Genomic DNA, 100,556 nt, shown 5'->3' on the forward strand with positions numbered 1-100,556 from the left:
GGTAGCCGCCCTGTCCTCCGGGCCCCTGCTGGTAGCCGCCCTGTCCTCCGGGCCCTCTCATGCCTCCCTGCTGGTAGCCGCCCTGTCCTCCGGGCCCTCTCATGCCTCCCTGCTGTCCTCCCTGCCCTCCGGGTCCCTGCTGGTAGCCGCCCTGTCCTCCGGGCCCTCTCATGCCGCCCTGCGAGGAACCCCAGGTTCCGCCCAGGAGAAGAGCCACGATCTCTGTTCTGCCCTCTTCGGCGGCAGCATGAAGAGGCGTTTTGCCGTTGTTGTCCTTCGCATTGATGTCAGCACCTTTTGAGATGAGAAGGCGTGCCATCTCCCTGCGGGAATTGGAAGCAGCGCAATGAAGGGGTGTTTTTCCCGAGGAGTCTTTAGCGCTTACCTCGGCTCCCGCGGCGAGGAGCACCTCAAGGGCCTCTCTTCTGTCCTGCTCCACTGCGAGAAAAAGCGGAGTTCTGCCCTGCTCATTTTTCTTGCTCACAAGGGTGCTGTCCTTTTTAAGAAGATCGCTGATTTTCGCCGAGTCTCCCCTCGCGGCTTCGCTGAAAATGTCCTGGGCCCCCGCCGGGGGGGCCGGGAGCAGGATAAGAACGAGTATCATCACCGAGATCAATGTTTTCATCGAAGGAATCCCTCCTTGGCTCTTGCGGGAATTGCAGGCTTTTATCAATGATTCTCTGTGAAGCCCTGCTCTTTGAAAATACCATCCCGGCCTCTCTCTTTCCTTCAGGGTGCCGGGGGATACCGCGAGAACCTGTGCCCCCGCCGGGAAGTCGAGCTTATGTTCAAAACTCTGAAGTCTCAATAGAACCAGGGCAGGAGCGAAGCCATTTATAAGAGAAGAGGATTACGTCATAATTCCCCATATACATAAAAGGAGAATTACCCCCATGGCAAAACACAGAGGGCTTATTTTCCTTGCCATACTGCTTGTGGTGTCTTTTGTGATATTCAATAAAATATCCAATGCCGATGGGAGAAATAACCCTTACCGCCGGCCATCTCCCAGCCCCACAGCTCACCCAACCATTAACCCGACAGCGAGCCCTGGGAGCAATCCATCCGGAAGACCAGTGGTCACTCCTTCGACAAATCCCTTCAGAAGGCCGACTCCCGGCCCGACGAGTAGTCCCTTAGAAACTCCCTCCAGAAGGCCAACTCCCGGCCCGACGAGTTCTCCTTCCGGCCGCCCTCCGGTGATACACGAGCTCCCAGAAAGTGTAAAGCTCGAGGTCAAAGTCCCGTCAGCATCAACAGAAAAGTGGGCAGACATGATTACCATAACCTCCCCGGAGACTCTTACCTTCCGTTATGTGCCTCATAACATCGCCACGGCGGAAAGCCGCTGGGAGATTTCCTCCAAGCCTTTCGGCAGTGGAGGTCCCCTCATGGACTCACAATGGCTTAAGAATCCCGCATCAGGACAGATGGCATGGTTTCAGATTAAAATGTCTCCGTACCTTCCAGGGAAGCCACAGAAGACTGCCACTTTTTATGCAAGAATAGTTCCTGCCGTAACTAAAGAGGGTGGAGGATATGAAGAGAAACCAGGAATCTCAAATACTGTGACGATTACCTATACTGCACCAGGCGACACCACTCAGAAGCTGGATGTTCCCGATGAGCCTTTTTATTACACGAGCAAGCACAAATGGAGAACCGACTTTAACGGGGACAAAAAGGACGATATTATTGCCTTTGATCGCGAAAAGGGCATTGTGTTTGTGGCTCTTTCTTCAGGCACAAGCTTTCTTAAAAAAGGCGATACATGGCATGAAGGATTCTGCAGAACCGTGAATATAGGTGCCTTGTCAGACACAAACGGAGATGGAAAAGTAGATGCAGTGCAGCCTGCCCGCTCTATGAAGATCCCTTCCATGGGAGACTTCAATGGCGACAGGAAGGTTGATATTGTAAGCTTTTCCCGTTATGCCGCCCACGGAGATGAAAAGGCAGGGCAGGCAATGGCCGCCCTCTCCAAGGGAGATTCTTTCGGGCCAAAAGGAGTGTGGCGTGAAGAGTTCTGCACAGGAAACAAGATCCCGGCAGTGGGTGATTTTAATGGTGACGGCATGGATGATGTCGCTTATTTTGTCCGCAGCAGTCTGACGGGAGACGAGCAAGGCAATGTATATGTAGCGCTCTCTCACGGTACCGGTTTCTCCGAGCCCAAAAAATGGCATGATAGCTTCTGTCTGGACAAGGAAGTTCCTCTTGTAGGTGATTTTGACGGTGACGGTAAAGATGATGTCGCCTCCTTTGTCCTGGATACCAAGCATGGGGATCCTGCCTGCGGCAATGTATATGTGGCGCTCTCTACGGGAAAAAGCTTCTCGGGAACAAAGGAGAAATGGCGTGGATTATTCTGTGTTGAAAAATACGAAATTCCTCTTGTGGGTGATTTCAACGGTGACGGCAAGGATGATATCGCCTGCGTCAAGAGAGGATCACCGGGCGGTAAGGTAGAGGTGGCCATTTCCAACGGAAAGACGGGAAAAAGCTTCCAGGCCCCTAAAAAGTGGTGCGATTATACATGTGCCTATCAGGAAATACCTGTGGCAGGCGATTTTGACGGAGATAAGATTGATGACATAGCCATATTCAGCCACGACGCAAGAGAAAAGGAAAAACGAGGCGATGTGAATGTCATGGTATCCACAGGGGTGGAATTCAAGAAACTGCAGAAGTGGCATGACTTTTTCTGTATCGGCTCTGAAGTTCCGGACACATTTGCCGCCTTGTATCCATCTCTTGTCTATCTGAAAAACGGAGAGCTCTGCCTCAAGAATCTCTCTTGCCTTATCACTGAATCCTCGGGTAATGACAAGAGTAAATTATGCATATTTGCAGACGGCAAACTGGTTACCTCGCTCAAGAAAGAAATGGGCAAGAAAAGCAGCTGGCCTCTTGACCTTAAAGTTCCTTTTTACCAGAATGTAAAGATTGTATTGTGGGATCTTGACGCTCCCGACGCAGACGATCTCCTTGGAACAATTTATGTGACCTTGCAGGACACACCGGGAGATACTATTGATAAAACATTCCGCCATGATGATGCGAATTACACCCTTACTTACTCTCTGATGTGCCTGGGCGAAGACAGGCGCACAATGAATGCCATGGATGCGCTTGAAAACTTCAAGCAATCAAAGGCCCCGGGAAAGTTCACAAAAATTGCCAAAGATGCTCTTATTCACGAAATCAGGGCTCGAATTGAGAACCCGACCCTCATGAGGCAGAGCGACCAGTCATTATGCGGTCCCATGGCAATACTTGTTGCTCTTGCCATGAAAGATCCGGAGCGCTATGTTAGCATGTGCCGCACTATGTTTGAGAAGGGAGAATTTAAAAGCTACAGCGAGGTGATTAAGCCCGGTGCTCATATAACTTCAGCAAAAGTGCCCGATACAATGGCTCAGGTTGACTGGATGCTGGCCGCAAGCATGAGAGACTATGAAAATGACGTATTTGATTATGAAGAGGACGATGCTACTGTAGCAATCACTTTCCCCGGGGAAATGAGGATGTGGATGAAATCAATCATCGGATGCACAAACGCCGTCTATACCTCAACATACCTTTACGGTGAAAAATCGGCGCTCGCAGAGGGCCACTTTGCCGTTGATGCAGGAAATCCCGTGGCTCTTCTGATCGACTCAAAGATACTTCCGGGAGAAGGACCTTGCAAAGTGAATCATTTTGATCACTGGGTGCTCCTTCTCGGTGCGGAACCTATTGGAAGCAAGCTTAAGTTCTGGATTTTCACCTGGGGAGAAGTCAGGTATGTCACTCTGAGTACTGACACCTTTGAGGATCTTTTCTGGGGAGCGGTATTCGGTTACTATTAATCACACAGTCCTTGGTAATAAATTGGGCAAATATGTTGCGTAAGCGTTACGCCCCCTAAAGAGCAGATGCCGGGGAACAGGCGACAAGAGCATCGTGCTCTACCATTGAGCTACCCCTCCACGCAGAGGGGACAGGACTTGAACCTGCAACCACGTCGTCCAAAGCGAAGTATCTCTTATCTACACCACCGGCATCTGCTTCACTTATTATAGCAGAGGCAGTGGCCATTGGGGCGGTTATGACAAAATTGTAATACCTGAAATGGGCGATGCCGTCAATGGGGCACTTTCGCCACCGCGATGAGGTCCTTTGAAGTCTCTCTCTCAAAGGGGGCGAAGGAAAAATCGCCGTACCAGGAGACGCCGGCAAAGCCGTTTTCCATCAGGAGGGGCTCCAGCTCCTCCCTGCTCCAAGGGCGAAGAACCGTGGACTCGGCATGGCGCTCCCATTGTGACCCGCGCTTTGCAAAAATCAGCACGTCCAGGACCACAAGGCTTCCGCAGAACTCGAAGATCTTCTGGAAGAGCAGCTCTCTTTCACCATCCCTCACCACCCTGAGGGGCATGAAGCGGCCTTCCCTCACTGTCAGTGTATGAAAGTTCACGATCTGGAAAAGCAGGGTCCCTCCAGGAGCGAGGATCGCCGCTGCCCCCCGGAAAATCCCTGTGAGGGCCTCCGCCTCTTTGAACTGCGCGAGGGAATTGCCCAGGATGGTGAGAAAATCAAAGGAATCCTCCCCGAAGGAGCCTTCAAGGGAGAGAAGGTTTTCACGCACGAACTTGAGCTCCGACCCCTGCGAAGCGGCATGCTTCTTCGCCACGGTCAGAGCGGCCTCTGAGAGGTCTGTTGCCGTGACAGCGTGGCCGAAGGAATGGAAAAGCAGGGCATGGCGGCCCGTGCCGCAGGCGGCATCAAGTATCCTTTTCCCTGGCAGGCCGAAGACCTTCCGGTAAAAGGGTTCCTCTCGGGAGAGCCTTGATTCCCATGGGACCATAAGATCATAGAGATGGGCCATGGCGTCAAAAGGATTTTTCTCCATGTCTGTCACTCCTTTCACAGGGTAAGTGGAGCCGCTCTTGAAGGGCCTCCTTCAGCGCCAGTCACCGAGGAGGATGAAGCCCGCCCAGTAAAAGGGCGCCGCCGTCTCCGGGTTTTTCCTGAGCGACTCCTTGGCAAGCCTGAGCGATTCGCTTCTTGAGTGCCCCCGGGCGAGAGCCCGGTAGAACTCTCCGAAGAGGAGGGCTGTCGAGGAGTCCTCAACTCTCCAGAGCGACGCAACCACCGACGGCGCCCCCGCTATGGTAAAGGCAGATGCAAGACTTGCGAACTCCTTGCCGGGATTTTCTTCGCCGAGGGCGCTTTCGCATGAGCTCAGCACCACCAGTGAAGCAGCGGGGAGCGTGAGGCCGTAGAGCTCGCCAAGGCTCAGTATCTTCCCGGCGCCGGCAAACTGTATGGAGCTCTCGTTGATGCGATCCCGCCTGAGGATGCTGTGAGTCGCAAGGTGGATGAGTGCCGCCTGCGGCGCCTCTTTCAGGAAAGATTCCACCGTGGCTCCCTCGCCGGTGAGGATTGTGCTCTCGCTGAAAATCGATCCCAGATGCTCTACCTCCTTTTCTGCAAAGGGAAGATCGGCGCCGGAGGGGTTTCCATAGGCCAGGAGCCTTGAAGCCCCGGTAATATCTTTTTTTCTCTCGGTGAGCAGCTTTATGATGTGAGAGGAATAGAGATACCCGACATTTTTTCCCTCCAGTAAGCCCTGCCCGTCGGAGAGGGCCTCAAAAGGGACATACCAGAGAAGGCCTCCTGGAATTATCTCCACGTTCTTCGCCTTCTCTATCTCTTCTTTCACAGGCCTGAGAAGGTGCCGGTAGAGGAGCCCCCCCGAACCGGTCTCCCCCGGTGAGCGCCTCTGGATCTCCTCCCTGTAATTCCGCACAAGCCTGTAGAGGGCCTGGCGGCTGATGTCAGACTGTTTTATGGAGAAGGAGTCTTTTGTCACCGCGAAAAGGTAGAGGCTCTCCTGGGCAGGGTAGTATTCAAGAATGAGGGTGTCATCGGGAATGGCAGGCTGGAGGCCTGCGAGCTCCGGGCCCTGGAGGGCGAGAAACTGCTCATAATCGGGATTTTTCTGTTTTATCTGGTTTATCACGGAAAAAAAGTCGGACTTTGTCGAGGCAAGGACGCCTGAGAGGTAATCCTTGCGCTCGGTGCTGGCGTTTTTTTCCATGTCATGCTGGAGAAGGCTCATTTTTTTCTTGAGGGCATCCATTTTCTTCAGCAGCTCGAGGAGCTTTTCGTCTTTTGTGGTGATAGACGAGGGGTCAAAGTCGCCGAAGAGCTCGTAGGAGCCTGAAAGGTTGAAATACTTGAGGGCCTCGTCATAATGCTGTGTTTTTATAAGGAGCGCTATAGTCTTCTCGAAGAGCCTCCTTGTGGGAGCCATCATTGCCGCCCCCCCGGGCTTGTTCCCGGGATTCAGGCGCTCCCTTATTTCGCAGACCTTGTCAAGAGCCTCCCTGTAAAGCGGAAGGGCTTCACTCTCTTTGCCGGTTTTCTCAAGCACCTCGCCGAGCTCAATGACCACATCGCGCTCCTCCATGACGCTTCCCAGCGAGCGGAAGGTGGCAAGGGCCCTGCGGTAGCAGGCCTCCGCCTCCCTGCTGTTTCCCATGGAGAGGCAGGTTCTCCCCAGGGAGACCTCGGTGAGGGCTTTTTTCTTTATCTCTCCCGATTTCTCCAGGAGGGCGCAGGCCTTGAGGAAGGCCTGCTGCGCTTCCTTGCAGGAGCCCATTGAGAAATAGGTGGAGCCCATCCCGGTGAGGGCGAGGGTTTGAAGCCTTTTGTCCGGTGATCCCCCGGCCCTTTTTGCGGCTTCTTCAAAGTGGTGGAGGGCCTTCTCATTGTTCTTGAGCTCCCGGTGGAGAATCGCCAGGTAGCACTGGATATTCACCTCATTGTCAAGGTGGCCTGTGCTCCTGAATAAGGCGAGGGCCTTTTCAAGGGGCTTTATCGCTTCCCCGGGGCAGCCCTTTTCAATAAGAAGCTGGCCGCTCAAAAAGAGTATAAGGCCCTCGAAAGGCCTGGCCTTGGCCTCTTCAAAGATGGCAAGGGCCCTCTGGTAATTATCTCCGGCCTGCTCGAGCCTCCCGGCGACATGGAAGAAGAAGCCTGTCATGAAGGTTGCGAGACCCTCTTCCATAGGGTCCTTCTTTTCACGGGCATGGAGGATCCATTCCCTGTACCCTTCCAGGATTGACGAGAGGAGCGTCTCGTCAAGAGCGATGCCCTTTATGATTTCCGAAGCCGCGGAGTCCTGGAAAGAGATCAGCTTGTCGGCAGTGCTCAGCTCATCCATGCGGAATGCGGCATTCACGATGGTGTTGATGATCTCATTGTAAGCGATGGCACGGTCAGGCACTTCCTTCAGGGAGCCGATTTCCTTGAAAGCCCTCCGGATGTCCCGGGAGGCCCTCTCGCTGTCAAAGGTGGCAATGGAGATGCCTATGATTCCTGCGAGGTCCTCGATGAGGGCCCTGGTATCCTGCGCCTTTTCGTCGGCTGCCAGGGCCTTTTCATAGTAAGCAAGCGCCCTGTCGTATTGTGAGCGCTGGATCGAGAGCATGGCGAGAGCCCTGAGTATGCCGGCCATGGAGAGTGCATCCGGGGAGGCCTCCGGCTCCTGAGGCGCAAGAGAGAGCGCCTCCTGGTATGAGGCCAGGGCCTTTTCATAATCCCCGGCCCCTTTATGAATATCGCCCATCGCTTTCAGGCATTCCATCATTCCCTGGCGGTACGATCCTGCCCGGTAGCATTTCAATGCCTCCTGGTAGGCCTCAAGGGCCAGGGCGGGGCTGTCTTTCTGGTTCATCAGCACTCTTCCCTCGATTGCAAAAGCCTGCCCCTTCTCGAAATCGTCGGGCGCCTGAAGGGCGGCGCTCCTGAGAGCCTTGAGGAGCACCCGGTATTCTTCCCTGTCCCTTGTAAAGAAAATGAGGTTGAGGGCCTTCTCACAGGCGGTTATCTGCCCCCTTGCATCATGGGCGCCCTGAAAGACCCCGAGTGCCTTTCTGCAGGCGGCGGCGCTCTTGTCCCAGCAGTTCTGCCGCCCGTAAATGCCGGCAATGCCGAGGAGTGCCTCACCCGCGGCACTTTCATTTGAGATGAGCCGGTAAATCTCACATGAGCCTGAGAGCAAGGTGAGAGCCTTTTCAGACTCCGCCTCCCTGACGGCAAGGTCCGCCTCAGCCTCAAGAAGCCTGGCGGCAAGGTAGGGCATCTCCCGTTCCGCCATGAGCTCGCGGGCTTCTTTAAGGTCCTGGCGCGCCTTCACGAATTCCCTTTTTTCCCCGTAAAGAAGGGCCCGCTCCAGAAGGCCCTTGATTCTTCTCAGCATATCCTGTGCCCCGATGGCCCTCTTTATCGCCTCATCGAAATTTTTTCCTGCGAGATCAAGCTCCCCTTTCTCTCTCAGCAGCTCTCCCCTCAGCAGGAAGAAATCGATGTGGCCCTCAGGGGGGAGCTTTTCAGGAAGCCTGCCTTCCAGTGAGGAGAGAAACGCATAGGCTTCCTGCTTCCTGTTTCTCCCCGATGCCGATGCTATCAGGGCAAGCCGGGAGGAGAACTCGCCCCCTGATTCTTTCTGGGCTTTGAACAGGTCCAGGGCTTCAGCGGCCTCCTGGGATGCCTGGAAGAATCTTTTCCCTTCAAGATGGAGCTCCGCCCACCGCAGGTGGCAGAGTGCCTCGCTTTTTCCGTCGCGGTTTTTTCTCGCCTCGGCAAGCCATTCCCGAAGAGCCTTCTCGCACTCTCCGTACCGGCTTTCTTCAAGTGAGGTGGCGGCCTTTTTCGCAGGGGACGGCAGGCTTTCCTTCCCCCGGAGGGAGCGGGCAGGAAAAAGAAGGAGCAGCAAAAGAGCAAGCAGGGCAAAGTGAGGGGCGCGGTGCTCTTTCATGGAGGCGCCTAGCGGGGTTCAGCCAGGGAGCCCATGAACAGAATCGATTTCGTGCTGCCGTCAACGATGGCAAAGAAAAACGGGCGGTCGGCCTTGAAGGTGAATTTCTTGGGAGGCTCCATCATGGCCGTATCACGAATCTCCACGGAAGTGACTGCCGCGGCGACGGTGCCTTCCTCGTTCACCTCGACGAAGCTTTTATGGAGCACGGAGCTTATCGTGAGGAAAGTGTCGCTCATCCTGGAAAACTGCGCCCGGAAGCTGTCAAAGGAAGCCCCCATCCCGAGAGCTTTCAGGGATTTATTGAGCTCTGCCATGAATTCGCACCTGAAGCGGGGGATTTCCACGGTGCCCTCGGCATCCTCGAATTTTTCCATCCAGGACTTCCACGCCGTGCTGCTGAGCTTCCCGTGGAACTCGTCAAGCGAGGAGTTCCTGTCCGGCAGGAAGAGATACATGGCGAGCTTTTTGTCTCCGTAGGGAAGGCGCAGCGCCTGGAACTTGTCGCCGCGGTAATAGAGATATGATCCTGACTGCGCCATGAAGGGGCAGTTCTTTTTCTTTCCGCCTGCCATGGTGAAGGGCTTCTGCGCCGTGAGCTTTTTATCGAATCTCTGTGACCATGCCCCCTTGAAATACACGGCGTTTATAATATAGAGCACGGCGTTGGGGGGCACCTTGTCCACGATGGAGGTGATTTTCCCCTTGGTGTTCTTTTTCACCCACTCGTTGATGAGGGCCGCATCGATACCGACCTTTACCTCTGCGCTGTATGACTCCCTGGCCTTCTTGATAAACTGCGGGCTGAAGGACATTCCCGTGCGCAGCCAGAGAGAGTTGGCTATGGCGATGTCTACTTTGGGATCGGCCTTTTTCAGAGAATTAATGAGGAGCTTGTTGAGGGCGTTTACCTCGTTTTCCGGCATTCCATAGATGGTGAGGACCTTGGCGATGCCGTTCATTGTCTCTCCCTGGGCGCCGTTCCAGGCGATAGCCAGGGCAAGCGCGATGCTCGTGGGAGAGATAAAGACGTTCTTGTGCTTGTTTTCCTTCAGGAGATCGGAGTAAAGGGAGAAGCCGAAGGTGTTATAGCTTGCGGCAATCTTATCCGGCCCGCTCTGGCTTTTAGCGGCCGCCTCTCCCGGCCCTGCCGCGGCCATGGCGGCGAAGGCAATCGAAATGAGCAGGATCAGCAAGAGAGCAATTCTTCCTGTGCGCATGAGCAGTTCTCCTTCCGGTTCCTTTCCGGCTTACTTGTCAAGAAGGGTGAGATGGGGGGCGGGGAGCGTGTCCTTCTTTGCCGGCTTCATGGGGTTCAAAGGTTTTTTCAATGCCTCTCACTTCTTCGCCGTCATGGATATTCCTTCTTCCGGTTCATTCCTGCGGCGGTGTCATTGAAAGGCCGTGAAGCGCTATTCGCCGCCGCCCTTTGAGCGGATGAAAGCGGCAATCTCCTTATGGGAGTGGATAAGGGCGCATTGCAGGGGAGTCTGTCCTTTCTTGTTCCTGGCGTTGATATCGGCCCCCCGGGAGATGAGGAACTCCGCAAGATCGCGGTAGCCTTTAATAGCCACCTCGTGGAGAGGCGTATTGCCATGTTTTGAAGGGGCGTTGACGTCGGTGCCGGCCTGCACCAGCACCCTCACGATGTGGCGGTAGCCCTTTGCAGCCGCGCCCTGGAGTGGAGTCTGCCCGGTTTTTGTCTTTGCATTGACACTGGCGCCCCGGGAGTAAAGAAGCGTCACCATGTCAAGATGGCCTCCTGAAGCGGCGCTGTGGAGAGGGGTAAGACCGGCCTTTGTCTTGGCGTTGACATCAGCGCCCCTGGCGACGAGAAGCTCGGCGATCTTCTGGTGCCCTCCCACGGCAGCGCTGTGGAGCGGCGTCGAGCGCACGTTGGTCTTTGCGTTGATGTCGGCGCCGAAGGAGGTGAGGAATTCCACGACTTGGTAGTGCCCCCAGAAGGAAGCCCAGTGGAGGGGCGTCATGTTGAAGCTGTCTCTCTTGTCGATGTTTTTCTTATCGACTACGGCCAGCTCCTTGATTTTTTCGAGATTGCCGGTAGATGCGTAATCGTGAATCTCTGCCATGGTGCTCCCTGCGGTCCGAGGTTAAGATCTCTATAACTATTCAACAGGTGCCATAGGAATCTCCTCTGTCCCGGTCGCCTCCCATGAGGCATAATTCCCCGTTCTGTCGCTGAAAGGCCGGCACGGGCCTTTCAGCGCATTACGCATGAAAAATGCTCATTGACAAAGGGATGGTGTGAGATTTTTTCAACAGCCGCCTCGAGGCGCTCAAGGGGAGCTTTCTTGAGGGCAAGCATCACATGGGCTCCCTGGCGTCCCGGGAGCTCTTCCTGCATGACCTGCCTTATGGAGAGCCCGCTCTCTCCCAGTATTGTGGCTATCTTTCCAAAAACGCCGGGCTTGTCCTGCACCGTGAGCCTCACGTACCAGTCTGCCTCGAAGGAGGCCTGGTCCTCCCTGTGGCTTCTCGCCTTCACCTTGAAGAACCCCGGGAGGTTCACCATGTAAGCTCTCGATTTCCTGGATACTTCCAGAATGTCCCTCACGATTGATCGCGCCGTGGGAATGGCGCCGGCGCCCTTGCCGATATGAGTGATGGGCTCCTGTCTCCCCTTGAGATAGAGAGCCAGGGCGTTATTCTCTTCTCTCACTGCCGCAAGGGGGTGGTGAGAAGGGACAAGGGCCGGTGACACCACGAGGGTGAGGGCCGATCCTTCACTTTTTGCAAGCACCAGGGGCTTGATGGTGACGCCCCACTCCTGGAACGCCATGCGGTCGGCGGGGATGAGTCCTTCAATACCTTTCCTGTAAATATCCCTGTAATTGACGGGCTCGTTGAAAAGGATAGAGGCAAGGATGGCAAGCTTCTGTGAGGCGTCGGTGCCCGATATGTCAAGGGTGGGATCGGCCTCGGCGAAGCCCTTCTGCTGGGCAATCCCGATGGCCTCATCGAGTGCCATGCCTTCCATGAAGCGGGTAAGGACGTAGTTGCTTGTCCCGTTCACGATCCCTTCGATTCCTTCTATGTCATGGAGGCCTGGAAACTTGAGCAGATCGTCCACAATAGGGATCTCTCCGCAGACACTCGCTTCAAAGCCAAGGTTTCTCCTGGAGCGGTCCGCTGCCTGGAAGATCTCCACGCCGCATTCCGCGAGGAGCGCCTTGTTTGCCGTCACGACATCTTTCCCCTTCGCGAGGGCTTCCAGCACGAATGTCCTTGCCGGCTCGATCCCTCCCATCACCTCGAGCACGATGTCCACGGTGGGATCGTCCAGGATATCGGCGGCATTGCCGGTGAGCTTTATGCCGGTTACGCCCTTTCGCTTCTTTTTCTCGTTTTTCACCAGCGCCAGCGGGAAGTGAAGGTCAAAGACGCCTTTTTCGTGGCTGTAGAGGTCCCTGGCATAATGGAGCACGCCGCCTCCCACGGTCCCGAGCCCCATCATGCCCACGACGACGGAGCGGTCCATGAAAAGCCCTTTGTAGAGAGCCATCAGAATGTCGGGGAGCCCCCTCTTTTTTACGAGGAATTCAAAGGTGGTGTCGGTGAGGAGCTGCGGAGACTTGTGCACTATTGTCATGCCGAATTTTTCGGGATTCTCGGCGGCATGGAGAGTTCTGTGGATCCTCGAGAGGGTCTCGGGGTTTTCCCCAAGGCCGTCGCCGACGATTTTCACCAGGACCTGGTCCCTTGAGAGATGGCTTGTGAACCTGGACTCAAGCCTCGAGAGATCGGGATGGTACCGGTCCAGCACCAGCGAGAGCCGCCCGGAGGTCTCCGATGCCATGAGCGTCGAGACGCCCCCGAGGCTGTTCACCCCGCTGCGGAAAGCCTGGGCCTCCTCTTCGCTGCGCGGATAGAGGGTGAAGAGCTGCGTCCCTTCGAGGCATGTAATGCCGCGGGGCTCACCCAGGTGCCGGTGGACGCTTGATATGACCGTGCCCGGGTGCTCGGGCCTGAAGGTGTTCTTGATGATAAGCCTTATGTGCTTCCCTTTTTTCACCGCCTGGAAAACGGCGTACATGGCTTTTTCAAAGAGGACCCGGGAGCCGAAGGCCGCCATCTGGAAGGCCTCCTCGTAGGAGAGCTCGGGGATGGACTCAGGGTGGCCCATGGCGTTAAACTGCGGGGGAAGAAAGGGCGGGGCGATCCGGTAGATACCGTCCACGTCAGTCCATATCTCCACGTCCTTCTTGAGGGCCGCTCCCAGCACGGCCGCTGTGTAATCGGAGCCGCCGCGCCCGAGGGTGGTCCTCCTCCCGCCTGCGGTGAAGCCGATGTAGCCTGGAAATACTATGTGATCCTTCGCGGCGATTATGCGGGATGCGATCTTTTCAAGGCTCTCCTCGAGGATATCGGCGTTTCCAAAGGCGTCGTTGGTCTGGAAGTGGAATTCCCGCGGATGGGCGGCTATGAAGCGAAGGCCTGACGATGCAAGCAGTGAGGCCATTATTTTCGCCGAGAGTACCTCGCCGAATCCCATGAGGGCGTCATAGGCCTCATCCTTCGAGGCATAGGCTCCCCTCTTCACTTCCTGTACCAGGCCCCTCAGCTCCTGCTCCTCGGCGCCGAGGACTGACGGGGAGAGGTCAAGGTCTTTCAGGATCCTGTGATGGCGGGCCAGGATGGCCTCAAGGAGCTTTGTGCCCTCCTTTTTCTCCAGGAGCTGTGACGTGAGATCCTTGAGGGAGTCGGTGATTTTCAGCTCTCCCGGCGCTGCTCCCAGGGCCGAGACGACCACCACAGGATTCAGCTTCATCGACGAGGAGACTATTGCCGCTACTTTTCTGAAGCATTCGGCGCCTGCAAGGGAGCTTCCCCCGAACTTGATGATCCTCTTGGTATGCATGATGCAGCTCCTTCCATGGGATTCTATAATCAGTCTTGGCGGGTCTATTGAGCCTGGGGGCCTTCCTGCTCAATGATGCGGGCGCCCTCTGCCGTGATGGAGGTGACGCAGGCCCTGCAGGAGATGCCTTTCTTCCTGAACTCCGAGGCCATGGCCTCGGCGACGGCTTCGCTGCTGCCCCTGCAGAAAGCCAGGACCGTGGAGCCGGAGCCTGAGAGGCAGGCGCCGAGGGCGCCGCAGGCCAGGGCAGCATCGACGGCTTCCCTGAATCCCCTGATAAGGGGTGCCCGGTAGGGCTCGTGGATCCTGTCGGTCATCGCGTCACGCAGATAGGCATGCTCTCCCGTGATGAGGGAGTATATGAGGAGAGAGACGCTCTGGAGCGAGGTCACCACATCAGTGAGGGAATATGCCTGAGGGAGGACTTCCCTGGCGGCGCTGGTGCTTATCTTGATATCGGGGATGGCAAGGGCCACCTCCAGAGGCGCCCCCAGCGGGACGGAGAGCGGTACGGAGGAGTCCCCCGATCTCCTTGCGATGACCACGCCGCCGCGAAGGGCCGCAAGGACGTTGTCGGGGTGGCCTTCCATTTCGACGGCAAGCCCTGTGAGGGCTTCCGGGGTGAGTGTCCCCCCTGAGAGTCTCTGCGCGGCAAGAAGCCCTGCGACCACTGCAGAGGCGGAAGAGCCCAGGCCCCTTGAGGCGGGAATGACGTTGTGCTGCCTTATGGCGAGGGGTGGAACCTCCTTGCCGGCCAGGCTCATCCCCCTCGAGAGGGCCCTGTAGAGGAGGTTCTGCTCATCGGCGGGAATTTCTCCGTCTCCCCCTTCGCCTTCCACCGTAATGGTGAGCTTCGTGCCTCCCGGGCAGACAGTACAGGTATTGTACATGGCAAGGGCGATGCCGAGGACATCGAAGCCCGGCCCGATATTTGCCGAAGTGGCGGGAACCCTGACGGTGAAAGGGGAGTCTTTACACATAAGCAGTGATATTCTATGGAAAGCTCACCGAAATCCTTTCTTGCCGATATCTTCCTCCGGGAGCGGGCCCCGGGCCTGTGAGGGGGGCATGGCATCACACCATGTTGCGGCAAGCTGAGGGGCGCTCTCATCTCATTGGACGAGGCTTCCTTACCCCCTCTTCATACATGAGGAATGGCTCACCGTCTGACTGCGAGCCGAAGGCGACGGTGAGGCGGTGGGGAGCTTTCCCCCTTATGGTGAGAGTCCGCAGGCCGTGGAGCAGGTGGAGATGGCAGGCCTCGCAGAGGGTGATGAGGTTCCAGGGGTCATCGGTGCCGCCCTGGGAGCGCCTGATGATATGGTGCACGTGGAGGTGCCTGCGGCAGCGACAACCGGGTGACTGGCAGCGGAATCGGTCGCGCTTCAGGATCCTGTGGTGATGGGCAGCCTTCTGGAATTCGCCCTCGGTGGAGAGGTAGTCCGCCATGAGGGCGGCAAGGAATTGTTCTTCCGGGGGAATCAGGGCATAGGAGGGATGCAAGGTAACCGGCTCTTTACCCTCTGCTCCGACGGCCTCTGCCTGCATGGTGAGGCATAGAAAAGCCCTGGCGGCAGTGTTCCAGAGTTGATAAAGCTCTTCAGGGAGATAAAACCTGATTGCCATGGTGAGTGATGGCCTCCCGGAGGCGCCTTCTCCCTGGAGGATGTCCACAAGGAAGGTCTCTTCGGGATTTTCACCCTCGGGAAGGGTGCAGATCTGCCGGGCCTCCTCCAGGCTCGCACACAGCACGGAATTTTTTTCAACTTTCATGGCGGCCTCAGCGGTGAGCATTTCGTCAACATCGCTGAAATGGTTCCAGGGCTCGTCGAAGCGCCTGTCGCGGCTCTCCAGGGAAGCTTCGTCATCCTCGGAAAGAGGCCACGCTGAGACCGCCGAGGGGCCGCCGTACCAGGACCCGGTCCTGATGCTGTCCCGCACCTCGAAGGGAAGCTCATGATACCGCTCATCACTGAGATAGCGGAAGCCGGGGAGGAGGGTATAGCTCACCGCGGCGAAGCTGTCATACTCGATGATCCGGGCGATGCGCCCCGCCTCTTCCCTGAGGTCCGCCGTAGGGACAGACGCGGCATATTCTATCCAGGCCTCCTCGTTTTTCCCGTTCACCAGGGGGAGGATGAGCCTTGCCTGCTCCCTCGTGATGGTGCGGCTCCTGAAGGCCTTTTCGGTGAGGGAGTGGCGGCGGAATCCATTGGCTACCATGATAAACTGGCGGGCCTGCGCTTTTGAAAGGCCGCACCGTGTCTGTGCATATTCCTCGATTGATTCAAAGCCGAAGCGGGTGAAGAGCTGCCTGGCGTGCATTGCCCGCAGCAGCATTCCAGTGGCGACTTCAAGCCTCTGGCGCATCACGGCGGCCCTGATGAGCCTCCCTGCGACGGCCTTGACGGAACAGCTGCCGGGCTCCCCGCCCCGCCGGGTCTCCTCCAGCCACGAGGGGAAAAAGATATCCCAGGGCATCTCCCACGGTGAGCTCTCTGCCTCAGGAGTGTCATCCCCTGTGCCTTCCGAAAAGGCCTCTCCCTGAGCATCGCCTTTGACGGCCTCCGTTACGGGAATGGAGCCCTTCCCGGCCTCCCTGCCCCTGTAAAATACCGGGAGGCTTCCCTCCTCATCGAGGGGCGCAGGACCATGAGCGCACTTTCCCGAGGCCGTCCAGTTGGCGAGGAGGGCCTCGATGAAGCCTGCAACAGGCCCTTCATAGTGCTCCCTGTCCCGGAACATGGAGAGGGCGAAGTCCCAGGTGAGGGCAAGCGTCGGTGATACGCGGAAATGCATCATCACTCCCTCATTACCCTGCTCATCAGCAGCAGAGCCTGTGCCTTCATCGCGCTCCCTTTCTGCAAGGATCTTCCTTACCTCCCTCTCAAAGCCGCCCACTGAGAGCTTCTGAGCCCTGGCAAGCACTCCGGCCTCGTTCTCTGGTGTGGCCACCCTCGAGAGGTGCCTGAGTGCGCTCTTCGCGATTTTCCCCTGCAGGTACGCCTCTCTGGTGAGGGGAAGGGCCTCGAGAAGCTGGAAATTGTGCATCAGCTCTGATGCCGTGCGGCCCGACATCGAGAGATGCTCCACGGCAAAGGTCGCCATGGAGCGGTAGCCCAAACGATCAACTCCTTTCGTTTTGAGAGTGACAAGAAAGCCGCCCAGAACCAAGTCAAGGGCGAGTCGGCCTCTGACTGCCTGGCAGAGGGTGAAATCCAGCCGTGAGGCCCGGTTATCCCTGTCGATGAGCGGGGGCCCCCAGGCGAGTTCCTCGGTGAGCTTTTCCGCCTCGGTGAGAAGGCCTTCCCCGGTGATCTTCACCATGCGCTTCGCCCTGTCACGGGCCTCGGCGGGAAGCTCATAAGGCTCCGGGAGGAGGAGCATGTCCTCGTAATCATGGCAATACAATGGATCACCGAGGTGAAGAAGCTCTTCTTCATCGGGGAGGAACATATCGGAGATTGAGTGGGTCTCATGTGTATCCATAGTTATATGATATCATATCGATTATGAAATATCAAACAGGCTACCCCTCAAAAACCCATTCACCGCAACGATAAAAGGACGTCGCCAGATGCCTTCCAGATGGCCTGATAGGGTTGAAGAGGTCAAAAATGACCCTGAGGCTATTGAATGGCTGTTATCTGTGCGATGAGCCCCTCATGCGTCCATTCTTCAGCCCTCTGGTCAGCGGGGGAAGGCGATATATCTTTTTTTTATAGGTGCCTCCGAAGGAGCTGCTTCAATTCCCCGGGAACACGCCCCCAGGCTCTCATTCCGGATCTTAGCTCCTGGTGGCGGAATGTAATGCTTTCTCTCCCCGTGACATTGAATTCAGAAAAGGGGAGCCACAGAATTGCGCCCACCAGGAACTATCTGCTATAATCTCCTCATGCGCAGAACTTTCATTCCCCAACGGGAGCCTTTACGAGAGCCCTGCCCACCGGCAGGGGTGCGCCAGGCTGCCTGAGAGTCCTGAAGAGAACACGGGAGAAGTCTCTATGAAAAATTGTGTAAATACCGTAAAATATGCGCTCCCACTCATTGTCCTTGCGATTATCCTCTCCGGTGCCTCTCCCTCGTACCCGGAGGAAAAACTCTGCGACTTCTCCATTGAGAAGGAAAAGATGGTGATGAAGGACGGCACGGGAATCGCGATGACGTACTATCTCCCCAGGGCAGCCGGGCCGGGAGAGCGCTTTCCCGTGGTGTTCGAGCTGCTCCCTTATCGCAAGGACGACATTTTTGCCATGAGAGATTTCTCGCTCTACGCCTATTTCGCCAGGCGCGGTATTGTGATGGCGAAGGCCGATGTGAGGGGGACGGGTTCCTCCGACGGCGCCATCCCGGAAAAAGAGTATTCCGACCAGGAACTCGACGATGCCGTCGAGCTGATTGACAGACTTTCAAAGAAGCCATGGTCAAATGGCAGGGTGGGTATGTGGGGCATCTCATGGAGCGGCTTCAATGCCATCCAGGTTGCGATGCGCAGGCCCCCGGCCCTGAAGGCCATTCTCGCTGCCGATGCCTCCGATGATCTCTATCACGATGACGTGCACTATATCGACGGGATTTTTCATATCGACGAGTACGAGCTTTCCATAGAGAATGACCTGATCCTTCCCCGGTCTCCCCTCTATCCTGTTGACGAAGACTATTTCCGTGACAGGTTCGAGCGGTATCCGTGGTTTCTCACCTACAAAAAGAACCAGACCGACGGCCCTTTCTGGCGGCGGAATTCTCTCCGGTGGCAGTATCAAAAGCTCGCTGTCCCCGCATTTCTCATCGGGGGCCTTGCCGACGGATACCGCGACAGTATTCCCCGGATGCTTACCCACTGCACAGTTCCCATGAGAGCACTCCTCGGCCCGTGGAACCATGCCTGGCCCGATGATGGGGTTCCGGGCCCCGTTATCGAGTGGCGTGATGAAGCAGTGCAATGGTGGAAGAGCCTCCTCGGGGAAGGGAAAGAACTCGCATCCCCACTCTCGCCCCTTGCAGTGTACGTGAGGCATGGAGATCCTCCCGATGAAAAACTCGAAAGTGCAAAGGGAAGCTGGGTGGCGGAGCGGTATCCTCTTTCAGAAGTGCGATGGAAAAGACTTTACCTGAATGGTTCTCACACTCTTAGAGCGGCGCCGGAGAAAAAGATGGTTCACAGGCTTTCCTACAGGCCGGGGGCGGGCACGGCCTGCGGCTACTGGTGGGGTGAAGCTACGGGAGATATGAGCCGCGATGACGGCGCTGCGCTTGTGTATGACAGCGAAGTGCTTGCAAAAGATATTGAAATAATCGGGATCCCGCAGGCTCATCTGCGTGTCTCCTCATCTGCGAAGCTTGCCCATTGGGTGGTGAGGCTTGAAGACATATTTCCTGATGGCCGCGTGGCGCTTGTGACGGGAGCCGTGCAGAACGGGTCACAGATCAAGTCAAGAGTGAGCCCCGGGTATCTTGAGCGGGATAAAACCTATGATATAAATCTGCCTCTGCACTTTACCACGTGGACTTTCAGGCCGGGGCACCGGATTCGCGTGGCCGTCACCAATGCCCAGTTTCCCATGATATGGCCCACCCCTTACCCCATGACAACCTGCCTCGTCATGGGAAGCGGAGCGACAAGCATCGACCTGCCGGTGACATCGGGAAATGCCCATAAGGGACTGTCCTTCAAGAGCCCTCAGCCACGGGAAGAGATGCCCTTCAGCAAATATCTCCCCGCAAAATGGCCTAAGAGCCACAAAGTCATTGATAATCTTGAAACCTCCGAGATCGCCATTGAATTTGAAGGAGAGAGGGCTCTGGAGCATGAAGGCAATACTTACTCTACCCTGGTGAAAACGATATACAGTACCAATGAGCGAAACCCTGCAGATTCAAGCTTCCACGGCGAGGCCGAAAGCGACGTAAAGCTTCTCACGGGTAATCGAAGACTTTCCGTGAGCACCTTCATCGATGTAAGCTCCGATGAGCGCTCTTTTTTAATCACCTTCACCCGAAGGATATCTGAGAATGGCGAGCTGAAAAGGGAGAAGACCTGGAAGGAGTCAATCCCCCGCATGTTCCAGTGAAGACTGCCTTACGGCGAGACCACCTTGATGCAGTTGCTTCCCTGGATTATCTGCATCTTTATCTCCTTGCCGCCCGAAGTGCCGTAGCCCGACACGACCGGCGGGCCGCCGCATCCTCCTATCGTGGGAAGGGTGGAGGTCTTCACCGTCTTTCCCCAGTCCTCGTATTTTGTCGTGCTCACCTTCTCGGTCCAGTTTTCCGGCGCCTTGAGCACTTCCTGGGCATTGCGGTTAGTCGTGGCGCTGCCCTGCTGCGTTGACTGGCCCTGTGAGGATGAGCCTGAGCTTTTTGCAGTGGTGCTCCTGCAGTAGAACTCATGGGTCTTGCCCTGACAGACGGCATAATGGTCGGTTTCGTTGAAGTTGCTCAGGAAGGACCGCTCGATCTGGAGGCCGCACTTTGAGCAGCACACCATGTTCGACTTCCCCTCGACGTTCTTGAAAAGGCCCAGGTAGGTGACGTGGGAGAGCACCTCGCGGGGGAGCTCCTTCTTGTGCCTCACGAAGCGCACCACGTCGCCCGGCTGAACCTCCCCGGAAGGGGTGCCTTTTATGGATATGACGCAGTTCCGGGAATCAGTTGACACGAGGTAGGCTTCGGCGATGACCTTATCGCCCCGCATGATCGTAAAGGTGTCGCCGAACTTGATCCCGTCGGCACCCTTGAGGGAGATCCTGAAGGCATCAATCATGCTTTTGTCGGGAGCGATGATTTTCCCGTCGGGGATGGATTCGATGTGAGCGGCAGCACTTTTCTGTGTCTCTTCTGAGTATAAGGGCAGGGAGAAGCATGGCATCAGGAGGGAAAAAGCAAGGCACAGGCAGAAAATCCAGTATCTCATGGGGGCTCTCCTTCCGGCTGAAGAGTGATACATTTATTATATCATGGATTATGATTATTGCATCAGGGCGTGCAAAAGGTTATAATAGCAAGGAGAGAGGGCAGATCCTTCAATGCCGGAAATAAGCAGATTTTACGGGATAGTGATAAGAATGTTTTACGAGGATCACAATCCCCCTCACTTTCATGCAATTTATGGAAAACAGGAAGCCATGATTTCAATATCTGAGCTGAGAATTCTTGAGGGCAGAATTTCTAAGAGAGCGCTCTTAATGACTCTGGAATGGGCGATACAGTATCGTGAAGCCCTTATGGAGAGCTGGCAGCTCGCAATGAACAGTCAGCCGCTGAAAAGCATTCCGCCGCTCAAATAGCAGGGAGGCACTGATGCTCACAAGAGTGAGAAAAGTCAAATATCTCAAGGAGTACAAACTGCTCATCTCGTTTACTGATGGCAGTGAGAAAGTCTTTGATATGATGCGGTGTATTGAGAAGGGCGGAGTATTTACCCCTCTCAGGGATATCGAGTATTTCAAAAGGGTCTCTGTGAATCCTGAATCCAGGACGATAGAATGGCCGAATGGCGTGGATATCTGTCCCGATACGCTTTATAAGGATGGGACGGAATTAAAATCAGCAAAGAAAAAAGCATCTGCCTGATGGCAGCCTGCTACTTCGCCAGGGCCTCCAGGACCTTCTCTAAGCTATCGGGGCACACCGCGGGCGCCGCGCTCTCCTTTATCGCGGCATCGGGATCCTTGAGGCCGTGGCCCGTGTTCACGCAGACAATGGTGCTTCCTTCCGGGATCTTCCCTTCGCGGGCGTACCGGAGAAGCCCTGCCACCGAGGCCGCCGATGCGGGCTCGACAAAGACTCCCTCGGAAGTGGCGAGGAGCTTGTAAGCGTCAAAGATCTCCTTCTCGCTCACCATGTCAATCACGCCGCCGGAGTCTTTCCCTGCCGCCGCCGCTTCCTCCCACCGTGCGGGGTTGCCTATGCGTATGGCGGTGGCCCTTGTCTCCGGCTTCTCCACCACGTGGCCCCGCACGATGGGTGCGGCGCCTTCGGCCTGGAATCCCATCATTCTGGGGAGCCTGGTGCTGTGGCCTTTTGAGTGATATTCACGGAATCCCCGCCAGTAAGCGGTGATATTCCCTGCATTGCCCACGGGAATGAAGAGGTAGTCGGGAGCGTCACCGAGTTCGTCGCATATCTCGAAGGCAGATGTTTTCTGGCCCTCGATGCGGTGCTCGTTGAGGGAGTTCACCAGGGTGTAGGGATATTTTGAAGAGATTTCCTTTACAAGAGAGAGAGCCTGGTCAAAGTTCCCCTTGAGGGCAATAACCTTTGCTCCGTAAATGAGCGCCTGGGCGAGCTTGCCCAGCGCTATGGCATTGTCAGGGATCAGCACGGCGCATACGATAGATGCCCTTGAGGCATAGGCCGCCGCTGAGGCTGAAGTGTTTCCCGTTGAGGCGCAGATGACGGCCTTGTGGCCCGCCTCGACGGCCTTGCTGATCGCCAGCGTCATCCCCCTGTCCTTGAAGCTTCCCGTGGGATTGAGGCCCTCGTATTTCAGGTACACCCTTGATCCCGCGATGAGCTTTTCCAGGGAGAAAGCCCTGATCAGGGGGGTATTCCCCTCTCTCAGAGTAATGACGGGAGTCTTCTCGCTCACGGGGAGAAATTGCCGGTAGCGGTCAATGACGCCGCGGTATGGGGAAGAAAGAGCATGCGTGGTATCAGATTTCATTGATTCTTTCCTTTCTCGGGAGCCTGCCATGGGGTATGTCCTGCCTTATCCGGGCACCGGGCTCCTGCCTGACGATTGGGCCCTTTTTATCTATTCGCTGCTTTATGCCGCTTATCTTCCTCACCGGCCTCCTGATTCTCTGAAACCCTTTCTGTCTTGATCCATGTGCGCTTGACGCCTGTGATGTCCTGCCATATTGCCGATATGACCACCACGATCCAGGCCTGGCAATAAGTGAAGTAAGAGAGGGCTATGAGGAAAAGGTGGCTCAGCGAGTCCTCACCCTCGAAGGAGAGCGTGAGAAAGACTTCCAGGATAAAGAGGAGATACCCCAGGGCCCATACCAGGGAGAAGGGCCCCAGGAGGCTGATGTTCCATATCCCTGTGACGCCGAGAATGAAGACCAGATCGGAGAAAATGACCGCAAGCAGGAATATGTAATAGAGCGAGAGGGTGTAGAGTAGCTCGAGAGCCAGGGCCTTTGAGCGGAAGCGCGGCAGCTCCTTCAGGAACTTCCAGAGGACGTAGTTGTTTCCCCGCACCCACCTTCTTCTCTGCTTGTACCATATTTTCATCGACTGGGGCTCCTGCTCCCAGGTCACCGAATAGGGAATGAAGGCGATGCGCATCCCTTTCTGGTAGATCCGGATTGAAAGCTCCGAGTCTTCCGTGAGGGCATCTTCATCCCATCCGCCCAGCTCTTCCATCAGCTCCCGGCGCACGACGAAGTTGGTGCCCGGGAGCGTCGAGAGGCGCATGAGCTTCCAGCGCCCTGCCTGGACAATCCACTGGAAGCCGATTCCCTCTATGTTGATGAACCGCGTGAGGAGGTTCGCGCCCCTGTTGATGCAGCGAAACATCCCGAGGGCCGCCCCCAGCCCGGGACGGAGCTCCATGGTGGCCGCCAGGTAGCGGAGGGCATTTTTCTCAGGCCTGTTGTCGGCGTCATATATGGCGATCAGATCGCCCTTCACCTCCTTCATCCCCAGGTTGAGGGCCCTTGATTTTCCTCTGCCGCCGATGTCGGGAGTGGTGTGGAGGATCCTGAGGCGCGGCTCGCTCTCACGGAGCTTTTCCAGGAGCTCCCCTGTCCTGTCTGTCGATGAGTCGTTTATCACAAGGAGCTCCATTTTGTCCGCGGGATAGTCGAGTGCCAGGATATCTCTCACGGTCTTCTCTATGACTTTCTCCTCGTTGTGGGCAGGCACCATGATCGAGATAAAGGGATAAGTAAATTTCCCTTCCCTGTGGAGCCTGTCGATTTTCTCGCGGTCCTTCCTTGCCGTCAGTGCATAAAGATACCCCGTGAAGGAGAGGAGGAGCTGATAGGCTATCATGAACCATATGAGCCCTACGGAGAGGGTAAATAGTGATTCAATCACGAGATCAAACACCTTGTCTTCTCCTTCCGACACGGTGGTAAAGGTAAAGGACAAGGAGGATCCCGCAGGCAGCAGAGCCAAACAGGACAATGAAGCGCGCCTCGTGGTAGGAGATTACCTCCACGTCAAAAGAGATACGGCCCTCGCCGACAATCTTCACTTTCCGGGACCCCGTGGGAAGGGCCACGATGTATTCCCCCGTCCCCATCAGGGGGACTTCATCGTGCCTTGTGTCATCGACCCAGATGCTCCGGGGCTCCTTGTTGAGAGCTATATAACACCTCGTGGGGCTCATGTAATCGATGAACGCCTCCCCTCCCCGCTCGTCAATCATGAGGAGGTCGCCGCTTGCCCATTTTATCTTGATGGGCTCGATGAGATCTTTTGAGGGCGAAGGAAATACGGCGCCTTCGGGGGCCGAGAGGGCATACTGGCAGAAGGGCATGTCGCCCTCGGGAATAGAAGATTCGGCATAGGCTACCACCCTGAGGCCTCCCTGTGATGCGTTGCGGAGTATCGAGAAGAGCTCTGCGCCTGTCTGCCGCCTGCAGGCAAAGCCGTCTTTCTGGGTATGCACATCGACTATGTTCAGGTCCATGGCGAGCCTGTCAAAGGGGACTCCGGCATCAAGGTAAGCCTTGCACAGGTCGCGGTAACGGTCGGGAGGCCTGTTCCACATGATCTGCGGATCTTCCACCGAGAGGGTGAAAGGATACTCCTCCATAAGAGGAATGATCCTCCGGGCATTGACTCCCCACAGGTTTCTGATCACAGGGGTCTTGATGCTGTCCACGACAGTCACCACGATGTCAAAGTCACCCTTTTTCTCCTTTATTTCGTTTAAAAAAATGAGCATATCCCTGTGGAGGGCCGTCACGAGGTCCTCGCGGAACTGGTAGAAGGCTTCCATGGATTTCGGGTTTTTTCCCCAATAGTGGGGTGAGCGGTCGTTGAAAAGCTCCCTCATGTCAAATTTCCATGCACTCTTGAAGGCCTTCTGTGCCGAGGGGTGGAAAGGCGCCATCATCTCGGGCTTCCCTGGCCCCTCGCCTTCCAGATAGATTTCGGCAAGATTTACCCCGTCGAAGTCATAGTCAGTGAAAAGGCGCTTGAGATCCTCCTTGACCAGGTCCATGCAGGTTTTGTCCTCAAGAGCCACAGGAAGCCTCCAGGCCCCCTTCAGATCGCGACCGAGATAGTTCTTTTCCCGGAATCCCCTGTGGCGCTCCCAGAACTCCGGCGTATGGTAGGGGAGCTCAAGCCACGCGTAAACGGCAATGCCGGACTTGTGGCACACGCCGATGAGGCGGCGGTAGTCGAACTTGTACGAAGGGTAAAAGTGCCATGCTGCCGCGTGGATGGCGCGGATCCCCAGCCTTCTCCACCTCTGGGCAAGCACTTCCACGCTCATGTTCTGCCTGAACCCCGGGTCAAAAAATGCTTCGAGGCGGGGAACCGCTGAAGGGGGGAGAAGGCTGAAATGGTCGAGGACGATGGGAATGAGGGTGGGGAAGCGGTTGTAGCCCTTTCCGGCGACAGGATCATAGAGCGTCGAGAGGAAGCATATTCCCCCCTCCTTCTCCTTCCTCACGACGCCGAGAGGAAAGCCGTCAATGCTCTGGTAAATCACCTTGTCATCTTCCCGGGGAGCCACAATGTCCATCGCTCCCGCAGTAAAGAACTCCAGGCCGTTGTAGACATCTTTCACCCCCTTCACCTCCACCTTGCCGGCCCTTGAGAAGCACAGGGCGCGCGAGAGCTCGCTCATCCCGTCCAGCACCAAGATACCCCCTCTCTCGAAGAAGGTCTTGGAAAGGGCCTGGAGATCGGCCTGCGGCGCGCTCCCCGAGGGAATCACCACGAGGTTCTCGTCATGGAGCGATGAGAGGGCGCTCACTTTACGGGGAGTGATTCCCAGGGCTTCAAGGGACTCCAGGAATGCCTGCTGATCGCTCAGCGCTTCCCTTGAGACTTTGTCGTTCCAGAGCATGGCGGCCTTCACGGTTCTCTTTTCCCCGTTGTGGCGGGGCGTGAAGCGGTGCGCAATCTCCGTCACGAAGCCCTTCATCCTTCCCCCCGGCCGGTCATCGATGCCTTCCGCCGCATAAATCCACCGGGGACGGCAGGCAATGGACCTTTTCACCGTGGCGGTCACCTTGCCCCTGGTGACTTTCTCTTTCCTGAGCCTCCCGTTTTCGTCGAAGAAATTCTCCTTGAGGAATTTTCCCTTGACGGTGAGGCGCACCTCGCCACGCCCCGACACGATGGCCTTGTCCTGGAAAGTGACGGTGTTGTTGAGATCCCGCACATCAAGAAAAGTATATCCCAGCCTGGCGAGTCCCCTGACAAGCTCTTTCAGCACCGAGGAATCGACAAAGGGGTGGAAGAAGAAGCCCGCCACTCCGTCGCGGAGGCATTTCATTTTCCTGGCGATCTCAAGCAGCTCTTTTACATGACCGAGCTCGCCTTCAATATCCTCTTTGCCTTCCTTGGTGAGGAAGGGAATATAGCCAAGGTATTCAGGGACTATGCGCTGGCCGTAGAAGTCTTTCTCAATGAGGAAAGGAAAGGACTGGTTGAGGGAATACTGGTTGAAGAACATTCTCCGCTCCATCACTGTCGAGAAGTGCCGGGCGATAATGCCGTAGTCCACCGTTGAGGCGACATACTGGGGCGTCTCCCACAGGAGGGGGTAGAGGTTGCAGGTAAAGCACTCGTTGAGGGCCCGGGTAAGGCGTTTTTCCACGAAGGCCGTCGAGTCCTCCTCCACGGGCGTTCCCCTGTTCCCGTCCCAGAATTCGGAGTCTATGGCTGTTTTCCCCTTATACTGGTGGGTGCATCCGTGGAGCGCCATGGAGCCGCCGCGGGTTGCCGCGTAGCGGAGGGCTCTCACAAGGCGCAGGCGGTTCGTGAGGGGGATCTCATGGCCTGTGTCGGGATCGATGAAGAGGGGCACCAGCGAGATAATGAAGGGGATTTTCTCCTGGGAGAGCATGTCGGCGATCTCTTTTATCCTCTCGGGATCAGAGGTGGGGTTCACATCTTCAATACGGACGGCGGCCTGGTGCTTTTCCCCGTGGGGTGTGCCCAGGAAGTCGTGGAGTGTGTCGCAGAAGGCAAGGTAGCGGTCGCCCTCAGAGACATAGGAGAAGGGGATATCGGCGATATACCAGAACGACCCGTTCCTGAGGATATAGGGGTGCTTCTCACCCGGCGCCGAAAATCCCCAGGCGCTCACCTTGACCTTTTTTCCCTGCTTCAGGATATTGAGGGGCGGAAGAAGGGGTTTGTCAAGCAGCGTCCCCCTGTACTCCACCAGGTTCACCTTGTCTGATCTTCCCTCAAAGCAGAGATCGAGCTTTTTCTCGCTGTCCCTCGCAAGGAGCTGCTCAATATGGTTCCCTATCCAGAAGAATGAGCCATTGTAGGCGAGAATCTCATCGAGGAGGCCCGCGGGAAGCGAGTACTCTTTCTGGCATCCCGCGAAAAAGGCGCAGGAATATTTCGCCAGGTCGCCTTTTTCATAGAAGGAGACGGGCTCAATGTACGTGGGCATCCTGAAGTGTCCAAGCAGGTTTGCCACCTCCACGGCGCCGGCTCTTGAAACCACGTCTCCCTTGCTGTCATCGAAGAGGATGAGGGCTCCCTTTTTAGGGGCTGCGCCAAGGGGGGCTGCCAGAAGCAGGCTAAGGGCGAGCAGCGTTGCCGTGACGGTGCATAGAAGGCGCCCTGTGAAAAAATGATGCTCACCGGTGTTCATTGCAGGCTCCCTGCGGGCTCTTTCTGATGACTGCTTTATGGGTTCCCGAGGGGAGGCAGAGAATCCATTCTTTTTCTCCCTCTATCAGAGGGCATTGCTGTTTTTTCCCATCGATGACTATCTCGCCGGGTTTCTCCGGCAGTGCCACATAGCATGTGGCCGGTGCTTCATAGGAGAGGGAGAGCTCCTTTCCCGTATTTCTCAATCCGTAAAGCTCCCCGTTTATCCAGCGGGGTGCAAAGCCGTCGCCCGGCGCCTCAGGATCAAGGAGAAGAGCCTTGCCCGGCGCCTCCATCACGAACCCTAAGAGGGAAGTGTCGTGGGGATAGAGAGTTGACTCGGCATAGAGGATCACCCTGTGGCCCTTTCGTGACGCAGCTCGCAGCATCTGGAAAAGCTCCGAGCCTGTCTGCCGCGGACAGGCAAACCCGTCCTTCTTTTCGTGAAAATCCACCACGTTAAGGTTAAGGGCGAGCCTGTACCAGGGAACCCCCTTGTTCAGGTATGCCTTCTTGATACGCTCATAGCGCTCGGGGCCAAGATTCCACATGGTATAAGGGTCTTCCACCATGAGGGTAAAAGGGGTCCTCTCCATGTACAAGGCTATTTTTGCCGCGTCAACGCCCCAGTTTTCCACTGCCCGGGGGTATGTGAGGCTGTCCACGACGGTGATGACGATGTCGAAGTCTTTTTTCCCTTTTCTGACGGTATCCAGGAAGCTTATGAAATCGCCGTGAAGCTTGTAAATGAGCCGGGCCCTGTATTCGGAGAAGTCCTTGAGGGACTGGGGCCTGCTTTTCCAATAGTGCTCCTTGCATTCCGTAAAGATATCTGCTGAGTCATAGCCGTACTGTGTGCTGAAGTCTTCGCGGGCCCACCGGTGGAAAGGCGAGACCGTCTCGGGCTTGCTCGGGCCTTCTCCTTCGTTTTCAAAGTAAAGCTCGGCGAGATTCACGCCGTCGAAGTCATACCGCCCGAAGAACGTGGCCAACTCCTCGAGGACCGCCTTGCGGCAGGCAGGATCCTCAAGGGCAAGAGGATAGCGCCAGAAGTTCTGCACGTCGCCATCCTTGTAATTCTTCTCTCTGAACTCTGGATGCCTCTCCCAGAAGTCCTTGGAAAGATAGGGGAGCTCCAGCCAGGCATAGACGGTGATGCCTCTGCGGTGGCATTCATCGATAAGGCGCTTGTAATCGTAGGTATAGGAAGGGTACATGTGCCATGCCCCTACATGGATGGCTCTTATGCCGATCTCTCTCCACCTTTTCGCCAGCTCTTCGATGCTGATATCCTGGCGGAGGCCCGGGTCAAAATAGGCCTCTATTCTGGGCACAAATACGGGGGGGGCAAGGCTGAAAGCCGAGAGGATATTGTTCACAAGCGTGGGAAAGCGGTTGTAGCCTCTCCCCCCCGCAGGATCATACTCCGTCGAGAGAAACACGATGCCGCCCCTTTTCATTTTCCTGACAAGTCCCACACAGGCCCCGTCGGGCGATACATACATGGGGAGATCACCCGGGAAAGGCATCACGGTCTCCATTTTCCCGTCAGTAAAGAGCTCGAGCTGATTCATTACGTCCTTCAGGGAAGGAACCTCTTTTTTACCGCTCTTTTCGAAGCCCAGGGCCCCAGAGAGAGCGGTGAAGCCGTCGGTGACCACCACTCCTCCTTTTTCCACGAAGGACTTGAGCTCCATGGCCTTCGTGAGCGGGGCCCTGGCAGCGGCCTCGTAAGGAATTATCAGAATCTTCCGGGAAGGCATCCTGTCCTGCCATGAAATCTTTTCGGCCTTTATCCCCAGGCTTTCCATGGAATGATAAAAGGCTTCCTGGTCTTTCTGCCCTCTTCCCCGGGCTTTTTCATCCCATAAGAGGGCGCAGGTCGCCTTCTCCCTGCCTTCCACGCCTTCGGCCACATACATCCATCCAGGGGGAAGGGAGATTTTCCTCATCACTTTCCCGAAGAGCTTTTCACTTCCCCTGCGGCATTTCCGGACCGTACCGGAAGGGTCAATGAAGGACTCTGAGAGGAATTCCCCCTCGAGAGTGAGGGTCACCTGGCGTGACCCCGAGACCACGGCCTTGTCGCCGGAGAGCACGGCGTTGGGAAGGTTCCTCACCTCCAGGAAGACGTACCCCAGCCCTTGCAGGCCCAGAACTAGCTCCCTCAGGAGCGAGAGATCCATGAAGGGGTGAAAAAAGAACCCGGCACAGCCGTCACGGATGCACTTGAGGCTCTTTGCCGTGTCGAGCATGGCATTCACATACTGCCGCTCGCCGGCAAGGTCTATCGAGCCGTCCTTGACGAGGTAAGGGACATAACCCAGGTACTCAGGAATCACCTGCTGCCCGTAGTAATCCTTTTCTATCAGGAAAGGGAATGACTGCCGCGAGTGGTAAGTGTCAAGGAAGATTTTCCTCTCGCTCGCCGTGGAAAAATGCCTGGCAATGACGCGGTAGTCAAGTGATGAGGCCAGTAGATGCGGCGTTTCCCACAGAAGGGGATAGATGCCGTTGCGAAAGCACTCATCGAGGCTCTGCTCAATCCTCTCCTCGACGTAAAGAACGGAATCTTCGATGAGCGGCCTGTTTTTCTCCGTGTCCCAGAATTCACAGTCGATGGTGGAAGCTCCCCTGTACTGGTGCGTGAAGCCGTGGAGGACAATGGTGCCTCCGTGGCGGGTGGCGTATTGGAGGGCCTTTATGAGGGCCGGCTTCTGTGAGAGGGTGATATCATTTTTTTTATCACCGCTCCGGTAGACAGGCACGACGGGAACGAGAAAAGGGGCATGGAGCAACGAGAGGAGATCGGTGATTTTTATTATCGCTTCAGGATCGGTCAAGGGGTTTACATCCTCTATTCTTATCACGGCATAGTGCTTTTCTCCATGGGGGATTTCCAGGAAGTCATGGAGGCAGTCACAGAAGGCAAGGGCGCACTGCGGCCCATCGTCAAAGGGGAAGGGGATATCGGGGATATGCCAGAATGAGCCGCTGCTCACGATATAAGGGCTTCTCTCGCCGGAGGGAAGGGAAGCCCAGGCATGGACTTTCACTCCGGGAGCGCACCTCACGGTGCCGAGGGAGGACAGTCCTCTGGTGAGGGTTGCTCCCCTGTACGAGACCGAGATGGTCCCCTCCATTCTGCCCAGAGGCTCAATGATCTTTTTCACCCCCTCCCGCGAGTTGAAAGAGGCGAGCCCCTCGCCAATCCAGAAAAACTTTCCCCTGTAAGAGGCGCAGTCGTCGAGCAGCGCTTCTGGCAGCGCCTTGTCGGCTGTGCTGTTTACCAGGAATGCCAGGGGATAGCCTTGAAGGGTGCCCTTGCGGTAGCTCCCGGCTTCCAGCAGCACGGAAGGGACATTGAAGTGCCCCAGGAGGTTCACGAGGTGGATGCCATATATCCTGCCGGGAGAGCCTCGCTCCACAATTATGAGAGCCTTCTTGCGGGGCGCTGCACCCATGAGGAAGAGGGCGGCACCTATGATGAGGATCATGCAAAGAGCGCGGGTGGTGCGACGATATGCGAGCAAGGTTCTGTCTCCGTTTCAGCGAAAATGACTTTTTCAATTCTCCAGCAGGGGGTTTTATCCTTCCTGGCATCCCGTTCCCTGGCTGTTCCGGCGTGGAATGGCCCTGCCGCTCTCCAGGTCAGGGCTCTCAGGAGGGTTGCTTGACTTTTCAAAGAGACTCTGTTATACTGAGTGCCAGAAAATCACGATGCCCTGTGCACGTTGAAAGAAGAAGCATTCCGCTTCTCACCTTGAGGCCAAGCCGGCAAGGTTACGTGAAAGAGCCTGTGCTCGCAATACGTGTGCGTTGCTCTTTTAATGAAGAAGCGGATTACAGTCCGCTTCTTCATTTTTGGGGGGACGGGCAGGACATTGGAGGAGGTGGCTTACATTTCAAAGGATCTTCGGATCAACAAAGAGATCAGGGCAAAACAGGTAAGGGTAATCAGCGATGCGGGCGAGCAGCTCGGAATACTCGGGACAAAGGAAGCTCTTGCAATCGCCGAGGAAAAGGATCTTGATCTGGTGGAGGTGTCGCCAAACACCGATCCTCCAGTCTGCAAGCTCATGGACTACGGCAAGTTCAAATATGAGCAGGCAAAGAAAGAGAGAGACTCAAAGGTCAAGCGCAAGACTCTGGAAGTGAAGGAAGTAAAGCTCCGCCCCAAGATTGACGAGCATGACTTTCAGGTAAAGAGCAAAATAGCCGAGCGGATACTCAAGGGTGGTGACAAAGTGAAGGTCACCCTGATGTTCCGGGGAAGAGAAGTGGTCTATACCAAGCTCGGCGAGAAGCTCATGGAGCGCCTCTTTGAAGAGGTGGCCCCCCTCTGCCTCGTGGAGAAAAAGCCCAAGCTGGAGGGGAGAAACATGATCATGATACTTGCTCCCAAGGCCACTCCTGCTCCCTGATAATCGATTCTTACGCAGGCATTCGGAAGAGATAATCATATAAGAGGTGTGATAACTATGCCAAAGATTAAAACCAGAAGAGCTGTTGCAAAGAGAGTGAAGGTGACCGGTTCCGGGAAGATAAGGAGAATGAAGCAGTTCAGCGGATGCAAGCACATACGCGAGAAGAAGTCTCCCAAGAGGGTGCGCAATATTCGCAAGACTGTCATTGCTGCCGCCACTGATGTGCCCAACATCGAAAAAAACATCCCCTACATGCTGTAAACACCGCAATCAGCAGGGCAGCAGAAGTCCCTCTCGGGAGAATAAGGAGGTTTTACAATGCCAAGAGTTAAAAGAGGAACAATCGCGCTTAAGAAAAGAAGAAAGATCATGAAGCTCGCAAAAGGCTACCGCGGTGCGAGGCATAAGCGCATAAAGAGCGCCCGTGAGGCGGTCATTCACGCGCTCACCTATTCATTCAGGGATAGAAGAGCAAAGAAAAGAGATTTCAGGAAGCTCTGGATCATAAGGATAAACGCGGCGGCGAGGCAGAACGGTCTTTCATACAGCCGTTTTATCAGCGGCCTTAAGAGCGCCGGCGTCACCATCAACAGGAAAATGCTGGCTGATCTGGCCGTTACTGATGCACAGGCCTTTCAGGAGTTTGCGAATCTTGCAAAGAAGCACTGTGCCGCTGTTGCTTCATAGAGGAAAACAAGCTCTCATGGAAGGGGCATTCCGGTGCCCCTTTTTTATTTCCCCCCGGAGGAAGAGGGAGTGGGAGAATTGTGGTAGAAATTCTGTGTACGTCCAGGAGGATTCCGGGAAGAGAGAGTGCCGCCCCAGGTGATCAGTGCCTCAAGGGCGTAACGGAGTGGATCGCTTTATGAATTGTCCCTATTGCCAGACACCGCAGAAGGATGCCGCAAAGTTCTGCAACCATTGTGGCGCTTCTCTGGAATCAGGGGAGCTCAAAAAGGGATCCCTCATCGACAACCGCTACGAGATAGTCTCCCTCGTGGGGAAGGGCGGGATGGGCGCCCTTTACAAGGTGAAGGATCACCGCCTCATGGATACACACTATGCCCTCAAGGAGATGCTGGACAATTTTTCTGATCCCAGGGAGCGCGCCGATGCCATAAGCTGGTTCAAGCGCGAGGCCGAGATCCTCTGCAGGGAGCTCCGCCACCCCAACATTCCCGTGGTGAAGGATTTTTTCATAGAAAAAGGGCGCTATTATCTTGTCATGGACTTCATCGAGGGACATGACGCGGATTCCCTTACCCTTCCCTTAGCAGAGAAGGATGCCCTTGAGTTTGCGAAGACCGCCATTGATATAATAGAGTATCTCCACGGCAAGAAAGTGATCCACCGTGACATCAAGCCGGAAAATTTTCTCAAGGAGAAAGCCACGGGGAAGCTTTTCCTTGTGGACTTTGGAACGGCCACTGTTTTCAGCAGGGGAAGAACAAAGACGGCCATCGGCACCGAAGGCTATGCCTCACCGGAGCATTACGAGGGGAAGGCCGACGAGCGCTCGGATCTCTACTCCCTGGGAGCGACACTTCACCGCCTTGTCACCGGCGCCGATCCCAAAGTGCGCCCGCCCTTCGCCTTCGAGCCCGTCAGGAAGCTCAACGGGAAGATTTCGGAAGACTTCGCCAGGATCATTGAAAAGGCGATCCAGTATAAGCCGGAGAACCGTTATCAGAGCGCCTCAGAGATGGAAAAGGACATCCGGGCCCTCATTGAAAAGCGTGAAAAGGGCCAGACCCCCGCAGCGGCTCTGCAGGCTGCTGCTCCCTCACCCGCGGCGCTGGTGACTCATCTGATGGCCCAGCCTCCCGCGGCCCTCTTCGCCGGTGATTCCCTCTTCATAAGGGCCCACCGCGGTATTGCCAATGCCGTGGCCTTTTCTCCGGAGGCCGAGAGTCTTGCCACAGGAGGGAGCGATAATGCCGTGCGGCTCTTCAGTCTCTCGTCGGGCACCGAGCTTCAGGCCTGGCAGGAGCATTACTCTGAAGTGACCTCCGTGGCCTTTTCGCCCGATGGAGCCTTCATTGCGTCAGGCTCAGGCGACACCTCGGTGAAAGTGAGGAGAGCGGTGCCGGGCGAGAGGACCGTCTCCCTGGCGGGCCACGCCGGCAAAGTCATGAGAGTGCTTTTTTCGCCCGGAGGGACGCTGCTGGTCTCGTGTGCCGCCGACATGATGATCATCGTGTGGGATGCCAAAACGTGGACCAAGAAGGTGATCCTCGATGAGCACCGGAGCTGGAAGGATATCTCCTTTTCCCGCACAGGAAAGGCCCTGGCCGCCGTCTCTGCCGACGGCACCCTCACCCTCTTCAACATGAAGACTTGGCAGTTCCTCCTCAAGATCGAGGCGGGCTTTGATGTGGTCCACTCCTGTGCCTACTCTCCTCTGGACAATTTTGTGGCCTGCGGCATGGAGGATGGCTCGGTGGTCCTCTGCGACACCCAGCAGGGGAAGGCGGCAAGAACGCTCAAGGGGCACCAGGGAAGCGTCTTCTCCCTTGCTTTCGCTCCCGACGGCATGTCCCTTCTCTCGGGAAGCAGGGACAAGACAGCGCGCCTCTGGGATGCGGCATCGGGAAAATGCCTGAAGGTGATCGGCGGCCATGGCGGCGAAGTCCATTCCGTCGCCTTCTCCCGCGACGGCTCTCTCTGTGCCACTGCCTGCGCCGACAGCATTGTGAGAATATGGAAGGTGCCCTCATTGACAGCCGCCCCGCCGCAGAAGCCGCCAGCGCCCCAGGCGACACCCGCCGCAGCTGCCGCTCCATCAGCGTCTCCGCCAGCACCTGCGTCAGCGTCTCCGCCAGCGCCTCCGTCGGCGCCTCAGCCGGCAGTATCCCCGGCAACGACTCAGGCCCCGGCTCCGGAAACGGCTCCGGCTGAGCCTCCTGCAGCGGCCGGAACGGAAAAATCCACTCCGCCTGCACCCCCAAAGGCGCCGGGCGCCCCGGGAAAGCCTCTCACGGTGAAATCCATGGTGAGGACCTTTGAAGGCCACGAAGGAGGCGCGCAGTGCCTTGCCTTCTCAAGAAAAGGCCGGCATCTTGCCGTGGGGACCGGTGAAGGCGATGTGGCACTGTGGGATATTGCCACGGGGAACCGCGAGGACATAAAGAGAACCCAGAAATCTCTTGTTGACTCTGTGGGAACGTGGATCAAGGGGGCCTTTGTGGGCCATTCTGCCAATGTAAGCGCTGTCATCTTCACCGTCCTCGATGAATACCTTATCACGGCATCGCGGGAGCATTATCTCATGGTCCGTCCCCGTGGCGCAGGCAGCGGGGAGCCCTGCATGTACACCTACGAGGAGGAGATCCTTTGCGCCGACCTCTCGAAAGATGGCGCCAGGCTTGCGGCAGGGACGAAGGGTGAGATTCTCCTTTTTGCCTTTGCCCTTGGCGAGCTCACCGAGGCCGGGAGCCTTAGGAAAGGGAAGGACTGGATAAATGGCGTGGCGATATCGCCAGACGGGAAGCTTCTTGTTTCCGGTGACAACGGGGGAGCCTCCTGGCTGTGGGACCTGTCCTCCCGCAAGGAGCTCAGGCCCCTCATGGGCCATACGAAAAAGGTCTTCTCCGCAGCCTTTTCCCATGACGGGAAAGAAGTGGCGACAAGCTCGCAGGATGGCACCATAAGGCTGTGGAGCGCGGCAACAGGGGAAAACCGCCTTACCATTCATGATCCTCCCGGGAATGATCCCCATGACGGGATATTTGTCGTAAGGTACGCCCCTGGCGGCCTCACGATAGGATCGGCAGGAGAGGACAGGACGGCCAAGCTCTGGGACCGTACCGCAGGCCGGCTCCTTGTCATCTACGAGGGCCACACGAAGAAGATCAATGATATGGCCTTTTCACCCGATGGAAAATTCATGGCCACATGCTCTGACGACGGTACAGCCCATCTCTGGGAGGTGCCCCCTTCCCTTTGAATCATTGCCGTCGGTATCATCATACCCTCAAAAGGAGGAGTTCCTATGAAAGCGGTGTTTTTTGTGATTATCCTCTGCGGTCTCACCCTTGCGGCCTTTGCCCAGGAGAGCCCCGTGGCCGTTGAGCAGAAATATATCAGGTACGGCCTCCTGCCCCTTACGGAAGGCCCCGGTGAAGATGAGCAGGATTACCGTGTCTGGCAGAATGCCTGTGATGCCCTTCTCAAGATGGATGGCGCCCTTGCCTCCGACGCAAGGTGGGCTCAAGAGGGAGGCCGCGAGCGGCTCATCCAGGACATGCTGAAGCAATACCAGGTCAATGAGCTCGTAAAGCTCTTCAACCTTGGCCATTACGGGAACCGCTACTATTCGGCCTTTTCCGGCCCCCGCAGCGACGGCGCCACCACCTGGAAAGCGAAAGCCTGGTTTCTCAACAACCCCCGTGATCGCAAGGAAGTAGGGCCCCGCTACAAGTACCGGGGCACCATTCTCTTTTCCATCAGCGGGAGCACCGTGAAAGGCGAGCTCAGAGACGGGGACAGCACTGTGGGTGAGCTCACGGGAACACTCAGCGACAAGACAATAGACTACACGCTCACTTTCAGGAGCGGTGAAAACATCAAGAAGGGATCACTCACCGTAGTGTCGCCCACCTATCTCTCAGGGACCTGGACCGACGAGAGGGCCCTTCCCAGGGATGCCCATGGCGAGTGGGAAGTAATCAAGATATTTGAAGAGTGAACCATGCGTTATGTAGGTCATGTCATAAGGCCTCCCTCTGAGGCGGACTCACTTATCCTTCAGGCCACCATCGGATGCGCCCACAACAGGTGCACCTTCTGCGGGACTTACCGTGACGAGCCTTTCCGCTTGAGGGACCTGGATGAGCTCTTCGAGGACATCGCCATGGCAAGACGCTGCTACGGTGAGGTGCGCAGGATTTTCCTGGCCGACGGCGATGCCATTGTGATGCCTTCCGAGCGCCTGCTGCGGATACTGGTAAGGCTGAAAGAGACCTTTCCTGAGCTTCAGCGCGTCGGCATCTATGCCCGCGCCACCGACGTCCTCATGAAAAGCGGGGATGAGCTCACAGAGCTTTATCATCATGGGCTTAAAATACTTTATGTAGGCCTTGAAAGCGGAGCTGACAGGGTTCTTCGTTTTATAGAGAAGGGCTATACCTCCGAAGAGGCCATTGAAGGGTGCCTCCGCGCCCAGAAGTCCGGCATGAAGCTCTCGACCATTATTCTTCTGGGCGTGGGAGGGAAGGAATGGTCTTCCGAGCATGCCCGGGAGTCGGCGCGCATGATAAACGAGGTGAAGCCCCGGTATCTCTCGGTCCTGACCCTCATGGTCCTGAAAGGTACCCCTCTCGCCGCCAGGGTGGAGCAGGGGGAGTTTTCACTCCCCGGCCCGGAGGGGATGCTTGAGGAGATGAAGCTTTTCATTGACGGCCTCACTGTTGATCACTGCATTTTCCGGTCAAACCACGCCTCCAACTATGTGGCCCTCTCGGGAACCCTCAGGAAAGACAAGCAAAGGCTCATGGCCCTCGTGGAGCAGGCCCATCTCATGGGAGCTTACCGGCCCGATTTTTTCAGAGCCCTCTGAGGGATGAGAAGCCGCCCCATGGGCCGCCGGAAACCCCGGACCCGGGAACCCCGAGATCTCAGTGTTAACAAATTGTAACATTTATAGACAAGCAGAGGAATTTAAGGTAAAATAGAAGTGAGAATTGTGAAGGGGAGAGAGCCACTATGAATATCGAAGGACTCCAGTCAATACAGAACAGGATAGGCCAGATCCAGTCAATGGTCCATGGCCGCGTTTCCTCGATCAACAGCAAGCTTTCCTCGGTGCCTCTCAATTTCCAGGATGTGCTCAACATGAAGCTCGGTGAGCCGGGCCCCTCGTCAACGTCTCCTGCGGGAACGGTGGACGGCGTGTCAAATCTCAAGTGCCTGGCCCAGAACAACAGCATCTCCTGCGGCCAGACATCGGTGGCAATGGCAGTCAATTCCCTCACGGGGAAAAACCTTGTCGACAGCGACATAGATGCCAAATACGGCTTCGGCCTCCTCCAGGCCCTCAACGGGGAATCGCAGGGGGCAGGCATTACCTGGAGGGATGGAGGAACGGTCAGCGCCGGCGCATGGAGCCTCATCGAGCAGAAGGTGAACAATGAAAAGATGCCCGTCATCGTGGCCCTCAACGGCCCCGAGTTCTCGCCCTCGGGAAGGGGCCACATCGTGACCATCACCAAGGTGGAAGGGGACACCGTGACCTTTGCCGACCCTGCCTCGGGCACGATGAAAACCACCACGAAGGATGCTATGAACAACGCTCCTTCGCATCCTGACGGCAATTTCATATTCTACGGCTCAAGAGAGGGCATACCCCTGCCGCCGGCAGCCATGAATTTCAACCCATTAAGCATGCTGAGCCAGATGAACCAGTACAAGTAGCTCTGGCGGCACAAAAGGAACACCGGGAGGGATACCCCTCCTTTTTTGTTTCTGTCGGGCCCTGGGCCCGAAAACTCTCCCCGGAGCCGCAAAGAAGGTAAGGTCCGGTAAGTGAAGAATCTCCATGGAAAAGGCCACCGGGCCCTCCACAGGAGGAAGCTTCTTCCGCCATGACCGACGAAGAACAGAGAGCCCTCAATTTCTTCTCTTACCTTGAGAAATACCCTGAGCTGGTGAGACGCTATATAAGGCAGATCATGCAGGATACCCTTTACCGTGATGATATTCTCAACGAGTTTACCTTTAAGAAGCTCATAGGGAAAAGGGCCATCGAGATTCAGAGCGCCGCGGGGGGAAACCCCTATGAACCGGCCGAGATCTGGAGGGAGCGCTGCCGTGAAGCGAAAAAGCAGCTTATAGACTTTTTCTTCTCCTCCAATTACTCTCTGGATTACCTCAAGCAGCTCATTGTGGATCACTCGGGCGAGATTGAATCGGAGCTGAGTATCTCTTTCCCCCTGGACTTTGAGTTTGCCATGGACGTGGAAAAGGTCTCGACGCGGGTACTGATAAAGAAAATGGATTACTATGCCTCGCTCCGGCCTGAGGATCAGGAAAAGGTCCAGCATGAGATGAGGGAGCTCAAGGTGGTCCTCATAAGACGCCTTGTGACCGACAATCCCGAGCAGGTGAGGATTGCAGAGCGCTTCTTCACCATGGAGCACCTCAGGGAGATACACAGGAGAATGATCGGCACGGGGAAGGTGGGCGGCAAGAGCACGGGGATGCTCATGGCCTACTATATCGTGAGAATGGCCGAAGAGGAGGACCCTTACAACTTCAGCGAGTTTATCAAGATACCTGACTCCTACTATCTCGGCGACGAGGTCTGCATCAACTACCTTGATTTTAACGGCCTCCTGGACTTCAGGAACCAGAAGTTCAAGCCCAATGAGGTGATGGAGCGGGAGTACGAGGAGATAGAAAAAAAGATCCTCGGGGGGCGCTTTCCCGAATCAATCTGGATCCGCTTCAGGACTCTCATGGAGAAGATGGGAAAAAAGCCCATGATAGTGAGGTCTTCAAGCCTTCTGGAAGACAACATCGGAGTGAGCTTCGCCGGGAAGTATGACTCTTATTTTCTTCCCAACCAGGGCACTCCCAAGGAGAATCTCAAGAGTTTTGCCATGGCCATAAAGAAGATATATGGCGGTGTCTTCTCGCCCGACGCCATCATTTACCGCAAGCGGAGCAAGATGCAGTATGAATATGAGTCCATGGCCATCCTGATCCAGGAGGTCGTGGGCCGCCCGAGGGGGCGGTATTTTTTCCCCGACGTGGCCGGCGTCATATTCAGCGAGAATCCCTATCTCTGGTCCCGGAGGATCAGGAAGGAGGACGGCATGATGCGCATCGTCCATGGCCTTGGCACAAGGGCCGTGGATCGTGTAGGCGAGGATTACCCGCGCATGGTGAGCCTCTCGGTGCCGGAGCTCCGCCCTGAAGCGCAGGCCGACATATTCAAGTATTCGCAGAAATTCATCGATCTCATCGACCTGGAAAAAAACGAGTTTATCTCGGAGCCCCTTGAGAAGGTGATCGGCGAGAACCCCCTTGCCGCAAGCTCTTATGTGTACTCCGTGAAGACCGAGGACATGATAAGGCCCGTGATGACTGTCCTTGATTTTGAAAACCACAGGCCTGTCATCACCTTTGACAGGCTCCTCTCCTCATCAAGATTCCCCCATACAGTCGCCCAGGCCGTAGATAAGATCAAGCGCTTCTATGGCCTGGAGCTCGATATAGAGTTTGCCGGGAATGTTGACTCAAACGGTGATTTCAAGATCTACCTTCTCCAATGCCGGCCCCAGAGCACGAGGGAGGAGTTCCAGCACGTGGAAGTCCCCGAAGTGCCTCTTGAAGATATTCTCTTCACCTGCGCGAGCGAGGTTTCAAACGTGAAGATAGAAAGGATTGACTTCATAGTCTATGTGGATCCAGAGGCTTACGACAAGGTTGCCCGCGTCTCCGACCGCTACGAGATCGCCCGCCTTGTCGGGCGTATCAACAGGCTCATGGAATGCCGTACCGCAATCCTTCTGGGACCCGGCCGCTGGGGGAGCAACAATATCAAACTGGGAGTGCCGGTGAAGTATAACGAGATCAACAATTTCAGGCTCCTGGGAGAGATCGCCCGCAGCAAGAGCGGGATCATCCCCGAGGTGAGCTTCGGGACCCATTTTTTCCAGGACCTTGTGGAGAGCGGTATCCACTGCATCCCCCTCTATCCCGACGACTCCCGCGTCATCTTCAACTATGCCTTTTTCCAGAACACTCCCAACAGGTTTCTCGCCCTTGTTGACCCTGAGCAGTACAGGCGTTTTGAAAAAATCATCAAGGTCTTTGAGTTTGAAGGGCCAAGGAGAGGGGAGATCCGGCTTGACGGCTCTACAGAATCAGGGAAGTGCTATCTTGCAGCCTGTCCTGATGAGGAAAAAGGGCGTTAAGAAAAAAAATCCCAAAAATTCCCAGAATATGAAGGAATCCTTTACCCCATAAAGAACAACATGACTTTACATAAACACTACAATGCATCGTGGAGGTGTAAGAATGGCAGTAGAGACGAAATGTGAAGAAACTCTCAACCCGTTCAAGATTGCCCAGGCACAGCTTGACGAAGCTGCCCAGCTTCTTGGACTTGATGATGCTACGCGCGAGTTCCTCCGCTGGCCTCAGAGAGAGTTTGTCGTCACCATCCCTGTCAGGATGGATGACGGCAAGACAAGGATTTTCAGGGCTTACAGGGTGCAGTACAACAGCTCCCGCGGCCCGACGAAGGGCGGCCTCAGGTGGCATCCCGACGAGACTATCGACACGGTGAGAGCCCTTGCAGCATGGATGACATGGAAGACCGCCGTGGTGGATATCCCGCTTGGCGGCGGCAAGGGAGGCGTGACAGTGAACCCCAAGGAGCTCTCCGAGACAGAGAAGGAGCGCCTTGCCAGGGCTTACATCGATGCTGTCGGCCGCATTCTCGGCGTCACCAAGGATGTACCGGCTCCCGACGTGTACACCACCCCCCAGATCATGGCATGGATGATGGACGAATATGAAAAGCTCATCGGTGAGGCCCATCCCATGGTGATTACCGGCAAGCCCATACCTCTTGGTGGATCGCAGGGCCGCGGTGATGCAACGGCACGCGGCGGCATCTTTTGCGTCAGAGAGGCCGCCAAGGTCCTCGGGATTGAGCTGAAAGGCGCTCCCATGGCCATCCAGGGCTTTGGAAATGCCGGCCAGTTTGCCGCCATCCTGGGCCATGAAATCCTCGGCCTCAAGCTCGTTGCCGCGAGCGATTCAAAGGGCGGCGTGTACTGTAAGGATGGAATTGATCCTAAGGCCCTTGTCAAGCATAAAAATGACACAGGTTCAGTCGTAGGATTCCCCGGCACCGAGCCAATCTCAAATGAGGCGCTCCTTGAGCTGGAAGTGACAGTTCTTTTCCCGAGCGCTCTCGAGAACGTGATCACATCGGCCAATGCCGCCAAGATCAAGACAAAGATCTCATGCGAGCTTGCCAACGGCCCCACTACCCCGGAAGCCGACAAGATTCTGCATGAAAACAAGATCTTCGTCATTCCCGATTTCCTTGCCAACGCAGGCGGCGTGACGGTGTCATACTTCGAGCAGGTGCAGAACACTTACAACTTCTACTGGACCCTTGAAGAGGTCCACAAGAGGCTCGATGAGAAGATGACCAAGGCTTTCCACGACGTGTATGAGATGCGGAAGAAATACCAGAGCAAGAATATCCATATGCGCCAGGCGGCCTATCTGGTGTCAGTCTCCCGCGTGGCCGAATGCTGCAAGCTGAGAGGCTGGGTGTAGAAGGAGCTTTACAGGGAAATGCGAGGGAGAAGCCTCAGGGCTTCTCCCTTTTTGATTATATCTTTTCAGCCCTTTTCCCTAATAGGTGACTCCCATTTTCACGGCCTTGTCCTTGATGACACCGGTCATGAGGGAGTCCAGGTTGTTTCTCGCCGCCCCGTGGCTCACTTTGGATTCTGTCTCGGAGAGTGCGGCAGCGCCTCCCGGCGCGTCGGCACCGGTGACTTCCCGGGCCTTTTCACTCTTTGCCATCTCGGAGGCCCCTCTCTTCCAGGAGCCGTCGGAGACGGACTTCTCATCGACGGCATAGCTTCTCCCGCCGGCGTTGAGCATGTAGTGGGTCTCGCCGGTAGGTGCCTGGTAGGTCACCTGGTAGGTGAGGAAGTCGAACGTCCCTCCCGTCGTTGAGGCTATCTGGCGGAACACCTGCTGGCCCGAGCCCTCTATGCCGCTGCAGCCTACGGTAAATATGCTTATCCCGTGCCTTGCGGCATCCTTTGCAACTCCTGCATAGACAGGCCCGTTGGCATAGTCCATGTGCGGCCCCGCGTCGCCGATGAGAAATATGAGCTTCTGTGTTGACTGGTCGTTATCCCAGCCCATCTCGTTTACTGCCACGTCAAGCGCCTCGTTGACGCTCTCGGGGGTGTCGCCGCCGCCGGCGGCAGAGGCGCTGCTGACCAGCTTTGAAAAAGCGCCGATGTCTCTGGTGAAGGGGAAGCTTCTTACCACGTACTCGTCACCTCTGTCACGGTAGAGCACAAGCCCGTAGCGCACGTCGGGGCGGGGCCTGCCGCTTCCTATCTCCGAGGCCATGGCCTGGATCTTCTCTTTGACAGTCTGGATCTCGTCACCCATGCTCCCCGTGGTGTCCAGGGCAAATACCACGTCTATCCGCGGCTTTGCCACGGGGCTGAAAGATACCTCCACGGGAGTCGTGACTCTTGTGACCCGTAAATGGGACATGATGAATACCCCCATGAAGAGGAGGCTGAGAAGGAGCACGCCGGCAGGGATATGGCGCCTTGTGCCTGCCCCCAGGCAGGAGGTGATAATAGACAGGGTCTCAGAAAAGACGTTCTTTCCGTGGAGGGCTTTCCCTGTCGTGGGACAGAAGCGCGCCCCGGCGCTGTGGGGAAGATCGCAGAGGGGGCAGAGTTCCTCAAGCTTCGCGCCGCAGGCGTCACAGTAAGTAAGGACGCCGTCGCAGCTATTCCCGCAGGCTTTGCATGTCACTTTCTTATCATCCATGGTCTCACACCTTTCAGGAGGTTTTTACTACGGAGTATCTGTAGCATTTTTTCCTGATTTATTTCACGAGCACGGGGACAGCATCTTTCGCAGAAAGAGCCTGTCCCCGTCACTTCAGGATATAAGAGGATTTTCAGCGGTCTTGGTGAAACGAGAGGGAAACCGTCAAGGAGGATGAGTGGTATGGATGCCCTTATGACGAGGCTCGGCGAACTTTACGAGAAACTGGACGCTGCCTTACCGGCCATTGAGGGGAACCCCTGCAGGGGATGCCTGGGGTGCTGCTCCCTTTCCCATGTCGTGATGCACCGCATCAGCCTTATGGAGCTTACGTACATGGGGCGGAAAATTGACAGCGCCAGGCTTGAGCAGTTTAAGGCCTATATTCTCAGAAAAAAGGATGAAAAGGGCGATCCCCTCTTCACGGTCTGCCCTCTTTATGACGGGGAGAAGGGCCGGTGCTCGGAATACCTTGTGAGGCCCACGTCCTGCAGGCTTTTTGGCCATTATTTTCTCGAGGGGACAAGCGTGCCTGATGAGTGCATTTTCAAGGACAGGGGCACATGGTTTCGGGCTGGCCGCTATTTTACCCTCATTCCCTTCGCGAAAGAGTTCAGAGCCCTAAACAGGGGTTTCCGGTCTGTCATGCCTTATACGCAGAAAACGATCACCGAGCAGATGGAGTATGCTGACGGCTTTGTTCCCGAGTCACCTCTCACCGATGAGGAGTTCCCCGATCCCGTTGACATGGCCCTCCACCTGCAGCTCCTGGGCCGGCGCGACGAGGCCTACCGGCTTTTTGCCGATCACGAGGGCGAGGTGGCTTATTATTATTTCTATTATGCCAATCTCTGCGATGAAATGGAAAGATATGAAGAAGCGGTGAAGCTTTTCAGGAAAGCGGTCCTCATCAGGGATGATGATTCCCTTTTTCATTTCAGGCTGGCCCTTGATCTGGTGATCCTCGGGAAAAAGGAAGAAGCCCTGGAAGAGTTCGGAAAAGTGGTGACTCTGAACGGGGAGAATGCCATGGCTTACGGCTACCTCGGTTACCTCCACCTGGAGCGCCATGAGGTCAAGGAAGCGGTGCCGTTCCTCGAAAAAGCCCTGTCGCTTGATCCTTCCCAGAACTTTTTCCGCTTCAGGCTCGGCCTTGCTTACCTTGGGCTTGGAAAGGGGAGGGAGGCCGAGGAGGAGCTTCTGAAGGTACAGCATTTTGAGCCTGTAAAGGATGATGTCAAGTATCTGCTTGAAGAGATAGGCCGGATAAAGAATGAAAGCAGTCAGGAATCCTGAGCGTCAATGGTGAAAAGGATTTCCAACTCTCCGTCCCTCACCTCCACCCCCGTGATGAGCGTTTTCCAGCGGGTCCTCGCCTCCATGGGCAGGTCTTTCAGCAGATACCCGGTGAGATCCCGTGAAGAGAAATCAAAAACGGGGTTGATGAGGGCAAGCAGCATGTCCACGGTCTTTTTCTCGCCCGGCGTTTTCTCGGGGAGCGTAATATAAAGCTCTGTACCGTTCCTCACGGCAAGGCCTCCTCTGAGGGAGAGATTCAGAGACCTTGCAAAGGGCGTGGAGATATCAAGGACAATGACCCCGGGATGAAGTGCCGATCTGAGGGTGAAGTGCTTTGAAACCTTGGCGGCAATGAAGTCCTGGAGATCCTCCCCGGAGACGCTCAGGGAGCCCCTGAGGGAGAGGGTCCTTATGGCGCCCAGCTTTTTTGCAGGGAAGGCGAGGGGATCGAAGGAGATGTCCCGTGCCTCTACCTCAAGTTTTTTGAGAGGAAGGGCGAAATCCTTAACTCCCTCGGCGGAAAGGCTTATATTGTCAATGCTGCCGAGCCACATCTTGAAGCGAGGCTTCGCGGTGACCTCCACATGAAGGCGGGAGCACTCATTGAACCTCTCTGCGATGCGCGACGAGAGATAGCGCTCACCGTCAAAGAGAAGGACAAAGAGGATGACAAGCGCGAAAAAAGCGCCGCCCACTGCAAGCAGTGAGAGCAGCGCCCTTTTTACTTTATGATGAGGCACCATTGTTACCTGGCGTTATTTCCCGAAGATAGCCATCAGATCGCCTACGATTCCCACGGGCATGGCAATGGTCTGCCCATCCCTTTCCAGGGAGACTATTCTGCCCATGAGCCTGTTCTGTACCACTTCTTTTTTCTCGCTCACAGGGGGCGCCATCGTGACCCTCACCGAGAGGCCCGCCGCCGATACGTTCACCCTGTCGATTTTCCCGAGCACCGGTGCCCCGTCAATTTCAAAGACCACGAAGTCACCTGCCTTGTACTGCTCGATTCTCTGTTTCCTGATAAGCATCCTGTCGCCTGCAGTGATTCGGGGAGGAAATCCTGAAGGGGGAGCGTTCATGAAAGCTTCCCCTTTATTCTGGAGAGCTCCGCGGATAGTCCCTATCTGGTAAGCTTTCTGCACGGTCTCACGGTCGGTTTCCTCTATAGTGCCCACCTGGCGGGTCTTAAGTGAATCTGCTGCCATGGATGCGGCCTCCCTTTCTTCATCGTGACTCTGATCGCTGGGGAATATGTTGTCTCTATCTTCTTAATTATAACAGATTGATCATGAAAAAGGGAATACTCTGAAAGGGGGAATATTTCTCCTTTGAGGTACTAGGGCGGGGGCAGGAAGACGAACTTGGTGATTTTTGTCTTTACCGAGCCGTACTCCGCGACATAGCCCTTGGCGGTCTCTACCTCAGATAAGGTGCCGTCATCGTTCTTGATAATGTATTTTCTGGACCCGTAGCCCGATGCTCCCGTGGGACTGGTCCACCAGTAGATGGTGGCGTCCACCCTCCTGAGGCTGTTGTTTACGGCGTTGGAGACATTGATATCACAGAGGTAATTGACATTGTTGAGGGACTTTGTGATGCTTATGGGCGTTGAGGGGCCGTAGGTTCCGCTGTAAATTGCCGCTTCGTTCTGGTAGAGGAACTCCTCGAGCATCAACTCTGCGGCGGCCGTGCCTGCCGTGAGGTCCACGCCCTTTTTTGTGGAGTTGAAGAGAAAGGTGAAAAGCCCTATGATGAGCAGAAGGCATGTGGAGAGGATAAAGATAGCCACCATCAGCTCGACTATGCTGAATCCTTTCTCTTTCTCTCTCATGAAAACTTTCCTCCGAGTATGTATTATAGCATAATTTTTATCAGGAGAAAAGGTGTCGGTTCTTTCCTTCTTTATTGACGGTAAATTCCCTTTTTTTCCCATGGTTTTCCGCTGCAACGGGGAGAAAAGTATCAATTACGCCTGCCGTCAAAGAGCCGCAAAGCAGGAGAAGGCCCAGTCTGCGGAGAAATCACAATTCTGTGGGGCACTATACTACCGTCAGGGAGCGATGCTATGCAGAACACCACGTTAAATTTCAAGCTTGTCTCAGAGGAGATAAATCTGATCCTGAGCAACCTTTACGGCGGCTATATCTCGGGAGGAAGGCCGACAAAGCGCGGCGGCCTTAGGTTCCTTGATATCAAGAGCAATAAGACCTTCGGCTTTGAAAAAACCCGTGAGACTGATTCGGGCAATCTCCTTATTCTGAGCGCTCCCTTTAACTGGGCAATTGAAGACAAGGAGAAAAGGACAAAGCTGGAAAAAGAGATCCGCAAAGGCCCCCACCCGGACTTCATCTATGATATTGTCATCAGGCAGAGCCGCGACAAAGGGAAAGAGAACAAGAACTTCATCGAGGTGAAATACCGGATTCCCACAGGGGAGCTTCTGCAGAACGAGACCATTGAGGAGTATGCGAAGGAACACAGGATCACGACGGGAAAATATACCGTGAAAAGCATACTGAGGGACTATATCGATCCCTTTGCGAAAAGCACCATGGACCACCTCATAGAAGTCATAAGGGACTTCAAATAGGCGGCGGGGAGCCCGGTGCGGTGATGTGTGCCAATGGCTGAAGCAGTGCCTCAGAGCGAAGCTCAATTACGTGCCCATGTCAGTGAGTTTTCCTTTCCACGCTTTGCTGGAGGCGAAGGAGAGCGAAGGGCCCTGTCGCTGCTCAGGGAGAGACTCCGCTCCTGGGGTATGGCCCCGGAGGAAGTCTCTTTCCAGGTTTCCCGTTTCCCCTTTCTTTTCTTTTTCAAAGCCGTCGTGGCGCTCTGGGGGGGGGGGCTTGCGCTGTCACTCTCAACCCTTACCCGTTTTCCCCAGCTTTCCCTTGTTTTTATCGCCGTGACGGCTGGTGCCGTGGCATTCTTCTCACGGTGGCACCCGTGGATGGAAAGGCTTTACAACGTGCCCCTTTTCGGCACCGTGGAATCGGCGACTCTTCATGGGCAGCTTGGCAGTGATCCCGATTCAAAAGCTCCTCACCTTGTTTTCATGGCTCATTATGATTCAAAATCGCAGCTTCTCCCCGGCTTCATAAGGGCTCTAGTGAGCTTCCTCGGCCTTTTTGCTCTTCTGGCGCTCTCGGCGGCATCTCTGGTTGTGGTCTTCCTGCCGGGATGGGGCAGCGGCGTGCCCGCAGTTGTTGCCTATGGGTCGGGAGCGATCATGGCGGTGATGATTCTCCTCATGCTCTTCAATCCCTCTCAGGACAAGTCTCCGGGGGCGATGGACAATGCCTCGGGAGTAGCGGTGCTTCTTGCCCTCTCGAGGCACTTCTCACTTGAGCCTCCCGGCGGCGCCGTACTTCATTTTCTTTTCACCGGAGCCGAGGAGATAGGCCTCTGCGGCTCCTTCAGGTTCCTTGCAGAGAGGCAGCAGGACTTTCCGCCGGAGAGGACTTACGTGGTCAATCTCGATGGCGTAGGCGGCACTGAAAAGCTGCTTGTCGTTGACAGTTATGGCTTCCCTCCCTCCATCACCGCCCGGAGGCTTGGAAAATTCATAAGGAACAGGGCACGGGCCCTGGGAGTGAGGCTTCATCGTGCTCCCCTCGTGCTGGGCGCTCTCTGGGATCATGTCGTATGGGGAGCCCGGGGCTATGAATCGGTGACGCTCAGCGTGGGCGGATGGGACAGGGCAACGCTCAGCGTGCACAGCTCCGATGATTCTGAAAGGCATATCAACGCCGGGGCCCTTTCCCTGGCTTTCAAAATCTGTGTCGATTGGGTCTCCTCTGGAGAGGAAATGGAAGGATTCGCACAGAACAAATAGGGTGGTGCCGCCTGTGGCACCTGAAGTTATGTACAGGAGGAAGTCGTCGTGAAAATCCTAGTATTGAATTGCGGAAGCTCGTCAGTGAAATTCCAGCTTTTTGCCATGACCCATGAAGAAGTCATCGCCAAGGGCATTGTGGAAGAAATAGGCTCGGCGAACGCCATAGTAAGATACAAGGCCATCAATAAGGATGAGCACAGGGAGATCAGAGAGGTAAAAGACCACGAGGAGGCCCTCTCATGGGTGATTAGGACCCTTCTCCACCCTAAATACGGGGTGATTAAAGATGAAAGCGCCATTGTGGGCGTTGGCCACCGCGTGGTCCACGGAGGTGAGACCTTCTCGGGCTCCGTGCCTATCACCAAGGAAGTGATAAAAAAGATGGAGGAGTGCATCGAGTTCGCCCCCCTCCACAACCCTCCCAACCTCAAGGGCATCGAGGCCGCCACCAAGATGCTTCCCAATTCCGTGCAGGCCGGCGTATTCGATACGGCGTTCCACCAGAAGATGCCCCCCGTTGCCTATATCTACGGCATTCCCTATGACATCTACAAGAGGATGGGAATACGGCGCTATGGCTTTCATGGGACCTCCCATCTCTATGTCTCGCACAAGGCTGCAGAGTATATGAAAAAGCCCATTGAGTTCCTCAAGATAGTGACCTGCCACCTGGGAAACGGCGATTCCATGGCATGCGTGAAAGGCGGCACATCAATCGACACCACCATGGGCTTCACCCCTCTCGAGGGCCTTCTGATGGGGACCCGGTGCGGGGATATCGATCCCTATATTCCCCTGTATCTTATGGACAAGATGCAAATGACCACCGAAGAGATGAATTCATTTCTCAACAAGAAGTGCGGCCTCAAGGGAATCTCCGGGATGACCAGCGACATGCGCGAGATTGAAGAGGGACTCCTTCAGGGCAACGAGCGCTGCATGCTCGCCTTCGATATCTTCTGCTACCGCGTGAGGAAATATATAGGCGCCTATGCCTTTGCCATGGGAGGCCTCGATGCCGTCGTCTTTACAGGCGGCATCGGAGAGCACTCGCCCCTTGCCAGGCAGAAGATCCTCTCCGATCTCATCTTTGCAGGAATCGATATTGACGATGATAAGAATGAAGCCAATGAGCTTCGTATCGGCAAGGGCAAAGTGGAAGTCTTTGTGATCCCCACCAACGAGGAGCTTGTGATCGCCAGGGAGACAAGAGCGATCATCAGGACCGTCGAGTCGGCAAAGGCGTAAAATGGCATGAATGGTCACAGGGATTCGGGTGCCTGGAAGGCATACCGGGGATTTCTCCTTCTTGTGCTCTCCCTTGCCGCAGGGATAGCCCTCCTGTGGGGGATTCTCACGGCGGCCACAGGGGGCCGCTTCTGGCGGGATTTTACCGGCCAGCACCTTGAGGGGCCTCTCTCGACGGTCTATATAGCCCTCCTTTATTTCATGGCCCTTTTCATTTTTATAAAATACTGGAACATAGTCTCCGGGCGGTCTATCAAGGCCGTGGGCATAGAGTCCCTGGACCTGCGCCTCTTTGGAAGAGGGGTGGCCCTTGGAACTGTGGCGCTTCTCTTCTATTTTGTACCCCTCGTGGTGATGAGGGCCGTGACGCCTGTTGACGGGAAAGCCGTGGCAGCGGAGATGGTGAAGGCCTTCTTCTGGGGCCACATCGCTCTTAACGCACTGGTCTGCCTGGCCCTGGCCTTTACCGAGGAGCTTGTCTTCAGGGGCGTCATTTTCCAGAGCTTCCTCAAGCATGTCTCACGCTCTCATGCCCTCATCTTCACTGGTGTTTTTTTCGCGGCAGTCCACATGTTCTGCTCGGGGTCGCCGGCCTTGAAGGCCATGTATTTTGTCACGCTTTTCTGCTTCAATGCCGCCCTCTGCTCCATGGTGCTGCTGTCAGGATCCCTCTGGAGCGCCGTGGGATTTCATTTTATTCTTATTTTCGTCATCCTGGTGAGAAATTATCTGAAGGTGCTGGAGATAACGCCGCAGGCGGCGGGCGTCATCTTTGGAATCTCGCAGCACCCCATGGCGGGCCTCTGGAGCATCTTCACCTTCCTGGTCACCCTTGCCCTGCTCTGGCTCCTTTATGGGAAGAGAGGGATAGTCCTGCGGGACTGCGGGCCGCAGGCAGAGGAAGGGAAGGGGACGCCGCTAGAAGCCGAAGAAGAGCTGGCCTGACTCCAGGGCCGGCAGATGGTTTGACTCGCAGAAATACTCCTCGCAGGCCCGGCTGATCATCTTCATTTTCTCCGTGAGGCCCGGCGCGATGAAGACGTAGAATTTCCAGAGGTCCCGGTGCTTTTCCATCAGCACCTCTATCTCGGGGATCTTGAGCGTCGAGAGCATCCTGGGAGGCGAGGAGTCGATTTTCACCATCACGTTGGCCTCCTTGAGGGCCATGTCGGAAGAGGGGCAGTAGATGATAAGCTCGCCTTCCCTGAGGCGGAGCTTCTTGGTGAGAAAATCCTCGGCCTCCTCGCGGAGATGAATGTTGCGGTGGTAACGGCTTATAAGGTCCTGCTGCTTCTGGGGTCCGAGCCTCCTCGTGAGGATATAGCACCGCTTGTAAAGCTTCCTTGTCATGAGAAGCTCCAGGAGCATCTGGATGGTCTTCAGCTTCCCGAATTTAATGGAGAGCAGGGAGAGAAGCCCCTCGTCTCTCAGGGGGAAGAGGTCCCCCTTGGTGAGGCCGTTCTTGACTCCTATCTCGACGGCCTTGGATATCATGGCGCCTGATGCCGTCTTGGCGTGGTGAAAATAGACCCTTTCCGACATGAAGTAGCGGAGCCTCAGGAGATTGATGATCTCCGAGAGGACATCTTCCCTGATTATCCCCTCTTTCTGGGCATCAAGGAAGAACACGCCGTTCTGTATCCTGAAATACCGGAAGATACGCTGGTCATAGCCGTGGGAGATTCCGCAGAAATAGCCGTCGCGGGCAAGGTAGTCCAGGAGATCGGCGCATATGGTGCCGTTTATTATCTCCGAGAGCGCGGGGTTGCTCCCCGTCCGGTGGAGCACATCGGTGACCTGTGCCGAGATGCCCATGTCGCGGAGCACTTTTGCCACGGTGCCCGTGTTCAGGAAATAGGCAATCCTGTCAGGCGTGTCATGGCGGTCAAAAATCTGGCGCTCATCCTCAAAGGTGTGGCCGAAGGGGATGTGGGACACGTCGTGGAGCAGGGCCGCCGCGCGGGCCACGTGCTTTTCCTCATCGGAAAAGAGGCTCTTCCGCTGCTGGCCTTCTATGGTCTCGATGATGCGCTGCGCCACGAAGCATGTGCCCAGGCTGTGCTCAAAGCGCGTGTGGACTGCCGAGGGATAGACCAGGTGTGCCGTGCCGAGCTGTTTTATGCCCCTGAGGCGCTGCATCTCCGGAGTGTCAAGAAGGGGGATCTCATGCTCCACATCAAGGGGAATATCGCCATGGATGGGATCCCTTATGATTTTTTCGCTTTTTGGCGGTGTCATTTTACTGCTTGTTTTCCGTGACAGAGCCTATGCTCACTGCCTGCTGGTTTATGGTAAGATATGAGGTGGCGCGGGCCATGCGCTCCTCTAAGGCCACTTTCTCCCGCTTCCACGTCTCAAAGTATTTCTGGTCCTCGTCAATACGCTTCATGTTCTTTTCAATGTGCTGCTGGAGCTCCTTCACCTTCTTTTCCAATTCAGCATTCTCTGCAGTGAGGCGCTCGGCGCGCTTTGTTATCCTGCTCGAGAGAAAGAGCTCAAACTTGTCCATGGCCTGGTCATGGTTGAAAGCATTGACCAGGAGCTCCTCGGGCTTGGCCTTGTCCACTTTCATTGCCCCCAGGAGGGCCATTTTCGCGTTGTTTTCCCCCATGGCGAGATTGGTATCCATGTAGTCTACCACCTTGAAGACGTTCCAGCCGTGTCGGGGAGTCTGGATGTTGGCCTTCTCGAAGATTGTCTCAAACCGGTAGGTCGTCTCGTCGCCTTCGGGGACAAGCTCCTCGAAGCTGTCCACCTTGAGCTTTTTTGACTGTTTCTTGAGGTCATCGAAGGTCACCACCCTAGTTGACGTGACCTTCACCTTCTTGGCCTCCTGCTTGGAGGGCGCTGCGGTGTTCTTGATATTTTCCTCGCCTTCTATCTCTCCGGCGATGATGTGGGCTTTCTTCAGCAGGGTGATGAAGGGATTGTCTTTCTTCATGGTCATATCTCCTTTAAATTCTACTCCAGAGCGAGGCTTTCGGCATCATTCTGCTTGAAAGTATAATGAGCGTCAGTGAATCTGCCGCTTGAGCTCCATGAGCCTTGCATCAATCTCCTCGTTGGGGGTTTTCCGGTATTTTGCCGGGAGGAACCGGCTGTCGGTGCATTCCTTCACCGCCACGAGATCCATGTATTCCAGGGCCTTCGTGTGGGGGGAAGGGCGGAAATCTTTGCCTATCAGAGCGACGATCTCATCGAGGGGCTTCTTCTCCTCGCCCTCCTTCTGGAGGTCGTAAACCCTGTTGGCCCTCACCAGGAGGGCCTCCATCTCGTTCCCACCCAGCTCGACTCCCGGGGGAAGCCTGGGAAGCCTGTCCTCGCTTAGTTCCACGCCGAGCTTCTTGGCCACCACCTTGAAGAGCTCGTTGCGCTCCCCGTCATCCTGCGGCGCGAAGAGAGGAATATGGACATCAAGGCGCCCCTGGCGCTTCAGGTCCACCTCCAGGAGATCGGGCCTCGACGTGGCGAGGATCCATATGATCTTTCCGCGGTTTCGCGTATCGCTCATCTTCTGGGCAAGCATGGAATACACGCGCCCCGAGACGCCGGCGTCGCCGCCTCCCGAGTCGCGCTTTCCCGTGGCCTGGTCGGCCTCGTCGATGAAGACCACCACCTGCCCCAGGGCATCGAGGACATTGAAGATTTTCTCCAGGTTGCCCTCGGTGGCGCCCTGCCACTTGTCGCGGAAGTTCTTGAACTTCACGAAGGGAATGCCCAGGTCGCCTGCCCAGCACGTGGCAAGGTAGGTCTTTCCCGTGCCTATCCCTCCCGTGAAGAGGTATCCCATGGGCACGGAGCGTGTTTTTCCGGTCTTGATGAGCTGGGCATCTTCACGGAGCCAGTTTTTCGCCTCCCTGTGCCCGGCCACCATATCAAGGGTATAGGGGGACTCGATAAACTCGAGCAGCTCATTGCATTCCTTTTCTATCATCTCCTTCTTGTTCTTTGACAGGAACTCCGGGGTTATCTCGTGCTTGTTGTTCACTGCCAGCGACACGAGGGATCTTATGCCTACCCTCGTGAGGCCCAGGAGCTTCTGGGACAGGGCCTCATTGGGCACCTTGCAGTACTGGGGAAACTCGGGGAAATGCTTCTTCAGTGACTCCACGTACTCGGTGATTTCCTCATCGCCGGGCATGGAAATCTTCAGCTTTGCGTTGTAAGGGCTCTCCACGATGAGCTTGTTGAGGTCGTTCAGGTTCTCCGAGATGAGGCATGTGACGATATTGGCGCCCATTATCGAGGGGTCACTTCCCCAGTCCAGGATTTTTATAAGGATCTCGCTCGTGTCGCCCAGGAGCTGCATGAGATCCCCTCTTGGCGCCACATACTGGGCGTAGTCTATGACGACGGCTATTTTGAGGGGATTGGGCACGCTCTTTTTTTCGCTTTTCTCGGGGGCCTCCCTGGCGGCATTGACAAACTGGATGCGCTGGAGGCCCACCTGGATGAAGCGGTCCATGAGCTCGAGGGCCCGCTTGGGATCCCTGGGGATCTGCCCCGGGAAGGTGGCATAGTTGGTCTGGTTGAAGCTGTCGTAGATGGAGAGGTATTTCTGAAACTCCTCCATCCCTTTTTTCACCCGGACCCCCTTGCCACGGTCGTAGAAGATGACCACCTCGAAGGGGGCAAAGAGCGTCTCTTCCAGGTAATGGCGGAGTGAGACAAACTCCATGTCGTCCTTGTCCTTCCTCGAGGGCACCAGGTCAAAGACATTCCCGTAGAGGATAAACTGGCTCGTGGTGCCTCCCAGGAAGATCTCGCGCATTTTTTTCGCCCAGTGTACAAGGGTGCTCATGGCTCTCTATCCTTTCCCGAAGCCTTACGTGGTAGTAGTATCAGTGCTCTTGAGGCTCTCGATGATGCCGTCAGGGGGGCCGGCAAGCTCCTCCTCGATGGGACCGAAAAGCTCGGCATTGGTCTTCATCCACTCGTCGGTTTCATTGATCGAGGTGACGGTGCTGTCTATCTTGTCAGAGAGGGTTCCTGACTGGCCGTCAATGGCGGCCACGTTCTGGAGCAGCTCAAGCTGCTCCTCGATGCGCAGCAGCTCAAGGTCGATGGTCTTTATCTTCTCGTCGGCAGAGGTGATGTTGCCGAGCCTTTTCTTCATGGTCTCAATGGTGGACTCAAGGGTCTTCTTTATGCGCTCGTTGCTCTCGTTCTGCATGTTTTTTTCCATGTTGTCTATCTTTTTCTGAAGGTTGTCCCTTGACTCGTTCTTGATGTTCTTGATGATGACTTCCCTTGACAGCAGCAGGCGCAGGGCAAGCCAGAGGAGCTGGTTGAGGATTGCAAGGCGCGAGGTGTCCAGGTGGCCTGTCTCAATAGAGGCCGTCTCGTAGATGCTCACCACGTTCTGGCACTTTCTCTCGAGGTCCTGGTAGCGCGCCCGGGCTCCCTGGGAAAGGCGGTTGAAGATCCTGGTCTTTTTCTGCTCCCATTGCTCGCGCTTCTTAAGGAGCTCCTTCCCCTGGATGACTTTCTGGAAGCGCGGGTTGGTGCTCAGCATATAGAGGTAGCCCAGCTCCGCTCCGGCGCCGATGAGAAGCATCGGCCACCCGACGAAAACACCTGCCGCCGCTAAGCCTCCCAGGGCGACCCAGTTGACGGGCACCTTTCCCATGGCAGGCACCTTCACCCTCAGGTTGAAGGCTTCCTTGACGTAGTCGCTCCAGGTGAGATTCTCTCTAGCCATACTCTTCCCTCTTAATCGTTAAACTCGTTGAACTTCTGGAATGCCTCGGTGACAATCATCACATTTTCCTTGAACTCGGCCTTTTCCTGCTCCATAAGAGCCCCGGCCTGCATCTGGGGGAGGTTCCTTATTTCCATCGCAATCGTTCCCGGCGAGTTGGTGAAAATCCATATCCTGTCGCCGAGGTACACGGCCTCGGCAATACTGTGGCTTATGATGAACACGGTGGCTTCCACTTCCCGCCAGAGCTCCAGGATGAGATCCTGCATCACGAGGCGTGTGGGCTCGTCAAGGGCGCTGAAGGGCTCGTCCATGAGTATTATCCGCGGCTTGAGAGCCAGAGTCCTTGCGATGGCCACGCGCTGCTGCATGCCGCCTGAGAGCTGGTGGGGAAATTTCTGCTCGTTCCCGTCAAGACGCACGCGGTGGATCCACCGCATGGCATACTCTTCCATGTTCTGCCTCGTGGGCTCGGCGCCGATGAGCTCTTTCTGGTCCTCCCGGCTCATGAGCTCGATACCGAAGGTGACATTGGAGAGGACGGTCCTCTGGGGGAAGGAGCTGTATTTCTGGAAAATCATCCCCCTGTCCTTGCCGGGGCCCATGATGGGGCTGTTTCGCACGTACGCCTCCCCTGTCGTGGGGGGAAAGTGGGGTCCCAGGCCCGCGATGATGTTGAGGACAGTTGATTTTCCGCACCCGCTCGGGCCTATAAGGGCTATGAACTCCCCTTTGCCAGGGATGTCATCGACTTCGAAGTTGACATTCTCTATGGCGGTGAACTCCCGGGGAGTCCCCTTGAAAAAGGTCTTGGACACGTTCCTGAAGGTCACCACGGCCGGTATGTCGGTGGTTTTTGCAATGACGGGGTTTTCAGTTATCTGGAGAGTGCTCATCAGCGCGCCTCCTTGTACCTGAAGAGTGCCCGGTAGCCCAGCTCCCAGAGCTTGTCTATCAGGAAGGCGATAAGCACTATGACGGTGAGCACGAGATAGACAATAGAGCTGTCGGCTCCCCGTGACTGGGCGTTTTTCAGGATGAATCCCAGGCCGCTCTCGGCGCCGATCATCTCGGCCATGATGATCCAGGTGAATCCCACGCCGAAGCCCAGGCGCAGTGAGTTGTAAATCTCGGGGAGCGCGATGGGAAAAAGTATCTTCGAGACAATGTGCCACTTGTTCGCCCCGAGGGTATAGCCAGTGTTCAGGAAGACATCGTCAACATCGGAGATGGCCTTTACAAAAGCCGGCAGCAGGAACACAAAGGTGGCGATGGCAAGAAACCCCACTTTCTGTTTTTCCTCCATGCCGAACCATACAAGGGTGAGGGGCACGAGGGTAGGGATGGGGATGTATGAGCCCACGATCATGATAGGGGCAAAGGCCGCCCTGAATTTCGAAAAGGAGCCCATCAGCACGCCAAGAGGCAACGCGAGAGCCGTGGCGATGAGGAACCCGCCCGTGATCCTTGCAAGGCTCACCAGAATACCGGCGCCGAGCCGTTTCTCAGGGGTCAGGATCTTCGGGATGGCCTGTACGAATTCCTTGGGGCTCGGCATGATGATTGAGGAAATGACCCTCTGCTCCACGGGCCCCCATGTCACCAGGGTCCAGATTATCACCAGGAGCACAATGGGGATCATTGAAAGGAGAAAGGCCGTAAAAGGCGATACATCCTCCCTGATGGCAAAGATGCTCCCGGTGAACTTCGCCAATTGAAAGGCTTTCCGCTGCCTGGGAGGAGCCTCTTCCTGTTTTTTTTCAGGCTTTTCCCTTGCAGGCTTTTCCCGCACGGGCTTGATTTTTTTTACCTTGGTCTCTTTTTTAAAAAAAGCAGGCAGCTTCAAAACTTTGGAGCCTCCCTTCGGCGGCTTGCTATCACAAGAGCGCACATGGTGCGCTCCACGTCAGCTTTCTTGCGTAAAGCAGAAGTCCCTGCCTGCCATGTCCCCATGGCAGGCAGGGCGCGCTGGTACGGAATATTATTTTGCCTCGGGCTGGTACACGGAGATTTCCACTCTCCTGTTTTTCGCATGGTTTTCGGGGTCGCCGGGATCAAAGGGCTTGTCCCAGCCCGCTCCCTCGACGACAAACTTGTTGGGATCGAACTTGTATTTCTCCACGAGCTCCTTTTTCACCGAGTTGGCCCTGGCCATGGAGAGCTTTTTCACGGCCTCGTCAGGCACCTGCCCTTTCCGTGACCCGTCGGTATGGCCCACGATGGCGATGGTGGCCGCTTCAAACTGCGCGGCGAGGCGGGCTACCTTCTCAAGGGTGGATTTTGAGTTGGGATCATAAGTGGTGTTTGCCAGGGCATTGCCGAGCTCATCATGCTGGGGCTCAAAGATGTTTGACGAATTGGGATAGAAGTTTATCCTGATGGTCTGCGTGAGAATTGGCGCCTCGGCCTGGACCTTCGAGAAGGAGGTGGGCGCGAAGACTGTCTTGTAGCTGTCTTTCTGGTGGGCGAAGGTGCCATCCTTTTCAATGTCAGCCATCACGCTGAAATCCATCACCTGGTCAAACTGCACCGGCGCGTCAATAAGGCCCAGCTCCCTGTACACGAAGCAGATGGTCTTCCATGTCCTCTCGAAGTTGGCGGGGTTGTTGGCGTTCATGAAAAATTCCTTGTTTTCGGCGAAGTTTGTGGAGTGGGCGTCCTGGAGCATCTTCTTTATCTCGCCTACGTCAAAGCCATAGAGATCGGCCATCCACTGGCAGGCCTGGACCCTGTAGCTCTCGTTCTGGAGCTTGTCCATTCCTTCAAAAATCCCTGCCACGATGCCCTTGATGATGTCGGGGTGATCCTTGGCGAAGTCTGCGCGGACCGCCCATACGTCGGCAATGAGCTTGTTGGCGTCGGCGGTCGTGGAGAGAATCTTGGTGCCCTTCACCTTCTCGGGGATGTTGTAAATATCGGGGGCCCACGAGACGACGGCGTCAATCTGATCGGACTTGCCCGTTGAGGCCACGAAGGCGGCTGCCGCTTCAAAGGCGGTGTTGGTGTACTTGTGCTTCACCTCGGAAGGCTGGATCCCGGCGCTTATGAGGAGGCTGTTGATGTAATACTGGCTCGGCGAGTTCTGGGCATAGACCACGGTCTTGCCCCTCAGATCCTGGACGCTCTTTATCCTGTCCCTTACGACGATGCCGTCGCCGCCGTTGGACCAGTCAATCTGCTGGTAGATGCGCGGCGCCGTCCTTGAATCCTTCATCAGCTCGGGGGCGAAGAGGACCATCATGTCGAGGGTGCCCCAGAGAATATGGCTTTTCCCGGCGGCGAAAGCGTTTCTTGCCGCCACGGGGTCGTCGATCAGGGTGATGTTCATCTGAAAGCCGTACTTCTTGTAAAAAATGCTTTCCTTGTTGGCCTTGTGCCCATGGTTCGCCGCGATGATGGGGAGCCACCCTATCCAGATGTTGATGGGGAACTCCACGATCTTGCTGTTCTTGTCCCACTTGTAGCCGCTGATAGCCTTGGGATCGACTGCGGGGAGCTTTTCCTGGGGGACGTACTTGTATTCCTGGACGGTCGTGATGCCCTTCAGGTCAGGAGCCTCGATGTTGAGCTTGGTCATGTCGATGGTCTTGCCTGGAGAGGGGCCGGTGCTTCCTCCCGTGCCGCCGCCTTTTTTCAAGAACCCGAAATAGACGCCTGCACCGATGAGGCCCACGATGAATAAAAAGACAATTACCTTTCCGAAGGGAGTAAGCCCTTCCTGTTTATCCTGTGCCATATTGCTGCCCCTCCTTTTATAATAGAGTGATTTCCCCGCCCCGGGGTCGAATATTTCAAGGTGTTATATGGTTTCCTCACGCTCCAGGGGACCCATTGCCTTGGTGCCTGCAGGCGCTTCAAGCGGTGCCTCCATACCCGGCATTTCAATTCCCACGCTTGCGGCAAACTCTGAGAGAGCCTGCTGCTCAAGGGCTTTCATCTCCGACTCCTTCATGGAGATTTCAGAGGTGTCGGCCGAGTCCTTGGCCACCATGGCTCTTCCCGTGGCTTCCTCGATGCGCTCGTCAAGGTGCTCCTGGATCCGCGACATGGTGTCGCCGTCGCTTCCTATCTCGGCGATCATGGCCTGGGACATCTCACGGAGCTCCGCCTCGGCCTCCTTCATCTCCACCTGGGAGAGCTTTCTCACGAGCTCGTCGATCTTGTTCTTTGCATCCCTGACGGTGACTTCCTTGGTCTTCAGGAGATTTTCATAGACCTCCTTGGCCGACTTGAGCTGCGACCGGTACTCTACGAGCTGCTCCCTTATGGTTTTCAGCTCCATGGCGTACTTGCCTGCAATGTCCCTGTTCCCCGCCTTGAGGTTCGCCTGTGTTTTGGCGATGTAGTCGGCCTCTTTTTTCTGCCCCTCGGCAATGAGGCGGTCGAGCCTGGACACAAAGCCGGCCTGCTTGGCCAGGTTCTGGTTGTACTTGGCGACTTTCTCCCTCAGGGCCTCCTTTTCAGCTTCAATGAGGGCCTTGGGGTTTGAGCTCTCAATACCTTTGATGAAGAGGCTCAGGAAACCCTTGAAAATCTTGTTAAGTCTTTTCCACAAGTGGAATCACCTCGTTTCTTTATTATATGCCTCCCCGGGAGGCAGTCTGCTGCATGCCGTGCCTCTCTGCAAGCAAGGCACTGAACCTATTTCGCCATATAATTAATTATTCCTGTGATACCCGTGCGGGAGGGCCCTGCTCTCTATCCTGCTCTCATCAGTTCCTTCCATTTTATTTTGCAGGGGCAGCTGAAAACAGAAAGGACCTTCCTGTCCTGGGTGGCATTGAACTCCCTGACAAGCTCCCTGGCTTGTTCGTTGCAGAGCTCGCAGTTTTCCGCAGTCCTGCCCGCGGCAAGCCCTTCATCACTGAGGCCCACCTCTATCTCCACGGGGAGGGAGAAAGTGGCTCTCAGCACTTCGATGACGCTCCACAGCTTCGGCGGGGTGAAGAGGCCCTTGAAATAGAGCTCTTCCAGGGGGGTATTCTGGGGCACAAAGGTGGGCTGGAGGGCCACCTTTACCTGAATCCCGAGGGACTTCCCGAGATCATTGAGGTAATAGATGGAATCAATGGCATCACGGACTGCCTCCCCCTCGCTGAGTCCCGGCGGCTTGAGGAGCACATAGGCAAGAAGATGGATCCCCAGGGGCGCGAGTACTGCCGCCGCCTCGTTGAACTGTTCCAGCGTGAAGCCCTTCTTGAGGACTTCCAGCCTCAGGTCATCCCGCTTTGTCTCCAGGCCGATGCCCACCTCAAGCATCTTGTCGCCAAGGAGGCCCTTGAGCTTCCCAAGCTGGCTCTTTTCAGAGACGATGTATTCAGGCCTTGATTCTATCAATATCTTTCTTATGTGGGGATGCTCCGATATCTTGGAAAAGATATGCTCTCCCACAGGGGGAGGTATCTCGATCCTGTTGAGAAAGGAGCCTGAGTTGTAGATGTCGATCTCGGCGATATCCTCATTGAGCGTATAATGAAGGAAGAGGGCCTTTTCAAACTGGGTGATGATATCAAGCCCGGGAACAGGCATCCCTTTCGTCGAGAGCTCCTTGAAACCGCAGAAAGCGCATCCGCCGCTGCTTCCGAGGGCATGGCTGCAGCCCCTGGTTCTCAGGATCACCATGAGGCGCTTTCCCTTTTTCCCCTCTATTCTTGTGGGCGCTATATGAACAAATGCCGGCGTCTTGAGATCCATTCCGGTGCGCTCCTAGCGTTCGCAGATGAAGTTTCCCATCACAAGTACATCGAACCGGGTGTTGAGGAACGTGCGCACGGCATCTTCCGGAGTTGCCACTATGGGCTCCTGGGAGTTGAAAGAGGTATTCAGGATAAGTGGGAGACCCGTGATCTCATAAAATTTCTTGATAAGCTTGTAGTAACGGGGATTCTGCCGCTCGCTCACCGACTGGATACGGCTTGTCCGGTCGGTATGGGTCACGGCATCAATCAAACCCAGCTTCTCGGGCCGCACGTCAAAAATCATGAGCATGTATGGCGAGGGGTAGAGGCAGTCAACCCACTCACCTGCGTGCTCTTCCAAGATGCTCGGGGCGAAAGGCCTGAATTCCTCCCTGTTCTTGATGCCCATGGCATTGATTTTCTCCTTGATCCTCCCGTCGGTGGGGTTGGCAATGAGGCTCCTGTTCCCCAGGGCCCTGGGGCCTATCTCGAGCCTTCCCTGGAACCAGCCGATGATTTTCCCGTCTTTCAAAAGGGTGGCCGTTTTTTCAGTGAGCTCGTCGAAGTTCTCATATTCCCTGTGCTTGAGCCGGTAATCCTCGATGACGGCCAATATCTGCTCCCTGGTGAACTGGGGGCCATAGTAGGGCGCGACAAGGATCTGCTCGTCCACCTTGGGGTTGCCAAGGACCATGTTCCAGAGGTAATAGGCGGCGCCCACGGCCGTGCCGGCATCATGGGCGGCGGGCTGGATAAAGATGTTCATTTTCGGGTATTTTTTCTGGATTTTCGCATTGGCCACTGAATTGAGGGCGACGCCCCCTGCCATGCAGAGGTTGAGGCATTTGGTCTTTGAGACGAGATAGTCCACCATGTGAAGAATCACTTCCTCGGTCCTTTTCTGGAGGGCTCTTGCTATCATCATCTCCTGTATGGTCGCCGTGGGATCTATGGCCTTGTCACGGCGCTCCTTGAAGAACCTCTTCGCAAGCTCGGAATAATCCTCGTTCCTGAACTTCATGATGGTATCGTCGATTTCAAAGCCCCCGTCGGGCAGGATCTTCACGATCTCCTCGAAGGTCTCGACGATATATTTCGGGAGGTACATTTCAGCCGACGTGGCGAGGCCCATCACCTTGCAGGCATCGTATTCGGAGAAGCCGAAATACTTGGAGAATTTTTCCCAGAGGAACCCCAGCGAAGACGGGTAGTCAACCTCCTTTATCCTTTCGAGCTGGTTCCCTTTCCCGAAGCCGAGCCATGTGGAGGCGAATTCCCCTATTCCGTCCACGGCAAGAATGTTGGCCTTGTCAAAGGGAGACATATAAAAGGCGCTCCCTGCATGGCAGATATGGTGGGGAATGAAGCGGAAAATACTCCTGATATCCCTTCCTGCAATCGCCGAGAGCTTGCCGGGCACCTGCTTAAGCTTGTGGAAGTAAAGCTCCTCTCCCTCCCTGCTCCCGAAGTCCATCGTGGCAATCCTGTAGGGATGCACATGGGCGGTATTCCTGCGGAACCGCTCCTCAGGATCGAGAGAGAACCCTATATGGTCAATATCGTTCCATGTAATCCTCCCATAGCGGAGACAGAACTCCATGGCCTTCACGGGCAGCTCGTCGGGATTGCTGGTGAGAGCTTTTTTCCCATGCTTTTTCCTGTTGAACCTTTCCTCCTCTGCACAGGCAATGATCCTGCCGTTCTCAAGAAGGCATGCCGATGATTCGTGATAGGCTGAATTGATGCCGAAAATATAGGTTTTTTTCTCTTCCTGTGTCACAGGTGAAACTCCCTTCGCGGTATTTTTAGTGTGGCCCCTATGATTCTTTCCATAGTATTCCCCACCGGTTATTTTTCCCCTTTTTGCGGGAGTGCCCCGCCGGGAGGTGAAAAAGTCACGGCGACCCATTGACATGGTTTCTCTCCCATGGGATGATCTCCTTATGAAACACTTTCTTCCCTTCGAGCAGGTGCGGCAGTCCCATGGGAGCACCCTTGGGAATAAAGGGTACACGCTGGCCCTTCTCTACAGGAAGGGGTTTCCCGTGCCCCGGGGATACTGCCTTCCCTCCACGGCAGGGAAGGAATTCATGGATCCCCTGGTGGCAGCGCATGAGCTTTATCTTCTTCCTACCGGGGAGCAGCGGCGCCGCCTTGGCGCTCTTCGTGACTCCATCAGGGGGAGCCCTGTGCCTCCTGGTATCGCCGCTGATATCACCGAGCTTTTCTCCCTTCTTGAAGGTCCTTTCATCGTGCGCTCTTCGGGATCCGATGAAGACGGGACCCTTGCCTCCTTCGCAGGGGTTTTCACTACGGTAAGCCCCGTCTCTTCTCCCGGGGAACTGGAGGATGCCATACGGCATGTGTGGGCATCGCTCTGGTCCCATGAAGCTTTTGTGTACCGGGAGGTCCACCATATCCCTCCCATGAGCGCTTCAATGGCGATAGTGGTGCAGAAAGAAATCAGCCCCGCTCTTTCCGGGGTGCTCTTCACGGTAAATCCATTGAGCGGTGACCATGAAATGGTGATCAATGCCCATGAGGGTCACGGAAGGCTCATAGCCGAGGGAAGCGTAACCCCCACGGAATATCTTTTGAGAGCGCAGGCGCCCCCGGGGACTTGCCCGGTTGAAAGAAGAGGGAAGCTTGAGCTCCCCGGTGAGCTTGTTGAATCGCTTGCCGGGACGGGGAGATCTCTTGAGAGGCTTTTCGGCTGGCCCCAGGATATAGAATGGGGCTATGACGGCACCCTCTGGATCTTCCAGTCCCGTCCCCTTTCCTCATCCCCGGGGTGCCGCTGGGTCCATGATCCCCTGGTGGACGTGGTGCCCGAGTTCCTTACCCCTTTTGCTTCTGATTTTTACAGGGAATATATCGGAGGGAGGATGGGAGCGCTATACCGGGAGCTTGGAATAAGGCTTCCCGCCCTCCCCCTGGTGAGAGAGTTCGGCGGCAAGCTTTACCTGAGCACGTGCATTGAGAGTGCCGTCATGGAGCAGGCAGCTTCAGAGCAGGGGCGGGCCCGTCATATGGCGGCAGCCTTTTCGATGCTGAGAACTCTGCAGGGCAGGCTCTGGGATTACAGGGCAAAGATGGAGAGCCTGGCCCTGCGGGGCGAAGAAGGGGGGGGTGATCCCTGGGAGCTTCTCCGTGAAGCCCGTGAGCTCATATGCCGCAATGACCCTGCCCTCTTTATCACGCACCTTTACGGGTATTTACGCGAATCTCTTGCCCGGCTCCTTCCCGGGGGAGGAGCTTCATCGCTTGACACGCTTGAGGAGGCCCTCGCCCCGGGCCCCGGAAGTTCTTTTGAAGAAGCGCTTTTCGATGATCTTGCCCTCCTTGCCGGTGAGCTTGCTTCCGGATTTTCACAGCCCTGCGCCGTGAATGAGCAGGCAGCTCTTCTCTCCCATCCCGGGGTGCACCGTTTCAGGCATACCTATCGCTACTGGTCTGACAGGCCTCTTGAGCTTCAGCACGGCAGGCTCGGGGAAAATGACGGGCTTTTCCTGGCTCTCATGAGGAGCAGTGCATTGGAGGGGCGGCGAAAAGCCGCGAAGAGAAGAGAGGCGTGCCGTGAGAAAGCACGGCAGAGCCTCTCGGAGCTCAGGGCTCTTCTTCGCTTGGCGGCAGGGCAGAGCTGCGGGGAGGACCTTCTTGAATGGCTCCTCTTTCTCTCCAGGGAGAGAGAAGAGCAGAGGCGGTACACCATGGTTGCCGCGGCACTCCTGAGGACCCTCATGCGGCAGGGGGCCCGCATGCTCATCAGGCAGGGTTTTCCTGAAGACCTGGAGGAAGGCATATTCTTTCTCACTCTCGATGAATTTGGGAGTGTAAAGGGAGCACACTCCCATGCCGCCTTATGGCAGGCCCATTATCGGCATGTAATGGAGGAGAGAAAGCGGCTCCAGACCATGGGGCTTCCCGACGAGTTTGAAGGGCTCGTGCCCAGAATCCACCGCTCGCAAGGGGCGCCGCTTTTTTCCGGTGAATCTCTTAAAGGAATCTCGCTTTCCCGGGGGCGTGTAACGGCGCCCTGCAGAGTTATGGATGACTCCTTTTCCATGGAAACTTTCCAGGGAGGGGAGATTCTCGTGGTGCCAAGAAGCGATCCCCTCTGGGCCGCGCTTTTCCCCCTTGCGTCGGGCTTTATCACCGGAACGGGAGGGCCTCTTTCCCATGGCGCCATCCTGGCCCGTGAATTCAAAATCCCCGCCGTGAGCGGTATGACTTTCCTTGTCTCTCATGTAAAGACCGGCGATATTCTTACTATTGACGGTGATGAAGGCACAGTAATGCTCCATGGGTCCTGCGGGGAAAAAAAAGAAGAGGCGTAAGCCTCTTCTTTGCTGCTCTTTTCCTTATGAGTTATGCCTGAGCGTAAGCATAGGCGCCGTAGCCTCCATATCCGCCGTAGCCGCCGCCGTAACCGCCGCCGTAACCGCCGCCGTAGCCGCCGCCGTAACCGCCACCGTAGTTCGTGTTGCAGCCGTAGTAAGGCGGGTACCAGGGCCTCTGCTGTTGCATCTGGGTGTAATTGTTCCTGGGATCGACATAGTCAATGCTTCCCCTGCCGAACCAGCCTGAGGGGAAGTTATAAACGCTGTGGGTCTCGTTCTTATCAAACTTTCCGTCCTGGTTCGAGTCAACTCCCACGCGGGCCCCGGCCTTGTCAAGCTCTTCGGCGCTGAGTTTTCCGTCGCCGTTCTTGTCAAATTTTTTCATCTTTTTCTCATAGCCCTTGGCCTTGATTCTCTCGAAAAAGCTCACCTTTCCGTCGCCGTTCAGGTCGTAGTCGCCGCCGAAGGCTTTCATCATCTGGTTGCTCTTTTCAATCTCCTTGGTGGAGAATTTCCCGTCGTGGTTTGAATCAAAAGCGATGACGCCATCCTGACCTTTCTGATACCTGCCGTCTCCGTTGAGATCGAGGCCGTAGCCCTTGGTGTCCTGTTTGAACCAGAGATGATTGTGCTGGCCCACGTTAGCGTCGGGCATATTCTGGTTCCACGTGGTAAAGCTCTGCCAGGGGTTCCAGTACTGGGGCGGATACTGAGGCATGCCGGGATAATAACCTCCCCCGCCGGGGAATCCTGGCATGGGGGGATAGTAGGCACCCGGGGGAAGCTGGGGATAATAAGGCTTCGCAATCATTTTTTTACTCCTCCTTGTTGACAGATCTCGCTTAATGCATGTATCACTTCATTTTCTAGTATGGTAAAGGGGGTGAAATGTAAAATCTATGTTAACTTTTATAGGAGATTTGTTAACAAAGGTAACAAGTGTCCCCGTATCAATCGAAAAACCGGCCCTGAAGCCGGTTTTTCGATTATTCATTGGGGAATTTGCCAAGGGATGATATTCTTTTTTTTGTGCGGGCTTCCCCGCACGGTGATGGTGATTTTCACCTCCTTACCTGAGTTCCTGGTATCTATGTTCACCGTCCTTCCTTCAGTGTTTCTTTCATCTTCTCTATCACCTGCGGCGATGAATTATTGCTGAAAAATTAATGAAAAATCCGTGAAATTGAATATATCCTGTAAAATATTTGTAAATTGAAAAGGTATCTTTTGTGCCAAGATGGAAACATGATGAGGAATCAAGAGGAGGGTGAAAGCCTTGTACCGCCTGCCGCTGAAGGAATGGAGATGCACCATGGCAAGAGGTATCCCTTCGACTGTGGCTGCCGTTGTCTTTCTCATGGTTCTCATGGTGTGCGCCTCTCCCTGCTGGTGTGCCTCCTTTTCACCCCTCATCCTCACTTCAGCCAATGTGGGCCAGTTTGAAAAAATGCTCAAGGCCGCCGGGGAGAAAAGCTGCGTCGTGGTCCAGGTGAAACCGGAGCTCTTTGACGAAAAGAAGGCGAAAATCCTTATGAACTGGGTCTCTCTTGGGGGGACACTCTGGTTCTATGACTCCCGGCTTGCCTCCTATTTCGGGATGAAGGCCGATCCCTTCGAGGCGAAGGACTTCCCCTACAAGAAAATGGAAGCGGAATATGGTTCGGAAAAGAATTTTTCCGGGATCGCCGTCGGATGCGAGGCCCAGGCCACCGGCACCGTCACCATGGGGATAAGGAAGGTGGTGACCTTCGTGCTTGAAGTGGAGAAGAACAGGTTCAGTGCCGTCAGGGACGGAGAGGGAGTCACGCCCTTTCTCAAGATAATGAAAAGCGACAGTTACTGCATCGCGGCCATGAAGGTCGAAGGGTGCGGGAAGGTGATCTTCAAGCCCCTGTTATGGGAAGATCAATACGACGGCAGAGACTTTCAGCGCAAGCTCTCAGAGTATTCCTCGAAAAAAAGCGTGCCCTTTTTCAAGGGTCCGGAAGCAGAGGGGAAGAGGTGAGTTTCTTGCTCCGTGAGGGAAGTGGATCTCTTTGAAAAAGAAAGGCTGGTTCAAATCGCTTATTGAAGGCTTTACAGGAGGGGGCTATGATTTCAATACCGCTGCAGGCTGTATTGAGGCCCTTGCAGATGCGAATTATGAGCTCCGCCTGAAGGCACTCCAATCATTGCTGGCACTGGGTGAAGTTCCTGATCCTGAGCCGCTCATCAAGGCTGCCCTCAGTGACGAGAGCATGCCTGTCAAGGAACTTGCCTGCGAGGTGCTGGGAACCCTCAAGGTTGCTGACGCCCGTGCCCCCCTTCTTTCGCTTCTCGAGGCGGATGACCCATGGATAAGGGTGAAAGCGGCTCAGTCACTTGTTGCCATGGGTGCCGAAGATATCGTCGGCCCGATAAAGGAGGCATTTCATATCACCCAGGGCGATGCCCGCAACATTCTCGCCGTGACGCTCTCCAACCTGGGTGATGACGAGGCACGCAAGGAAGTCCTGGAAACCAGGGTGGAGAAGAAAAAAAAGTCGCAGTCCACAGATGCCATCATTGAAAAGCACCTTGAAGAGACGGAGAGGGAAACAAAGAGAACCGTCTTCGGGATAATGAGCGAAAAGGATGACCAGAGAGCCTTCAGCTACTTTACCATTGCGAGGAGAGAGAAAGACGAATCGGCGATAAAGCTTCTTATTGCCCTCATTGATGAGCCCGATGAGAAGATAGCCGTGCAGGCCCTCATCGGCCTCAGCCTTCTCGAAAAGGCTGATTCTGTCGTAGAAGGTCTCATTAAAGGTCTTGGCAGCAAGTCCCTGGCAGTGAAAAAGAAGGCTCTTGAAGTGCTTGCCAGGATTGATCGCGACGATGTGATGACCGCCCATATAAGCTTGATTAATGACGGGGATCCTCAGGTGCGGGAGGGTGTGGCCGGCTATCTGCTTGCCCATCAATCCCCGGAGGTGACGGCCCTCCTCATGAAAAATCTCCCCTCAAGGGACATGAAACTCCGGATTAATTCAGCAATGCTGCTGGCAAGGATGGAAGAAGATGCAGCACTGCCGCTCATCAAGATGATTCTTGAGGATAAGAATACGCCCGGGCAAGCGCTCACCGACCTCATAGAGGTATGGCCTCTCCGGAGTTTCCAGTTAATCCATGACACCCTCCCTTCGCTTTTCGCGAGGGGAGACAGGAATGTTCTCAAAAGCATCGGGGACTTCTTCTGCAGGCTGGAAGACACAGGCCACTGGGAATGGCTTATCCCCCTCATCAAGCACAGCGATCCGCGCGTGAGATACGGAGCGGCATACATTATCAGCAAGATCAGCGATTTGAAATCAGCTGAATCGCTCGTGATACTGCTTGATGACCCCTATGACGAGGTGAGGGTGCAGGCAGCCCGGTCCCTGATGGGCTTCCCCTATGAAAAGTTCGGCCCCTCCCTGGAGAGAGTCATCCACCACGACAAGAATCCTGAAGTGAAAAAGGTAGTGCTTGAAGCCCTCTTTGAGCAACGGCGGGAGGAATCCCTTTCCTTTTTTCTTGCCATTACCGGGGGAAATGACCTGGTGCTCCGTCTCAAGGCGATCAAGATGCTGGGAGAATACGGTGGGGAAGACGTTATTGTCGAAAGGCTGAAAGAGCTTATCGATGACAGGGATCCCAGGGTGGTCTTCTGTGCCATCGGCTCCCTTTTTCGCGTGAACAAAAAGGCTCTCCTGGAGCTGGGAAAGCGCCCGGTGGGCATAGTCACGGCTTTTCTCAATGACAGCAAGCAGCCCTTTGTGCTGAGGAAGGAAGCCGTTGAGACACTCAGCGTTCTTGAGCCCGAGGGCAGCATCACCCTCTTCTCCGAGATACTGAAAAAAGGAGAGGACAAGGCGCTCTGTGCCGAGATAATAGGCTCCATGGGAAAAATCAAGCTTCCCGTCGCCTCCCGTATTATTCTGAGAGCCCTGGATCACGAAGAGCCCGCCATCAGGAAGAAAGCCATAGAGGCGCTGCCGGATACGGACTTGAAGCCCTCTTCTGTGATTGTCCCCCTTGTGAAGCTTATAGAGCGTCTTCCCAGCGATGATCCCGCCCTTCCCGTCGGAATCGCCTATGTGAAGAACGCTCTCTTTTCCTATCCCGACATCAGGATACTTGATTCCCTCTCACAGCTGTCACGGAAAGACAGCGTGACGGTCCGCAGGTTCGCCATTATGGCGCTTGCGCTCCTCGGTGCAACCCAGGCCAGGGAAATTTTTGCAAGAGCGCTCTCCGACGAAGCCTTTTCCGTCCAGAGGGTCGCGGCCTTCGGTCTGGCCCTCCTCGGCGATCCCCGCTCATCGGGAGCCCTTATTGAAATCCTGAGGGAAAAAGTCTTTCCTGACGATGCTGCCGGCGAGAGGGATGATGAGCTTGATCTTGCCGCCAAGATTTTTAATGATTTTGAGGGTGATTCGCACCTCATGCGCCCTCCCCGTGTTGACGGAGCCGATGAGGAAGCGGTGAGGAGGCTTCGCCTTGCGGCGTCAGCGCGGCTTCTGGGAAGAATGAAGGAAAACAGGGCTTTCAATATCCTCAGGGAAATGATGAATGACAGAGACCGGAAAGTAGCGGCAGCAGTGATTCATGCCCTGGGAGATATAGGTGAGGAGGAGATCGTGCCTCTTCTTTTCCGGATAAAATTCGGCATCAATGATCATGAGATTCAGAAGGCCGTGGATTTTGCCCTTGACCGCTTTGGTGATCGCATTGAAGATTCCCTCCTCAATTTTGTGCTCTCCGAGGACAGGGCCATCAGGGAGGAGGCCCTCAGAAGGCTTGCCCTGCTGGGGGTGCTTGCGGCTGAGAAGCCTTTCCTCAAGTGCCTCAGGGAGGAGCATTGGCAGGTGAGGAGGTGGGCAGTCCGCGGCCTTGGGAACATTGCCACTCCCAAGGGGCAGGAGGCTCTCATACCGGCTCTCAAGGACCCCCACCCTGTCGTGAGGCTTGAAGCGGCGAGAGCCCTGGGCAGAATGAGAAACCGCGATATTCTTCAGCCGATTTTCTCCCTGGTCCATGATCCTGACAGGCACGTCCGTGAGGCACTGCCCGGAATTCTTGGTATTTACGAGGAATCCGTGGTAGGGGAGACGCTCTATCAGCTTATGTCAGATTCCTCAATGGTGGTGAGAGCTGAAAGCTGCAGGGTCCTGGCGGGAATGATGTCCAAGAGGTCCATACCGCGCTTCATGGACCTCATTGCCTCATCGGGGGGCTTTGACCGCATATGGGCGCTCCTTGCCATCGTGAAATTGAAGGATCCTGAAAGAGTTGAAGATATAGTGGCGTACCTCGATGAGGAGGGGGATCTGGACCCCCGGGAGATAGTGGCCTTTGACAAGGGAGAGCTTTCTCTGAAGGCATTTTCTCCCGAAGAGAGGCGGGCCGTCTCAACAGGCATTCTTCCGGCTCTTACCCTCCCATGGGAAGATTTTGAAGACCTCAGGCGGAGAGATAAATCTGTGCTGGACTGGTATGGAACAGGGGCCTTGAGGGAGCAGTTCGTGGGGGTGCCCATCACGGTAAGGATGAGAGAGTATCTCAGTGCGACGGAGGTTCTCGGAGAGATTGGGGGATATTATGCTCTCGAGGTTCTCGAGCGACTCCTCTCTCACCATAACGATGAGGTAAGGGCGATGGCCGTTGCCTCCTGCGCCGCCATAGGGGCCGAACAGGCGTACAAGCTTATCATGAAGAACTTCGTCGAAGGAGAAGAAGAGATCCCGCACAAGGTCAGGATGCTTGCCCAGAATCCCAAGATGGAAGCTTTCAAAGAGTATCTCAGCGATATAGAGAAGCGCGAAGACCTCGATCCAGTGAAGCGGGTAAGGATAAGGATACTGCTCGGCACCACGTCGCTCCTCAGGAGCTCACAGTCTGCTGAGAGATGAGTAGATGGGAATGAAAAAGGAGAGCAGAATAAATCCCACTATCAACCCGAGGGCTGATATGGCAAGAGGCTCTATGAGCTTTGTAAAGCTTTCCATTGTTGAAGTGAGCTCAATCTCATAGAGCTCGGCAGTCTTGAGGAGCACCTCGGCAAGCTCCCCCGATTCCTCGCCTACCTTTACCATCGCCACAAGGATTCTCGGAAAGATATCTGGAAACCTTGCCATGCTCTCGTTGAGGGTCTCTCCAAGCTTGATGCTCTCTCCTAGTTCGTGGAAGGCGCCGCCGATAAAAAAACTGTCGCTTGTCTCGGCGGATAGTTCAAGGGCCTGCAGAAGGGTGACACCCGAGTTGGTGAGGGAGGCCAGCACGATGAGGGCATGGGTAAGGGATGCCTTGATTTTCAGGTCCTTGATGAAGGGGAGGGACAGAAGGAGGCGCTCCCACCAGATTTTTCCATGGAGCGTATTCTCTATGAAGACGAAAAATCTCTTTACCACGAAGACTGCAATGAGCACGAGGGGAAAAAGAATATAATAGCGCCTGAGGGCATCACCGACATTGATCATCATCTGGGAGTAAAGGGGGAGCTTCACGCCCATGTCATTCACAAGTATCTGAATATAGGGGAAAATCCAGTAGCAGACCGCCAGGGAGCCGATGAGGCCTATGAAAAAGATCATCACTGGGTAAGTGAGAGCCGCACTGATCTTTTTCTTGAGATCTATCTCCCTTTCCATGACATCGGTGAGGTACTCTATCCCGTTATCGAGGAAGCCTCCTTCTTCTGACGCCCTGATAATGGCACGGTGGAACTTGGAAAAAATCTCCGGGTACATTCCCAGGGCCTGGGCAAAAGTCTTCCCCTCTTCAAGGGCTTTTTCTATGGTGTGGAATATTTCCCTGGTGATAGGATCTTCTGACTGCTTGTTGAGTATATCGAAGGCCTTCTTGATGTGAACGCCGCTTCTGTGCATCACGAGGAGGCGCCTGAAAAAAAAGAATACGTTGTCCAGGTTCCAGTTTTTCAGGGTAAGAGGGATCTTCCTGACAACCTTTTCAATCGATATGATGGTAAAGGCTCTTTTCTCAAGGAGTCTTATCGCTTCCCTGAGAGAAGTGGCGTTGAGCTCGCCCTTTATCAGGGTGTTATGCTCGTCCTTTATCACATAGAGATATCTGCTTTTTAAGGCCGGTCCTTCACCGTGGGGTCCCGGTCGTGATGCTTTTTCCTGGGAGGGGTTTGTCCGCTGCCGGTTCATCATTGAATGAATGTTTGACAGGCAGAGGCTATCTCCTTCCATTTTCCACTCCAGAGCATAACTGACAACATCATTGTGATTTACAATGTTCGTCAGTATATCACCATGGCAAGAAGGCAAAGAGAGAATCTTAGCGAATAAAGGTATGGTTTATCCTGAAAGGCGGCTATGTATCGTGCCGGAACGTGAATCTTACATCAGTCAGAATGGCGACTATACCGGGCTGAGGCAGGACAATGCCCTGGTGGTCTTCTGGAGCGAGAGACCTCTCTGGTCGGCTGCCCTTACGGAGCTTGACTTCATAGTGGCAGGCCTGGGGAACAACGGGATGCTCCTGGTAAAACGCAGGAACGCCCTCATTCGATACATGCAGGACAACACCGTTCTGCCCGTGGAGAGTGCAAGGATATTCGAGAGAAGAGAAAATGCGCCATCCATGCAGAAGGTGACTATTGACAGCCTTGGCCAGACAGTCATTCTTGAGACGGTGGAACAGGAAGTGTCCAGAGAAAAGAAAAAATTCATAAGTTTTTCTAAAACCGCATCCTCCGAGAGGATCATCAATATTCACCGGATCATCTCCTTTGACCTGGAATCAGAGGAAAGGCATGAGCTCTGGCGCTTTGACCGTGAAAGCTCCACCTACGGCTCCTTTCTGTGGGACATCACCAAGGACGGCAAGCTCCTTGCCGTGGCCGGGACCGCGCCACAGGAGGAAGACCCGCGGATTTTCCTCACGCGGATCTACCTTCTCAATGTTGCAGAAGACAAGAGTCTTTTCCAGATCAATCTATCCAATGTGCAGGCCAGGTCACTGAAGATAAACAATGAAGGGGAGGTCCTTCTTCATATTGTTGATGGGACAAGGAATGAATATATTGTCATTGATAAGCGCGGCGAGAAGAGCTTTGTGACCTCTCCCATGGGTGAGTCAAGGCCTCTCTATTTTGGAAAGGATCTCATCGTGCTGGAGCTCATACCCTCGAGGCTGCTTATGTTCAAAAGCTTTGACGACAAGCTTGTTTATATAGTGGACCAGGTGATGTACGAAGCGCTGGGCTTTCTTTACCCTGCCATGTTCAAAGCCAACGATGAGATGGTCTTTGCGACAGTGGACAGGGAAAGATACCTTCTGAAAAGGTTTTTTTACTCATGGCGGGTGAATCAGCTGCAAGACATTTACCATAAATAGCCCGAAGGGAAGAGAGGTCTCTCAATTCATGATAACCTATTACGGAAGCGGGAACTCCCGGTATTTTGTCTGGCAGAGGGGGAATACCGTAGCGCTGCACCGCGATTTTCAGCCTATATGGAAGAGGGAAATGCCTTATAAGCGTTTCAGGGTCATAGGCGTGGGAAACAACGGAAACGTGTCGCTGGTCACCGAGGAAGGCCTCTATATCCATGTCCCCTCTTCAGGCGCTCCTCCTGAATTTGTGCAGCGCTATTCAAAGGAGGCTCTCAAGAAGGATGGCGCATATCTCGGAAAAATAGTGATGCACGAAGACGGAGAGGGCTTCTTTATCGAGAGCATCATGGCCAAGAAATCGGGCATGGAGCAGATCCTGGGACTTTCCTCGTCACAGGGCAGGGGGGCAGCAGAGGAGCACAGGATCAACTTCCTTGACCTCAAGACCAGGAGGCACAAGCGCTTTGATACGACCCTCATCTCCAGGGACCTTGAGAAAAGCTTTCTCTGGGATGTGTCGGGATATTTCACCTTTTTTGTTTTTGCAGAGCCCAGGAAGGCAGGCGGCACCTTCAGCTACAAAATCGCGGTGGTCAATGTGCAGACCGAGGAGATATACCTTGAGACAGAAGTGCAGGGCACCCATCTCTCCAGCGTCAGGGTCAATGACGAGGGGACTCTTTTTCTGGAGAAGATCGAGGGGGAAGAGAAGAAGATAGAGATACTGACCCAGGACAAGTCCAGGTTTCTTCTTGCCGTTCCCCTCGATTATACCCTGCTCCACTGCGGGAAGAAGTTTGTCGCCTTCGAGACCCATCCCGTGCCCTCGCTGCTTGTCAAGTCTTTTGAAGACAATCTCATGTGCCATGCCGATCTCCGGTCGCTTGAGCATCTGAAAGTGCATTATGCCATACTCTTTAACGACAGGGACCATATAGATTTCCTTTACCTTGTGGGCGACGACCTCAAGCTGGTGAAGACCGAGGTGGACCTTTTTATCGCAGAGGCGCGCCGCTGGGAGGGCATTGCCTCGCAGAAGATGAACGAACCTCAGGAAAAGCTGAAGCATGAGCAGATGGAGCAGGAAAAGACGCAGTCGAGGGACCATTACCTCGAAGGCAGAAAGAGCCAGCTTTCCGCCCAGCTTGCGAGCATAAAAGAGGAGAAGCAGACGAAAACCGTCACCACTGCGGCAGAAGTGAACAATGCGCTCGAGGCCCTCAAGTTCCAGTTCGTGCTGGGGAATATTGACGCAGACGAATATGCACAGAAGAGGGAGGAGCTGCTGAAGCACATTGAAGGTTCCTCCCTGAAGCCTCCCCGGGAGGCTTCAGGGAAAGATACCCTTGAGCCGATTCCTTTCCAGAGAAGAAAGGAAGCGCCGCAGGAGTCCCCGGCCTCTGAAAGAAGAAAGGAGGCGCCTCGGGAATCCCTTGTCATAGATGGCCGGAAGGAGAAGCTGCCGGAGCCGGCTTCCAGGGGCAAGAAATCCCTGGAAGAGAAAGGCGAGCCCGAAGGGGAGCGCCTTGAAAGGCTCATGTCGGCCCTTGAGGAGCGCTTTATCATGGGGCAGGTTTCAGAGCGCTCCTACCTTGAGCTCAAGGAGAAATATGAGAAACGCCTGAAGGAACTGGGCAGGCTCTGAGTGCCGCCTTCCCGTGAGGGACTGCCGTCTTCCTGAGACCTTGTGCAGAGGCCTGGAGCAGGAAAATTTCGCTCCTGATTGAATATTAAGAAGCCAGAAAGAGAGAACTCCTCGAAAATCGGTCCGGCAAGCGATGTGGGGATATTATTATTTATGATGGAAGGTGAAAAAATGGTACACAGTCTGCAGGAAAAACAGGAAGAAAAACAGGGCACCTCAAAGAGAGTCTATGCCTTTGAAGAAGGCGACGCCTCGATGAAGGATCTTCTCGGCGGAAAAGGTGCAAACCTTGCCCAGATGACCAAGATGGGCTTTCCCGTCCCCCCGGGTTTTACCATCACCACCGCTATGTGCGTGAAGTATTATGAGTCAGGAAAAAAGCTCCCCGAGGGGCTCATGGATGACGTAAGGGAGAAGATGAAGGATCTTGAGAAAAAGATGGGCAAGGGCTTCGGCGATCCAAAGAACCCCCTTCTCGTATCGGTAAGATCGGGGGCAAAATTCTCCATGCCGGGCATGATGGACACGATCCTGAACCTGGGCCTCAACAGCGAGACGGTGAAAGGTTTGGCGGAGCTTACTTCCAACGAGCGCTTTGCCTATGATGCCTACCGCAGGTTCATCCACATGTTTTCTGACGTGGTGCTCGAGCTCCCCAAGAGAAGGTTCGAGAACATTCTCCAGGAGAAGAAGAAAGCCCGGGGTGTCAAGGAAGACTCGGAGCTCACGGCGGCCGATCTCAAGGAACTCGTCGAGTCTTACAAGAAACTGGTCCGTGACGAGACGAAGCGTGAGTTCCCCGAGAAAGTCATGGAGCAGCTTGAGCTCTCCATCGAGGCGGTGTTCCGCTCATGGAACACGCCAAGGGCAATTGTTTACCGCGACAAGGAGAAAATATCCCACACCCTCGGCACGGCCGTCAATGTGCAGTCCATGGTCTTCGGGAACATGGGCGATGACTCAGGCACCGGCGTCGCCTTCACCCGCGACGCGAGCACCGGTGAGAACACGATACGCGGCGATGTGCTCTTCAACGCCCAGGGCGAAGATGTGGTGGCAGGCATAAGGACGCCCCTCTCCATAGAGGCTCTGGAAGAAAAGAGCCCCGAGATTTATAAGCAGTTCAAGGATATCGCCCACAACCTGGAGACCCATTTCAGGGATGTGCAGGACCTGGAGTTCACCATGGAAAAGGGCAAGCTTTTCATGCTCCAGACCAGAAACGCGAAGAGGACTGCCCTTGCCGCCGTCACCATTGCCGTTGACATGGTGAAAGAAGGGCTCATCACCAAGCAGGAGGCCGTTGAGCGCATTACTGCCGATCACATAGATCAGCTCCTTCACCCTTATTTCAAGCCTGAGGACAAGAACAAGGCCATTGCCGACGGGCGCCTTCTCGCCAAGGGAACGGCGGCTTCACCGGGAGCGGCGTGCGGAATGGTGGTCTTCGAGGCCGATGACGCGGTAAAGCACAAGAAGGAGGGCAAAAAGGTAGTGCTGGTGCGCCCTGAAACCTCACCTGACGATGCTCATGGCATGGTTATCGCCGAGGGTATCCTCACCAGCACGGGAGGTCCCACTTCCCATGCAGCCCTCGTGGCCCGCGGGTGGGGGATCCCCTGCGTGGTGGGCTGTGAAGCCATCAGGGTGGACCTTGAGAAAAAAGAGTTCTCCGTGAAGGACAGGAAGTTCCATGAAGGCCACATCATCTCCTTTGACGGCGGCACCGGCGAAGTTCTCGATGGCGAAGTGGTGAGGGTGCACCCCACAGAGCTCATCCCCCAGGCGAAAGAAATCCTTTCCTGGGCCGATGAGATCCGCACCATGGGAGTCCGTGCCAACGCTGATAACCCCAAGGATGCCCAGAGGGCGAGAAGCCTTGGCGCCGAGGGAATCGGCCTCTGCAGGACCGAGCACATGTTCATGGAGTCCGACCGTCTCCCCATCGTGCAGCGCATGATCCTGGTTGCCAACGAGGCCGAGGGCGGCAAGCGCATTGCTGACCGCCTGGAGCACCAGATTGCCGAAGCCGATGAGCACAAGAGGAACGAACTGGAGCAGCTGCTCGCTGATGCGAAGAAGCATATGCAGGCGAGCTGGGATACTTACCAGGAAACGCTCAAAAGCCTTCTTCCCATTCAAAGAAAGGACTTTGAAGGGATCCTCGAGGCCATGGAAGGCCTCTGGGTCATCATCAGGCTTCTTGATCCCCCCCTCCATGAGTTCCTTCCCGATTTTGAGAAGCTCCTTGTCGAGACGACGGAGCTCAGAATCACCGGTAAGGATCCGGCCCTTCTGAAGGAAAGGGAGAAGATGCTCGAGAAGGTGCGCGCCACCAAGGAAGTGAACCCCATGCTGGGCCTTCGCGTGTGCCGTCTTGGCATTGTGTACCCCGAGATATACAAGATGCAGGTAAGGGCTATCTTTGAAGCAGCCTGTGCCCTCAAGAAGAGGGGCGTCGATGTGAAGCCCGAGGTCATGATCCCGGGCGTGGCCCATGTGTCGGAGATGAAGTACACCAAGGAGATGGCCGAGGCCATTGCCCATGAGATCATCAAGAGGGAGGGCGTGGAGCTTGAGTACAAGATAGGCACCATGATCGAGCTTCCGAGGGCCTGTGTCGTTGCCGGGGAGCTTGCGAAATACGCGGAGTTCTTCTCCTTCGGCACCAACGATCTCACGCAGACCACCCTGGGTTACAGCCGTGACGACGCATCAGGAACCTTCATCCCCGTTTACCTGGAGAAGGAGATCCTGAAGGTCGATCCCTTCCAGCAGCTTGACAGGATAGGGGTAGGGCCCCTCATGAGGATGGCAATCGAGCAGGGAAGAGCAACAAACAGCCATCTTGAGGTGGGAATCTGCGGAGAGCACGGCGGTGAGCCCACATCAGTGGAGTTCTGCCACATCCTGGGCCTGAACTACGTGAGCTGCTCGCCTTTCCGTGTGCCCATAGCGCGGCTTGCCGCTGCTCATGCAAAGTTAAAGGAAGGGAAAAAGTAACAAAGCTTCTTAATCACTGAAAATGAGCTGATTGAATGAGCCGGATTCCTGTCCGGCTCATTTTTCGGCTCCCGGGCATGGGTGCCCAGTCCTGGTGGAAGGATTCAAGGGATTGAAAACACTGAAAGCTTTCGGAGCATTGGTGTGCCTGGCGGCGGCCCTTTTCCTGAGCTTTTGCGGCTGTGCCAAGAAGCAGGAGAAGGGCACCATCTTCTTTGTATCAACAAGGACGGGGATAGCGCAGCTTTTTTCTATGAGAGCTGATGGCTCACGCCAGAAAAGGGTCACCAATGACTCTTTTTCAAACGAGGCGCCATGGTGCTCTCCTGACATGAAGATGGTGGCCTATTCCTCAAAACGAGGAGCCACCTGGGATCTCTTTGTCATGCACACCGATGGCTCCTCGGCGGTGCAGCTCACCAGGAACTCCGGCGATAACTGCTTTCCATGCTGGTCGCCCGATGGCACCATGATTGCCTTCCAGTCAAACAGGGATGGTCTTTTCCGGATTTATACCATGAAGAGCGATGGCACCGGGCAGCGGGCTCTCAGCATGCCGGTTCCGAAAGGCAGAGAGCCTCTGAAGAAGTTCCAGTACACCCACCCGGCATGGGTTCCAGGCGGCAAGACTCTTCTTGCGGTGAGGGAAAACGGGAAAAATGGCATTGTTGTTGAAACTGATATGGAGGGCAAGACAAGCCTTCCCCTTACGGAAACCAAGGCTCTGGATACATGGCCTTCCTTCGAGTCCTCGGGGAAAATCCTCCTCTTTGCCTCGAACGAGAGTGATGTTTTCCAGATATATGGCAAGGAGCGCGGTGAAAAAGGAAAGCGCATGGTGACAGGAGCCTGGCCTGGCCCCGACAATTTTGAGCCGCGCTGGTCTCCTTCCGGCGGGAGTATTATCTTTACCTCCAGGCATACGGGCACGAGACAGATATTCAGGATGCCGGCGGGACCAGGCGGTGGCAGAAGTCTGCCGACGCAGCTCACCAGAGATAAATTTGATAATTACCACCCCTACTGGGGGTCATAATTTCGAGGCAGGTGATATCACATGGAGGCTCAAAAGAGTACCATAAGGGAACGCCAGGAAGGGCGCGAGCGCGAAATACTCTCACCGCTTGCCGCGCTCGCGGTGAACACGAGAGGAAGGCTGAAGCCAGAGGCAAAGTGCCACATCAGAACCGACTACCAGAGGGACAGGGACAGGATTCTCTACTCAAAAGCCTTCCGGAGGCTCAAGCACAAGACCCAGGTCTTTCTCTCGCCTGAGGGCGATCACTTCAGGACCCGCCTCACCCACACCCTTGAGGTCTCGCAGATCAGCCGCTCCATTGCGAGGGCTCTCAGGCTTAACGAGGATCTTACCGAGGCCATTGCCCTTGGCCATGACCTCGGTCATGCCCCTTTTGGCCACGCAGGCGAGTATGTGCTTGATGAGCTCATCGGGCAGTATGACCCTGAAGCGAGGTTCCGCCATAACGAGCAGTCCCTCCGAGTCGTCGATGCCCTTGAGGGGGGATCGGGCCTCAACCTCACCTATGAGGTTCGTGACGGGATACTGAAGCATACCAAGGGAAGGAAGAGCATGCTGCAAACGCTGACGGGAGAGGAAGAGGGCGATGATGCGCCCCTCACTGCCGAGGGCGAGCTCGTGAGGATTGCCGATCGCCTGGCCTATATAAACCACGATGTCGATGATGCCATAAGGGCGAGGATCATCACCATTGACGACCTTCCCCGCGAAGCGGTGGAGACCCTCGGTATCAAGATCTCGGAGCGCATCGGCACCATGATAGTGGATGTCATAGAGACAAGCCTCAGCAAAGGCCGTATCGCCATGAGCCCCAGGATTGCCGGCGTCGTGGAGCGGCTTAAGGATTACATGTTCCAGTACGTCTATGTGGGATCAGCGGCGAAAGTGGAGGAGGAGAAGGCAAAGAAGCTCATCACCCACATGTTTCATCATTTCATGGACAATCCCTGCGAGATTCACCTTCCCGGGGAAGGGGTCGAGCTGGGCACCCTCACCATCAGGGCACGGTGCGTCTGTGACTATATTGCAGGAATGACCGACAGGTTCGCCATCAAGAAATACGAGGAAATTTTTATTCCCAAGGTGTGGGCACTCAATGACTGATCAATATTCCCGTGAAGTTGTCGGAGAGGTGCTCTCAAAGACGCGGATAGAGGACGTCGTCTCGGAGTACCTCAAGCTTCGCCCCTCAGGGCGGCGCTTTACCGGCGTATGCCCCTTTCATGGCGACAAGGACCCCTCCTTTTCCGTCAATCCCGAAAAGGGGCTCTTTTACTGCTTCGGCTGCGGCGCCGGGGGAAATGTCTTTACCTTTCTGATGAGAATAGAGAACCTTACCTTCAACGAAGCCCTTGCGGTGCTTGCAAAACGTGCCGGGGTGCAGATTGTCGTGGATGCAAAGAAAAGCGAGGAGCTCTCAATCAGGGAGCGTCTCATGGCAATCGTGAAGGAGGCGGCCCTTTTTTATCATGGGCAGCTTCTCAAGCCTGATAATGCCGGCGAGGCGCTCGAGTACCTGAAAAAGAGGGGCATCTCCCAGGAGACGGTGAAGCTCTACAGGCTTGGCTACGCCCCGAGGGGAAAGATAAACGCCCTCTACTATCTTGAAAAGCGGGGTTTCACCCGTGAAGACATCGTGAAGTCGGGCATGGTGATGAAGCGCATGGATACGGCTGAATACGTTGACTATTTCAGGAACAGGGTCACCATTCCGATCACCGATATGCAGGGGCGCTTCATCGCCATGGGGGGGAGGAGCCTCGAAGAGGGCGGCCCTAAATATCTGAACTCTCCAGAAACACCCCTTTTTTCCAAGGGGAGAAACCTTTTCGGCCTGTATCATGCAAAGAAGGCCATCCAGAAAGAGGATCAGGCCCTTGTAGTCGAGGGGTACATGGACCAGATAATGCTTTTCCAGCAGGGCTTTCATCACTCGGTGGCCTCGCTCGGCACGAGCCTCACTCCTGATCAGGCAAAGCTTCTCAGGAAATTCTGCACCCGCTGCGTGCTTGCCTATGATGCCGACAATGCAGGGAAGCTCGCCACGGCCCGGGGCATCGATGTCTTTGAGGAGGCGGGTATGGCCACGCAAGTCCTTGTGCTCCCCCAGGGCGAGGACCCCGACTCCTTTTTCCGCCACCACACCAGGGAGCAGTTCCAGGAGCTGCTCTCCAGGTCCCATGACCTGGTGGAGTACAAGATGAAAACCCTCAGGGAGAATCTGGACCTCTCGACACCGGCGGGGAAAGCCGATTATGTAAAGGAAATTCTCCCCGTCCTTTCCCGGATTATCGATCCTGTCAAGAGGGATGAGTATATCAAGAAAGTCTCCGAGGAGACGGGTGTTCATGAGGAATTTCTCAGAAAGACCCATGTCGAGGGCAGGAAGGCAACTCACCCCCAGGCGGGATCCCTCGAGCACCTTATCGCCAGCGCTTCGGCCGAGGAAAAACTCCTCCGCCTCCTTCTCCTCCATCCCCGTCATCTTACGACGGCAAAAGAGGGCCTCAGCCTCTCGGAGGTCGGTGACAAGAGCCTCAGGAGCATCTATGAGGTCCTTTTCTCCATGAAGGAGAAGGACTCTCTCTCAGTTGATGATTTTGTCCCGTACCTCCTCGAGGAAGGAATAATGCACAAGGTGACTGAATTTATCATGACGGGAGAGGCACCTCCCCTTTCGGGGGAAGCCTTAACGGAGCTTATAAGGGAACTTCTCCAGAAAATAAGGGATGAAAAGTTGAGAGCCCGGTTCAAGGCGCTTGAAAAGGAGGTAGAACAGGCTCTTTCCAAGAATACTATCAGTCATACTGATGAGCGGTTTATCGAGTACCAGCGACTCTATCAATATTTCAAGGGACGCAAATAAGGAGGAGAATGATGACGGAGAACGGTGATCTCACACCAGAAGTGAGAAAGCTCCTTGAAGTCGGGAAGAAAAAAGGAGTTCTGACCTACGAGGAGATAAGCGATATCCTTTATCAGAAGGAAGATCTTGCCCCCGAGCAGATTGATGAGTTGCTTGAGAAATTCATCAGCGAGGGTATTGAGATCGTTGAGGACATCAAGGATCTCGAGATCCCCGAGATGGAAGTCTATGAAGATGAGGAGACTCTCACCGAGGGGATTGCCCTTGACGATCCTGTCAGGATGTACCTCAAGGAGATAGGGAGGGTCGAGCTCCTCACCCCTGAAAAGGAGACGGAGCTCGCCCAGCAGATAGAGGAAGGCGAAGAGGCCGAGCACGGCCTCGTGATGATAAAAGAAATATGGGATATTGCCTATGAGAACCTCCAGAAGAAGGTCGATACCGCCGACACGGCAAAAAGGGAGACTCTCACGAGAGATCACCAGGAGACTGAGAATATAGCCCGGCTGGAAGATCTCCTCGCCGAGGGAAATGATGCCCAGACCCTTATTGAGAGGATAGCGTTCCTGAAGGAGACTTCCACTTCCTCGGAGGAGCGCCTCATTCTCCTTGAGGCGAACAAGCAGGTGAGTGATCTCTGGGAGGAATCAAGGGAGGCATACAAGGCCAGGAACAAAAAGCCGAAAGGTGCCCCCTCCGTCGAGGACCTCAATAAAATGGAGCGCCATATCAGGACGGGCTGGAGGGCGAAGCGCGAGCTGATAGAGGCAAATCTCCGCCTCGTGGTGAGCATCGCCAAGAAATATGTGAGCCGCGGCATGCTCTTTCTGGACCTTATCCAGGAGGGAAACCTCGGGCTCATTAGGGCAGTCGAGAAGTTCAACTACCGCAAGGGCTATAAATTCAGCACCTATGCCACATGGTGGATAAGGCAGGCCATTACCCGCGCCCTTGCCGATCAGGCACGCACCATCAGGATCCCTGTGCACATGGTGGAGACCATCAACAGGCTCATAAAGGTGTCGCGCCATCTTCTCCAGGAGCTGGGCCGCGATCCCACCGTGGAAGAGATCACCCAGGAAATGTACCCCCTCGATCCCGAGGAGGTAAGAGTCCAGGTTTCAAAACAGATGGAGAAGGACCTCCCTTACGAGAGCGAGCTTGTACAGGAAGAGATAAAGCGCCGGGAGCGCTTTTCCATTGAGCGTGTCAGGGAGATCATCAAGATCGCCCAGGAACCCATCTCTCTTGAGACGCCTATCGGCGAGGAGGAGGATTCCCACCTGGGAGACTTTATCGAGGACTCTGATGCCGTCGCTCCCGCCGAAGCAGCCTCTTCGCTGCTTTTAAGGGAAAAGATGGAGGATGTGCTCCAGAACCTCACCTCGCGGGAAAAGAAAGTGCTGCAGCTCCGTTTCGGCCTTGAGGACGGAAGGCCCCGGACTCTTGAAGAGGTGGGCCAGGAGTTCGGCGTCACCAGGGAGCGTATCCGCCAGATAGAGGCCAAAGCCCTCAGAAAGCTCCGCCACCCGACGAGGAGCCGCTGGCTGAAGGATTACTGGATGGGCCAGTAAAAGCCCCCGGGTGGAGGTGGCTTTTAAGGGTGCTGCAAGGTAGAGAAAAAGGAGTGACACGTGAAAAAATATCTTGCTTTTCTGGTGCTTGGCGCCATACTGTTCGCCTCGATGACTGCTCCCCTCCCGGCCCAGGACAAGGAAGAGAAACTGACCCAGTGCATAACCCGCCTCTCGCAGATCCAGGCATACCTTGAGTTCTACTTCATGGGCACCGGTGACTATCCCAAGAACCTCGTCGATCTTGAAAGCATCTTCAATGAAGACGTGCTCAAGGACACGGAGAAAATAAAGATGCCCCGCGATCCTGCCACGGGCAAGGAGTTTGTCTATGAGGCGGGAAAAAACTACAAGAGCTACAGCCTTTCATGCCCTGATCCCTCCCAGTACGGGGTGAAAAAGCTCTCCCTTTCGCCGGTGCCATGGGGATGGATGAATGTCGTGGCGGAGGGCAAAAGCAGGAGAACGCGGGCGCAGTGCTGCAAGGGGTACGAAGAGGTCCTCACGGCTGCGATCAAGAAGTTCGCCGAGCAGAACAAGAAGCTTCCCCAGGACCTCAAGGAGCTTGTTCCCAAGTATATGAGGCTGGTCCCGGCCTGCCCCCAGTGCTCCAAGGAATACCTCTATACGGTCAAGGGAAATGATTTTGTCATTGGCTGCCCGGACCCCGCCGAGCACGGGTTCACGGTCTTTGAATGCACCTCCAGGGAGGGTTTCAAGTTCAAGCCCATTGAGCCGCCGAAGAAGGAGCCGCCCGTGGAGAAGACTACAGGGAAATGAGGAACTCTTTCCCACTACGCGTGAATTGAGAGGTGAGAAAGCTATGATTGGTGCCTTGGACAGCTTTATATCCAGGCTTCCCCTCACAATGATCTTTTTCGCCTGCATGATGTCCGGTGTGGCATATTCAATGATAATTCTGCTCATGGGGGGCGGCCAGAGTGACAGCGGAGACGGCGGGGGAGGCCATCACGGGATTCTCTCCGATCTTCTGGGAGGAAACGGCCACCATGGCGATGCCGGTACAGCAGATGGAGGGGGAGCAGACGGCGGGGGCGCTGACGGCGGCGGCCACCATGCGGTCCATATCAGCTTTTTCAGCCCCCTTTCCATCACGACCTTTCTCACCGGCTTCGGCTCCCTTGGCCTCATCTCGCTCCATGCCCTCCAGTGGAACCCCCTGCACAGCATATTCGGCTCCGGCCTCGGCGCCGCGTTACTCAATATTGGAGTGACCTTTGCCATCTACAAGATATTCATCTCCACGCAGGCCTCTTCAACGGCAACGACAAAAGAGCTTATTGGCATTGAGGCATCGGTAATCACTGCCATTCCTGTCACCGGCGTCGGCGAGATTGCCTATACCTCACCAAAGCACGGCCGCCAGACAGCCCTGGCGAGGTCAATGACGAGAGAGCTCATAGAGAAGGGTGAGACTGTCGTGATCATGAAATTTGTAGGCACCGCGGCTATTGTAAAGCTGGCGGATGAGAGCGGGCTCGGGACAAAACCTCTTCCCGCCGGGGAAGAAAAGCCCGCAGGAGAAGAGGGACCGGAAAAGAAATAAACTACAGAGAAAAGAGCCCCCTTTTCCCCGGGAGGAGCGTTTACGACCTGAGCCGCATATCGGTATGGCATATTCAGAAAATATCTGGCCAGGGTGGCCCTGCACGGCAGTTCCATCAGGCGGCCAGGTGTTGAAAATAAAGCAAAAATAAAGGAGGGAACACTATGGGTGGAAGTTCTGTGAGTCCAATGCTGATCTTTGCAGTATTTGCCATTGTCCTGGTCGTCTACGCGATATTCGCCCAGCTGGCAAGACTGTATCAGAAGGTCGGCCCCAACGAGGTGCTCGTCGTCTCTGGCGGCGGCGGCATCAAGCTCATCACGGGCGGCGGCCAGGTGGTCTGGCCTTTCATTCAGAAAGCAGACCGATTCTCCCTGGAGATCATGACCATCGACGTGGTGACGCCGGAGGTGTACACCAACATGGGGGTGCCCATCATAGTCGATGCCGTGGCGCAGGTGAAGGTGAAGAATGATCAGGCCATGATGCGCACGGCTGTGGAGCGCTTCCTCACCAAGTCACCGGCCGAGATCATCGACATCATCAAGCAGACCCTTGAAGGCCACACGAGGGCCATCATAGGCAAGATGCAGGTCGAGGAGATCATCAAGGAGCGCGACAAGTTCGCAAGCAATGTCGCCGAAGTATCCCATGATGACCTCTCCAACATGGGCCTCGTTATTGACTCTTTTGCCATCAGGGACATCAGGGACAACCAGGGCTACCTTGCAGCCCTCGGCAAGCCGGAGACGGCAGCGATAAAGAGCCGGGCTATAATTGCCGAGGCAGAGAGGAACAGGGACGCGGCGAAAGCAACTGCCGACGCCACCAAAGAGGCGCAGGTGGCCCAGGCCATCGCCTCGAAAGAGTCGCAGATTGCCCAGGCCAGTGCGGCCCGTGACTCGGAGATTGCCAAGGCGAATGCAAAGAAGGATGCCGAAGTAGCCCAGGCGATGGCGCAGCAGCAATCTGAGATAGCCAGGATCGATGCAAAGACGAAGGTGGCCGAGAAGGACAGGGAATACAGGATCAAGCAGGCCGAGTATAATAAGGATTCGAAGCAGAAAGAGGCCGAGGCCGACCTTTCCTACGATCTGCAGAAGAACATCACGCAGCAGCAGGTAAAGGAGCAGGAAATCCGCATCAACGTCGTGGAGAAGGAAAAGCAGATCGAGGTCCAGGAGAAGGAAGTAGAGCGCCGTGAGAAGGAGCTTGAAGCCACGGTGAAAAAGCCCGCCGAGGCGCAGCGCTTCCAGATTGAGACCCTTGCAAACGCCAAGCAGTTTGAACTGAAGGCCCTCGCAATGGGTGAAGCCGAGGCGTCAAAGCAGAAAGGCTTCGCGTCGGCAGAGGTCGTGAGGGCCCAGGGTCTTGCCGAAGCAGAGGCGGAGAAAGCCCAGGGTCTTGCCCGCGCCGAGGTTATCAGGGCCACAGGATTCTCCGAGGCTGAAGCCATGACCAAGAAGGCCCTCGCCTGGAAATCATATAATGAGGCGGCAATCCTTGAGAAGTTCATTGAAAAGATGCCCGAGATTGCCCGCTCCATAGCAGCGCCTCTCGCAAAGACCGAGAAGATAATCATGATAAGCGGCGATGGCGGCGGAGGCAGCGTTTCGAAGTTTACCTCCGACATGACCAGGGCCGTTGCAGAGATTCCTCCTGTCATGGAGGCCCTCACCGGAATCAAGATAAGTGATATGATCAAGAAAGTACCCGGCCTTGGAAGCGGTATAGCCGAGGAAATCACAAAGCAACTGCCGGGGGCTTCACCACAGGGATAGAGACTCTTTTGCTGAACGAAAAAGGGTCCTGCAGCAGCAGGGCCCTTTTTGTTTACAGGGACTTCTTTTTCAGGGGAGATCAAGGTGGGCAACTTCCATGAGGGGCCGGCCGAGAAGCTTTGAGCCTACCTGCCGGAACTTTCCTGCATCGCCGCTCACGTAAAAACGGTGGCTGACCTTTTCTTTATTCGCGGAGAGAAGCCCCGCCTGGCCAAGGATTTCCTTGAGGGTGAGGGCCGTGAGCTCCCCGGGATCGATGATGTTGAGGGGAGTCGAAAGAAGGGCCCTGATGGTCTCCTCCAGGAAGGGGTAGTGGGTGCAGCCCAGTATGAGGGTGTCGGTGCCGCTTTTCTCTATGGGGCAGAGGTATTCCCTCAGCACTCTCTCCGTCTCTTCGCCCCAGAGCTGCCCCTCCTCCACGAGGGGGACCAGGTGCGGGCATGCCTGGGGAACAATTTTCACCCCGTTGCGGGAGATGCGGGTGAGGGTTTCCTGATGGGCGCCGCTTGCCACGGTGACGGCATTGGCAAAAAGGCCTATGGACTTTTTGCGGGAGACCCGGAGGGCTTCCTGGATGGCAGGCTCAATTACGCCCACTATGGGCATGGCGTAACGCTTTCTTGCATGCTCAAGCACAAGGGCGCTCGAGGAGTTGCAGGCCATGACCACTGCCTTTGCCTTCTGAGAGACAAAGAAATCTATGATGCGGTACACGAGCTTTCTTATTGTTTCCGGCTTCTTTTCGCCGTAGGGAACATTGGCTGAGTCACCGAAATAGACGATCTCCTCGCAGGGAAGATGAGCGAGAATCCTTGACGCGACAGAGAGTCCTCCCACACCGGAATCGAGAATGCCTATAGGCCCTTTCATTGCAGCTCCTCTGAAAAAAATATCGGTAAATATTCTCCCTCCTTCTGATTAATCCTTCTGCAATACCTGGTATGGTCACCTTGGAGGCGATGGTTTTTCCTCCCCGAAGCCAAGGCATCTGAAAAACCCTTGGCCGGTGGGAAAAGAGTAACACCAGGTTGTAATCTGTTAACAGAAAGTTAACATCAGAGCTATTTACCTAAGGGGGAATAGATGGTATCATATGGATGAAAGAAAGATGCAGCAGTAGTTGTACGAGCAGCGGAGGTGAAAAAAATGGATTCAATCAGCGGATCCAAACCGATACAATACACGCCCCAGCAGAGATTATCTGATGCAGGCGGAAACTCAAAGGAACCGGTCTTCGTAGACGGCTTTGAGAAGAGCAATTACGAAGCTCCGGCCTTCAACAATGCCGATGCCCTTAAGCGCATGGCAGCCATCAACGGGAAAGCCGAGGTGGGAAAGGTAGAAGACGCAAGACCGGCAGTTGCCGATGACTTCAGTGATCTTGCTCTCAGCGGCCCCAATACCAAGGAACTGCTCTGGATGGGGATATAAGAGGCAAAGGGAGTTTTCCCGGAGGAAAAGAGTCGGAAAAAACAAAAAGTGAATATTGAGAAGAAAAGAGGAGGCTTGCAGGTCGGTATAGAAGAAATTAGCCTCCTTTTTATGTACTTTTAAGGGCAGATTGAAAAGTGAATATGCGGTCAGAAGAGGCTCGTAGATCGTGACATTGAAGAGGTTTGTTGCAAGGGAGGAATATTTTGGCTCTCTGATTTATGACAGACAGAGATGCGATTATATTCCCTTCGACAGGGACGCCACCGTTATTTTCAAGCAGAGCAGTGAGGGAAAAACCACTGACGAGATATTTCCCACTGTGGCGAAGAATGTCTCTGAGCAGAATTTCAAGACCTTTGTACAGCTCTGCCAGTCTATCGAGCTCATCGACGGCCAGGGGCATTTCGTGGGGGATTTCATCAGCAATCCCGTCGAGGACGGCCTGCAGGCCCTCTCTTCGCCTCTGAGAGTTCACCTTCAGGTGACCAATGAATGCCAGCTCAAATGCCGCCACTGCTCTCAGGATACCCGCGATGCTTTCCAGGATGAGCTTTCTCTTGAAGAGATTAAAAAGCTTATCGATGAAATGGCGGCAATCGGGTCGTTCGAGCTTAACGTAGGCGGAGGGGAGCCTTTTCTCAGGGAAGATCTTGTACAGATAGTTGCCCATGCCCGGAAAATGGGCATCAGCGTATCCATCTCTACGAGCGGTCTCTTTGTGAGCCGGGTGGTGGCCAAAAAGATAGCCGAATTGGGCCTCAAGAAGCTGAGAATCAGCTTTGATGGCGCCACGGAAAAATCATATGACTATTTCAGGGGAAAAGGGACTTACCGGCGGGCCATCAGGGGGATAAAGACCCTGAGAGAGCTTTTTGATATTCCCATCGTGGTTCATACGGTGCTTATGAAGCCCAACCTGAGCGAGATGCTGACCATTCTCAGGGCCGTGCAGAAGCTGCGGTGCACCACGTGGAGCGTCGATTTCGTAAAGCCCGTGGGAAGCGCCAAGGGCCTGAAGCAGTTCCTGCTTGATCCTGCCGATGCGGCGCAGGCGATGAAAACGATAAGGCGCCTTGCCGAGGCCTCGTCAATAAAAATAGTGATGCCCCAGTTCCCTTACAAAGCCCCCAAGAAAGGCATTTACAGGGGATTTGGATGCGTGGGCGCCAATCTTTACTGCTTTGTGAGTGCCCGGGGCGAAGTGAAGCCCTGTTCTTTTGTCTCGGGAGACTATTTCTCCGGGAATATCCGCCAGGCCTCTCTCAGGGAGCTGTGGCAGAAGGGCCCGGGCCACCAGAAATTCAGGGAGCTTGCCGGAAACGAGAACTGCCTTAACTGTGAATTTTATAACTCCTGCCGCGGCGGCTGCCGGGCCAGGGCCATCTATGAAGGAATCCCTGACGGAGTCGATCCCCTCTGTTTTGTGCAGTATGAGCGCCCTGAGCCAGAGCCGGTGAAGAAAGTTGATTCACTCGGTTTCATGTGATATACTATTTTTACATCCCTCGCTCAGTTTATAAAGGCATTTTTTCCCATTTAGGAATACCTTTCAATGCAGGTGGTATCTTGTTGATGAGAGGCCTTTTCCTGAAAGGCAGGTAAGCAATGAAAACATTCCAGACAATCGCCGTTGAGGAAGTGGACCGGATGGCCTGGATCACCATCAACAGGCCCGAAGCAAGGAATGCCCTCTCGAGCCAGGTTCTTGACGAGCTTGCCGCGGCGCTCAAAGAGCTCTCTCATACCCCGGAAGTGAAAGTGATCCTCATCACCGGCTCGGGAGACAAAGCCTTTGTGGCGGGAGCCGACATCAGGGAGCTCGAAAGCCTTGACAGGCAGGGCGCCATCGCCTTCTCCAGGAAGGGGCAGGCCCTCATGGAGCTCATTGAAAGCCTGGAAAAACCCGTCATAGCCGTGGTGAACGGCTATGCCCTCGGGGGAGGGTGCGAGCTTGCCATGGCCTGTGATATGAGGATTGCTTCGGAAAAAGCGCAGTTCGGGCAGCCTGAAATCACCCTGGGCCTCATCCCGGGCTACGGAGGAACGCAGCGCCTGCCAAGGCTTGTGGGAAAGGAGCGCGCGATGGGGCTGCTGCTCACGGGCAGGATTATCACGGCGCAGGAAGCGCTGAAGATAGGGCTTGTCATGGTGGTGGTACCCCATGAAAGTCTGCGAGACGAGGCCCGGGTCCTTGCTCAGAAAGTGTCTGAGAAAAGCGGCCCCGTTGCTGCCCTTATCAAAAAGGCGGTGAACAGGGGGATGGAGGTTACGCTCGGGGTGGGCTGTGCCGTGGAAAGAGAGCTTTTTGGCTCAGCCTTTGAGCTGGAAGACAAAAAGGAGGGCATAAGCGCCTTCCATGAAAAAAGATCGCCTCGCTTCGCCGATAAATAAGGAGGAGCTCCCGACAGGATCGGCCTGGCTTGAATCTTTTTGCGGTTTTGTGCACCTATAAGTGAGACAGAGAGGAATAAGCGGCACAGGGAAGTAATATATTGACTCACGGGACTGATGAGATTTCATGATGATAAGAAAAAAGCACTATGAACACCATCTGAAGGCCAAGGCTCTTGAGCCCCAGGAGCGTTTCTGCGCCCTTATCAAAAAAAGAGTCTGCATTCTCATTGAATATCAGGATTACAAGAGCATCAACGTCAAGGGCGAGCCGGGAACGCTCTACTGCGAGAATATCATTGACTGCTATCAAAATGACCGGCACTGCAAGTGGAGCGGTATCAGCCCCTCGTACCCGGACCCCCTCGTTCCCCTTGAGGAAATGGCACGGTTTCTCGAACCCGGAGAATCTGTGGAGGAAAAAAGGCGCTGTTCATAAATCTCTGCCCGCGAGGCTACGGTCTTTGAGGGGCGTTCCTTTCGCTTCCAGAGGTCCCCGTGAGTTTTTCCATGGTAGTGAGGCTTTGCGGCATATCCCTGGTCTGGCTCAAGAGCTCCTTATAAAGATAGGTAATAAAAAAGACATAATTCCTTGTTTCCGAAAAAGGCGGAATGCCGCTGTATTTTGACACATTGCCCGGCCCCGCGTTGTAGCTTGCCAGTGCCAGGGCTGTCTGGTTGGGCTTGCCTTCCCACATGGCAAGCAGGGAGCTCAGGTATTTCACGGCACCCCCTATATTCTGCATCACGTCGTCGGGATCGACCCCCAGCCCTGCGGCGGTTCCCGGCATGAGCTGACCCAGGCCTATGGCGCCGCTCCACGAGACGGCATCGGTATCCATGGCCGATTCGATCGTGAAAAGGGCTGTCATGAGCCTGGGATCAATGCCACATTTCTTGCAGTAATAGATGATGCTCTTTGTTATCTGAAGGGTGAGATCCTTGGTATAATGTGGATTATGCATCTTTATCCAGTAAAAGAGATAGGGAGTGTAAGGAGAGCTTACCTGGTAAGTTTCTTTTCCTGCGGAAAAGGTAAAGTCATCGGGAATGCCATAGAGCTCCCTCGATGCGCTGAAGCCGCTTTCCTGCCCTGCCTCGAGCAGGATGATAGACCAGGCGTCAAGGTAGTAAAGCCTGTTCTGCTTGTCGAGTACGATGGTCCCCTTGATCCCGACGCGGTAGCCTTTCCTGTTGTAATCGAGGTTTCTCGCCGTGTCATCGGCCAGGGCCCATACATAATCATCGCCAATCCTCAGGAGCATAAAGGAATAGCCATCCTGGTAAGCAAACTCCTCGATGATCCCGGTCCAGAATACTCTCCCCGCGCATGCTTTTTTAAGAGCCTCGAGATGCTCCTTCGAGGCTGGTGCGAGCCTCTCAAGCTCCCGCACTTTTTTCAGGGTGAGCTTTTCATTGACAAGGTTTTTCTGGAATTTCCACTGGGGCTCCCAGGATCCCGCCATGGCCTGTCCCCCTGTGAAACAGACCAGCGTGAGCATCATGAGGAGTGCCAACCCCATGCTTGGTAATGCTTTCATATATTCCGGCCGTCCCTCCTCAATTGTGCCTGATGGGTATGAGGTTTCGCCCTTCCCCGGAATTGTCCTCCAGGAAGGAGCCCCGGACCAGAGAGGAAGAAAGCAACTTAGCGAGAATATAGTCCTTTCATGCCGGAGGCCCTTTCAGGTTCCGGAGTGTTCCCCGAGGCGGGAAAAAGGAGGTTCCATAATGAAAAAATTCCCGGGAATCCTGGTGGCATTTTTTTTGATATCGGTCATGGCGCTCCTCTGCGGGTGCGGTGGCAAATTCCAGCCGGGGCGCCGCGGGAAGCCCTCGCCGTCCCCTACGGCCTCTCCTTCGCCGAAAAATGACTCTTACGAGAACAAGACCGTAGGCTACCGGTTCTCCATTCCTCCCGACTGGGTGGCTCCCAATCCTGAATTTGCCGGTGATATATACCTCGAGTACGGTGAGGCACCCTTTTCACCGGTCCCCTCATTTAACAGCCAGAGTGAGAAGGTGAAGGGCGTGTCAAGCGCCGATCTTCATGATCCCAAGTACCAGAGAACTCTCAAGGATGAAATTGAGCCGGGTCTCAAGGCTGCGGAGGAGAACAATATAAAAATGGGTTCCGTGCCTGCCTACCAGATTGTCTATGGCGTTGATCAGGGCGACAACTCCATCATCATCCACCAGACCTATGTATATCACAATGGATATCTTATCGTTTTTACCGGCGGCTGCAGGGAGGACAAGTACCTCGAGTTCGAGTCCGTCTTTGACGGCTTTATCGAGTCGGTAGTCCTGGACTGAGCCTATTTCTTCTGTGCCTCTTCCTGGGCTTTCTTCAGAAGCTCCGTGGCTTTCTGGACTTTCTGGAGTTTGCCCACACCCTGCCAGATGATCTGTACTCCGGCGATGAGGTTGTTCTTGTCGCCCTGCTGGATGTACTGCCTGAAAAAGGAGATGCCTGTGAGGATATCGTCGGTGCCCTCTCTGAACACTTCCTTTGCCTCCTCGAGCATTTCCTTGATCTGTATCGCCTGTTCCCTCTGCTCGCCCTTGAGGGAGTCAAGGTTTACCTGCGGGAGGGGGCCGTATGCCTTTCTGCCCTCGACGACAAGCAGCTCAAGCTCGTTGACAATCTCGGTGAATTCCTCTATGGCGATGTGTCCCTCAGAAACCTTGTTCACCGCGTCGAAGACCTTGTAAATATTCTCCGTCATCGTGATTTCTTCGGTGGGAGCCCTGCCTTCTACATGCTCGTCTTGCTCGTCAAGCTCGAAGGTCCTCGCGGGCTGCAGCATTTCCGCCGAGGCGGGGAGCACGGCACCGCATTTTTCGCAGGTTTTCCTGTCGGAAGGATTATAGTGGGAGCACCTGATGCAGGGCGTTTTTCCTTCGCGCTCGGAAATTGACTGGAAAATTTCGCTCGTGGCCTGGAGCTGCTTTACTCCCTCTGTGAGCTTTGAGGCGGCCTGGGCGAGGAGGAGCGTGTCTCTCACCTCCAGGAACCGGTAATAGTCTGCAATAGCCCCTTCATAGGTGGTGAGGGCCTTCACGGCGTTCTCCATCTCTTCCTTCACAAGCACGGAATCGACGGGGTTTCTTCTCACTGCCTCAAACTGCATCTTGGTGTTCAGGAAGTTATCTTCAAGGGTCTTCAGGGCCTCAAGGAACATCTCCTCGGACTCTGCAGTGGCTCCAAGGGTCATGCTCAGGTTGATCACAAGGTTCGCCTGAGGTGACGTAGTGGGCATCTGGGTCATCCGCTTCAGATTTACGGCAGGGATAAGCTCCATTATGCGCTCAGCGGCATGGGTATAATTGTCAATGCCGGCCTTCACCACGTCATTGTCCTGATTCTTGATGCCGGACCTTATGTCGGCGCAGGCTTGCTGGTGGGCTTCGTAGGCTTTCTTCAGGAGTTCCTCCTCGGGAATGAGGTTCTGCCTGTTGAGCTCTGCCATTGCCCTGTGAACGACGATATATTCGCGCTCGATGATGGTCTGGAGCTTTTCGGTCCACGCGGGGAGCTCCTCTTGAGATGCCTCGTTGAGGCTGTTGAAGGTGGAGAGGACAAGGTTCAGGATAGGAATCGATGTCGGTCCCATGGCAACGAGGGCCCTGTTGCGGTAAGCCAGGAAAGCATCATTCATGCTGCCTGAGGCTCCTCTCACCTTTTCGGCGCCCCTTACAATGTCAAACTTGTCGCCGGTGCGGAAAAATTGTTCCAGCACGTCAAGGGCTTCGTAATAGGCGGCGAAGCACTCCATGGCCTGTTCGGTCTCTCTCTGGCATTCCTGCTGTATCTGAGGAGGCTGCTCCTGGGAGGTTTTCTGGAAATCGGCCTGCATCTCTCCCAGAGAACCCCGGGTTTTCTCTATGGCTTCTGCGAGCTTTTCCTTGTCGGCTCTTCCTTCAAGGACATCAAGGCAGATATCAAGTAGCATGTGTCCTGTTTCGCTTGTGGCAGGTGCATTTTCTCCCTGTAGCATGGCGCTCCTCCGTTGTGCTTTTAGTGTTTTTTATATATTTTGATTCTCTGCAGCGGAATTCCTCTAATTTCATGGTAAATTTGTGGCTCCCCGGGGATCATGGCGGGCAGCGGCTGAGGTGAAAAATGAAGGAGAGGCATTTCTGCCTCTCCCTGTGCTTCTCCTCCGATGCGAACTCTTTGTTATTGCAATTTCTCTAGGTTCCGCCAAGCCTCGGATCGTCGTAGAGATCATGGACGTGCTTGTTGTTCCACCAGTGGTTATCAACGCGGGCCAGATCCCTGTACATCGGCGTCACGTTAAGGTTCTCATCCTGCTTGTAGATGTCCTTGTAAATGAAGTTCCCGTTCCTGCCGTAGCCGACATAGGCGGTCTCGCCGTCTGTCTGGTTGGCATCGTTCCAGTAACGCTGGTAAGGATTGTAGCTCACGTTCTGGATCTTGTTGCCGTTGGCGTCAATCTTGATCGACTCGGCGCCGTCATAGATGCTGTAATTCTCAATGACTCCCTGGGGACCTGTGGCATTCATGGTGATCTTGGTGCCGTCGGCAAGGATGAGTGACCTGGTCTTCTCGTCCCAGTCCTTGATGTGCTTCCCGTCAACGTACTCGTGGGGATCACCTGAATGCTCCACCTTGTGCTTCCCTGAGGGATCAGTTATGGTGAGCTTGCCACCGTTAATCTCCACATTCCAGCCGCCGCTTGTTTTGTAGGTGATCGGCTTCCCTGCGCCATCCTGGCTGAGCTGGCCGCCGTAGTTCATGGGAGGCTGGGGCTGCTGGTAAGGCGGGTAATATCCTGCATTGGCGTAAGAACCGCCCTGGCCTGCGTAAGCGTTCGCGTAGCTGCCATAGTTGCCGTAGGAACCATAGCTGTTGTAACCCGGGAAGCCCATCAGGCTTGTGGAATTGCCGCCATACTGATTATATCCACCACCGCCGTAATAAGGAGGCTGCGGGTAGTAGGGGCACATCTGGCTCTGCTGGGATGACTGCTGGTTGTTGCAGTTATTGAATATAAGAGCGAGAAGGCCTGCCGTGGCTCCTCCCATGATGGCGCCGCCCAGAGGGTTGCCCATGGTCATCCCGCACAGGCCGCCCATTGCCGCGCCTCCCAGGAAGCCCTGCATGGGATTTCCCTGAATGCCTGATGAGGCTCCGAACATTCCCGATGCGAAACCGAACATTCCGCCAATCGGCCCAAACATGATTCCCATTGGAATCGAACCCATCATTCCACCGGCTATGCTCTGCATGAAGTCGCTCATTATGGTCACCTCGCTGTTTAGTTTTTCTGAGTATATTATCTCTCATTTTTCAGAAGAAGTCAAGAGGTGTTTTACAATGTTAACAAAGATTTAACAATGTTAACATATTGGCAATAAACAGGCCATGCCGTTTGTGGGGAGGCAGGGCTGAAAAGCCCTTCATTATAAGGAAAACAGAGGCTTGCAGGATTTTATGACGACGGGTTCAATATATCATAGGTATCATGGGAAATGCGCTGATGAAGTTTCCCGGTGCATAGAGAAAAAGAGCGCACAGGGCATGAAGCAGACCTGCCGGAGGCACGAGTCGAGCCATGGATGAGAAAGTAATAGGTTTCCTCTCTTTCCGCGAGAGCCTTCCCGGCGCCGTCATTGACGAGATAAACAGGAGAAGAATCGACGGGGTGAGGGCTGAGCACTGCAAGGTCTCCGAGTCAAGGATCGGGGAGAAGAATCCTTACTCGGTCATCGTTGACAGGGTCTCTCATATTGTATCCTATTACAAGCCCTATCTCAAGAATGCCGCCCTTTCAGGGACCTACGTGATAAACAATCCTTTCTGGCTTCTTGCCGATGACAAGTTTTACAATTACAGCCTTGCATCAAGGCTCGGCGTGGCCGTTCCGCGCACCGTGTGCCTTCCCTCAAGGACCTATCCTGTTGACACCGATGAGGGCGATCTTCACAATCTCGCCGGCGAGATGGACTGGGCAGGCATCACGGAATACGTGGGCTTCCCCGCGATACTCAAGCCCTATGACGGTTACGGGTGGCGCAATGTCTACCGGGTGAACACGCCGGGAGAGTTCTTTGAAAAATACGAGGAAACTGGCGAAATGGTCATGGTGCTCCAGGAATATATTCAATATGAACATTACATACGGTGCATTGTGATCGGCAGGAGCCACGTGCTCCCCATCAGGTATGATCCCTCGCAGCCTTTCGGCGGGCGCCAGTATATAGTGGATCATGAGCACCTCACTGCCGAGCTGGGGCAGCGCATCGTGGACGATTGCATCACAATCAACAGGGCCCTGGGTTACGACATGAACAGCGTGGAGTTTGCCATCAAGAACGGAACCCCCTATGCAGTGGATTTCATGAACCCGATCCCTGACACTGAGCCTGAGCGGATCTCCGCGGAGTATTTCTCCTGGGTCGTGAACAGGCTTGCCGACGTGACGATAGAGTATGCGCTCAGCGGGAAGAAAACCATAGATTTCGAGAAGCTCGAGAGAAAGTTGAAGGCTCTGCCGCCACCCTGCAAAGAGCTGCAGGGCGGCAACGCTCCGCAGGAGCTACAGAGCAGCGATGCTCCCCAAGAGCCCGGATAGTAAAATTTTATTGGAGGAGTGACTACCATGGCATGCAAGAATCTTGAAGGCGTGGCGAAAAAGATCTCAAAGCGGTTTGACGGTCTCAACGAGGCAAGAGACAGGATCCTGAAAGTCCAGAGAGATATCATCAGGGCTTCGTCGCTCTCGATCAGGGCGACCCATCGAGGCGAGTTTGAGAGGGCCCGTGAATTGCTCGGGGAGGCCCGCAGCCTTTTCACGGGCAATGCGGAAACCCTCAAGCACTATCCGGAGCTTTACTATACGGGCTTTGTACAGGATGCCCAGAAGGAGTACGCCGAGGCCTCGATCACCCTTGCTCTCATCCTCCGCGAGCCCATATCGGATCCCGACGAGCTGGGCGTGGAATACGCCTCCTATCTCAATGGCATGGGCGAGGCCGTAGGTGAGCTCAGGCGCTACCTCCTTGACAGGATAAGGGCAGAGGACGAGGCGACAGGAGAGGACATCATGGAGTCCATGGATGAGATTTACTATGTCCTCACCTCAATGGACTATCCTGATGCGATAACGAGGGGCCTCAGGAGGACCACCGATATCGCGCGCTCCACCATAGAGAAGACAAGGGGCGATCTCACCCATAACCTGGGGCAGAAGCGGCTGAAGAAAAGTCTCATGCACCTGGAAGAAAAGCTTGCCTCCGGTGGTATGGCATGATGAGGGGGGCAGCTCTCCACCCACCCATGAAGGAGGAATCACCATGGCGGCTCTTTTTAGAATCTCCGCGCTGATATGCCTTATAAGTATCCTTGCCCTGCCCTGCCTGGCCAAGGAGAAGGTACCGTCCCCCCTCCCGGGGGAGATCCCCTCTCAATGGTCGCCTGTGGATGGCGCCCAGGGAGTGCAGTATGCCCCCGGCCAGTCCTATGACATCTTCCGGTACACTGACGGATATTACTGCCTGAACCAGGGGAAGTGGTACAGAAAGGCCGATGAAAAGGCTCCATGGAGCGTAACGGTGAATATTCCCCAGGTCTTTTTCCAGGTCCAGTCGGGCTATTTCAAGTATCCCCCGGGCTGGGCCAAGGGCAGGAAAGCGGGCTGGAGCGGCGCACCGGTGCCTCCCGGTCAGCTGAAAAAGAACACCGGCACGAAGGGCGCCAAAGTGCCTCCGGGACAGGTAAAATAGGGGGGGGCTATTCCCCTTGACGGGGTGCCCCGTCAGGAGCCGATCCCGAGGGAGGTGGCTCAGGGGGAGGGGCTCCCGGTGCCGCAGGTGTCCCCGGGTTGGGTGGAATCCCCGGTGCGGGGGGCGCCGTGCCCGTGAGCGGCGGCTTCTTCTCTTCCTCGTAGAGCTTCTTCTTGATCCACTCGTACACGTGGCTTCCAATGAAAAAGAGGGCCATGATGACAATGGTCCACAGTATCATGGTCTTCATCATCTTGATGGCTTTGAGGAAAGCCTTGATGATGGCGATGATGATGGCGATGATGCCTCCGTAAGCGAGAAACCTTGCGAAATTCCGCATGACACCCACCTTGTGCAGAAAGATGTGCTCCCTGCCTCTCTGCTGCTCTTCTTCCCGCAGGGAAACAAGCCTAATTTCTCATGTGAGCATGGCATTTCCTTCTTAGGGCATGCATCGGATCACATTTTCCCATGCACTTTCTCCCCCTCACAAATCACCAGCCTATGAGATAGCCGGAGAGTTTTGCCGGGAAGTGCGGCCGCACCCAGGATTCAAAACGCAGATAAAGAACCTGGTAAATATGCCCTTCAATCACTCCTGTCCTTCTTTTTCCGGAAAGAGCCGGAATATATCGCGCTTCCAGTGAAAGCGGCACAGCATAGCATTCATGAAGTCTTCAAAGGAGGGACAGATCCAGTTCGCGCCATCACCGCCACCAAATACCCGGGTCAACGGGCCAAGACCATACCGCTCAACTCCAATCATCGCCGCGGTCTCCCAGAAATTATCGGCGTCCATCAGTCCGCCGAAGTAAGTTTTCCGGGTCACTTCATACTCACCATTTCCCTCAGTCCCCCGCCGGGGACGCTTCCCCTCATACCATAATCCCAGGCGGATTTCTTTTTTCGCGCTGGCTTTGGGCGCCCTTTTCGAATCATATCATCACACTGGCTTAACATTGAAGAAAGGCCGTCACGGGAAGATTCAAAAGTGTTCTGCCGGAATTGTTCACTTATCTGCTCATAACCCATTCCCGGCTCAAAAGAGATCTCAATAGGAGGAGGCTGGTAGCGGAGCACGAAGGGTTCTCTGAATTCAATGGTATCGAGAAAATCAAAATCCTTTTTGAGTACTTGTGCATCTATTAACATAGGTCTGCTACTCCTTTGGCTTAATGGTTTTGCACCTATAGAGATGAAAAAGAGTGGCAGGCCGCTTCATTTTTCCTGAACAATATCTTTACAGACAAGTCGATGGGCCTGGGGAGAGTGTGGATAAGCCCCGGGAAGGGTGATGGACCACGAGGCTTATCCAAATCCTGTGGACAGCGAATTGTCACAAATCTTCTCCTGTCCACAGGATGGCACTCTCCCCGGGCATCCACCTCCGCGGCAAAGATTAGTTATGAAAGGAAATCTCTGGAGAGGCCCCAGGGGTGATCGGTGTGACGAAACTACCGGGGAAAACATGATCCGATGTACTCCCGCCTGCCGTACCATAAGTATAGAGGTTTGCTGTTGCCTCAGGATGTCCCTGATGTTAAAGAAGCTTGGATTATTGTAAAAAT

75 protein-coding genes are annotated in these 100,556 nt (G+C 55.2%); 39 read left to right on the forward strand and 36 right to left on the reverse strand.

Translation table 11 applies throughout. The annotated features are described in order from the left end of the window. Positions 1-625, reverse strand: a 625-nt coding sequence (locus tag RDV48_22555) for an ankyrin repeat domain-containing protein (GenBank protein ID MDQ7825598.1), incomplete at its 3' end; no start/stop codon positions are given. Positions 626-1,274: 649 nt separating this feature from the next. On the opposite strand from RDV48_22555, the gene RDV48_22560 reads away from it, so the two are divergent. Continuing rightward, positions 1,275-3,851 carry an FG-GAP-like repeat-containing protein gene (locus RDV48_22560; GenBank protein ID MDQ7825599.1) on the forward strand — a complete coding sequence of 859 codons (2,577 nt, stop codon included), beginning with the start codon at positions 1,275-1,277 and terminating at the stop codon, positions 3,849-3,851. 275 nt (positions 3,852-4,126) lie between these two features. Here RDV48_22560 and RDV48_22565 read toward each other — a convergent pair whose 3' ends face one another. The 7 genes from RDV48_22565 to RDV48_22595 all read right to left on the reverse strand — a co-directional run bounded on the left by RDV48_22565 (position 4,127) and on the right by RDV48_22595 (position 17,174). Continuing rightward, a complete protein-coding gene (locus RDV48_22565; GenBank protein MDQ7825600.1) occupies positions 4,127-4,891 on the reverse strand; it encodes a methyltransferase domain-containing protein in 765 nt (254 codons plus the stop codon). Positions 4,892-4,942: 51 nt separating this feature from the next. Further along, a complete protein-coding gene (locus tag RDV48_22570) occupies positions 4,943-8,806 on the reverse strand; it encodes a CHAT domain-containing protein (GenBank protein MDQ7825601.1) in 3,864 nt (1,287 codons plus the stop codon). 8 nt (positions 8,807-8,814) lie between these two features. Beyond that, positions 8,815-10,026: a serpin family protein gene (locus tag RDV48_22575; GenBank protein ID MDQ7825602.1), complete on the reverse strand. Its 1,212-nt coding sequence runs from the start codon at positions 10,024-10,026 to the stop codon at positions 8,815-8,817. Positions 10,027-10,218: 192 nt separating this feature from the next. Then, positions 10,219-10,896: an ankyrin repeat domain-containing protein gene (locus tag RDV48_22580; GenBank protein ID MDQ7825603.1), complete on the reverse strand. Its 678-nt coding sequence runs from the start codon at positions 10,894-10,896 to the stop codon at positions 10,219-10,221. A 131-nt stretch (positions 10,897-11,027) separates the two neighbouring features. Continuing rightward, complete coding sequence (locus tag RDV48_22585; GenBank protein ID MDQ7825604.1) at positions 11,028-13,685, reverse strand: homoserine dehydrogenase; 2,658 nt, start codon at positions 13,683-13,685, stop codon at positions 11,028-11,030. Positions 13,686-13,729: 44 nt separating this feature from the next. Beyond that, positions 13,730-14,665, reverse strand: a complete 936-nt coding sequence (gene thrB, locus RDV48_22590; GenBank protein ID MDQ7825605.1) for a homoserine kinase — start codon at positions 14,663-14,665, stop codon at positions 13,730-13,732. Between the two features lie 127 nt (positions 14,666-14,792). Beyond that, positions 14,793-17,174, reverse strand: coding sequence for an HNH endonuclease signature motif containing protein (locus RDV48_22595; protein ID MDQ7825606.1), 2,382 nt, complete (start codon positions 17,172-17,174; stop codon positions 14,793-14,795). A gap of 515 nt (positions 17,175-17,689) precedes the next feature. Here RDV48_22595 and RDV48_22600 point away from each other — a divergent pair. Continuing rightward, positions 17,690-19,756 carry a CocE/NonD family hydrolase gene (locus RDV48_22600; GenBank protein ID MDQ7825607.1) on the forward strand — a complete coding sequence of 689 codons (2,067 nt, stop codon included), beginning with the start codon at positions 17,690-17,692 and terminating at the stop codon, positions 19,754-19,756. Between the two features lie 8 nt (positions 19,757-19,764). Here the strand turns inward: RDV48_22600 and RDV48_22605 are convergent, their stop codons facing one another. Continuing rightward, positions 19,765-20,598: a hypothetical protein gene (locus RDV48_22605; protein ID MDQ7825608.1), complete on the reverse strand. Its 834-nt coding sequence runs from the start codon at positions 20,596-20,598 to the stop codon at positions 19,765-19,767. A 112-nt stretch (positions 20,599-20,710) separates the two neighbouring features. On the opposite strand from RDV48_22605, the gene RDV48_22610 reads away from it, so the two are divergent. Together RDV48_22610 and RDV48_22615 are read left to right on the forward strand one after the other, a co-directional pair. Further along, positions 20,711-20,971 carry a DUF4160 domain-containing protein gene (locus tag RDV48_22610; protein MDQ7825609.1) on the forward strand — a complete coding sequence of 87 codons (261 nt, stop codon included), beginning with the start codon at positions 20,711-20,713 and terminating at the stop codon, positions 20,969-20,971. A gap of 13 nt (positions 20,972-20,984) precedes the next feature. Next, on the forward strand, positions 20,985-21,257 hold the full coding sequence (locus RDV48_22615; protein MDQ7825610.1) for a DUF2442 domain-containing protein: 273 nt from the start codon (positions 20,985-20,987) through the stop codon (positions 21,255-21,257). A gap of 10 nt (positions 21,258-21,267) precedes the next feature. Here RDV48_22615 and thrC read toward each other — a convergent pair whose 3' ends face one another. The 4 genes from thrC to RDV48_22635 form a co-directional block, all read right to left on the reverse strand. Continuing rightward, complete coding sequence (thrC, locus tag RDV48_22620; GenBank protein ID MDQ7825611.1) at positions 21,268-22,350, reverse strand: threonine synthase; 1,083 nt, start codon at positions 22,348-22,350, stop codon at positions 21,268-21,270. 86 nt (positions 22,351-22,436) lie between these two features. Next, positions 22,437-23,744 (reverse strand): glycosyltransferase, encoded by a 1,308-nt coding sequence (locus RDV48_22625; GenBank protein MDQ7825612.1) that lies wholly within the window; start codon positions 23,742-23,744, stop codon positions 22,437-22,439. Further along, positions 23,737-27,492 (reverse strand): polysaccharide deacetylase family protein, encoded by a 3,756-nt coding sequence (locus RDV48_22630; GenBank protein MDQ7825613.1) that lies wholly within the window; start codon positions 27,490-27,492, stop codon positions 23,737-23,739. Before RDV48_22630 ends, RDV48_22625 begins: the two co-directional genes overlap by 8 nt. Further along, complete coding sequence (locus RDV48_22635) at positions 27,479-31,024, reverse strand: DUF2334 domain-containing protein (GenBank protein ID MDQ7825614.1); 3,546 nt, start codon at positions 31,022-31,024, stop codon at positions 27,479-27,481. Before RDV48_22635 ends, RDV48_22630 begins: the two co-directional genes overlap by 14 nt. A 369-nt stretch (positions 31,025-31,393) precedes the next feature. Between RDV48_22635 and infC the strand changes: the two genes are divergently transcribed. From infC to RDV48_22680, 9 genes are all read left to right on the forward strand, one after another. Beyond that, on the forward strand, positions 31,394-31,915 hold the full coding sequence (infC, locus tag RDV48_22640; protein MDQ7825615.1) for a translation initiation factor IF-3: 522 nt from the start codon (positions 31,394-31,396) through the stop codon (positions 31,913-31,915). Between the two features lie 57 nt (positions 31,916-31,972). Continuing rightward, the gene (gene rpmI / locus RDV48_22645; protein MDQ7825616.1) at positions 31,973-32,179 is read left to right on the forward strand and encodes a 50S ribosomal protein L35; all 207 of its coding nucleotides are present in this window, start codon (positions 31,973-31,975) and stop codon (positions 32,177-32,179) included. 57 nt (positions 32,180-32,236) lie between these two features. Beyond that, positions 32,237-32,605 carry a 50S ribosomal protein L20 gene (gene rplT / locus RDV48_22650; protein ID MDQ7825617.1) on the forward strand — a complete coding sequence of 123 codons (369 nt, stop codon included), beginning with the start codon at positions 32,237-32,239 and terminating at the stop codon, positions 32,603-32,605. 178 nt (positions 32,606-32,783) lie between these two features. Next, complete coding sequence (locus RDV48_22655; protein ID MDQ7825618.1) at positions 32,784-35,864, forward strand: WD40 repeat domain-containing serine/threonine-protein kinase; 3,081 nt, start codon at positions 32,784-32,786, stop codon at positions 35,862-35,864. Between the two features lie 45 nt (positions 35,865-35,909). Continuing rightward, positions 35,910-36,605, forward strand: a complete 696-nt coding sequence (locus RDV48_22660) for a hypothetical protein (protein MDQ7825619.1) — start codon at positions 35,910-35,912, stop codon at positions 36,603-36,605. Positions 36,606-36,608: 3 nt separating this feature from the next. Next, a complete protein-coding gene (locus RDV48_22665) occupies positions 36,609-37,475 on the forward strand; it encodes a radical SAM protein (GenBank protein MDQ7825620.1) in 867 nt (288 codons plus the stop codon). A gap of 146 nt (positions 37,476-37,621) precedes the next feature. After that, positions 37,622-38,329, forward strand: a complete 708-nt coding sequence (locus RDV48_22670) for a papain-like cysteine protease family protein (protein MDQ7825621.1) — start codon at positions 37,622-37,624, stop codon at positions 38,327-38,329. A gap of 170 nt (positions 38,330-38,499) precedes the next feature. Further along, positions 38,500-40,836: a PEP/pyruvate-binding domain-containing protein gene (locus RDV48_22675; protein MDQ7825622.1), complete on the forward strand. Its 2,337-nt coding sequence runs from the start codon at positions 38,500-38,502 to the stop codon at positions 40,834-40,836. A gap of 103 nt (positions 40,837-40,939) precedes the next feature. Then, the gene (locus tag RDV48_22680) at positions 40,940-42,217 is read left to right on the forward strand and encodes a Glu/Leu/Phe/Val dehydrogenase (GenBank protein MDQ7825623.1); all 1,278 of its coding nucleotides are present in this window, start codon (positions 40,940-40,942) and stop codon (positions 42,215-42,217) included. A gap of 78 nt (positions 42,218-42,295) precedes the next feature. Here RDV48_22680 and RDV48_22685 read toward each other — a convergent pair whose 3' ends face one another. After that, on the reverse strand, positions 42,296-43,468 hold the full coding sequence (locus RDV48_22685; GenBank protein ID MDQ7825624.1) for a VWA domain-containing protein: 1,173 nt from the start codon (positions 43,466-43,468) through the stop codon (positions 42,296-42,298). 183 nt (positions 43,469-43,651) lie between these two features. Between RDV48_22685 and RDV48_22690 the strand changes: the two genes are divergently transcribed. Further along, positions 43,652-44,764 (forward strand): tetratricopeptide repeat protein, encoded by a 1,113-nt coding sequence (locus RDV48_22690; GenBank protein ID MDQ7825625.1) that lies wholly within the window; start codon positions 43,652-43,654, stop codon positions 44,762-44,764. Here the strand turns inward: RDV48_22690 and RDV48_22695 are convergent. From RDV48_22695 to RDV48_22705, 3 genes are all read right to left on the reverse strand, one after another. Continuing rightward, complete coding sequence (locus tag RDV48_22695) at positions 44,752-45,510, reverse strand: DUF2993 domain-containing protein (protein ID MDQ7825626.1); 759 nt, start codon at positions 45,508-45,510, stop codon at positions 44,752-44,754. The genes RDV48_22690 and RDV48_22695 overlap by 13 nt on opposite strands. Positions 45,511-45,522: 12 nt before the next feature. After that, complete coding sequence (locus RDV48_22700; protein MDQ7825627.1) at positions 45,523-45,975, reverse strand: hypothetical protein; 453 nt, start codon at positions 45,973-45,975, stop codon at positions 45,523-45,525. Positions 45,976-46,106: 131 nt separating this feature from the next. Then, positions 46,107-46,601 (reverse strand): prepilin-type N-terminal cleavage/methylation domain-containing protein, encoded by a 495-nt coding sequence (locus RDV48_22705; GenBank protein MDQ7825628.1) that lies wholly within the window; start codon positions 46,599-46,601, stop codon positions 46,107-46,109. Between the two features lie 234 nt (positions 46,602-46,835). On the opposite strand from RDV48_22705, the gene RDV48_22710 reads away from it, so the two are divergent. Genes RDV48_22710 through RDV48_22725 form a run of 4 tightly spaced genes read left to right on the forward strand, consistent with a single transcriptional unit; the run spans position 46,836 to position 50,801 of the window. Beyond that, a complete protein-coding gene (locus RDV48_22710; GenBank protein ID MDQ7825629.1) occupies positions 46,836-47,360 on the forward strand; it encodes a hypothetical protein in 525 nt (174 codons plus the stop codon). A 33-nt stretch (positions 47,361-47,393) separates the two neighbouring features. Further along, positions 47,394-48,605, forward strand: coding sequence for a M28 family peptidase (locus RDV48_22715; GenBank protein MDQ7825630.1), 1,212 nt, complete (start codon positions 47,394-47,396; stop codon positions 48,603-48,605). A gap of 48 nt (positions 48,606-48,653) precedes the next feature. Further along, positions 48,654-49,856, forward strand: coding sequence for an acetate kinase (locus tag RDV48_22720; protein ID MDQ7825631.1), 1,203 nt, complete (start codon positions 48,654-48,656; stop codon positions 49,854-49,856). Between the two features lie 6 nt (positions 49,857-49,862). After that, entirely contained in the window at positions 49,863-50,801 is a 939-nt protein-coding gene (locus RDV48_22725; GenBank protein ID MDQ7825632.1) for a type II CAAX endopeptidase family protein, read from the forward strand. Here RDV48_22725 and RDV48_22730 read toward each other — a convergent pair. From RDV48_22730 to RDV48_22775, 10 genes are all read right to left on the reverse strand, one after another. Next, complete coding sequence (locus RDV48_22730) at positions 50,775-52,094, reverse strand: HD domain-containing protein (GenBank protein ID MDQ7825633.1); 1,320 nt, start codon at positions 52,092-52,094, stop codon at positions 50,775-50,777. The two genes, RDV48_22725 and RDV48_22730, sit on opposite strands and share 27 nt — an antisense overlap. 1 nt (position 52,095) lies before the next feature. Beyond that, positions 52,096-52,797 carry a hypothetical protein gene (locus tag RDV48_22735; protein MDQ7825634.1) on the reverse strand — a complete coding sequence of 234 codons (702 nt, stop codon included), beginning with the start codon at positions 52,795-52,797 and terminating at the stop codon, positions 52,096-52,098. A 72-nt stretch (positions 52,798-52,869) separates the two neighbouring features. Beyond that, a complete protein-coding gene (locus RDV48_22740) occupies positions 52,870-54,657 on the reverse strand; it encodes an ATP-binding protein (GenBank protein MDQ7825635.1) in 1,788 nt (595 codons plus the stop codon). 24 nt (positions 54,658-54,681) lie between these two features. Continuing rightward, positions 54,682-55,557, reverse strand: a complete 876-nt coding sequence (locus tag RDV48_22745) for a hypothetical protein (GenBank protein MDQ7825636.1) — start codon at positions 55,555-55,557, stop codon at positions 54,682-54,684. 11 nt (positions 55,558-55,568) lie between these two features. Continuing rightward, entirely contained in the window at positions 55,569-56,453 is an 885-nt protein-coding gene (locus RDV48_22750; GenBank protein MDQ7825637.1) for an ABC transporter ATP-binding protein, read from the reverse strand. Further along, complete coding sequence (locus tag RDV48_22755) at positions 56,453-57,403, reverse strand: ABC transporter permease (protein ID MDQ7825638.1); 951 nt, start codon at positions 57,401-57,403, stop codon at positions 56,453-56,455. Before RDV48_22755 ends, RDV48_22750 begins: the two co-directional genes overlap by 1 nt. 135 nt (positions 57,404-57,538) lie before the next feature. Then, positions 57,539-59,293 carry a phosphate ABC transporter substrate-binding/OmpA family protein gene (locus RDV48_22760; GenBank protein ID MDQ7825639.1) on the reverse strand — a complete coding sequence of 585 codons (1,755 nt, stop codon included), beginning with the start codon at positions 59,291-59,293 and terminating at the stop codon, positions 57,539-57,541. Between the two features lie 63 nt (positions 59,294-59,356). Further along, positions 59,357-60,112: a PspA/IM30 family protein gene (locus RDV48_22765; GenBank protein MDQ7825640.1), complete on the reverse strand. Its 756-nt coding sequence runs from the start codon at positions 60,110-60,112 to the stop codon at positions 59,357-59,359. A 143-nt stretch (positions 60,113-60,255) separates the two neighbouring features. Further along, complete coding sequence (locus RDV48_22770) at positions 60,256-61,251, reverse strand: archaeosine biosynthesis radical SAM protein RaSEA (protein ID MDQ7825641.1); 996 nt, start codon at positions 61,249-61,251, stop codon at positions 60,256-60,258. Positions 61,252-61,263: 12 nt separating this feature from the next. Continuing rightward, on the reverse strand, positions 61,264-63,015 hold the full coding sequence (locus RDV48_22775; GenBank protein ID MDQ7825642.1) for a carbamoyltransferase C-terminal domain-containing protein: 1,752 nt from the start codon (positions 63,013-63,015) through the stop codon (positions 61,264-61,266). A 163-nt stretch (positions 63,016-63,178) separates the two neighbouring features. Here RDV48_22775 and RDV48_22780 point away from each other — a divergent pair, with 163 nt between their 5' ends. Further along, complete coding sequence (locus RDV48_22780; GenBank protein ID MDQ7825643.1) at positions 63,179-65,572, forward strand: PEP/pyruvate-binding domain-containing protein; 2,394 nt, start codon at positions 63,179-63,181, stop codon at positions 65,570-65,572. A gap of 31 nt (positions 65,573-65,603) precedes the next feature. On the opposite strand, the gene RDV48_22785 is transcribed toward RDV48_22780, so the two are convergent. After that, positions 65,604-66,386: a hypothetical protein gene (locus RDV48_22785; protein ID MDQ7825644.1), complete on the reverse strand. Its 783-nt coding sequence runs from the start codon at positions 66,384-66,386 to the stop codon at positions 65,604-65,606. Positions 66,387-66,887: 501 nt separating this feature from the next. Between RDV48_22785 and RDV48_22790 the strand changes: the two genes are divergently transcribed. Then, positions 66,888-67,580, forward strand: coding sequence for a hypothetical protein (locus RDV48_22790; protein ID MDQ7825645.1), 693 nt, complete (start codon positions 66,888-66,890; stop codon positions 67,578-67,580). Between the two features lie 31 nt (positions 67,581-67,611). Continuing rightward, a complete protein-coding gene (locus RDV48_22795; GenBank protein ID MDQ7825646.1) occupies positions 67,612-71,487 on the forward strand; it encodes a HEAT repeat domain-containing protein in 3,876 nt (1,291 codons plus the stop codon). On the opposite strand, the gene RDV48_22800 is transcribed toward RDV48_22795, so the two are convergent. Further along, positions 71,467-72,789 carry a type II secretion system F family protein gene (locus RDV48_22800; GenBank protein ID MDQ7825647.1) on the reverse strand — a complete coding sequence of 441 codons (1,323 nt, stop codon included), beginning with the start codon at positions 72,787-72,789 and terminating at the stop codon, positions 71,467-71,469. The two genes, RDV48_22795 and RDV48_22800, sit on opposite strands and share 21 nt — an antisense overlap. 133 nt (positions 72,790-72,922) lie before the next feature. Here RDV48_22800 and RDV48_22805 point away from each other — a divergent pair, with 133 nt between their 5' ends. The 10 genes from RDV48_22805 to RDV48_22850 all read left to right on the forward strand — a co-directional run bounded on the left by RDV48_22805 (position 72,923) and on the right by RDV48_22850 (position 87,411). After that, on the forward strand, positions 72,923-73,939 hold the full coding sequence (locus RDV48_22805) for a hypothetical protein (protein MDQ7825648.1): 1,017 nt from the start codon (positions 72,923-72,925) through the stop codon (positions 73,937-73,939). Between the two features lie 28 nt (positions 73,940-73,967). Next, entirely contained in the window at positions 73,968-75,581 is a 1,614-nt protein-coding gene (locus tag RDV48_22810) for a hypothetical protein (protein ID MDQ7825649.1), read from the forward strand. Between the two features lie 171 nt (positions 75,582-75,752). After that, positions 75,753-78,584 (forward strand): pyruvate, phosphate dikinase, encoded by a 2,832-nt coding sequence (gene ppdK / locus RDV48_22815; protein MDQ7825650.1) that lies wholly within the window; start codon positions 75,753-75,755, stop codon positions 78,582-78,584. 112 nt (positions 78,585-78,696) lie between these two features. Further along, the gene (locus tag RDV48_22820; GenBank protein ID MDQ7825651.1) at positions 78,697-79,620 is read left to right on the forward strand and encodes a hypothetical protein; all 924 of its coding nucleotides are present in this window, start codon (positions 78,697-78,699) and stop codon (positions 79,618-79,620) included. A gap of 21 nt (positions 79,621-79,641) precedes the next feature. Further along, positions 79,642-80,727, forward strand: a complete 1,086-nt coding sequence (locus tag RDV48_22825; GenBank protein ID MDQ7825652.1) for a deoxyguanosinetriphosphate triphosphohydrolase — start codon at positions 79,642-79,644, stop codon at positions 80,725-80,727. Continuing rightward, entirely contained in the window at positions 80,720-82,489 is a 1,770-nt protein-coding gene (gene dnaG / locus RDV48_22830) for a DNA primase (GenBank protein ID MDQ7825653.1), read from the forward strand. The genes RDV48_22825 and dnaG overlap by 8 nt, the downstream gene beginning before the upstream one ends. 8 nt (positions 82,490-82,497) lie before the next feature. Beyond that, positions 82,498-84,063: a sigma-70 family RNA polymerase sigma factor gene (locus RDV48_22835; GenBank protein MDQ7825654.1), complete on the forward strand. Its 1,566-nt coding sequence runs from the start codon at positions 82,498-82,500 to the stop codon at positions 84,061-84,063. Between the two features lie 60 nt (positions 84,064-84,123). Then, complete coding sequence (locus RDV48_22840; protein MDQ7825655.1) at positions 84,124-84,843, forward strand: hypothetical protein; 720 nt, start codon at positions 84,124-84,126, stop codon at positions 84,841-84,843. A 43-nt stretch (positions 84,844-84,886) separates the two neighbouring features. Continuing rightward, positions 84,887-85,630, forward strand: a complete 744-nt coding sequence (locus RDV48_22845; protein ID MDQ7825656.1) for a hypothetical protein — start codon at positions 84,887-84,889, stop codon at positions 85,628-85,630. A gap of 164 nt (positions 85,631-85,794) precedes the next feature. Continuing rightward, entirely contained in the window at positions 85,795-87,411 is a 1,617-nt protein-coding gene (locus tag RDV48_22850; GenBank protein MDQ7825657.1) for an SPFH domain-containing protein, read from the forward strand. Positions 87,412-87,480: 69 nt separating this feature from the next. On the opposite strand, the gene murI is transcribed toward RDV48_22850, so the two are convergent. Further along, positions 87,481-88,281: a glutamate racemase gene (gene murI / locus RDV48_22855; protein ID MDQ7825658.1), complete on the reverse strand. Its 801-nt coding sequence runs from the start codon at positions 88,279-88,281 to the stop codon at positions 87,481-87,483. Positions 88,282-88,557: 276 nt separating this feature from the next. On the opposite strand from murI, the gene RDV48_22860 reads away from it, so the two are divergent. The 4 genes from RDV48_22860 to RDV48_22875 all read left to right on the forward strand — a co-directional run bounded on the left by RDV48_22860 (position 88,558) and on the right by RDV48_22875 (position 91,675). Beyond that, complete coding sequence (locus tag RDV48_22860; protein MDQ7825659.1) at positions 88,558-88,842, forward strand: hypothetical protein; 285 nt, start codon at positions 88,558-88,560, stop codon at positions 88,840-88,842. Positions 88,843-89,011: 169 nt separating this feature from the next. Then, complete coding sequence (locus RDV48_22865) at positions 89,012-90,331, forward strand: radical SAM protein (GenBank protein MDQ7825660.1); 1,320 nt, start codon at positions 89,012-89,014, stop codon at positions 90,329-90,331. 119 nt (positions 90,332-90,450) lie between these two features. Further along, positions 90,451-91,236, forward strand: coding sequence for an enoyl-CoA hydratase-related protein (locus RDV48_22870; protein ID MDQ7825661.1), 786 nt, complete (start codon positions 90,451-90,453; stop codon positions 91,234-91,236). A 127-nt stretch (positions 91,237-91,363) separates the two neighbouring features. Further along, on the forward strand, positions 91,364-91,675 hold the full coding sequence (locus RDV48_22875) for a hypothetical protein (GenBank protein ID MDQ7825662.1): 312 nt from the start codon (positions 91,364-91,366) through the stop codon (positions 91,673-91,675). A gap of 16 nt (positions 91,676-91,691) precedes the next feature. On the opposite strand, the gene RDV48_22880 is transcribed toward RDV48_22875, so the two are convergent. Next, positions 91,692-92,759, reverse strand: a complete 1,068-nt coding sequence (locus RDV48_22880) for a lytic transglycosylase domain-containing protein (protein MDQ7825663.1) — start codon at positions 92,757-92,759, stop codon at positions 91,692-91,694. A gap of 208 nt (positions 92,760-92,967) precedes the next feature. Between RDV48_22880 and RDV48_22885 the strand changes: the two genes are divergently transcribed. Next, entirely contained in the window at positions 92,968-93,552 is a 585-nt protein-coding gene (locus RDV48_22885; protein MDQ7825664.1) for a PsbP-related protein, read from the forward strand. 2 nt (positions 93,553-93,554) lie between these two features. Here RDV48_22885 and RDV48_22890 read toward each other — a convergent pair whose 3' ends face one another. Together RDV48_22890 and RDV48_22895 are read right to left on the reverse strand one after the other, a co-directional pair. Beyond that, positions 93,555-95,237 carry a hypothetical protein gene (locus tag RDV48_22890; GenBank protein ID MDQ7825665.1) on the reverse strand — a complete coding sequence of 561 codons (1,683 nt, stop codon included), beginning with the start codon at positions 95,235-95,237 and terminating at the stop codon, positions 93,555-93,557. A gap of 196 nt (positions 95,238-95,433) precedes the next feature. Continuing rightward, on the reverse strand, positions 95,434-96,504 hold the full coding sequence (locus RDV48_22895; protein ID MDQ7825666.1) for a hypothetical protein: 1,071 nt from the start codon (positions 96,502-96,504) through the stop codon (positions 95,434-95,436). A gap of 314 nt (positions 96,505-96,818) precedes the next feature. Between RDV48_22895 and RDV48_22900 the strand changes: the two genes are divergently transcribed. From RDV48_22900 to RDV48_22910, 3 genes are read left to right on the forward strand one after another with little or no spacing between them, the layout of a single operon-like run. After that, entirely contained in the window at positions 96,819-97,838 is a 1,020-nt protein-coding gene (locus RDV48_22900; GenBank protein ID MDQ7825667.1) for a hypothetical protein, read from the forward strand. Between the two features lie 27 nt (positions 97,839-97,865). Then, positions 97,866-98,516 carry a haloacid dehalogenase gene (locus tag RDV48_22905; protein ID MDQ7825668.1) on the forward strand — a complete coding sequence of 217 codons (651 nt, stop codon included), beginning with the start codon at positions 97,866-97,868 and terminating at the stop codon, positions 98,514-98,516. Positions 98,517-98,559: 43 nt separating this feature from the next. Then, positions 98,560-98,988: a hypothetical protein gene (locus tag RDV48_22910; protein MDQ7825669.1), complete on the forward strand. Its 429-nt coding sequence runs from the start codon at positions 98,560-98,562 to the stop codon at positions 98,986-98,988. Between the two features lie 7 nt (positions 98,989-98,995). On the opposite strand, the gene RDV48_22915 is transcribed toward RDV48_22910, so the two are convergent. From RDV48_22915 to RDV48_22925, 3 genes are all read right to left on the reverse strand, one after another. Continuing rightward, positions 98,996-99,328, reverse strand: coding sequence for a hypothetical protein (locus tag RDV48_22915; protein ID MDQ7825670.1), 333 nt, complete (start codon positions 99,326-99,328; stop codon positions 98,996-98,998). 252 nt (positions 99,329-99,580) lie between these two features. Then, the gene (locus RDV48_22920; GenBank protein MDQ7825671.1) at positions 99,581-99,817 is read right to left on the reverse strand and encodes a hypothetical protein; all 237 of its coding nucleotides are present in this window, start codon (positions 99,815-99,817) and stop codon (positions 99,581-99,583) included. After that, the gene (locus RDV48_22925; protein MDQ7825672.1) at positions 99,814-100,140 is read right to left on the reverse strand and encodes a hypothetical protein; all 327 of its coding nucleotides are present in this window, start codon (positions 100,138-100,140) and stop codon (positions 99,814-99,816) included. The genes RDV48_22920 and RDV48_22925 overlap by 4 nt, the downstream gene beginning before the upstream one ends. Positions 100,141-100,556: the final 416 nt, after the last annotated feature.

It is taken from the genome of Candidatus Eremiobacterota bacterium (genome assembly GCA_031082125.1).
In the GTDB taxonomy this organism is placed as follows: domain Bacteria; phylum Vulcanimicrobiota; class CADAWZ01; order CADAWZ01; family Ess09-12; genus Ess09-12.

Bases quoted from the DNA above. Each gene is read 5' to 3' on its own strand.
- rplT (MDQ7825617.1), top strand. From the start codon at position 32,237: ATGCCAAGAGTTAAAAGAGGAACAATCGCGCTTAAGAAAAGAAGAAAG.
- RDV48_22705 (MDQ7825628.1), bottom strand. From the start codon at position 46,601: ATGAGAGAGAAAGAGAAAGGATTCAGCATAGTCGAGCTGATGGTGGCT.
- RDV48_22665 (MDQ7825620.1), top strand. From the start codon at position 36,609: ATGCGTTATGTAGGTCATGTCATAAGGCCTCCCTCTGAGGCGGACTCA.
- RDV48_22615 (MDQ7825610.1), top strand. From the start codon at position 20,985: ATGCTCACAAGAGTGAGAAAAGTCAAATATCTCAAGGAGTACAAACTG.
- RDV48_22810 (MDQ7825649.1), top strand. From the start codon at position 73,968: ATGATAACCTATTACGGAAGCGGGAACTCCCGGTATTTTGTCTGGCAG.
- RDV48_22690 (MDQ7825625.1), top strand. From the start codon at position 43,652: ATGGATGCCCTTATGACGAGGCTCGGCGAACTTTACGAGAAACTGGAC.
- murI (MDQ7825658.1), bottom strand. From the start codon at position 88,281: ATGAAAGGGCCTATAGGCATTCTCGATTCCGGTGTGGGAGGACTCTCT.
- RDV48_22875 (MDQ7825662.1), top strand. From the start codon at position 91,364: ATGATGATAAGAAAAAAGCACTATGAACACCATCTGAAGGCCAAGGCT.
- RDV48_22685 (MDQ7825624.1), bottom strand. From the start codon at position 43,468: ATGGATGATAAGAAAGTGACATGCAAAGCCTGCGGGAATAGCTGCGAC.
- RDV48_22715 (MDQ7825630.1), top strand. From the start codon at position 47,394: ATGGCTGAAGCAGTGCCTCAGAGCGAAGCTCAATTACGTGCCCATGTC.
- RDV48_22585 (MDQ7825604.1), bottom strand. From the start codon at position 13,685: ATGCATACCAAGAGGATCATCAAGTTCGGGGGAAGCTCCCTTGCAGGC.
- RDV48_22570 (MDQ7825601.1), bottom strand. From the start codon at position 8,806: ATGAAAGAGCACCGCGCCCCTCACTTTGCCCTGCTTGCTCTTTTGCTG.
- dnaG (MDQ7825653.1), top strand. From the start codon at position 80,720: ATGACTGATCAATATTCCCGTGAAGTTGTCGGAGAGGTGCTCTCAAAG.
- RDV48_22610 (MDQ7825609.1), top strand. From the start codon at position 20,711: ATGCCGGAAATAAGCAGATTTTACGGGATAGTGATAAGAATGTTTTAC.
- RDV48_22595 (MDQ7825606.1), bottom strand. From the start codon at position 17,174: ATGGATACACATGAGACCCACTCAATCTCCGATATGTTCCTCCCCGAT.
- RDV48_22785 (MDQ7825644.1), bottom strand. From the start codon at position 66,386: ATGATTGCGAAGCCTTATTATCCCCAGCTTCCCCCGGGTGCCTACTAT.
- RDV48_22845 (MDQ7825656.1), top strand. From the start codon at position 84,887: ATGATTGGTGCCTTGGACAGCTTTATATCCAGGCTTCCCCTCACAATG.
- RDV48_22905 (MDQ7825668.1), top strand. From the start codon at position 97,866: ATGGCATGCAAGAATCTTGAAGGCGTGGCGAAAAAGATCTCAAAGCGG.
- RDV48_22725 (MDQ7825632.1), top strand. From the start codon at position 49,863: ATGAATGGTCACAGGGATTCGGGTGCCTGGAAGGCATACCGGGGATTT.
- RDV48_22605 (MDQ7825608.1), bottom strand. From the start codon at position 20,598: ATGAGATACTGGATTTTCTGCCTGTGCCTTGCTTTTTCCCTCCTGATG.
- rpmI (MDQ7825616.1), top strand. From the start codon at position 31,973: ATGCCAAAGATTAAAACCAGAAGAGCTGTTGCAAAGAGAGTGAAGGTG.
- thrC (MDQ7825611.1), bottom strand. From the start codon at position 22,350: ATGAAATCTGATACCACGCATGCTCTTTCTTCCCCATACCGCGGCGTC.
- RDV48_22835 (MDQ7825654.1), top strand. From the start codon at position 82,498: ATGATGACGGAGAACGGTGATCTCACACCAGAAGTGAGAAAGCTCCTT.
- RDV48_22880 (MDQ7825663.1), bottom strand. From the start codon at position 92,759: ATGGGGTTGGCACTCCTCATGATGCTCACGCTGGTCTGTTTCACAGGG.
- RDV48_22560 (MDQ7825599.1), top strand. From the start codon at position 1,275: ATGATTACCATAACCTCCCCGGAGACTCTTACCTTCCGTTATGTGCCT.
- thrB (MDQ7825605.1), bottom strand. From the start codon at position 14,665: ATGTGTAAAGACTCCCCTTTCACCGTCAGGGTTCCCGCCACTTCGGCA.
- RDV48_22580 (MDQ7825603.1), bottom strand. From the start codon at position 10,896: ATGGCAGAGATTCACGATTACGCATCTACCGGCAATCTCGAAAAAATC.
- RDV48_22915 (MDQ7825670.1), bottom strand. From the start codon at position 99,328: ATGCGGAATTTCGCAAGGTTTCTCGCTTACGGAGGCATCATCGCCATC.
- RDV48_22675 (MDQ7825622.1), top strand. From the start codon at position 38,500: ATGACCGACGAAGAACAGAGAGCCCTCAATTTCTTCTCTTACCTTGAG.
- RDV48_22680 (MDQ7825623.1), top strand. From the start codon at position 40,940: ATGGCAGTAGAGACGAAATGTGAAGAAACTCTCAACCCGTTCAAGATT.
- RDV48_22890 (MDQ7825665.1), bottom strand. From the start codon at position 95,237: ATGCTACAGGGAGAAAATGCACCTGCCACAAGCGAAACAGGACACATG.
- RDV48_22895 (MDQ7825666.1), bottom strand. From the start codon at position 96,504: ATGAGCGACTTCATGCAGAGCATAGCCGGTGGAATGATGGGTTCGATT.
- RDV48_22700 (MDQ7825627.1), bottom strand. From the start codon at position 45,975: ATGGCAGCAGATTCACTTAAGACCCGCCAGGTGGGCACTATAGAGGAA.
- RDV48_22600 (MDQ7825607.1), top strand. From the start codon at position 17,690: ATGAAAAATTGTGTAAATACCGTAAAATATGCGCTCCCACTCATTGTC.
- RDV48_22825 (MDQ7825652.1), top strand. From the start codon at position 79,642: ATGGAGGCTCAAAAGAGTACCATAAGGGAACGCCAGGAAGGGCGCGAG.
- RDV48_22800 (MDQ7825647.1), bottom strand. From the start codon at position 72,789: ATGGAAGGAGATAGCCTCTGCCTGTCAAACATTCATTCAATGATGAAC.
- RDV48_22925 (MDQ7825672.1), bottom strand. From the start codon at position 100,140: ATGTTAATAGATGCACAAGTACTCAAAAAGGATTTTGATTTTCTCGAT.
- RDV48_22630 (MDQ7825613.1), bottom strand. From the start codon at position 27,492: ATGAACACCGGTGAGCATCATTTTTTCACAGGGCGCCTTCTATGCACC.
- RDV48_22730 (MDQ7825633.1), bottom strand. From the start codon at position 52,094: ATGACACCGCCAAAAAGCGAAAAAATCATAAGGGATCCCATCCATGGC.
- RDV48_22860 (MDQ7825659.1), top strand. From the start codon at position 88,558: ATGGATTCAATCAGCGGATCCAAACCGATACAATACACGCCCCAGCAG.
- RDV48_22565 (MDQ7825600.1), bottom strand. From the start codon at position 4,891: ATGGAGAAAAATCCTTTTGACGCCATGGCCCATCTCTATGATCTTATG.
- RDV48_22790 (MDQ7825645.1), top strand. From the start codon at position 66,888: ATGGCAAGAGGTATCCCTTCGACTGTGGCTGCCGTTGTCTTTCTCATG.
- RDV48_22735 (MDQ7825634.1), bottom strand. From the start codon at position 52,797: ATGAAGAAAGACAATCCCTTCATCACCCTGCTGAAGAAAGCCCACATC.
- RDV48_22670 (MDQ7825621.1), top strand. From the start codon at position 37,622: ATGAATATCGAAGGACTCCAGTCAATACAGAACAGGATAGGCCAGATC.
- RDV48_22575 (MDQ7825602.1), bottom strand. From the start codon at position 10,026: ATGCGCACAGGAAGAATTGCTCTCTTGCTGATCCTGCTCATTTCGATT.
- RDV48_22740 (MDQ7825635.1), bottom strand. From the start codon at position 54,657: ATGAGCACCCTTGTACACTGGGCGAAAAAAATGCGCGAGATCTTCCTG.
- RDV48_22885 (MDQ7825664.1), top strand. From the start codon at position 92,968: ATGAAAAAATTCCCGGGAATCCTGGTGGCATTTTTTTTGATATCGGTC.
- RDV48_22780 (MDQ7825643.1), top strand. From the start codon at position 63,179: ATGAAACACTTTCTTCCCTTCGAGCAGGTGCGGCAGTCCCATGGGAGC.
- RDV48_22710 (MDQ7825629.1), top strand. From the start codon at position 46,836: ATGCAGAACACCACGTTAAATTTCAAGCTTGTCTCAGAGGAGATAAAT.
- RDV48_22910 (MDQ7825669.1), top strand. From the start codon at position 98,560: ATGGCGGCTCTTTTTAGAATCTCCGCGCTGATATGCCTTATAAGTATC.
- RDV48_22760 (MDQ7825639.1), bottom strand. From the start codon at position 59,293: ATGGCACAGGATAAACAGGAAGGGCTTACTCCCTTCGGAAAGGTAATT.
- RDV48_22660 (MDQ7825619.1), top strand. From the start codon at position 35,910: ATGAAAGCGGTGTTTTTTGTGATTATCCTCTGCGGTCTCACCCTTGCG.
- RDV48_22745 (MDQ7825636.1), bottom strand. From the start codon at position 55,557: ATGGCTAGAGAGAATCTCACCTGGAGCGACTACGTCAAGGAAGCCTTC.
- ppdK (MDQ7825650.1), top strand. From the start codon at position 75,753: ATGGTACACAGTCTGCAGGAAAAACAGGAAGAAAAACAGGGCACCTCA.
- RDV48_22900 (MDQ7825667.1), top strand. From the start codon at position 96,819: ATGGATGAGAAAGTAATAGGTTTCCTCTCTTTCCGCGAGAGCCTTCCC.
- RDV48_22695 (MDQ7825626.1), bottom strand. From the start codon at position 45,510: ATGGTGCCTCATCATAAAGTAAAAAGGGCGCTGCTCTCACTGCTTGCA.
- RDV48_22750 (MDQ7825637.1), bottom strand. From the start codon at position 56,453: ATGAGCACTCTCCAGATAACTGAAAACCCCGTCATTGCAAAAACCACC.
- RDV48_22870 (MDQ7825661.1), top strand. From the start codon at position 90,451: ATGAAAACATTCCAGACAATCGCCGTTGAGGAAGTGGACCGGATGGCC.
- RDV48_22655 (MDQ7825618.1), top strand. From the start codon at position 32,784: ATGAATTGTCCCTATTGCCAGACACCGCAGAAGGATGCCGCAAAGTTC.
- RDV48_22850 (MDQ7825657.1), top strand. From the start codon at position 85,795: ATGGGTGGAAGTTCTGTGAGTCCAATGCTGATCTTTGCAGTATTTGCC.
- RDV48_22770 (MDQ7825641.1), bottom strand. From the start codon at position 61,251: ATGGATCTCAAGACGCCGGCATTTGTTCATATAGCGCCCACAAGAATA.